Source organism: Nocardia sp. NPDC051833, assembly GCF_040681225.1.
Taxonomy (GTDB): domain Bacteria; phylum Actinomycetota; class Actinomycetes; order Mycobacteriales; family Mycobacteriaceae; genus Nocardia.
Map to the genome: position 1 here is coordinate 226,434 of NZ_JBFAYK010000001.1, position 115,343 is coordinate 341,776.

A 115,343-nucleotide genomic window follows, 5' to 3' on the forward strand; every position below is an offset into this window, starting at 1 on the left:
GGCGTTCCCCGAACTGGAACGGGTGTGGATCGGTGCGGGTGACACCGCGGTGTTCACGGGGCGGCTCGCGCCGCTCCGCGACCGGGTCATCCCTGTGACCGAGCAGGTCGCGATCAACGACTGGGTCACCGCGATCCCGACACCGGGCCACACACCCGGCCACACCGTCTACGACGTCAGGAGCGGCGCAGGCCGCCTTCTCGTCTGGGGCGACACCGTGCACGTTCCCACGCTCCAGTTCGATCAGCCGAACGTGTCCTGGGAGTTCGACGGCGACCAGGCCCAGGCCCGCGCCGCACGAACAGCCCTGCTCGAACAGCTGATTCGACCGGACCACTTCGTCGCGGGCGCCCACCTCGACTCCCCCGGCATTGCCCGCGTAACCCCCTCCGGCGCCGGTTACGCGCTGGAGTATCTCGCGCCATCGATCGGCTGATCGAGCCTGTCGGCACCGTGCGTCTGCTGGATCACGCCTCGGCCAGCAGGGCCTCGCGTTCGGCCGCGGGGCGTTTCGGGCAGCTGGTGCACATCTGGCAGCCCGGCACCTCGTAGACGAGGCAGCAGGACAGGCGTTTGACGAAGGTGCGGTCGCCGACGGTGACGAAGCGCGGGGCGAGCAGGCGCGTGCCCACCTCGCCGGCCAGCCGGGTGGCGGCTTCCGGCGCGCCCGCGTCGAGCGCGCGATTGCCGATCGCGTCGGTGACCACGGCCCACAGCGCGGGCACGCCCGCGCCGGAGACGGCGGCGACCTGCAGGATCACCGCGGTCAGGGTCTCCCGCAGGGCGGCGCCGACCGCCTCGGCGGCGGCGGCGCGGTCGGCGGGCGAGGCGAGCGCGACCCGCGACCGGAAGCGCACGTGCTCGACGCCCCCGTCGGGGCGGATCTCGCAGTCGAGTTCGTCCAGCGCCGCGATCGGGGCCGGGACGCCCGTGGCGTAGGCGGTGGTGATCTGGTCGACGAGCGCGGAGGCGACCATGCACCACCACAGCGTGCCGCCGACGCGCGGGGTCTCGGCGCCCCACGCACGGCTCATCTCGCCGATCCGGTCCGCGACCCACGCGGGATCGGTGAGCAGGCGTCCGGGGACGGTGCTCACGACATCAGGGGACTGCGCAACCATGGCCAATCGACTCCGATCCACCCTGAGACCATCGAAAATGTGCCGAGCACCCACAGCGTCGCGACGACGAGGGCGAAGGTGGCCACCGCGCCGAGGATCTTGATCGTCCACCCGCGTGAGGTGTACCAATCCATGACGATCCGGTACTTGCCGCGCACCCAGGTCAGGGTGTGGTGGGCCCAGACGAACTCGGTGGCCAGGATGCCGAAGCCCGCGAACACCAGCGCCCAGCCGGGTCCCGGGTACGGGATCGTGACGATCCCGATCAACAGCACCAGCCCACCGACCACGCCGACGGCGATGCGGTAGCCGACGTTCAGGGTAGGGCGGTGCTCGATGCTCGCCCGGAAGGCGCGCCAGCGGTGTTCGGACACCGGCTCGGCCGCCGACGCCCCGGCGGTGGAATCCGCCGGGGCGTCGGTGGCCGGGGCGGTCGGCTTGCTCGTCATCGCTCCAGCCTACGAGCCGCCGACGCCGGAATCACCCCGTGACCGGGGCGTCGTCCCGATCGTCGATGGTGCGCACGCCCTCGGCGGTGACCTCGATCACCCGGGCGCCCGCGATGTCGAAGAACAATCCCGACACCGCCAGCCCGCGTTCGGCGACCGCGCGGCGCACGGCCGGATGCCGGTGCAGCGTCTCGAGCTGCACCGCGACATTGACCATCCCGAGCTGGTCGACCTCGTCGAAGCCCGCCGCCCGCGCCGCCACCGCGACCGGATGGTCGGCGCGGAACCGGTCCAGGCTCGCCTCCGCGTGCCGCAACCACGAGCTCAGCCCGCCGTCGGCCTCGGCGCCCCGGTAGACCGCCTTCATGGCGCCGCAGGCGGAGTGCCCGCACACCACGACCGAGCGCACGGCGAGTTCCTCTAGCGCGAACACCAGCGCCGCCTCGACCGAGTCGTCCCCGGTGGTCGGCACGAGATTGCCGACATTGCGGACGGTGAACAGGTCACCGGGTCCGCTCGAGGTGATCACATTGGGCACGATCCGCGAGTCCGAGCAGGTGAGGAAGAAGGAGTCCGGGTCCTGCCGGTCGCGCAGCTCGTCCAGGTGCGGGCGCACGACGTGGGCGTGACTGCGGTGGAATGCCGAGACGCCCGCGGTCAGCGCGTCGCTGCCGGACTTCTGGTGCCGCCACGGCCCGAGCAGCTCGTCCCAGGTCGCGCGGCCGAAGCCGCGGGCGGGCGGGGCGCCGACGGTGTCGGCCATCCTGGCGCTGCCGATCTCCACGAAATCGACACTGCCGCCGCCGCTTTCCTGCTGGTGCTGCCAGCTCTCGATGGCCTCGGAGGCGGCGTGGTCGAGGAAGTCGACCGTCATCTCCACGGTGACGTCGGCGCCCGGGGGCACCTTGCCGAGCTCGGCGGACAGTTTCGGCAGGGCCAGAAAGGTGCACGACCCATCGATGCGGACCAGCCACCGCTCGCCCACGGGCAGCGGCGTCGCCGCGACCTGCACGCGCACCACGCGCCACAGCAGCAGCCCGAAAGCCAGTGCGAGACCGATGATCACGCCCTCGAGCAGGTTCAGGAACACCACGCCGAGCACGGTGACCAGATACACCAGCAGGTCGCCGGTGCGCCGGGCCAGCCGGATGTGGGCCAGCTTCACCAGCTGGATGCCGATGACGATGAGCAGCCCGGCCAGCGCGGCCTTCGGGATCTGCTCGACCAGGCCGACCAGGGCGACCGAGAACAGCAGGATCCAGCAGCCGTGCAGGATCGTCGAGGCGCGGCTGCGCGCGCCCGCCTGCACATTGGTAGCGCTGCGCACGATCACGCCGGTGATCGGCAGACCGCCGACCAGGCCCGACAGCACGTTCGCCGAACCCTGGCCGACGAGCTCGCGGTCGAAATTCGTCCGCGGACCGGTGTGCATCTTGTCCACCGCCACGGCGGAGAGCAGGCTCTCGACGCTCGCGATGAGGGCGATGGTGAGCACCATCATGGCGATCGCCGACCAGTTCCCCGAGGGCAGCTCGGGCAGCTGCAACGCGTCGAAGAGCGAGCCGCTCAACACGATCCGCTCCACTTCGGCGGGCAGCACCATCGAGAGCAGGGTGCCCGCGACGACCGCGACCAGCGGACCGGGCACCGCGCGAATCTTCGGCGGCAGGTACTTCCAGCCCAGCATCACCACGATCACGACGGCGCCGACGAACGCGTCACCGCCGTGCAGGGACAGCAGCTGGCCGGGCAGCTCGATCAGATTGCGCCAAGCGGTGCTGTGCGAGGAACCACCGAGCAGCACGTGGACCTGCTGCAACGCGATGGTGATGCCGATCCCGGCGAGCATCGCGTGCACCACCACCGGCGCGACGGCGAGCGCGGCGCGGGCGATCCGGCTGAGCCCGAACAGGATCTGTAACACGCCCGCGGCGACAACGATGAAACAGGTGGTTCGCCAGCCGAATTGGGCGATGGATTCGGCGACGACGACGGTGAGGCCCGCGGCGGGGCCACTGACCTGCAGCACCGAACCGCCGAGCACACCGGCGACGATGCCACCGATGACCGCGGCGACGAGACCGGCGGCGACCGGGGCACCGGAGGCGACGGCGATGCCCAGCGACAGCGGCAGGGCGACGAGGAAGACCACGATCGAGGCAGGCAGATCATGGCGCAGCAGGGTCTGCCGCCAGGACGGCGGCGCGGGTTCGGGCGTGGGCGCCGCCGATGCGGCGGGTGGAGCTAGGTCGTTCGCGACAGACATGGTTCTCCTTCGGCGACGCGGCGCGCGGCCGTGGTCGATGGACGATCTACGTGTCGTGGGCGGTCGGTCGACCGCGGAACAGCTTCCCGTGATGAAGCGACGAGAACCCCGGTACGTCGGCGAACCGGGGTGAGGTGCCAACCACCGTATTGGTAAAGACTTGGCAAAACCAGTGTGCCGCACGAAGAGTGGGTGTCGCCATAACCGCAGGCCCGGTGTGGTGTGACCCACACCGGACCCGGGCGCTCACACCGGTTCGGCCGCGACACGGCGGTGACTGTCGTCGAATTCGGCGATCCCGTCGGCGGTCACCTCGATGACCCGCGCGGTCGCCAGATCGAAGAACAGACCCGACACCACGACCCCGCGCTCCGCGATCCCGTCGCGCACCGCCGGATAGTCCATCAAGGTCTGGACCTGCCGGGCGACGTTCACCATGCCCAGCTGGTCGACCGGGCCGAAGCCCGCCCGCCGGGCCGCCTCGCCCACCGGGTGCCCCGCGTGGAACGCCGCCAGCGTCGGCGCGGCGTGCGCGAGCCAATCGTCGAGGCCGGGACCGGCCTGGACCTGCGCGTACAGCGCTTCCATGGCCCCGCACCCGCTGTGCCCGCACACCACGACCGCGCGCACGTCCAGCTTGTCGAGCGCGTAGATCAGCGCCGCTTCCACCGAGACGTCGCTGCCGCCGACCGGCACCAGATTGCCCACGTTGCGGACGGTGAACAGGTCACCGGGCCCGCTGCTGGTGATGACATTGGGCACGATGCGGGCATCGGCGCAGGTGAGGAAGAAGGTGTCGGCGTCGGGACGGTGCCGCAACCCCGCCAGGTGCGGGCGCAGCAGGTGCGCGTGCCCGCGGTGGTAGGCCGCGATGCCGGCCGCGATCGGGTCGACGCCGCCGCTGCGGCGCCACGGCCGGATCGCCTCGTCGACCGCCTTGCGGGCGTGGCCGTGCTCGGGCGGCCCGTCGTGCGCGCGCGCCATCCGCGCGGTGCCGAGTTCGACGAAATCGACCGTGCCGCCGCCGGATTCGCGCACGTCGGCCCACTCGGAGAGCAGCTCGCAGGCGGCGTGGTCGAGGAAGTCGACGCTCAGCTCCACCGTCACGTCCACGCCGGCGGGCACTTTCGCCAGTTCACTGGTGAGCCGGGGCACGGCCAGGAAGGTGCAGGTGCCGTCGATGCGCACCAGCCAGGTGCCGTCGGTCCGCGGCGCCGCGGCGATGGTGAACTTCACGACCCGCCACAGCAGCAACGCGAACGAGGCGATCAGGCCGATCACCATGCCCTGCAACAGATTCAGCGACACAACCGCCACCACCGTGACCAGGTAGACGTAGATGTCACCGGTGCGGCGGGCCCGCTTGATGTGCGCCAGTTTCACCAGCTGCACACCGATCAGCACCAGCAGCCCGGCCAGCGCGGCGGTCGGGATCTGCCGGACCAGGCCGACCAGCGCGATCGCGAAGACCAGGATCCAGCAGCCGTGCAGCACGGTGGCGGCCCGGCTGCGGGCGCCCGCGTTGGCATTGGTGATGCTGCGGACGATGACGGCCGCGATCGGCAGGCCGCCGAGCGCGCCGGAGGCCATGTTGGCGGCGCCCTGACCGAGTAGTTCGCGATCGAAGTCGGTGCGCTGCTGGGGCCGCATCTTGTCGACGGCGACGGCCGAGAGCAGGGTTTCCACGCTGGCGATGAGCGCGACGGTGAGCATGGTCAGCGCGATCGGCACCCAGCCACCGTGCGGCAGCGCGGGCAACCCGATGCCGTCGATCAGCGAGCCGTCCAGGCGCACCCGGTCCACCGTCAGCGGCAGGATCAGCGAGACAACGGTCGCCACGACCACCGCGACCAGCGGACCGGGGACCACCCGGACGCGGCGCGGCAGGTACTGCCAGCCGATCAGGATGGCGATCACGAGCAGCCCGACGAACAGGTCGCCCTTGTGCACCGACATCACCTGGTTGGGCAGTGCCACGATGCTCGCCCACGGCGAGCTGACGGTGGTCCCGCCGAGCAGCACGTGTACCTGCTGCAGGGCGATGATCACGCCGATCCCGGCGAGCATGGCGTGCACCACGACCGGGGCGATGCCGAGCGCGGCACGCGCGATGCGGCTGAGCCCGAACAGGATCTGCAGCAGACCCGCTCCCACGGTGATGAAACACATGGCGGCCCAGCCGAATTGCTGAACGGCACCGGCGACGACGACGGCGAGACTGGCGGTCGGCCCGCTCACCTGGACCGACGAGCCGCCGAGCAGCCCGGCGACCACGCCGCCGATCGCGGCGGCGATGAGTCCGGCGACGACGGGGGCGCCGGAGGCGAGCGCCACCCCGAGGGAGAGCGGCAAGGCGACGAGAAACACCACGAGTGATGCTGGAAGATCTTGCTGAAGAACAGATTTCAGCGAATGGCCCGGATCATTGTCGGTCATCATTCTCCTTCGCCGGGGCCGCTCGGCTCCCGGTTCATCGGTCGAACATGCACTGGCAATTGATGCTGAGCTGCGAGCGAACGGCGGCGGAACGGCACTGCTCGAAGAGAGACTCGACCCGAGACACAGGGTCGGGCCAATAGTAAAGAACTACCCAAGCGTATGGAAAGTTCTCGAGGCGAATGGGACGAATCGCGACTCAACTGTGACGTGCACCACATGCAATACGTCGGGGTCCGCTCCCCTGTCGGCCGGAACGATCAAGAATCGAGAAGCGCGGTGCCCGGGGTTGGTGGAAACATCGTTTCCGCAGACCAGACAACGAAAGGGTTCCCGATGACCAGCACCTGGGTACGCCGATCCCACCGGTGGCTCGCCATCGCTTTCACCACGATCGTGGTCCTCACGGTGGTCGTGCTGGCGCTGAGCGGCCCGGAGTGGGTCTCCTATCTCCCGCTGCTCCCCCTCGCCGGACTCTTCCTCTCCGGCAGCGTCCTGTTCGTCCGGTACTACCGCAGCAACGCACGGCAGGTCGCGGCGACCGGCGGGCGCGCGAATGCCCGCCGCCTGCATCGCTGGTCGGCCGCGGTCTTCGTGGTCACCGTCGTCGCGACCGTCATCGCCCTCGCCCTGCCGGAGCCGATCGTCTGGGTGTCCTACCTCCCCCTGATCCCCCTCGCCGGACTGCTGTTCTCCGGCCTGTACATGCTGGTGGCACAGCGCCTTTCGGCCCGGCGCCGCGTCGCCGCCTAGGCCTCCCACCCCCATCGACGTCATGTCTCCTCGGCCCAGGAACTACCCTTTGCCGCACACACATGGGTCGAAGCAGACGGCAAGCTGGTCGGTGAGCCGGGCCCTACAGGCGGCTGATCGTCGTCGGCCGACGGGGGGGACGTGAGTGACGATGTCGGCTGACAACGATTATCCGCCACCGAGTAGCTCGTGGGTCCGCAGAGTCGGTGCTCTTGACGGTGCGCAGTCGGCTGGCCGGGCATCTGCTGAGATTGCGAATTCCCACCCTCGAGTCGCTGCGGGTCGGGGACCTGATTTCCCGCGTGACGCTCGATTCGACGGTGGTGCGCAACGCCATCGGTTCCAGCGTCGTGCAGCTACTGACCGGCGCGATCACCCTGGTCGGCACGATCGCGGTGATGATCTACATCGACTGGCTGCTCTTCTCGATCGTCATCGCCACCGTTTCGGTCGCCGCGGGCGCGATGTTGCTGGTCATGACAAGAATCGAGAAAGCTTCGACGCAGTTGCAGGCGAGCGTCGGCGCGATGTCCGCGGACATCGAACGAGCACTCACCGGGGTTCGCACCGTCAAGGTGAACAATGCCGAAGACCGTGAGCACGAACATCTGACCGAACTGGCCGAGGTCGCGTTCGCCGCCGGCATGCGCGCCGCCAGGCTGAAGGCGCTGGGAAATCCGGCCATGCATCTGGCGGTGACCGGGTCGTTCGTCGTCTCACTCCTCGTCGGTGGTGTCCGGGTGGCACATCACCAGATGGAGTTGAGTGGCCTGGTATCGATGATGCTTCTCGCCATGAATCTGCTGATCCCGGTCAGCGACCTCTTCAACGGATCGGTCGGGCTGCAACAGGCGCTGGGCGCGCTCAGCCGGATTCACTCCACCCTCGACCTGCCTTCCGAGGACGTCGACGACATCCGGCGGAACGGCGCCGAGCCGGCGAGCACAACGTGTGCGGAGCGCGCCGACGACGGCGATCACGCGCTCGAGTTCCGGGATGTGCGCTTCTCCTACGATGAGCGGACCATCCTCGACGGAGTGTCCTTCGCGGTGCCACCAGGCGGCCATGTCGCGCTGGTCGGGCATTCGGGCGCGGGAAAGTCCACGGTCTTCTCGTTGGTGAGCAGGTTCTACGATCCGAACGGCGGTGACATCCTGCTGGCGGGTCGGTCGTATGTCGATCAGCCGCGTCGAGCTTGGCGCTCGGAAATCAGTCTGCTGGAACAGAATGCGCCGCTGTTGTTCGGTAGCCTCCGCGACAATGTGACCTATCGACAGCCAGGTCTCACCGACGATGACCTGCGGCGCGCGATCGAGCTGGCCGGCCTGGCCGATCTCGTCGCGGGGCTGCCCCGTGGCCTCGACACCCCGGTGGGTGAGCACGGTGTTCTCCTTTCCGGCGGCGAACGGCAGCGAGTGGCATTGGCACGGGCCTTGATTCGGCGGCCGGTGCTGATGATGCTGGACGAGCCGACGGCGATGCTGGATGCCGAGACCGAGCAGGCGTTGAACGTGACGATCCAGTCCGTGCGGAAGGAGTGCGCGCTGCTGGTCATCGCGCATCGCTTGTCCACGATTCGTGAAGCGGACACCGTCGTGTTCCTCAAAGAGGGACGGATCGTCGACACCGGCCCGCACGACGACTTGGTTGCCCGCAACGGTGACTACCGGCAACTCGTCGGCGCGAAGGTCTGACCTGCCCAGGCCCATCGGTCTCAGCCGATGTCGACCACCCGCGCCCAGGCGGGAGGCCGGTCCGGAACGTAGTCCGGATCGGCCTCGCTCCACGCGCCCGGACGGCGGAACAGCCCGACGATCGTCCGGCACGGCGGACGAGTGGCCGGCCACGGCGTCTGGCCGTCGGTCAGGGCCACCACCACGTCCGGGCGGGTGCGCAGCGCCGCGGTGAATCCGGTGCGCAGGTCGGTGCCGCCACCGCCCATCAATGTCATGCCCTCGGCCCGGCACAGCGGGTCCGCGATCCACACCGCGGCGTCACACGACAGGACGGTGACCAGGTCGCGGCGGCCGCCGACCGCGCGGGTGATGGCGGCGACTTCCAGTAGCGCGCTGCCCAATTCGACATCGCTGACCGACCCCGAGGTATCGATGACGACCGCGACCCGAGGGGGAATGCGGCGCAGGCTGGGCAGCACCACCCCGGGCAGCGCGGCCGAGCGCCGCGCGGGGCGGCCGTAGGTGTAGTCCGCGCCGACGCCCGGCGCCGACGCCGCCGAGCGGAGCGCGGCGCCGAGCAGGTCCCGCCACGGCTGCGGCGGATGCAGAGCCGCCTCGGCCCACCGCTGCCATCCCTGGGGCGCGTCGCCCGGCCTGCCGACGATGCCCTGCGCCACCCGGAAGCGGACCGCGTCGCGTTCCTGCTCGCTGAGGCCGTCGGCGCCGTCGGGACCGAGTTCCCAGCCGCGGTCGAGGCCGTCGGCGCCGCTGCCGCAGTCGAGCCAGGCGAGGTGCTCGGTCAGCCGTCCCAGCCGGAACTGACCGAGGTAGTCCTCCATGAGCTCGCCCGCCGGCAGACCGAGGTCAGCGGGCAGGACCGCCCCCGCCGGCGTGACGAGGCCGTCGCCGAACGCGTCGTCGTTGATCTCGGCGTCGGCGGCGATGTTCATCCGCAGGCGCTCCGCCGCACCGGTCAGCTCGTGCGCGCGAGCGTAGCGATCGCTGCGCGCGTGATGATCGCGCAGCAGGTGCGACACCTCGTGCACCAGGATCGAGGCGAGTTCTTCCACCGGAGTACCGGCCACGAACGCGGGTGAGACATAGCAGCGCCAATACTTGTCCACCCCCATCGTCGGCACCTGCCGGGACTCGACGATGTGCAGCGCGTACAGGGCGGTGGCCAGGTAGGGCCGCGCCGACACCGCGTACAGCCGTGCGGCATACAGCTTCTCGTGATCCAGCACGGTCGTCATCGGCGTGCCCCGGTGACGCGGGCCGTGGCCTGCTCGGCCTGACGTGACACCGAGACGGAGCCGGCGAGGTGCTCGATCGCGGCCGGGATCTCCCAGTCGTCGCGGCGCAGGGTGGCCAGCGTGGTCGCGGGGACCACCACCAGATCCGGTGCCCCGGTCGCCACGGCCCCGGCCAGCAGCGCCCACGCCGCCTCCCAGCGCGCCTTCTCCGGGCGCCTGCGCACGGCGGCCACGACGGCGTCGAGCACGGCTTGGCGCAGATCGCCCCGTGCGGGCAGCACGGCGGCCGCCGGATCGGCCAGCAGCACTTCGGGATCAGGCAGGTCCATCCGGTCGATGCTGGTCAGCAGCTCGAAGCCGGGGCCGTCACCGACGGTGCCGCGCACCAGTGTCGACAGCACATCGCGGTCGGTGCCCGCCGCGGTGGCGAAGGCGATCAGCCGGACGGTCATCTCCCAGCTGCGCGGCGACGGCCACGCACCGCCGCGCCGGGTCTCGGTGGTCGGCAGCTGGTGCACCAGTTTCGGGCGGCCCGCGAGCAGCTCGCACACCGCGCGTCGCGCGAAAGCCACGGCCTCCGGCAGCTTTTCGGGCTTCAGCCGGGGCAGCGTCGCCCGCGGCCAGGTCCCGCCGAGGCCACGCACGACAACCTCGTGATCGTGCGTCCACTGCAGGTGCACGAAGCGGTTGGCCAACGGCGGGCTCAGTTCCCAGCCGTCGGCGGCCGAGGAGCGCGGGTTGGCCGCGGCGACGATGCGGACACCGGGCGGCAACTGCAACGAGCCGATCCGCCGCTCGAGCACCAGCCGCAGCAGGGCGGCTTGCACCGCGGGCGGTGCGGTCGACAGTTCGTCGAGGAACAGCAGACCGCGCCCGGCCCTGACCAACTGCACCGCCCAGTCCGGCGGCGCCATCGGCACGCCCTGGACCGCCGGATCGTCGCCGAGGATGGGCAGGCCCGAGAAGTCCGACGGCTCGTGCACACTCGCGATCACGGTGGTCAACGGCAGGTCGAGCGAGTCGGCGAGCTGGGTCAGCGCGGCGGTCTTGCCGATCCCCGGCTCGCCCCACAGCAGCACCGGCAGATCGGCCGCGACCGCGAGGGTCAGGGCCTCCAGCCGGGCATCGGGGCGTGGTTCGGTCGTCGTCTCACCGAGCAGGGCGAGCAGTTCGTCCGCGACGCGGAGCTGGGTGCCGGTGGTCGGACGCGGCGGGAAAAGGGTGCGCACAGTCATGAGGAATCACCTTGGGGTCGAAGAGGAATGGGGAGTCACACGCAGGTCGGCCGATGCGCGCCCGCAGCCTTGCCGGACGAAGGTCGTCCAGGCGATGGGTGAGCGCGGCGCGGGCCGTGCGGGTCAGGAGGTTCGGGTGTGGCGCGGATGCGCCGCCCGCTCGCTGCGGGGACGCGGGGCGGACCGGTCGAGACCGTGACCGGGCGCGGACAGCCCGGCCCGGAAGAGGCCGTAGGTGATCCGCCGCCGCACGGCGGATTCCAGTTCGTCGCGCAGCGGTCCATCGCGCAACTGCGCACCCGTACCGAGCAGGCCCTCGATCACGGCCAGCGCGCCGTCGGTGTCGCCGTGGTCCAGCCGCTCCCGGATACCGGCGAGGCGGTCGGGCCGCCGATGCGCCTCGTCGATGGCCCGCAGGCACGGCAGCGCGGTGCCGGTCAGCGCGACCAGCAGTTCCTCCCGCCGGATTTCGGCCGGGTCGTGATCCAGCGCGGCGAGCGCGCCGTTCACGAAGCCGATCCGATGCCGCGCGCCCCGGCAGTCGACGATCCGCGGACCACCGGCGTCCGCATCGCGGTCCGGGCCGACCGATCCGCCGTCCGGGTCGAGCGCCGCGGCGACCAGGGGATGGAGCCGATCCGCGGTGATCGCGCCGGCACGCAGCAACAGCAGATCGGGGAGGGTCCAGGTCGCGGCATCGGGCAGCACTGGTAGCGCGGATTCCGCTCCGCGCGTGTGGTTCCGCGCGATCCGCGGCACCGGATCGGCGTCGAGCACGCCCGATGCCGCGGGCTCCTCACTCAGATCGAGGACCATCCGCCGACGGGCGCCGTAGCGCACGAGCACCAGACCGGCCGGTGAGCGCTCGGCGCGCAGCAGGATCGCGGCCTCGGCGGCCCATCGGCCGACCGCGCACCCCTGCGACTCCAGGGCTGTCCATGGCCCGTCGTCAGCGGTGGATTCCGTTGTCCCGGTGAGCATCCAGCGTTCTGTGGGTTCGGAGCCCGCGCCGGAGCGGCCCGGCAATTCGCCGGTCCTGCGCGCGTCCCACAGGTGCCGGTGCAGATCGAGCCGGAAGCGCCGGTGCGGCCGGGCGTGCGGGTGCGGACTCGTTCCGGAACCGTCCCAGAGCGCGAGCGTGATCCGCTGCCCGGCCTCGGCCCACGCCGGTGCGGTCCGCACCACCAGGTGCACGAATCCGTCACTGCCACCAGAGGTTTCGGTGATCGGATAGCGCGCCAGGGTGATCGTCAGGCCTGGCCGGAGCAGTCCGTCGGGCGCGACTCTGGGCAGGTGCCAGCGCAGCAGATCCGGTGCCAGGTGACGCAGATCGGCGCGCACCCGCGCGGCGAGTTCCCCGCCGTGTGTCCGGCCGAGCGCGCGGAGATCGATGTCGACGTCGACGTGGGCCGCGGCGCAGGCTCCGGCCCAGTCGCCGACGCGCCGCCGTGCGGTGGCGCGATCGATCATGGTGGGTGGCACCGCGAATTCACGGACCCGCAGCCAGAAGGTCAGGCGGGCATCGTCGCCGGGTGGTCCGGACGCGCGAAGATACTGCGGAATTTCCGCTCTATCGAGCGGGAGGGAAGCCGGTGCGATGACCGGCAGGGGGCTCAACGGCCCGGGCGCCGAACGCCCTTTCGACTCGATGTCATGTGTCCAGTATGCACATCGCCGCCCGGCTCGACAACGCGAGGGCCGGGCAGGCGGGCGCCGACCGGAGGTCGCGCGCCCGCCTGATCCGCAGGTCGCGGTGCGAATTACCGCCCGTCGGCGGCCGCCAGCGCGGGCTCGGCGGTCGGCGCACCGATCTGCGGGTAGGTCGGGTACTCGATACCCGAGATGTACTGCACGGTGCGCACGACCTGGCACGAGTATCCGAACTCGTTGTCGTACCAGACGTAGAGGATCGCGGTGTCGCCCTCGACGATCGTGGCGTTGGCGTCGATGATCGACGCCGCGCGCGAGCCGATGAAGTCGCTCGAGACCACGTCGTTGGCCGCGGTGTAGTCGAGGTTGCGGCTCAACGGGCCCGCGAGCGAGACCTGACGCAGGTACGCGAGGACGTCCTCCTTGGTCGTCTCCTGCGCGAGCTGCAGGTTCAGGATCGCGACGGACACGTCCGGCGTGGGCACCCGGATCGAGTTGCCGGTGATCTTGGCCTTGAAGTCCGGCATCGCCTTCGCGACGGCGGACGCGGCGCCGGTCTCGGTGAGCACCAGGTTGAACGGCGCGGACCGGCCGCGACGGTCGGCCTTGTGGTAGTTGTCGAGCAGGTTCTGGTCGTTGGTGAACGAGTGCACCGTCTCGACATGTCCACGCAGGATGCCGAATTCGTCGTCCATCGCCTTGAGCGGCGGCACGATCGCGTTGGTCGTGCAGGAGGCGCAGGAGAAGATCTGCTGGGACAGGTCCAGGCTGCGGTGGTTCACGCCGTGCACGATGTTGGGCACATCGCCCTTGCCCGGCGCGGTCAGCACGACCTTGGCGATACCGGGGCGCAGGTGCTGGGACAGACCGTCGCGGTCGCGCCATCGGCCGGTGTTGTCGATCAGGATGGCGTTGTCGATGCCGTACGCGGTGTAGTCGATCGTGGTCGGATCATCGCTGTAGATGAACTTGATGACATTGCCGTTGGCGGTGATCGTGTCGTTGTCGGTGTCGACCTTGATGGTGCCGTTGAAGTGGCCGTGCACCGAGTCCCGGCGCAGCAGCGAGGCGCGCTTGGCCAGATCGTCGTCGCCGCCCTTGCGGACCACGACGGCGCGCAGGGTCAGCCCGTTGCCGGAGCCGGCCTTCTCGATGAGCAGCCGGGTCACCAGCCGACCGATGCGGCCGAAGCCGTAGAGCACGACATCGCGCGGGCCCTGCGGCTCGGCCTTGTTGCCGTCGATCACCTCGGCCAGCACGGTCGCGGTGAACTCCGCGATGGACAGTCCGCGGTCGTCGGCGCGGTAGGCCATGACCAGCTGTCCGAGGTCGATCTTGCACGGACCAAGGTCCAGCTCGCTCAGCGCCTGCAGGAAGGGCAGGGTCTCGTCGACGGACAGTTCCTCGCCGGCGATCTGCCGCGCGAACCGGTGCGTCCGCAGGATGCTGATCACCGACTTGTTCACCAGCGACCGGCTGTGCAGCAGGATCGTCACGCCCGTGCCGCGGTACAGCGTGCCGATGATCGGGATCATCGCCTCGGCGGCGGCTTCCTGAGCGTTCCAGCGGTCAAGTTGTTCGGTGGTCACCACACGTCCTCAGGTTCTCGTTGATAGTCACCCTCGATGCTAAGGAGCACCGCATTTTCACTGCGACCGGCTCCCCACCAGTGAGGTTTCCGCCACTCCGCAGGTCACGACAACATCACGATCGGCCGCACCACGGACCGAGGTTCACTCGCGCAGCCACCAGGGATCCGGACGGGCGCGGTCCCAGCGCAGCTCCGATTCCAGCTGGGCCGCCGTGGCGATCAGCAGCGGCTCGGAGTTCCGCGTGCCGAGCAGTTGCGCGCCGACCGGCAAGCCGGCAGCGGTGAATCCCGCGGGAACGTTCACGCCCGGCCAGCCGAGAACATTCCACGTCCAGGTGTAGGGACAGCTACCGATGATCAGGCGGTCGGTCGCGACACTGCCGAGTCCGTCGGGCGCGTGGACCGGAAACGGCGGTGTGGCGGTCGTCGGTGCGAGAACCAGGTCGAAGTCGTGGAACATCGCGCCGATCCGCCGCTGGAGCAGTGGCTCCAGCCTGCGCGCGGCGGTCAGTGGCAGACCCGCGAGCAGGCGACCGGTGCGGGCATTGGCCCGAGTGCGCGGGTCCACCCGCGCTGTATCACCCATCCGGTCGTACCATGCGGCCACCCCAGCCAGCGAACGCGGCAGGAACGACGCACTGAACAAGGCGTTGTAGGGAAGGTCCGCGACGACCACGACATGACCGAGTGCGCGCAGGCAGGCCGCGACGCGCTGCACACCCGCGCGGACTTCGGGATCGAGCCGAGCCGGGAAGCCGGTGAAGGGCGCCCGCAGTGCGACCGCGACCCGCACTCGCCCGGGGTCGCGTCCGACCGCGTCCGCAGCACGGATCGGTGGTGGGGAGTGCAGTTCCCGCGGATGGTTGCCGGAGCAGGCGTCGAGCAGCAGCGCGGCATCGGCGACCGTGCGGGCGATCGGGCCGTTGACCGTCAGACCGTGGAACGCTTCCGGCTCGGGCCAGGTCGACACGCGCCCGCGCTGGGGTTTGATCCCCACCAGATTCGTCCAGGACGCGGGGATCCTGATCGAACCGGCACCGTCGGAACCCAGCGCGGCGGGCACCAGCCCGGCCGCCACCGCGGCGGCGCTGCCGCCGGAGGACCCACCCGGTGTGTGCCCCGCGCTCCACGGATTGCGCGTGTGCCCGAAGGCCGCGCCGTTGGTGAACGGGTACTGGCCGATCTCGCAGGTGTTCGTCTTGCCGACGATGATCGCCCCGGCCGCACGTAGTCGCCGCACCACCTCGGCATCCTCGGTGGCGGGCGGGACGTCGCCGCCGCAGCCGAACGCGGTCGGCGCCCCCGCCACATCGGTGTCGTCCTTGACCGCGATCGGCACACCCAGCAGCGGCAGCCGCACGCCCGCGGCGAGCTGCCGGTCCGCGGCGCGGGCCTCGGCGAGCGCCTGGTCGCGGCGAACCAGGCGGAAGGCGTTGATGTCGCGCTGGGCGGCGTCGATGCGGTCCAGCGCCGCGGTGACCGCAGCGACCGCCGTGAGTCGCCCGGCCTCGATCGCGCGCGCGATGTCGGCCAGTCCGTCCGTGGACGTCTCCATCGGTGATTCTCCTGGTGCGCCGCTCATCGCGGCCCGTCGGTGTGCAGATAGACGATCGGCCCGTCACCGAACCGCCGATCCCGGTCGAGGTCGAGCACCGCGGCCATGGCCTTGGCGGTGTAGACAGGATCGAGCTCGAGCCCGGTCTCGGAATGCGCCAGTTTCATTGCGGCACTGCCGGATTCGGTGCCATGGCCATATCCGTCGCCGAGCTGATCGCGGATCAGCAGGAGGCGATCCGAGGTGAGGTCGAGGTCCGGCAGCCGCGCGCCACGCGTGCGGAGCAGGCGCTCGGTGCGCCGGGCCGCCCGGAGCAGGCGGCGGTCGTCCAGGCGCAGCTGGTCATTGACCACGACTCCGACCACGCGCGTGCGCAGACCCGCCAGGGCCAGGCCCAGGCTGAGCCCGGCGGCGGTGCCGCCGGAGCCGATCGCGGTGACGATGTGCGTCGGCTCGGGCAGGCTCCCGCTCGCGACCTGGTCGGCGATTTCCAGGGCCACCTCGACGTAGCCGAGTGTGCCGATCGGTGACGATCCGCCCGCCGGGAGAAAGTACGGCAGTGTGGCGCCGTTGCTGTGGCGCGCCATCAGCCACGGCACAGCCACGGCTGTGCGAGCCACGGAACGTGTGAGATACACAGTGGCACCCGAGTGTCGGATGCGTTCGAGCTGGGCGATCACATGATCGTCGAGTGGCTGATCGATCAGGGCGAGCACGGTGTGCAGTCCGCGCTCGCGCGCGTAGCGGGCGGTGGCGAGCCCCCAGTTGGTGCCGAGGCCGCCGACGGTGAGGATGGTGCGTCGGCCCCTGCGCATCGCGTCGGGCAGCAGCCATTCCAGTTTGCGAACCTTGTTGCCGCCCCAGCCGCCGTCGCCGAAGGTGCCTTCGTCCTTGCACCACATCTCGGCACCGGTGTGGGGGAAGGACAGGCGGCGGACCGGGGTGGGCGCCGCGCCGAGGGACAGGTGCGGGAGCGAATCGCGCAGGTTCGGGTAGCGCTCGTGCAGAAGTGGCACTGTCAGTTCCCCAACACTCGTTCGACGTAGGCGTTGGTGAAACGCCGCTGCGGGTCCAGCCGATCGCGCACCGCCGCGAACCGATCCCAATGCGGGAATTCCGGGGCCAGGTCAGCGGCGGTGCGGAAGTGCCGCTTGCCCCAGTGCGGTCGCCCCCCATAGCCGATCATGATCTGTTCGACGGCCCGAAAATAGTTGTCCCAGGCCATATTCTCGAACTGGTGCACCGCGATATAGCAGGTGGGCCGGTCACCGGCCGGGCTGAGAAACGCATCATCGGGTGCCACGAAACGCACCTCGATCGGCACCGGGACATCGAAGCGCGATTCTTCGGCCAGGGCCAGAATCCGGCGCACCGCCTCCGCGGCGTGCTCGCGGGGAATGGCGTACTCCATCTCGGTGATCGGCACTCGACGCGGTGTGGCGAACACCCGATAGGAACGATCGACGCGGCGGGTCGTGCCCGACAGCCTGGTGCACAGCCGATTCACCGCCGGAATCCATTGCGGCCGTGCGCGGCCCAACCGGCACATCGCCCAGAACGTGTAGTTGGTGAGCAGTTCGTCCTGGATCCACTCAGCGGCCGCGGGCAGCGGCCTGGGCGCTTCGGAGGTCCGATTCCAGGTCTTCGTCATCACCAGCGGACTGTGCGCGAAGGCGAAGAAGCCGAAATGATCGTTGCTGTCCACCAGGTCGTCGAGTTGCTCGAGTACCTGGGCGCGGGGTGCCACGGTGTCCACCCCCGACAGCGTGAAGGCAGGCACTGCCTGCAGGGTCACCGCGCTCACCACCCCGAGCGCGCCCACACCGACCCGGGCCGCACGGTAGGCCTCCGGGTCGCTGTCGGCATCGATCTCCACCCGCCTGCCGTCGGCTGTGGTCAATTCGATCGATCGCAGGCTCGCCGACAGATTCGGCAGGCCGATGCCCGTCCCGTGCGTGCCGGTCGCGGTGGCGCCTGCGATGGACTGCACGTCGATGTCGCCGAGGTTCGCGAAGGCCAGGCCCTGCTGCCACATGGCCGCGCTCAAGGCGCCGAGGGAGATGCCCGCCTCGCAGCGCACCAGCCCGGACGTGGAATCGATATCGAGAACCCGGTTCATCCTCGCCAAGCTGATCATCGTGCCCTCGGTGAGCACGGCATCGTTGAACGAATGCCCCGAGCCGGCGACCCGGACGGTCTCCCCACGGGCGTCGGCACGTTCGAGCACCGCGGTCAACTCCGCCGCGGTCCCCGGGTGCTCGATCGTCCGGGGACGGCACACCTGATCACCGGCGAAGTTCCGCCAAGACCCTTGATTCATGGAGTGAAACGCTAGGACCCGTGACCGATGTCGCGGAAACACTCAGATACGGGTGATCGACAAAATCTGGTTGTGAATCCTCAGCTCGGCCCGGCCGGACTCAGCGCCGGCGGTGGCGTGGGGTCGGTGAAGTCGGGTTCCGCCAGGGCCAGCACCAGATCCGCTCGCTCATCGCGCACCGTCCGTGCCAGCGCCACGAACGAGCGCACGAGTGCCGACGACTGTCCGCGCCGCCAGCCCACCGCCACCTGGCTGGGCGCCGCATCGCGAATAGGCACCAAGGTGACACCGGGGAAGGGCAGCCAGCGACAGGAGGCGACGGTGACCCCGATCCCCACCCCGGTCATGACCTTGTGCATTTCCTCGAGCAAGGTGGTGGACCGGGACACCACCGGCGCGGGTCGTCCACCCCGGTGGGAATCGAGTTCCCAGAACGCGTTCCACGTCCGGTCGGTGCAGGCCGAACTCAGGAGGGGTTCGTCGAGCAGTTCTCGGGCCGATACCTCGTGCCGCCGGGCGAGCCGATGCCGGGCCGGTAACGCGGCGACGACCGGTTCACCGAACAACGGCTCGAACTCGAGCTCTGGCGTCGAGACCGGCAGCCGGACGAAGGCGACATCGACCGCTCCCCCGTCGAGCCCCGCCGAGGGATCGTCGTACCCGAACTGCCGCAGTTCCACCTGCACCTGTGGATGCTGCTGCCGAAACGCCGACAGGATGGGATCGGTGAGGGTGAGCGCCGCCCCTTCGAGGAAACCCAAGGTCAGCTGTTCGTATTCACCGCGCTGGATTGTTCGCGCCCGGTCCACCGCCGTGTCCGCGGCGTCGAGCAGGGCCCGCGCGTCGGCAAGAAACGCGGTTCCGGCGGCGGTCAACGCCACATTGCGGGTATCGCGCACCAACAGCGTCACCCCGACCGCCTGCTCGAGCTGCTTGATCTGCGCGCTCAGGGCCTGCTGCGCGATATGCAGTCGCTGCGCGGCGCGGGTGAAGTTCAGCTCCTCGGCCACCGCCACGTAGTAGCGCAGGTGTCGCATGTGCAGGTCCATCCGCACCAGCGTACGGAGTACACCACGGTGTGGGTCCGGCCCGGGCACCGGCGATGGCGGCGGCGTTGACCAGGACATCGAGCGCGGGGAGTTCGGCGCGTAGCCGGGCGGCGAGTGCGTCGAACTCGGCGCTGCCGATCTCGGTTCGTCCGGGCCGATTACAGGGCTGTGCCGCAGTCCACGCATTAACAATACGGGTAGACCCGTATTGTTAATCGCATGAGTTCACCCGCTCCTGCCGGACGCCCCCGCGACCACCGCACCCACGCGGCCATCCTGCACGCCGCCGAACAGCTGGTTGTCGAGATCGGCTACTCGGCCACCTCGATCACCGGGATCGCCGCACGCGCCGGAGTCGGTAAGGACGCGATCTACCGACGCTGGACAGGGAAACCCGAGGTCGTCTACGAAGCGGTGTTCACCCGTGTCGACCTGGGACCGGTACCCGACGAGGGCACAACGCGGGCCGACGTCACCGCGCTGATCGACGCGTTGATCGACGAGCTCAGCGCGCCCGCCGCAGCCGCCGCGCTCCCCGGCCTGCTCGCCGACTTCGCCGCCGACCCGAAACTGCGCACCGTGCTGCGTGATTCGTTCCTGGCCCCCGCGAAGCTGCGAATGGTCGAGATCTTCGAACGCGCGCGTGCGCGCGGCGAGGTGGGCGAGGACGTCGCGATCGAGCTCGTCCTCGACGCGATCGCGGGCACGATCTTCTTCCACCTCGGCGTCCTCGGCGAACCACCGACTCCCGACCTCGCCGCCCGGCTCGGCAGAATCGTCACGGCCGGAATCGGGCCGCGATGAACGGGTACCTGCTGACCGCCGGCCTGCTCGCGACGGTCGTGTCGGCGATCCATCTCGTCGGCGGGCATGTCGATCCGGTGCGACCGCTGCTGACCTCCTCGCTGGCCGATGTCACGAAGCGGACGCTGCATGCGGTGTGGCACATGGTCAGCGTCGACCTGCTCGCGACCGCGGCGACCCTGCTCGCCTTGGCGTGGTGGCAACCGGCAGGGACCGAACTGGTCGCGGCCCTGACCGCGGCCCGGTTCGCGGGATACGCGCTGGTCTTCTTCGTGATCGCGCTACGGCTGCCCGGCCGGGCCGCGCTCCTGCGATTGCCGCAATGGATACTGCTGGCGCCCATCGCGATACTGGCCGGACTCGGCGCGACGTAGACGCGGGCAAGGGCCATTCGACCGACCACGCGGGCGGCGCCGCCCGCGGTCGACAGCTACGGAATTGTCCAGTTCCGTTCACACGGCAGTCGCGGCAACAACAGCGCGGCGGTATCGGCCAGCGTCGTGGCGACAGCGTCGGCATGAGTCGCGTTGAAAGAGGCCACGAATCGGCGTGCGGCGCTCGTGCACGCCTCATAGAAGAGGTCCAAGCAGTCGCCCCCGATTTCTGACCAGTGGATCCGGACGATCACATCCGGCTCCGGAAACCGTGGGGCGAACTGCTCGAACATGGTGGGGACCAATCAGTGAGGAGATGACGACAACTACGCGGTGTGACCGCTCCGGCGGAGTCGACTGGTGAACACGGAGGCGCGGCGGGGATCTCGACTCAGCCGAGGCTGAAGGGCTGACCCCACAGCGTCACCCAGCTGGTGACGCGGTCTGTCACGATTTCGACGCTGACGAAGGCGCGCGCTTGCGCATAACCACCACACCCGGTCAGGCCGATCGTCTGATCGGACCAGGTCACCGAACCGCTGGTACCGGAGAAGACGTTGTAGACCTTGTGGTCCTCGGCGCCGAAGTCGTCGGCCTTCTCTCGATCCAGAATGTAGAACGACCTGGCCTGGCCCGGCCCGAGCGACAGCTCACCGCTGGTGCCGACGCCCGCACTCGCGTTTCCTTCCCAGTCCGAGGCCCCTTCCACGCCGCCGCCGACACCGCCGCCTGCGATGTTCACCTGACAACCGACGACATAGCCCGGGATGATGAGCCCGCCCGCCCCGGAACCGGTGCCGGCGACGTCGACCTGAGCCGAGCCCGAGACCCACGCATTGCGGTGCACGGGTGTCGAGCCGAGCGAGGGGTTGATATTCGCCGACTCCCCGGTCAGCCGGACGGTGACCACAGTGCCGTCGGACAGGGTTTCGACAAGTTCGCCCCCGGGCAGCGGGACGAAGGTGTCGGCGGCCGACGCAGGCACAGCGGCCAGGGCGAGCGCGAGGGAAGCGACCGCGCCGAAGCCGAGTCGAGTGGAATACTTACGGTTGGACATCGAATTCACCTTGGTGGGTTCACGTTTCGCGATACGACGCGATGGACGATGGTTTCGGAAATTGCCGGCCGCTCAGCCGATGCTGAAGGGAGCACCGTAGAGCGAGGTCTTGGAATAGTGGTCACCGATGATCTCGACCACCGTGTACGCGCGGGCCTGCGCGTAGCCCGCACAGCCCTGGATCTCGATCTCGGCGTCGCGGTATTCCACCGAGTACACGCCGGGCTCCAGAATGTCCTTGTAGTCGATCTGCACGAATTTGACCTCGCCGGGACCGAGATTGACGCCGATCGAGCCGCCCGCACTGACCCCGGCCGTCGAGATCCCGCCGGATACACCCGCACCGATCGCGTCGTCGGCGATGCTCACCTGACAGCCGACGATGTAGCCGGTGTTCAGTTGCGAAGCGCCGTGGGTGGACGAGTTGTTGCTCCCCGGCAGACCGGCCGGACCGTTGGTCGGGCCGACTTCTCCCGCCGGCGTGACGGTGACATCCGCGCTCGCCCGTCCGGACACCCACACCACCCGACCCACGCCGTTGCCCGCCATCGATGGCGAGACCACGGCACGCTCACCGGTTCGTGTCACGGTGACACCCGGCCCCGACTTGGCCCCGTCCGGGAGCGGGACGAACACATCGGCGGCCGCCGGGATCGACGTCGCCATAGCGAAGGACACCGCGGCGATACCGGAGACACCCAGTACGACGGACAGTCGTGTCCTTGCCCAACGAGAACTCATGATGATCAGAATCTCCTCTTGATTCCGGGAATTCTCGATCTCCGGGTGGCAGACCGAGGGGCCCCGAGTGGCGCACATCACTCTCGCGATGTGATGCGAAACACTGCCCTTCGGCCGGGTGACCCGGCTACGTAGTTGTGCACCTTCCCGGCCTCGACCGCGCAGCAAACTGTCCTATTCCTCGATCGGTGCGGGAAAGCACAATGCCGGGATACACCCCCCGCATTCTTCGAGGTATGAAATGTCAGTTGCCCCCGCCCAGGCAGACGGCGGAACGTCGGCTCCGCTGAGCAAGGCCCGACTGCTGGCCCTGTGCGCTTCCGGCGCGATTCCGGCCGTCGGCATCGCCTCGTTCCCGCTGTTGCTGGTGGGACCGGCCGGCTACGGCAGCTGGGTGGCCGCGCTGCTCACTGCGGCCATCGGCTTCGCACTGGCCCGGATCGTCATCGTGTTCGCCCGCCGGTATGTCTCCTCGGGCTCACTGGCGTCGTTCGTCGGCGAGGTCTTCGGCCGGTGGGCACGAACTGTTGTCGCGGCCGCACTGATGCTGGGCTACCTGGGACAGCTGATCGGCATCCAAGTGCTGTTCGCGATCTATCTGTCGAGTTTTCTGGCCGGCATGGGGGTCGATGCCGCGACATCGCCGACGTCGATGGTCGTGATGTTCCTGGTGTCGGGCGTGGTACCCGCGGTGATCGCACGGCGTGGGCTCGACGCCTCCGCCCGGGTCGCGATACTGCTCACCGCGGTCTCGGTCCCGGTCCTGCTGTTCATCAGCGGTGCCAGTGCGTGGCACACCGGGCTCGAACTCGACCGGCAGCTCTCCCTCGAGGGCGCTTCGATCTCCGGCATCGTCATCGGCCTCGGTGCCGCGGCCGCATGGCTGGTCAGTTTCGAGAGTGGTGCGACGCTGGCCGAGGAGACCACCGACCCGAAGAAAACGGTCCCGCTCGCCGTTCTCGTCGTTCCGATCCTCGTCTTCGGCTATTTCCTGATGACGGTCCTGCAGATTCCCGGCCTGATGCGGGTCGGTGACCAGCTGGCCGCGGGGATCTCCGCACCGGCGGCACTGGCTGTCGAGGCCGGGCTCGGCGACGGCGTGGCCCGAGCCACCGATCTGCTGCTGGCGGCAGCGGTTTTCGCGGCCCTTCTCGGATACACCAACTACCTCTCACGGATCCTGGCCGCCTCCGCCGAGGACGGTCTGTTGCCACGGCTCTTCGCTCGGCGAAACCACGATTTCGGCACGCCGAGCCGCGCGATCGGGTTCGCGGCGGGCGCCTCGACATCGATCTTGATCGGCACCGTGGTCATCAGTGCGGACAGCTTGCTCACGATGTACTCGGCACTGGCGACGATGACCGTCTACCTCTGGGTGCTGCCCTACGTGCTGATCTGTGCCGCGGCGGTCGTTCTCCTGGTCCGCGAGAACGCGCTGGGAATCGGTGTGGTCTGCTGCGCGGCGATCGGTGCGCTGGGGATGGTCTGGCCGTGGGTCAACAGCTTCATCAACCCTCCGGCTCCGCCCATCGATGCGATGACCTACGCCGCCGTGGCCGCGGTCGCCGCGCTGGGTCTGACGCTGCGGATCATCAGACGTCGAAGCGACGCAGCGGGGTCCACCCGCCACGCCCGCGGCCTCGACAGGGAGCCGGCCGGCGACTGACAGTTCGTCACTCGGCGATTCAGCAGTTTGCACACAGAACCGCCGGAATCCGCACGCTTCCTCAATGGTTTGCCGGATGCCGGTGCAGCGAGTATCGATGCACCGCCGATCCGACGATCAGGAAGTAGGAGTCAGCATCATGGTTGCTGCGAAGACTCGACGAGGCCGGCCTCTGCCGACCGGGCATGGTCCGCGGTCGACTGTGCGCGTCACCGCTGCCGAGGTGGCGTGATGGCCGCGCGCACGCCGTCCTTATCGCAGCGGCTCATCCGTTGTGCGACCATCCTCTGCGGCAGAACTCCGGCGGCGATCCTGAATCTGTTCGCGGACGCGCCGACCAACAAGGCCGGCAGTCGAATGGCCCCGGAGATCGCCCTGCTGATGAAGGCGATGGCCGACGGGCCCGATTACAGCGATCACGAGCCGGTCCGGGCACGCGAGATGCCCGACGCAGACAGCGCCACCCTCGCCGAAGTGCTGCCGCCGCTGTACCTGGTGGAGGATCTCGAGTTGCCAGGTGGTCTGGCGGCGACACGCTACCGCGCCTCGGCGGAATCGGCCGGACTGCTGGTGTATTTCCACGGTGGTGGCTTCGTTCTCGGCAACCGTACCGGCTACGACGCACCAGCTCGTCGGCTCGCGATCCACAGTGGGCTCGACGTACTGGCCGTGGAGTATCGGGAGCACCCCTTTCCCGCTCCACTCGAAGACGCCCTCACCGCATGGGATTTCGCCGTTGCGCTCGCACCCGCGTGGGGGATACCGGCGACGCGGGTCGCAGTCGGTGGCGACAGCGCGGGGGCCAATATCGCCACCGTGCTCGCCAGCCGACTCCGTGGACGCGCGGTGGTCCCGGCGGCCCAGGCGCTGCTGTACCCGGTGACCGATCTGTCCGTGTTCTACGACTCGCATCGCGAGTTCTCCGATTCACCGGCGTTGTCGGTCAAGCAGATCGGGTGGTTTGTCGACCATTACCTCCCCCCGGGGATCGAACGCCACGATCCCCGGGTTTCGCCGATGCAGGCGCAGGATCTGTCCGGATTGCCGCCCGCGGTGGTCGCCGTGGCCGGTTTCGATCCGCTGCGCGACGAGGGCATCGACTACGCCGAGCGGCTCGCCGCGGAAGGCGTGCCGACGCGGCTGTTGCGCGAGGAGAAGCTGGTACACGGATTCATCTCCTTCACCGCGTTCAGCCGGACGAGCCGCGCGGCGACCGTGCGATTCGCCGAAGCCATCGCCGAAGTGATGACCCCGAATCCACTGGAGAAAGCGAAGAGATGAACGATCCCCATTCCACGCAGTTGACGCCGCTGTCGTATCTGCGGCGTTCGGCCGACGTCTACCCCGACCGCCCCGCCGTGGTCTACGGCGACATCACGATGACCTATCGGGAACTCGCCGACGCCTCGGAGACGATCGCCCGGGGGTTCCTGGAAGCCGGTGTCCGTCCCGGCGACCGGATCGCCTATCTGACCCCGAACATCCCGCAGGCGCTGGTCGCGCAGTTCGCCGTCCCGCTCGCAGGCGCGATTCTCGTCGCGATCAACACCCGGCTCTCCCCTGCCGAGATCGCCTATATCTGCGATCACAGCGGCGCCTCCGTGCTCGTCTACGACTCCGAATACTCCCCTCGCGTCGCGGAATTCGCGCCGGATCTGCAGACGGTCCAGACGCTGGTCGCGATCACCGATCCGGCCGCCGCGCCCGCCGGCGACCCGGTCGCGTCGTCCACTCCGCTGACCGAACTGCTCGAGCTCGGACTCACCTCGACACGCGAACTGTCGTGGTCGGTCCCCGACGAGAACGACGTCATCTCGATCAACTACACCTCCGGCACGACCGGCCGCCCCAAAGGCGTCATGTACACCCACCGCGGCGCGTATCTCAACGCGCTGGGCGGCATCGTCCACTCCACCCACACCGATCGCAGCGTCTACCTGTGGACCCTGCCCATGTTCCACTGCAACGGCTGGGCGACCGGCTGGGCGGTAGCCGGCGCGGGCGGTACCCAGGTGTGCCTGCGCGAGGTACGGGGCGAGGTGATCTGGGATCTGATCGACCGGCACGGCGTCACCCATCTCAACGGCGCGTCCACCGTCGTCAACACGATCCTCAACGCCGCGAACGCCCATCAGCTGACGCGGCGGCTGACGGTGACGACCGGTGGCGCACCGCCGAGCCCCACACTCATCTCCCGGATGAGCGACATGGGCCTCGAGATCGTCCACGTCTACGGTCTCACCGAGACCTACGGCCCGATGTCGATCTGCGTGGAGCAGCAGGCCTGGGCAACCCTGGATACCGCCGAGCTCGCACGCCTGCGCGCCCGGCAGGGTGTCGCGATGATCCAGGCCGATCGGCTACGGGTGGTACGGACCGACACCGCCTCCGACGAGCTGGCGGACGTACCCGCCGACGGCAGCACCATGGGTGAGATCGTGATGCGTGGCAACAACGTGATGAAGGGGTACTACCAGGACCCGGAGGGCACCGCGAAGGCGTTCACCGGCGGCTGGTTCCATTCCGGCGATCTCGGTGTCATGCACCCGGATGGCTACATCGAGCTACGCGATCGGGCCAAGGACATCATCGTCTCCGGCGGCGAGAACATCTCCACCGTGGAAGTCGAGCAGGCGCTGCTGTCGCATCCCGCCGTCGACGAGGTCGCGGTCGTCGGCGTTCCCGACGACAGGTGGGCGAACGGCCGAAGGCATTCGTCATCCTGCGGCCCGGGCAGACCGCGACCGCAGCCGAGATGCGCGAGCACGTGACCGCACGGCTCGCGCGGTACAAGGCGCCACGGGATATCGAGATCGTCGGCGAGCTGCCCAAGACGTCGACGGGCAAGATCCAGAAGTTCGTACTCAAGGACCGTGAGTGGGAGGGGTACCGCGACCGGGTCCGCGGCTGAGCACGAAAAACGGCTGACCCGAACGGGATCGCGAGACGCGCGAGGGGTGGCACCGTAGGTCCGGTGCCACCCCTCGGTCGACGCGGGCCTGCCCTGGTCGACTACCCGCCGATCATTCCGAGACCATCCGTTGGATCCACGGTGACAGCGCACGCAAGGTCGCGGCGATCAGCAGCCCGCCGACGCCGACGCCGATCAGATACGTCAGTGTCGGGATCACGGTGAACAGGATTCCGAGGATCCCCGACAGCGCCGCACCACCGCCGATGACGATCACGCCGAGCGCGGTCAGCTGGCTCCGGAAGTTCTCGGGGGCGATCCGTGTCACCAACGACAACGTCACCGGATTGACGAACACCTCGGATACTCCGGCGATCGCCATCGTCGCCATGACCAGGATCGGGGAGACGGTCTTGCCCGGGCTGAACTCGCTCAGCAGCAGGATCAAGTAGGACGAGGACACCAGGACGAGTCCGACCGTCACCTTTGTCGCCGCGCCGAACCGGGCAAACCAACCGCGTGCCCACAACCGCGCGATAACGGGCGTCAGGGAGACTCCGAATACCGAGAACGAGGCAATCAACCACGCCCCGGGCATCTCCCAGTCCAGCACGCGCAGATCGACCCGGTCCGCGATGAAGAGGGCCATCGTGGTGAAGATCTGCAGCAGAATCCCGTAGTACAGCACCGCGGCGACCCACAGCGGCAAGAACCCGAGAACCCGACGCCGCTCCACAGCGGTCGTGGTCGGCGCTCGCAACACGACGCCGAACAAGGCCGCAGCGCAGACGACGATGAGCCCACCGGCCAGGTAGGTCAGACCCTCCGGTGGAACGACGCCGGAGGCGACAACCGCGACGAGCAGCACCGCCGCCACAGCCCCGACCGTCGCGGGAACGAGGAGTGCGCGGCCGCGGACCGGGTCGGCGACGATCGCCGACTCCGCGGGCAGTCGCGAATAGCCGACGATGTACTGGACCAGGCCGAGAGCCATCCCGATCGCGGCGATCACGAAGGCCGCGTGGAAGCCTGCGACCGACTGCATCCACCCGGTGGCGAGCGGACCGATCAGGGCACCGGTGTTGATCGCCATCAGGAAATAGGAGAAGCCGGCGTCACGGTAGGCCGCGTCGGCGGGCAGCAGGCGCCCGACGATCACCGAGATGTTCGTCTTGAGCGCGCCGGTACCGACAGCGATGCACACCAGCCCCACCGCCAGGCCCGGTAGTCCGGGGACCACGGCGAGCGCGATGTGGCCCGCCATGATGACGACACCACCGGCCAGGACGAGAACCCTCGGTGGGATCAACCGGTCGCCGAGCCAGCCGCCGACGAACTGCATGATGTAGACGAACGCGCCGTAGGCACCCACGATCCCGACGGCCGAGTCCGTCGGCAATCCGAGACCGCCGTCGGTGATGGAGTAGAAGAGATAGAAACTGAGAACGGCCTGCAATCCGTAGAAGCTGAACCGTTCCCATACCTCGGTGGCTGCCAGTCCCCAGAACTGGCGGGGTAATCGGCCGGTCGGCTTCCGGCCGGCGGTGAGCTGCCCCGTTTCGATGGTGCCAGGAGACTTCATACCGCCACGTCCTGTCTTCCGGACAGCGCCAGTGCCGACATGCCACGCTCACCCAGGCCCGCGTCGATGGCCGCGCGCATTCTCGCCATGGCCGCCGAATACATCGACGCACGATGTCCGTGCGCCTCCATGGCGTGCACCACGGCCACGCTCGGGTCGTGGAAGGTGGTGATCGTGGCCTGATCGGTGCCGTGCTCGCCACTGCTCACCGCTGCCGAGATCGTGGGCACCGCCTGCGCCAGCAGCGCGATCATCATCGCCGTGAGCGCATCGATCTCGTCGCGGGTGACGCCCTGATCGGCGGCGAAGGCCACCGCCTCGATGTAGCTGACCAGCGACGGGACGAAGAACGCCCCGCACCACTCCGCCATCGCCTTCGCGGCCCCGATACCGCCCGGCAGATAACGTGTGCCACCACCGAGCGCCGTCAGGTGCTCCGCATGGTCGGCCCACACCGACGACGGGCCCGCGTAGCAGAGGAAGCCGTCCGGGGTCCCGATCGCGTCGGGATAGCAGACGATCATGCCGTCCAGGTACCGCGCGCCGGTAGCGACCACCCTGGCTTCCAGCTGCTCGGCTTCTGCCGGTGTGCCGGCGGTCAGGTTGACCACAGTCGTACCGTCCCAGCCGGACTCGACATCGGCAATCGCCGACCACAGGGTGTCGTAGCCGGTAGTACAACCGATGACGAGCGGCGCCGCGGCGATCGCGTCGCCGATGTCGCGCACAGCGGTGATTCCGTCGACGGCCAGCGCCTCGGCCTTGCTGTGCGTGCGGTTCCACGCGGCCACGGATATCCCCGTGGCGGCGAACGCTCGCGCGATGGCGGACCCCATCAGTCCGCACCCGATCACGACGACCTCATGGGGACGAATCGTTTCTGCCATGTCAGTTCCCCGATCGTGTCCGGCTGTAGCGAAAGACCCCGAGCAGGACCGCGACCGTCGCGATCATCACGTAGATCATCTTGCTGGCGGCTCCCGGCGCGGCGTCGGCGATGCCGCTGATCAATACCCACGTCATCGACACGGCGCCGATCACCGACGCGCCCCACAGCCAGGGGCGGATCTGCCCTTCGCGCACCGTCTGCACGACGGCCGCCACCGCGATCAGGATGTAGGGCAGCACCCAGAGGTCGATCACGAGCGCGGCGGTCATCGTGTAGACCTCGACGATGTTCCGCAGCAGGCTCGCGGAAACCACGAGCCATCCCAGGCTCGCCACCGCGACGCCGGCAATCGCGGTGACCGGAGTGCCGCGGCGGACATCCACCCGGGCGAACGCCGGGGGAAGCAGGCCGTCTTCGGCCAGCCGCACCACAAGTCGCGCACCGTAGTTCAGGAAGGCCAGCGCGGAACCGACCGACGCGATCGCGAGGACCAGGTCGCTGAACTGCCCGATCCAGGTGGGCAGTCCGGCCTGTGCCGCGAGCGCGGCGGGCGCCGATACACCGGCCGCGAGGTCATCACCGGCGGCCAGCAGGCCGGGAACCGTCAGCATGATGAAGATCGGCATCCCGCCACCGATGACCACGGGCGGCGCGATGATCGCCCACGGAACATTTCGCCGTGGATCGGCGGTTTCGGTCGCCAGCGCGGCGCAGCTTTCGAAGCCGACCAGCACCACCATGCCCAGTGCGGCGCCACGCAGCGCGCCGCTGATCTCGAAGCTCGCGAAGTCCAGCTGGGCCGCGACGTCGATCCCGGTGTGGACGGCACTGGCACCCACGATGAACAGCACCAGCGGCAAGGAGACGACGGTCAACACGATCGCCGCCCAGATCGAGGTATCGAGTCCGCGCACCGCGACGACGGCGATGACACCGATCGTCACCGCGCCGATGATCAGCAGGGAACCGAGCTTCGCCGCGGACTCCACGCCCAGCGAATGCAGAAAACTCCCCAGATACATTCCGACGACGACGATCAGACCGGCGACGCCCGTGATGTAGGCACCCAGCAGCGAGGCCCCGACAATCTTCTTCGACCACGGCGCGAAAACGTAGCCGACATAGGAATACAGCGAACCCGACGCCACATAGCGACGCGCGAAGTGAATGACAGAAGCCCCGATACAGATCGTGGCGATCATCGACACCGATGCGGACACCCACGCCATCGCTCCCACTGCGGAGAACATGATCAGGGGGCCGGTGGCGAAAGCGACAGCGGGCACGAATGACGCCAGGCTCAGTGAGACCAGCGTCGCCCGGCCGATTCCCCGCTGCCCCGGTCTCTCGGTATCGCGCGCGTCCGCGCTGTCTGCCTGCGCGGCCGCTGGTTCAGGCACATATCCACTCATCAGTGGCGTCCACCTTCCATGTACTTGCTGTCCCGAATGGTTGGCGCACCACTGAAAACTCAGCATCGATAGCTGCGAACAGCCGCATGGTGGGAGTCAATGCGGCAGGAAGACAAGAATCGAAATCGGCAGGTTCCGCGTATCGAACGGGTCGATGCGCTCGCCTTGCCACCACCTCGGATCGCACTGTGTGCGATGTCTCATTCTGAGTTCGGAGTGATCTGCATCTCTACAGCATTGTGCTGCACGCCGGAACGGGTGCCGGGGCACAATGCCTACCGCGACACCTCGCTCCGGACGTGCTCAGCCGATCGCGGACGCGTCGTTGATCTTCTGCTCCAGCGCGGCCTCGTCCATGAAGTACACGTCGCGGACGATCTTCAGGGTCTCGGGATCGAACGTCGAGTAGCCGGTCCCGATCCAGGTGACTCCGGCACCTTCCCCACCCGGTGTGCCCGTCACTTCGAAGAGCACGCCGATGGTGTCGCCTTCGACGAACGACGCGGCCACCCGTGGGGTCCAATCGGGAAACGTCGCGAACATCTGTTGGAATCCGGGAACGAGTGCCGACTTGTCGCCGACGGTCCCGCCGGCGCCGTTGACGACCACGCACTCGTCGTCGAAGTATTCGAGAACTGTGTCGAGATCGCGAGCAGCGACCGCAGCGCAGATCTCGTTCATTTTCCCGGTGTAGACGGCGTGTTTGGAAATGGACACGGGTCCTCCTTCACAGTCGCAGCGGGCGGGCCGCCCGAGCCAATCGAGTGAGTGGCGTGTGTGACACCTTGCTCGCTGGATTGTGCGACGACCTACACCAAGAGGCACCGCGCTGGGCGTCCTCTCGGTGCAAGGTGCACTGTGACTCACGCCATATCTGGAAATATGCTGTCTATTCGGAGAAGGTTCGGGAGGCAAACGGTGAACGCCAAGAATGATGAACAACGGCAGCCTTCGCAGCGCGTGCGCGAGCTCTTCCGCACAGCGGCTATCAAGATGCAGGAGCATTCGATCGAGATCGCCCAGGAGATGTGGGAGGCCGGCCAGCGAAGTCTGGGTGCGGGTGCACTGACCGAGGACCCGATCCTCTCCGAGGTGGATCGCCTCTTCACCCGCTCGATACTGAACCATTGGCTGATGGCCAATATCGACGATCCAGGCTGCCCGGTGAAACTGGAAATGATCGCCGACGCCAGGAACTACGCGCGCGATCTCGCGTTTCGCGGCCTCGATGTCAGCGACATCGGACCGTGGCGCGCGGCGCAGCGGGTCGGCTGGTCGGCGTGGTTGAGGTTCTGTTTCGACACCACCGACGACAAGGACCTGCTGCGTGAGTTGGTCGAGGTCTCGGGGAATTCGCTGGGAGACTCCCTCGACGAATCCAGGTCGACCATCGTCGCCTATATCGAGGAAGCGCGGGCCGAGCTCAACGAGGGGCCCGAAGTGGAACGTCTGGCCACACTGCAACTGCTGCTCCGAGGTGCGCCGATCACGCGTCCCCGGGCCGAGGCCCAGCTCGGTTACGCGCTCACCGGGCACCACTTGGCGGCCATCATCTGGGCCGATTCCTTCGATCAGCCCGCGGGCCTCGAGCAGGCCGCCGAGCTGGTGATGCGAGCATCGGGTGCCCAACGCCGTCTGACACTCGTCGCGGGCACCGCGACGCTGTGGACATGGATGCCGGTCAACCGTGTGCCGTCGCGCACCGAACTCGACGAGATCGTGGCACAGATTCCCACTGTCCGGATCGCGGTGGGGCGCCCGGCGCACGACGTGAACGGATTCCGGCGCAGCCATCTCGATGCCGCCACCGCTCAAGGGCTGCTCACCCGTCTCCGGTCCCGATGTCGCGCGGTTCGATTCGAGGACGTGCAGCTCATCTGCCTGCTCACCAACGATCTGGCCGAAGCGCGCCAGTTCATCGCCGACACGCTGGGCGGATTGGCGACGGCCGAGCCGGTGTTGCGGGAGACCGCACGGGTCTACATCGCCGAACAGTTCAACATCTCGAAGACAGCCGACCGCTTGTTCGCGCACCGCAATACGATCGATCGCCGCCTCGCCCGGGTAGACGAACTGCTGCCTCGTCCCCTCGCACAGAATTCGGCCGCCGTCGACACCGCGCTGGCACTCGTCCAGCTGCAGACCGGCGAATAGTCCAGCGCGGAAGCGCCTTTCGCTGCGACCGCGGTCGACGCCTGGCCGGGCGGCGGTGTCACCGCCCGGCCAGGACCTCACTGCCTTGCCGTTGTCATCCCAAGGCCCGCAGGATCGCCGATCCGATTCGCTCGACGCCGGCCCGGCTCGTCGCGCTCAGCGCCGTGTACCCCAGATAGCCGTGCACGAGGCCCGGCTCCCTGATCAGCTCCGTCGATACCCCGCTGTCGGCGAGCCTGGCAGCGTAGGCCAACCCGTCGTCGCGCAGCGGATCGAAGCCGGCGACGGTGACGAGAGCCGGTGCGACGCCGGTCAGGTCATCGGCGAACAGTGGCGAAACCCGGGGATCGCGACGGTCGATGCCCGGCGGCACGAAGTGATTCAGAAACCAGTCGATCTGCTTGGCGGTGAGCGCCGGTGAGTCGGCGAACTCCCGATTCGACGGCCGGGATCCGCTCAGGTCGGTGACCGGGTAGATCAGCACCTGCAGCGCGGGGCGGCGCTCGGGATCACGCACCCGCTGAGCGAGGACCGCGGCGATGTTCGCTCCCGCGCTGTCGCCCGCGACGACCACGCGGCCTTGCGGAATGCCCCACCCGGCGGCGTGGGCGAGGGCGAATTCCCATGCGACCATCGCGTCGTCGTGCGGTGCGGGATAGGGGAATTCCGGTGCCAAGCGGTACTCCACGGACAGGATGTCCATGCCCGTCCAGCGGGCGAGCAAACGTAGCGGACCGTCGTAAGCGGCGCGGCTGCCGAGCACGAAACCGCCGCCGTGGAAGAACACGACAAGCCCCTCGGCGGAACTCCCCGCCCGATATCGGGTCGCCGCGAGGCCCCCCGGCAGCTCGAGCTCCTCGACCTCACGCATGGGCACGGGTCGTTCACCGAAGACGTCGACGCCCTTGGCCTCGGCGGCACGGGCTTCCGCCGGCGCCAGATCACTGAAATCGGGACCCTTGGCGATGGAGGCCATGAGCATCGCGATCTCGGGCGCCATCACCTCGCCGTCGGAGTTGGCGTGCGTTCCGACCATGCGCTCGAGCAGCGGTTTCGGCAGCCGCGCCAGCCCGATCGCGAGCTGTCGCTGCAGGCGCTCGCCGACCGAGAGGCGGGTCGTGGTGGCCGGGGCGCTCACGGCACACGCACCTTGCTCGCCGCGTCGGGCGTCGCCGTCGGCGGTACCCGCCGATCGTTCGCGGAGCTGAACCGCAGGCGATCGTCGCCGACCGGGCCCTTCAGCAGTTTCTTGTCAGCCTGGTAGGAGGTCAGCATCCGCCACGGCAGTCGCACGCCCTGCTTGGGCAGGGCGTCCGCCGTGCGGGTGACGTACCCCGAGTTGAGGTCGAGCAGCGGCTCGGTGGCCATCCCGGGCTCGGCGACCGGCACGACCTTGTCGTAGCCGTGCGCGTCCATATGCTTGATCAGCTGAATGACGTACTGCGCGGTCAGGCCGACCTTCATGGTCCACGACGAGTACTTCGTGTAGCCGAACGCGAACGACCAGTTCGGCAGGCCGGACAGCAGCATTCCGCGGTAGGTGACGCTGTCACCGATGTCGAACTGCTGCCCGTCGACCGTCTGCGGGATGCCGCCGAACATTCGCAGGTTGAGCCCGGTGGCGGTGACGATCACCTCGGCCGGGATCTCCTCCCCCGAGGCCAGCCGGATCCCGGTCGCGGTGAAGCGATCGATCGTATCGGTGGCCACCGAGGCCTTGCCCTCGCTGATCGCCTGGAAGAAGTCACCGTCGGGTGTCATGCACAGCCGCTGTTCCCACGGCTTGTACGGCGGGTTGAAATGGGTATCGACGGCGTAGCCGTCGGGCAGGGCCTTGCTGGTTTGCTGGCGCATCAGTTTGCGTCCCGAGTCCGGGAACTTGAGCATGTAACCGACGAAGAGGAAGTCGCGCCACACGTTCTTGATCCGGGTCGCGGCGTATCCGCGCTCCAGCCCGAGAGTCCGGTAGAGGAACTTGGCGACCTTGTCGACGCGCGGCAGCGTCATGACGTAGGTGGGAGTGCGCTGCAGCATCGTGACGTGTGCGGCGGCTCCGGGGCCTGTCGTCATCGCCGGAACCATGGTGATGGCGGTCGCGCCACTGCCGATCACCACGACGCGCTTGCCCGCGTAGTCGTAGTCCTCGGGCCAGAACTGCGGGTGCAGGATGTCGCCGGCGAAGTCCTCGCGACCCTCGAACTGCGGCGTGTGGCCCTCGTCGTAGCGGTAGTACCCGGAGGCTCCGTACACCCAGTTGGTCTTGATCGCGACGGTCCGCGTCTTCTCCCCCGGGACCGCGACCTCGACCCGCAGCGTCCAGACGCCCTCGGCACTGGACCAGTCCGCCGACACGACCTGATGGTGGTACCGGATCAGGGCGTCGATGTCGTTCTCGGCCGCGGTCTCCTCGAGGTACTCGCGGATGAGGTGGCCGTCGGCGATCGCGTGCTCGTGACTCCACGGCTTGAATTCGTAGCCGTAGGTGTGGAGTTCGGAATCGGAGCGGACTCCCGGGTACCGGAAGAGGTCCCAGGTGCCGCCGATCCGCCCGCGGCCCTCGAGGACGACGATCTTCTTGCCGGGAAAGGCCTGCCGGAGGTAGCACGCCGACCCCACACCGGAGACTCCGGCTCCGATGATGACGATGTCGGCGGACTCGGGAGGGGCACTGCTGCGGGCCATGGTGAACTCCTGTTTTCGGATTGCCGGGCCGTTCTTCGACCCGTTGCCATCGTCTGCCAGCGGGTATGACCCATGCCACACAGATCCGTGGTGTTCTGGACCCGATTCCGGTGCAGAGTGCACCACCCCGAACCGCCGGACACAGCGCGATCAGGCGCCGCGCAGTGCTCCGATCGGCAGCATCACGTGCTTGGTCCTGGTGTAGTCCTCCAGGGCGTAGGTCGAGTTGTCCCGCCCGTAGCCCGACTTCCCGAAACCGGACCACGGCATCTCGTTGGTGAAGTTGAGGTGCGTGTTGACCCAGACCGAGCCGAAGTTCAGTTCCTCGGTGAAACGCAGCGCCCGAGCGGTATCGGCAGTCCACACCGAGGCCGCGAGGCCGTAATCGACACTGTTGGCTTTGGTGATCGCTTCGGTGTCGCTGGTGAAGGTCTCCACCGAGATCACCGGGCCGAAGACCTCTTCGCGGGACATCTCCGAGCCGAAGGCGACATCGACGAGGATCGTCGCCGGGTAGAAGAAGCCGGGGCCTTCGGGTACCTCGCCCCCGAGCACGACGCGGGCGCCGTCTCGACAGGCCCGGTCCACCATGTGCGCGACGCTGTCGCGCTGCTGCGCACTGATCAACGGACCCAGTTCGAACTCCGCACCCGATGCGGCGTTCCCGCTGCGGAGCTCGCCCGCCGCCGCGGTGAGCGCCGCCACCAGTCGATCGCGGACGTCCTCGTGACAGATCACCCGGGTGGCCGCGCCGCAGTCCTGGCCCGCGTTGCCGTATCCGGTGGCCACCAGGGTCGGGACGAGGTCGTCCAGATCGGCGTCCGGGAACACGATGACGGGTGCTTTGCCGCCGAGCTCGAGGTGGACACGTTTGATCGTCGTCGCGGCGCCCTCCGCGACCAGCTGTCCGGACCGGACGCTGCCGGTCAGCGCCATCATGTCGATGTCGTCGTGACGGCTCATCGCGTCACCGACGGTCGAGCCCTTGCCGACGACGATGTTGAGCACCCCCGGCGGCAGGATGCCGGTGGCGAGCTCGGCGAGAATCAGGGTGCTGAACGGGGTCAGCTCGGCAGGCTTGAGCACCATGGTGTTTCCCGCCGCGAGTGCTGGGGCGATCTTCCAGGCCGCCATCAGCAGGGGAAAGTTCCATGGTGTGATGGCACCGACCACGCCGACCGGCTCGCGGCGGATGTAGGAGAGCCGGTCCTGGGCGTACTGGCCGGGAGCCGGCGCCTGGGCCGTCCGCGCCGCACCGGCCATGAACCGGAAGCAGTCGGAGATCAACGGAATCTCGTACGCGGCATAGGCATACGATTTCCCGACGTTGAGTGCTTCGAGCGCCGCCAGCAGCTCGGCCTGCTCATCGATGGCGTCGGCGAACCGGAACAACGCCTCGGCGCGCGCGCCCGGCGTCAGCCGGGCCCAACCGGGCAGCGCCGCGCGCGCTGCCGCGACCGCGGCATCGACATCGGCCACGGTGCCCCGCGCCGCGACGCCCAGCCGGGTGCCCGTGCCGGGACCGATCACCTCGACGGTCGAGGTGGCCGTACTCGCGACGAACGCGCCCCCGATGTAGTGGACCGGCGCCAGGTCGTCGATGCGCTGCTGGGCGTCGGCCAGGATCTTTTCGGGACTCATGGCATGTTCCTTCAGTCGGTGGTGGGAGTCGGGATGTAGGTGGGGCCGAGCGCGAGCACCGGAGCGAGCAGATCGTCGTCGACCATCTGGTCCGGGGTGGCCTCCGCGGAAGGCGTCCGCGTCTGGCCGGGATAGCCGACCGCCCGCCGCGCCTCGGGCGCCATGTAATAGGTGCAGCTGAGGAAATAGAAAGCCGCTTCCACGATCTCGGCGGGCCAGCCCGCGACGATCTCCGGCGACAGCTCGTCGACCCCGGCGGCGAGCTGGGCGACATGGAGGAACGCCCCGGAGAGTTCGGGGTCGACTCGCAGGGCGCGGTCGAGCAGAACGTCGTAGCCGGGCAGCGCGGTCATCCGGGGCGAACGCTCGCTTCCGGGGAACCACAGGTCCGCGATCCGCGCGGCACCGGTACGCGTTTCGTCGTCGGGGAAATCGATCACAGCGGAGTCCTTTGGTCAGCGGCGGTCTCGATCAGATGCTCGGCCGCACGCAGTGCGAACGCGGTGATCGTCGGCGTCGGATTCACCGCGGATGACGTCACGAAGACGCTGCCGTCGAAGATGTAGAGGTTGGGCACGTCGTGGGATCGCCCGTAGCCGTCGACCACGGAGGTCGCGGGGTCGTCGCCGCAGCGGGCGGTGCCGAGCAGATGCCACCCGGTCTCGCCCCCGAAGTCCACCCGCTTGGTGGATACGGCGCCCGCGGCCTCGTGGACCTCGGTGAGCCGGTCCAGGTGCCAGTCGAGGGCACGCTTGCTCTCGTCCGACATCCGGTAGTGGATCTTCGGCGCCGGGATACCGTCGCTGTCGACGAGATCGGGATCGAGGGTCACTCGGTTGTCGAAGACGGGCAGATCCTCGATCGATGCCGCGAGCTCGTACGAGCGGCCGTGCAGGCGCTCGATCAACGCGTGCCCAGCGGGACCGCTGCGCTCGGCCAGCGGCAGCTCCGTGAACCGCTGGAGCAGGCTCACCGGCCCCTGATGCACCACTGCCGTCCATTTGGCGCCGCGATGGAAGCCGCGGCTGGTGTCGGTCTCGGCGAAATGCATCGACCAGACCGGATGACTCTCCGGCCCGATCCACGGTTCGAGGTCCTGCTCGTACTCCCCCAGCACGGTCGCCACCGGATGCATCATCAGATTGCGTCCGACGTAGCCCGACGAGTTCGCGAGCCCGTCCGGGAACAGCGAGGAGGTGGACAACTGCAACAGACGCGGTGTGCCGATTCCGTTGGCGCACACGATCACCACCGGCGCGGAGGTATGCCGCTCGACACCTTCGCGGTCGATCCAGGTGGCACCGGTCGCCAAGCCCTGGTCGGAGACGGTGATCTCCCTGACCCGCGCCCCGACCACCAGTTCGACGCCCGCTGCGAGCGCACCCGGCCACATCGCGACGTCGAAGGACGCCTTCGCGCCCTCCGGACAGCCACTGCCGCAGGTCCCCCAGCGAGCACAGGCCCCGCGCGAACCGAGGCCCTGCGACAGGATCGCCGAGGTGCCGGGCCACCATCCGATGCCCAGTTTGTTCATGCCCTCGGCCGCCTTCCGGCCGATCCGGCCGATGGGCAGCGGTGGTTGCGGAAGCACGTAGCCCGGCGGGTAGGCGGTGTTGCCATCGAGACCCGAGGCGCCGATCATCTCGTCGATCGCCTCGTAGTAGGGCTGCAGGTCCTCGTAGGTGATGGGCCAGTCGTCGGCGATGCCGTCCAGGGTGCGAACCCGGAAGTCGGACGGAATCATCCGCGGCCACTCCGCCCAGAACAGGACGCTGCTCCCGCCGACACCGTTGAACATCAACGGGTGCACGTCGGAATCGGAGTCGTCGACGGGGTAGTCGCTCGGGCGGCGGCGATGGTTCGGATTCGGGTTCCACCGGGAGGCGACGAGCAGGTCGCGTTCGAGCTTCTCGCTGGGGTAGTCGGCGACGTCGGGCCAGTCACCCTGCTCCAGAACGGTGACCCGGAATCCGCTCTCGGCCAGCAGCCGGGCGGTGGTGACGCCGGACGGACCCGCGCCGATGATCAGCGCGTCGACGTCGTCCCTCCTGCCAGAGGTGCCGGTCGTGGTCATGACATGCTCCTAGAGGTAGTTATTTATATCGATCGTTTGTGTTTGAATAGAGAGATGCCGAAGATCGTCGACCATCACCAACGCCGTGCCGAGATCGCTGACGCCGTGCTCGCGATCGTCGCCGAGGAAGGTGTCTCAGCGGTCACCCTGCGCGACGTCGCGGTGCGCAGTGGGTGGTCCACCGGAGTGCTCAACCACTACGTCGGCGGCCGGGACGACCTGCTGCGCCTCGCCTTTCGTCAGGCGTTCCGGCTGTCCGGCAAGCGCTTGGCCGCGATCGCCGAGGAGACCGGGCTGGATCCGATCGAGCGACTGGTTCGGGTGCTGACCGCGCAGATACCTCTCGACGGACCCTCGATCGCGTTCGGCCGGATCACCCTGTTCTTCTATGCCGAGGCGGCGAGCTCCCCGGACAAGCTGGGGCAGGAGATGATCGACTACCTCACGTCGTGGCGCTCGACGGTTCAGGTGCACGTCCACGCGGCGCTGGTTTTCCGTGACCTGCCGACCGCGCGGTCGCGGGAAATCGGCGACTATCTGGTCGCACTCATCGACGGCTACGGCAGCTACGCGGTGCTGGGCTCCAAGCTCTGGGACGGCGACGATCCCACGGCCGCGCCGCCGGTACGGCTCTGGGTCGACGCCGCCCTCGCGATGAGCACCCTCGACGCCACCCATCAGTGAGCCTCACACACCGGGGCCGGCGTACCCGTCGAGGCGGAGCCCGCCGGCCACCGCGTCGCGATGGCAACGAGTATGCCGGTCATGGTGTCGCTCCTGCGCTAGATCCGTGGGACCGATCACCGGCCCGGTAGCAATAATTCGCCAGCGCCTATGGCGCGCGCCACACAGATCTGGTGTGTCCGTGGTCGCCGGCCGGTGCAGAGTGCACCGTCACTCGCGCCCGTCGCCCCAGGAGTCCGTGGACCTCAACCACGCCCGGTCCTCGATCAGCTCACGGCAGGTGCCGGCGTTCTCCCACTCCGGGCTCGCGAGCAGGGCACGGTGGAACGGGATCAGCGTCGGGATACCCGATACCGCGGTCTCGTCGAGCGCCTTGCGCATCGCGTCGGTGGCGGCGCGGCGATCCTCGCCCCAGGTGATCACCTTGGCGATCATCGGGTCGTAGTAGGGATGCACGGTGTCGCCGTCGACGACACCGCTGTCGACTCGGACGCCGTCGCCGGCCGGGACGACGAAGCGGTCGATCCGGCCGGGGCCGGGCCGGAAGCCCTTGGCGGCCGACTCCGCGTTGATCCGGCACTCGATCGCGTGGCCGGTGATCCGCACGTCGGACTGCGCGAAGGACAGTGGCTCGCCCGCGGCGATGCGGATCTGTTCCGCGACCAGGTCCAGGCCCGTGACGAGTTCGGTGACCGGGTGCTCGACCTGGATGCGGGTGTTCATCTCCAGGAAGTAGAAGTCGTCGCCGACGAGCAGGCCCTCGACGGTGCCGACGGAGTGGTAGTTCGCGGCCTTCGCCGCGAGCACGGCGATCTCACCGAGGCGCTGGCGCTGCGCGTCGGTGAGCACGGGGCAGGGCGCCTCCTCGATCAGTTTCTGGTGTCGCCGCTGGATCGAGCAGTCGCGTTCGAACAGGTGCAGCGTGGTGCCGTGGGTGTCGGCGATGATCTGCACCTCGACGTGGCGCGGGTCCTCGAGGTAGCGCTCGAGATACACGGTGGCGTCCCCGAAGAAACGCTCACCTTCCCCCGACGCGCCCTCCATCGCGGCAACGAGCTCGTCGGGGCCATAGGCCACCCGGAATCCCTTGCCGCCACCGCCACTCGCGGCTTTGACGGCAACGGGATAGCCGATGGCTTCCGCCATCGCGAACGCCTCGGGACCGGGAACCACCGGCTCGGTGTAGCCGGGGACGACCGGGACACCGGCGGCCGCCACGGTTTCTCGTGCCCGGATCTTCGACGACATCATCTCCATCGACTCCGGACTCGGGCCGATGAACACCAAACCCGCCGACGTGCACGCGCGAGCGAAGTCGGGGTTCTCCGACAGCAGCCCGTAGCCGGGATGGACGGCCTGGGCGCCGGTGGCGAGCGCCGCCTCGATGATGCGATCGATGCGGAGATAGCTCTCCGACACCGGTGCCGCACCGATCGGCACCGCTTCGTCGGCCAGGCGCACGTGCAGGCTGTCCGCGTCGACGTCGGAGTGAACGGCGACGCTGGCGATGCCGAGCCGCCGCAACGTCGTGATGACGCGCACGGCGATCTCGCCGCGATTGGCGATGAGGACCTTGTCGAACACGACCTCAGCCCTCCAGCGTCACGAGAACATCGCCGTCGGAGACGACGGAGCCGACCTGGACGTGAACCTCCGCGACGACACCGTCGTCCTCGGCCTCGACCGGGATCTCCATCTTCATCGACTCGAGGATGAGCAGCACATCACCCTCCCCGACCCGGTCGCCTTGCGCTACGACGACCTTCCACACTGTCGCCGCACAGTCGGCTGCGATCTCGATCATGGTTGTTCTTCCTTTCCGATGGTGCGGATTTCGCGCCGGGTGATGGTCATCAGTGACGGCGCAGTGGCCCGCGTGCCTGGCTCACGGCCGCGGCCAGTGCTCCCTGACTGCCTTCGAGGAACGCGGCCACGACTTCGCGGGTCTCGCGGGGGTCGATCATGTGCTCCACGCCGAACGCCTCGACGGTGCGCCACGGATCGACGAGCGAACCCATGCGCGCCTCGATCTCCGCCCGCATCCGGGCAGGATCCTCGGCCGCCTCGATCTCGCGCCGGTAGGCGGCCTCGACACCGCCCTCGATCGGAAGGTCGCCCCACTCGCCGCTGGGCCAGGCCAGCCGCAGTCCCAGCCGGTCGGGATTGGCCGTCGCCGACACTGCCAGGCCATACGCCTTTCGGACCTGCACCGTGATGATGGGGACGGTCGCCTCGACCACCGACCGGATCGCGCGCACGCCCCATCGCATGACGTTGGCCCGCTCGGCCTGCGGGCCGACCATGAAGCCGGGGACATCGACGAAATAGAGGACCGGCAGGTGGAAGGTGTTGCAGAGATTGATCAGCCGCACCTGCTTCTCGGCGGCGGCGGAGTCCATGGCCCCGCCGAGGTGCTGCGGGTTGCTGGCCAGGACACCGATCGGCATCCCGTTCATCCGGGCGAGACCGGTGACCAGGCTCTTTCCCCACCGGGCGCCGATCTCGAAGAACGACCCCTCGTCGACCACGGCCTTGACCACCCGTGCCGCGCGATACGCCTGCCTGCGGTTCTCCGGGATGATCTCGAGGAGCTCCGGCGCACGGCGATCGACGGGATCGTCGCACGACGTGCGCTGCGGAAGCTCCCAGATGTTCTGGGGCAGGTAGCTCAGTACCGCGCGCATCTGCGCGATCGCGTCGTCCTCGTCGCGCGCGAGATTGTCGACGGTGCCCGAGCCGGTCGCGGCGGGTCCACCGCCCAGTTCGTTCTTGTCGATGTCGAGGCCGAGTGCGCGCCGGACCAACGGCGGGCCACCGGCGAAGATCACGGAGTCCTTGGTCATCACCGAGAAGTGGCTGGCCACGGCGCGCGCCGCACTGGCACCGACGGCGGCACCGCTCAGCATCGTCAGCACCGGCACTTCGTCGAGGAGCTCGAACGATCGTGCCCAGCTCATGGAACTGGTGAGGTAGGCGTGCCCCTTCTCCTCCTGCGCCGCGACATCCCCACCGATGCCCTCCACGAACAACAGCAGCGGGATCTTGTACTCGTGGGCGAGGTCCTCGACGAACCCACCCATCCCGCCTTTCATCCGGTCGAGATAGCTCTGCGGGGCGCCGGCACGCACGGTGAAATCCTCCCCGCCCAGAGCCACGTGCCTGCCGTCCACCTTCGCCAGGCCGCAGACGTAGCTCGCGGGGAGGGTTCCGAGCCGGTTGCCCAGCGCGTCGCGTTCCTCGAAGACGGCGAATTCACCGATCTCGCTGAAGCTCTCGGAGATGGCCGCGATCCGTTCCCGAATCGTGTTCCGGCCCTGCGCCTTCTGCCGGGTGACCCGGCGCTCGCCGCCGAGTTCGCGGGACAGGGCGCGCCGACGGTCGAGTTGGGCCAGGGCGTCCGGCCAGTTGAATCCACCAGGTGTGGTCATCGGGGCACTTCCATGACGTCGGGCGACGTGATGTCGCGGGAGAGCAGGTGTTTCTGAACGACGCCGGTCCCCGCGCTGCGGACGAACTCGGAGCCGTCGGTGACGGTGAGGTATCTCGGCATGGCGAATCGGGGTAGCACGGTGCGGCAGTGCTCGATGAAGTCCGCGAGCACCACCGACTCCCCGTCCGGGACGACGAAGACCTTGATCTCGTCCTCGCCACCGTGCTCGTCGCGAACCGCGATGGCGACACATTCGCGGACACCGGCGGCGGTGTTGAGGCTGTGTTCGAGCTCCCACACCGAGATGTTCTCGCCGCGGCGGCGGAAGCTGTCGGTCCGGCGCCCGTCGAAGTACAGGAACCCCTCGGCATCGACGTGCCCGGAATCGCCGGTGTGGAACCACAGGTTGCGCCACGCCTCGGCGGTCGCTTCGGGCCGTCCCCAATAGCCGAGGGCGGCCATATGCGGGTTCTGCGGGCGGAAGACGATCTCCCCCGTCTCGCCCGCGGGCAGCGGCCGGTCGTTGTCGTCGACCACCGCGACATCGATCGCGTCGTGCGGGTGTCCGGCAGCGCCACGGCGTCGCTGGTGCACGCTGTCCATGGCGATCCCGTCGCATTCGGTCTGACCGAACAGGGTGAGGACGGGAATTCCGAGACGATCCTCGAACATCTCGTAGGCGATCTCCGGCACCGGTGCTCCGATCAATCGCGTCAGGCGGTGCGTACCCGGCTCGGGCAGCGTGCCCTGGGCGAGGATCGACAGCATCGCGCCGACTCCCGTGGCCCAGCTCGCGTCGAACCGCCGGACGTCGGCGAAGTACTCCGAGGCCGAGAACCGCTCCCGGAAGGCCATCGAGCCGCCGGACTGCAGGCACGCCGTGAGCTGGACGTGGAAGTCCACGTGGAAGAACGGGAGCGGGAAGTAGCCGATGTCATCGGCCCGGAGACCGAGCCGGTCGATCCACACGTGCGCGGCGAGGGTGGAGAAGTACGCGCGGGGGAGCATCACCCCCTTGGCCGGGCCCGTCGTTCCCGAGGTGTAGAGGATCGTCGCGAGCTCACCGGGGCCGAAGCGCCGCTGAGCGGCGTCGAGGTCTTCGCGCGCGGCTTCGCCGACCGGCTCCACCGGCAGTTCGGTCATGGGCAGGACATCCCTGATCGTGGCCTCGCGGACCCGTTCCAGCAGATCGTCCTGACAGGCGATGAGGCTGGGGTCGGAGTCGGTCAGGACGTGGGCCAGCATCGGACCCCGGAGCTCGACATTCACCGACACCTCGACCGCGCCGACCCACCAGATGCCGAACATCCACACGACCCGGTCGATCGAGTTTCCGCTGACCAGCGCGACCCGATCCCCCGCGGACACGCCACGACGGGTGAGTGCCGCTGCCACGCGGCGGGCACGGTCGGCCAGCTCGCCCACCGTGAGGATCTCGTGATGCGACCGCAGTAGCGGACGGGCGGGGTCGCTCGCGACTGCGCGCAGCAGGTCGTCAACCGGACTGACGTGATCGACCGCGGGTGGTCGAAGCCTGCTGACCTCATTCACGACGAGATCCCTCCTCGAATGGATTGGGGGTTTCTTATTTGGGACACTTGATATAAAACGATAGGGAAACAACATCTGTCAAGGACAACCTGGAGATGCCATGATCGTGATTGCGCCATGAGCTGGACGACGACGGTGCATCCGTGGTCGTACGACTTCGACTACCTGGGCCATCTGACCGCCGCCGCCTACACCAAGGCCTTCGAGCAAGCGCGCGTCGAGTACCTGCGCGACCGCTGGCACACTCGCCACCCCGCCTATGTCGTGGCCGCGCATCGCATGCAGTACCGCAAGGAGATCCTCGAGGAGACCGGCCCACTGCAGGTCGTGATCCAGCCGGTGCGCGTCGGCCGATCGAGCGTCGACCTCGCCGAGCTGCTCCTCGATGCCGAAGGCACCGTCTGCAATCGCTCCGAGGCGACCCTCGTGGCGTGGGATGCCCTGGCCCGCACCGCACGCCCGTTCACGGCGGACGAGCGCGTTGCGCTCACCGCCGACCTCGACACCGATCCCCCACCACCCGCCGCGGGGCCGACCCCCGCCGACACACAGGAGACCGAGAGTCACGATGACCGCTGAACACACCACCGGAAAGCGAATCCTGGTCACCGGCGGCGCCGGCGAGATGGGCGCACACGCCTGTCGAGCGCTCGTCGGCGCCGACGAGGTCGCCGAAGTACTCATCGCCGACCGAAACGAGCAGGCCGCCAAGGCGTTGGCCGACGAGCTCGGCGCCGGTGCGACTCCCCTCGCGCTGGACATCTCCGACGCCGCGGCCCTCACCGACGCACTCACCGGTGTCGACTTCGTGCTCAACACGACGGGGCCGTTCTACCGCTTCGGCCCGCTGGTCCTGCGCGCCGCGATCGCGACACACACGCACTACCTCGACATCTGTGACGACTTCGAGCCGACCCTGGACATGCTCGACCTCGACGCGGAGGCACGCGCGGCGGGCATCACGGCCGTGATCGGCGTCGGCGCGAGCCCCGGTATCAGCAATCTCCTCGGCGTCCTCGCGATGAACGAGTGCGACGAGGTGGAGACGGTCTACACCTCGTGGCGGGCCTCCGGGTTCCAGCGTGCCGAGGTCGACACCGGTGTGCAGTCCTCCGCCGCGATCGAACACTGGATGCACAACTGCACCGCGACGATCAAGGTCTGGCGCGACGGCGGGCTCGCCGACGGACAGCCGCTCGAGGAGCGCACGATCAGCTACCCGGGGCGGGGTGCGGCATCGGTCTGGGTGTGTGGTCACCCCGAGCCGCTGACCCTCCCCCGGTCCCGCGACGGCGTGCGGGAGTCGCTCAACCTCATGACCTCACGTCCGCTGCTGATGGAGGCGCTGATCCGCACCGCGGGCCGGGTGCACTCCGGTGAACTCGATGTCGCCGGGGCGGGCCGAGCGCTGGTGCTGGAGCCGAACACCATGGGGTCGGCGGCGGGGCCCGCGCCGTCGCTGCCGGTGCTCTTCGCTCTCGCCGAAGGCACCAAGGGCGGCAAACGAATCCGCGTCGGCGCCCGGCCGCTCGTGGTCCCCGACGACAGCATGGGCACGATGACCGGTATCCCGCTGGCCGTGGCGACCCTCATGGCCGCGCGCGGTGAGGTCGACCGGCCGGGTGTGCACGGGCCCGAGGTCATCGACGCCGCCACCTTCTTCGACGACCTGGCGCAGTACGCCCGGCATGGCTCCGCCGAGGAACATCCGGACGGGGTCGTGGAGGTCGTGGTCGAGGAGATCACCGCCTGACCGACCGCTGCAAAGGGGTGGCACCGCGATCCGGTGCCACCCCTTTTGTCGTCCATGCGGAAACCCTGAAGTCGCTGCAACTGTCGGACCCGCCCAGCGCTCATGCCGAACTGGGCGGGTCGAAAGTCTTCGTCACACGACCGGCGTCGCAACCCCCGAAACTCGGCGGTCGGCGAGCTCGGCGGCGGACGCCGCCGCCACCTCGGCGGCCGCTCGTTCACCGGCGATCACCGCGCCTTCCATCGAACCGGTCCAGACGGGCGAGGTCTCCGAGCCCGCGAAGTGCACCCGACCGGCCACCGCGACCGAGCCCGGCCCGCACGTGGTGACGAGCCCGGGCGACCAGATCGGCACGCACCCCGTCGTCCAGCGCTCTTCGGTCCAGTTCATCTCGTGGTACTCGACCGGGTTCAGCGCCTCCTCGCCGAACGCCCTGGCCAAACCAGCCAGGACCGCCGCTCGACGACGGGCCGGGTCGGCAGGCATGGGGTCGGGCAGATCGGCACTGCGTCCGCCGTCCCCGCGCGCGAAACCGACCAGGACACCCTCTTTTTCGCCGGGCGCGGTGTCGTCGAAGGTCAGCATGAGCGGCGCGGAGTCGCTCATGCTCGCGCCACTGAGACCCTTGCGGCGCCAGAAGGGCTCCGAATAGACCACGTGGACCTTGAAGGCGTGCGCCATCGCCAGCCGCTCGCCCAGGTTCCGCTGCGGCAACGGGAGCTGGGGATCGATACTGATCGCGGTGCGATCGGCCGGGCTCATCGCGATCACCACGCGGCGGGCACGGTGGGTGACGCCCGCGGTGTCGACCTCGACATGGTCGTCGAACTGCCGGATCGCGAGCGTCGGCACGCCGAGGACGAGCCGGTCGCCGAGTTCGGCGGCCATTCTGATGCTCAGCTCGGCCGAACCGCCGGTGAACGAACGCTCGGAGCCGCCCGACAGGGAGGCGAGCAAGGCTTCCACGCCGCCGATCGCGCGGATGTGGCGCAGAACGTAGAACAACGACAGGTCACCCGGCTGGGCTCCCAGTGTCAGGGCACCGATGATGGCCCACAGCGTGCGTGCCGTCGCGGTCTTGGTGGTGCGGTTCACCCACGACGCGAACGTGCGGGCATCCAGTGCCGCGGCTTCGGGCGTCGCGAGCGCGTCGTCGCCGTCCGGACAGCGCTTGCACCAGCGGTCGAGCCGAATCAACGACTGCATGAAGTCCGCCGACCCCACGGGGTCCGCCGACCACGGCATCGAGCCGTCGAACCGGATGACGCGACCGCGCCGCTCGAAGACCGACTTGCCGTGCTCATGGTGCGGCCAGGTCGCCACCCCGAGCTCGTCTCCCAGTGCGATGAGCCGCTTGTACTCCGGTCCGACGAGCTGGCCGCCTTCTTCGGCGAATCGACCGTTGACGAGTTGATGGGTCTTGGTGCGCCCGCCGACTCTGTCCCGTGCTTCGAGGACTCGCAGAGACGTGATACCCGCCTGATCGAGACGTCGCGCGGCGACCAGCCCCGAAAGGCCTGCACCGACAACGATCACATCGACCATCGCGTTCTCGTATTCCATGGGGTCCTCCTACAGCACTGTCCGGATGTCGTAGTCCAGCTTCGTGACCGAGGTCACTGACGCTCTACTACAACCCCCACAAGGTGCGAACCGCCGGTGGTGCACAATTCACCTGCCGATAACCGAGCCGCCCAGGGTGCTCGGCCCAAGACCCGGAATTCACACTCGGTGTACCGGTTCGGAAGCACTTCGGCCGGCTCCCCTCAGCGCCGCAGCGCGCTCGGCCGACAGTTCACGGCCACCGGTGCCGCTCGAGTGCCGTCGCATCCGGGGCCGGTATCAGCGTCGGCGACCCGCGGTGTGCATGCCGCACAGCTCGGCCCGAGGAGCTGGTGCGCATGTGCGTGGATCGTCACGCACGAGGCGGTGAGTCTAGAGATCAGCGTCACATCGTCCGCAGTGACGCCTTCGTGGGCGGGGACAACCCGTCGGGACACTTCGAACAGATCGGATGGACACCGTGGCTGAAGAAACGACGACCGGCGCAACCCTTCGGAGGGCCGACCGCAACGCTCCGATCAGCGAGATCCTCGGGATCCTCGCAGCGGACGGCGCGGTGATCATCGAGCGCTTCCTGACGGCCGACCAGGTAGCTCGACTCAATACCGACATCGAGCCCTCGCTGCAGGCCATCCGTCCCGGGTCGCGGGTCGACGACGACGGGATGCAGGTCTTCTTCGGCGCCAACACCAAGCGGTTGACCAACATGATCACCCACAGCGAGACCTTCCGGAAGGAGATCATCGACGACGACGTGCTCCACGCGCTGAGCGACGGCATCTTCCTCGAGGAGGCCGGCAGTTACTGGATGGTGACCGGCCAGGTGATCGAGATCGGTCCGGGCAACGCCGCGCAGCCGCTGCACCGCGACCTCGAGAACTGGTACCCATTCCTGAGCCTGGGACCGGCCGGCCCGGAGACCGGCGTGAACTTCTTCTTCGCGCTGACCGAGTTCACCGAGGAGAACGGCGCCACCCGCGTGATCCCGGGCAGCCACACCTGGCCGGACTACGAGGACCGAGGCACACCCGAGCAGACCATCCCCGCCACCATGAACGCCGGCGACGTCCTGCTCTTCAGCTCCAAACTGGCGCACGGCGGCGGCGCGAACGTGACCACCGACTTCTACCGCCGGGCGCTCAGCATCGGCCTCTCCCCCAGCATCCTCACCGGCGAGGAGGCCTACCCATTCCTCGTCTCCATGGAGACGGCGCGCACGCTGTCGCCGCGGGTGCAGAGCCTGATCGGCTTCCGCTCGCAGTACCCGAAGGGCACCGCGGGTTTGTGGATGAGCGACTACCACGAGCTCTCGGACTACCTGGGGCTCTGAGCGGTCCCCGAGCGGCACGCATTCTGCACGAAAAATGGCTGGTCAAACATGGAACGCCATGTCTGACCAGCCACCCGCGCCTCGACCGAGCCCTCACCGGCTCCGGTCCTATTCGGGCAGTCCCGCGTGACCGAACCACGCCTCGACGACACCGCAACACTCCCGTGGCGTTTGTCGAAGTAGGGCACGGTTTCCAGCACAATCAAGCGATGCTCGAATGGGTGCGCGCCGCTGGCGCACGAGCGCGGATGAAGTCGACCGCGCTGCGTTCGCGAATGGACCGGGCGGCACTGAGTCGCCGCACAGGTCGGATCCGATTGTTCGCCGCGGTTGGGCTCATGCTGGTCGCCGGACTGGTCGTGGCGTTCGCTGCCTACGGGCTCCTTCGCTGGATTACGCCTGTCGATGAGGCCAAGGCCGCGGCCGAGATCGACGTGACCAGGATGGCGTTGACGGTTGTGGCGGGTGTGGGTGGTGTGGTCGCGCTGGTGATCGCCTACAGACGCCAGCGTGATCTCGAGCAGGGCCGGTTCGTGGAGCGCTTCGGCGCCGCGGCGGCCCAGCTCGGGGCGACCGACGTCGCCGTCCGAATCGCCGGGGTGTACGCGATGGCCGGCGCCGCCGACGAATCCGAGGGCCTACGCCGCCAACAGTGCATCGATGTCCTCTGTGGCTACCTGCGCCTGCCCTATGACGCCGAGCACGGCGCCAGTGGCCGGACCAAGTTCGTGGTCAAGGCGCCCCGCGTCGAGCACGGGCGAGTTCGTGGGGAAACCGAGGAACACATCGAGTATCGGCAGAATGACAGCGAGGTCCGGAAGACCATCGTGCGAGTGATTGCCGATCGTCTGCGACCGGAGGCCGAATACAGTTGGTCGGCAAGCGACTTCGACTTCCGCACCGCTCACCTCGAAGACGTCGACTTGAGCCGTGCGGCATTCTCCGGCGCCGCGAGGTTCGCCGAGACAACGTTCACCGGTGCCGCGACGTTCGAAGGCGCGACATTCACCCGTAGCGCCATTTCGAAGACGCGACGTTCACCGGCTTCACCACCTTCGACGAGGCGACCTTCACCAGCGCCGCAAACTTCAGTAAGGCGACGTTCACCCGCGTCGCCTCCTTCGACGGGGCGATGTTCAACGGTGACGCGATCTTCGACAAGGTGGCGTTCACCAGCAGCTCCACGTTCAACAAGGCGACGTTCACCGCCGACGCCACCTTCGAAGAAGCGACGTATACCGGGCTGTCCGTGTTTCAGGAGGCGACGTTCAGTGACGCCACATTCGACCGGGCGACGTTCAGCGATGGCTGGTTCACCAAGGTGATCTTCACCAGCGACGCCAGGTTCGAAGAGGCGACGTTCATCGGCTTCGCCAAGTTCGACGGGACGACGTTCACCGGCGACGCGACGTTCGACGGAGCGACGTTCACCAGCTTCGCCAAGTTCGACGGGGCGACCTTCACCGGCAACGCCACGTTCCACGATGCGACGTTCACCACCAACGCCACGTTCGAAGAGGCGACGTTCGCGGGCATATCCAGTTTCGTAGCTGCCGACTTCGGCTCGGGGCGAATAGCCTTCACCCGGCCGCGGCAGTGGGGTCCGCCGCCGCCGGTGTTCGATTGGGGCAATGATGGCGTCGGGAAGCCGAACAATGTCGAACCACGAAAATGGCCGCCCGTCGCGAGCACCATGAACTCCCCACGCGTACGCGACCGCACAGCGGTCGAGAATTGATCCCTCTCGACCGCACCGAGCTGGGTCGAGGGTATGCGGGCTGGCCGTTGGCGACTCGTCCGGAGTTGGGGGGTGTTGGCGTGGCTCATGCGTCAAGAACGATCCGGGAGCCGCACCGCGGCGGCTGATCGCACATGCACAGGGTTCCCATGATCAGTCGCCGCTTCGGTGTGGCCGGTCGCACCTCGCACTCCGGATCGATTCTGGCCCAATGTATCCGAGGACACTGGCGGGATCGAACAAGGGTCCGAGCCGATGGTCAGCCCCGAGTACCCGGCAACCGCGACAAAATCGCGTCGAACATCTCGTCAACGATCTGCGGAGTGACCCTTGTACCACCGAAAGTGATGGTGGGTGGAGCAGGGTGCCCCACGCCAGGGACAGTCCACCGCGGCATTTCCTCGTATTCCTTGAACCGCACAGCCTTGGCGAACACGTCGTACACACCGCGCTCGGTGAATGCCGCGCACTCACTGCCGTCCAGCGCCGGCGAGCGGTCGACCAGACACAAGATCGCCTCCTGAGCGGGGATTCCCAGATACGTGCGTGCCATGGACTCCCGGCTGGCCGAGATCTCGGGAAAGGTGTCGATCCCCGGGTAGATCCCGAACTGCCACAATGCCTCCGCGACAGCCAGGCCCTGCGACGGCAGCGGCCGTCCGGCAGTGGGCCAGCGACGCCGATCCGTGATGTGGAAGTCGTTGTAGACCTCGCGTCCATCGGCGATCAGTAACAGCTGCCGGAACATGCCCGACGGGTTCTTCATCTCGCCGCGGTCGGCGACCAACCGAAACATAGTGCCGTCGACTCGAACGTCGTAGTGGAGCCGAGTGCGGTAGTGCGGCGCCAGCCTCAGCTCACGCCTGAGGTCAGGCCGTTTGGTGCCGTCCACCTTCGCATGGAGTTTCCCATCCAATCCGGTTCTGACGGTGAAGGTGTAGGTGATCGATCGATCCGCCCGCAACGTCACTGTCAATCTGGCCGAGCGGCCCTCGTCGCGCCGGAGCGGCGCCCATTCCGGGTGCTGGCGATCCGGCGCGTTGGGGTGGATCTGCGAACTCGATCGTCGGGCAGAGGTGGCCGGTTCCGTGCCGGTCGAGCGCGTGGTGCGGTTCTCGTTCGATCGGGCTGGAGTCGCGGCAGGTGGCCGGCCGGTGGAGGTCGGGCCGTGGGATGGTGGCTGGAACGCCTTCTCCAGGGTGTCCAGCAGCCTAGTCGTGTCTGCGCGGAAGGTTTCGTGGCGCAGGTGAACGGCGTTGCGAAAGGCCAGGGTCTGCAGCGCGGGCGGCAGGTGTGCCTGGCTCGGCATCGCGGCGCCGTCGACGAGCACCGATATCACCCGAATGTTGCGGGACAGCGCTGCAGCGATCTCTGCAGCGACGAGATCGCCGGGGGTATCGAGTCGACGCTGCCCTTGCGTGTTGGTGACTGTCGCCCAGCGTTGTCCGATCAGCGCCAGCAGTACAGTGCAACGGCCGATCGCGTCGGCTACGACCTCGGTGAAATCGACACCGGGTTCGATCGAGTCGATGTCCATGAAGACTCGATCATCGCCGAACCTATCTGTGAGCCGGTCGAAGAGTCTGCCTGCGACGTGTTGGGTGTCCTCGCGCCGGTAGCTCAAAAACACCATCCCGGGACGTCGCGCTGCCGATTCGATCGTGACCACTTCACCTCCCAGGTCTGCCCGGAACGGGCACTACGAGAGTATGGCTGGGCCGGACTTGTTCGGATAGGAGATTTGCGGGCGATGCCGTGGTTCCCGGAGTGGTTTCCCCCGTTGCGGGTGAGGTTGTCGGATTGTCGCCTTGGCAGAGTCGGCGGTATCGGCCGGTTGGCGATCCTGGGTGGAGGGCCAGTATGACGACGCACGCGCGCGGTGCTACGGAGCAGACACGCTCGATAGGGCAGGCAGCACGCTCGTATTTCGACTTCGACAACGACCGCGACTTCACCGACGTGAGTCGCGGCCTTGTCGCGGAATTGCCGAACGACGGTGTGATCACCGACGAGTCCGGTGCGGTGGTGTGCTGGCCTTCGCCTCTGCGAGGAACGTCAGTGCCGGAAAGGTTGCCGTGGCGGTCTGTCGTGCGGCCGGCTCGCCGATCGCGATCAGAGCGCGCAGCCGTTCGAACGTCAGCGTTGACGGAACAGGCATGGAAACGCTTTCGGGTCAGGTCCGCGTCTTGCGGACACGCTGCCAGCCCTCGGCCGCCCACGGGGCGTACCGGATCCGGGTCGGCAATCGGCTGAGGAGCGGGTCGAGTGCGCGAACCGTGGCCGCGGCACGCTGGAATCGGCGCTCGCGGCGCTCGTCCCAGTCCAGCGCGCAGACCGCGCGCAGTTGCGGTGGCAACGTTCCGACGATCATCGTGCGGATGTAACCGTTCAGCGGCGCGGCCAGCACGGTCCAGATCGGCGACGGTACCGACGAGGGTCCGGGCACACCCTTGCGGATGTATCCGGTCGCGTAGGTCAGCGTCTTGTTGGGTGCGAAGCGGTCGAGCATGCCGTCCCAGTACGCGACGAACTCGTCGTAGGTCTGCGGCTGGCTGCGGGCGCTGACCCCGTAGTGCCGGTACCAGATCTTGCTCTCCTCGAAGATCTGGGCCTTCTCCTCGTAGGACAGCTTGCGCACGAAAGTGTCTGTGCAGTAGAGGATCTGGTCGACGAACGTCGCATGCGCCCAATAGAACAGCTCGGGGTTGAGGGCGTGATAGCGCGAGCCGTCGGGCATCTCCCCCTTGATGTTCTTGTGGAAGTCGCGGACCGTGTTCCCCCACGTGTAGGGCTCGTCGCTGTAGACGGCCTTCAGCACCGGGGGCGCGGTGCGCATGGCGCGGCCGAGGAAGTCACCGAAGATGATCGAATGGTCGGTGACCCCCTGCGCGAGCTCGGCGACCGCGTTCTCGGTGCCGGCCAGCCGCTGGAAGCCGAACAGCTGAACTCGGTAGTCGCCGTAGAACTTCCAGATCAGCGAGTCGGGGCCGAGCCGTGGCGCGGAGTCGATGTGCTGCTCGTCCACCACCATCGGTTCCGCGTCGCGGACCAGCTCGCGATAGGAGGTGTGGGTAGGTTGCTCGGTCATCACGCACTCCGCCGGGAGTGGTTGTGCGCGCCGCTCGCGCGGCGCGCCAGCCGGATCGGCAAGTTGTCGACCGGGTAGGGGCCGGTGCCGAAACCGATGCGGGGCTGGTAGCCGCGGGGCACACTCCACGCGTACCGCAGCAGCATCTTGTGCAGGATCGTCTTGGCTTCCATCCCACCGAAATACATGCCGATGCACTTGTGGGCACCGCCACCGAACGGCGCGAAAGTGGTGCGATGACGTTTGTCCTCGCGCCGGTCCGGGGCGAATCGTTCCGGATCGAAGCGGTCGGGGTCGGACCACCACGGTTCCATCCGGTGCCCGGACGACAGTGCCAACCCGATCAGAGTGCCCTTCGGCACGTAGTGGCCGAGAATCGAGGTGTCGGCCACGGCTTCGCGGGCGAGCATGCCCACCGGCGAGCACATGCGCAGGGTCTCCTTGAACACCAGATCCAGGGACGGCAGCTGTTCCAGGTCGTCATAGTCGAGGGAGTCCTTGCCAAGGGCCAGGCTCTCGGCCCACACGCGCTCCTGCCAACCCGGGCGCTGGGCAAGGAAATACGTCATCATGGCGATGGTCGTGGTCGTCGTGTCGTGGGCCGCCATGAGCAGGAAGATCATGTGGTTGATGACGTCGTCGTCGCTGAACTCGGCCCCGGTCTCGTCTTTGGCCCCGCACAACACCGAGAACAGGTCGGTGCCCGGGTCGGCGCGCTTGGCGGCCAGCTGGGAACGGAAGTACTCCTCGAGGACCTTTCGCCCACGCAGGCCCGCGTGCCAGCGACCACCGGGAATGTCGGCGCGCACGATCGCCAAGGTGGCCTCGACGGACGTGGTGAACGCGCGATGCAGCCGCCGTGCTTCGGATCCGAGCCGGGCACCCATGAACACCGAGGACGCGATGTCGAGGGTGAGCTGTTTGGCGGTGGGGTACATCATGAATTCGGCGCTGGGTTCCCACCGGGCCAGCGACTCGTCGATGGTCTCGTTCATGGTGGCGAGGTAGCCGACCAGGCGGGGCCGGGTGAAGGCCTGCTGCAGGATGCGGCGATGGAACATGTGCTCCTCGGCGTCCATCAGGATGATGCCGCGCCGGAAGAACGGTCCCAGGAACCGAGTCCAGCCCGAGCTGGCGAAGGTCCGGTCGCGGTTGGCGAGCACCTCCCCGGCGGCCTCCTCACCCACCGCGAGCACCAGCCGGGTACCGAACGCACTGGTCCAGTGCACGGGACCGTAGCGGTCGTGGAGCAGACGCTGCATGCCGAGCAGGTCGTCGAAGACGTTGAGCGAGTAGCCGACCAGCGGCAGCCCACCGTCACCTCGGACGGGCAGTAGCCCGCTGCCCGCCGGGGGCTGCGCCAGATCGGAGGGCCGGGCGGGCAGGCGCAGGGCAGCGCCGAGGATCACCGATTCCGCTTGCCGGGCAAGTGCTGTGATCATGACCGCTGCGCCTGTCCGGCCAGCCGGCGCCGGTATTCGGCGCGCTCGGCGCTGTCGTTTGCCGCGAGCCCGCGGTCACGAAGTCCGCCCACCCGCAGCGTCGTGTCGACGACTGCGCCGGGCAGTACCCGGGTCACGTCGACGGCGGCGCCGAGCCAGCGCGGCAGGACCACCTCGGCCCGCCGGTGGCGGACGCTGTCGACGATCGCGCGGGCGACATCCTCGGGTTCCAGCGACAGCGCGCTGGGCAGGCTCGCGCCCGAACCCAGATCGGTGTGCACCAGGCTCGGCATGACCGTGCTGACACTCACGCCGTGTTCGGCAACCTCGGCGCGCACCGACGTGCTCAAACCCACCACCGCGTGCTTGGTACCGCAGTAGACCGCCCCACCGGGGGTCGGCATCTTGCCGGCCAGGGAGGCGACATTGACGATATGGCCGCGCCCGCGCTCGATCATGCCCGGCAGCGCGGCCTGCATCCCGTGGATCGGGCCCCAGAAGTTCACGTTGATCTGCGCGGCGCTGATGTTGGTGGGCTCGTCGAGGAACGTGCCCAGCGGCATGATGCCGGCGTTGTTCACCAGGATGTCGACCGGCCCGGCCGCGGCCAGGAAGTCGTCGATCGAGGCGCGCGAGGTCACGTCGAGAACGGCACCGCGACTGCCGATTTCCTTCGCGGTCGTCTCGACCGTCACGGCGTCGAGATCGCCGATCGTGACCGCGGCGCCCCTGGCGGCGAACAGCGCGGCGGTCGCCCGGCCGATGCCGCGGGCACCGCCGGTGACGGCCACGACGGCGCCGCGGAGATCTATTGGTGGGTAATGCGTCAGCAGGGACATCGTTGTTCCTTCTCTTCTACCGAGGTTCAGAGACCGAATCGGCCCGAGCCGCGGCCCTGGATCAGTCGGGCCGCCGCGCCGAAAACGGCACGGCGAGCGGGGGTGTAGGGGAACCAGAACACGTCGTTGTCGAGTGTCGGAATCCAATTGGCGGCAACGACTTTCGTGTGGGTGAACTTCAGCAGTCCGGTCTCCGACAGCCGGGAGCCGACACCCGACTTCTTCCATCCGCCCTGCGGCACATCGGCGCACACCATGTTGGCGACGAAGTCGTCGATCGACACCGCGCCGGTGTCGAGCCGGTCGGCGACGCGTTTGCCCTCGGCGACCGTGGCCGCGAAAACCGATGCGGACAAACCGAATTCGGAGTCATTGGCGAGATGGATAGCTTCGTCGGCGTCGGCGACGCGCACGATCGGCAGCACCGGGCCGAAGGTCTCCTCCCGCATGACGGCCATGGAGTGGTCCACGTCGACCAGCACGGTCGGCTCGAACCAGTTGCCCGGCCGGTCGATCCGGTTGCCGCCGGTCAGGATCCGCGCCCCCTTGTCCACCGCGTCGCGGACCTGGCGGTCGACGATCTGAAGTTGCGGCGGGTGGATCAGGGCACCGACATCGCTGTGATCGTCGACGCCGGACCGCAGCTGTCGCACCTTGGTGACTACCCGATCCACGAACTCGTCGTAGGCGGACTCGTGCACGTAGACCCGTTCGAAGCCCATGCACACCTGACCGTTGTTGGCGAAGCCGCCGTACACCGCGCAGTTGGCCGCGCGAGCGATATCGGCGCCCGCGAGCACGATGAGCGGATCCTTACCGCCCAGTTCGAGGCTGACCGGGATGAGGTTCTCGGCCGCCCGCACCGCGACCCGCCGGCCCGTGGCCACCGATCCGGTGAACTGGATGTAGTCGGCCGCGTCCACCAGCGCGCTACCGACCTCACCGCCGCCGATCAGCACATCGAGAACCGGTGGGGCGCCGATGTCTTCGCGCCAGCCCCGCACCGCCTCGATGACCACGCGCGGATTGACCTCGGAGGGCTTCAGCGCGACCGCCGACCCGGCCAGCAGGGCGGGGATGGCGTCGCCGAGGGTCAGCAGCAGCGGGAAGTTCCAGGCCCCGATGACACCGACGAGCGGGAACGCGGACCGGTGCACGGTGTAGCGCTTGCCGAAGGTCAGCGGCGACGAGCCGCGGACCGGCCGCGGCTCGAGCAGCGCGGGCGTCACCCGCAGGTAGTAGTCGATGATCTCCGGGATCAGGGTGGTCTCGAGGGTCGGCTCGTTGCGGACCCGACCGCCTTCCTCCATCGCGATCTCGATCAGGCGCGTGGCGTTGTCGAACAACCACTTTCGGTACCGTTTGATCCAGACGGCTCGGCCTTTGGCACCGATGCGCGCCCATTCGACCTGGGCGGTGCGCAGCCGCTGAGCGACCGCGTCGACGTGCGCGGCGTCGTGCGCCACGATCTCCTCGATGAGCGTGCCGTCGGCGGGGCGGTGGATCTTCAATGTCGTCATCGGCGGGTTCACTTCCGCAGCTGCTGGGCGGCGCGCAGCAACCGGCCGAACGGGACGCGGATCGCGGCGGGCAGCTCCCGGGCGGCCAGCATCGGGCCGGCGAGCGACACGGTGAAGACGCTGCCGAAGGCGGGACTGGTGACGTCGTGCTCGACGCCGTCGATCGTGACGGTGCCCGCCAAGCTGACGTAGCCGGTGATGAACGCGACCTTGCTGCCGCCGGGCGCGGTCTTGATCGCACGCTGTGCGGCGGGGAGCCGGGTGATGGTGATGTCCACCGAGCCGGCCGGGTTGCTGTCGGTCAGGCGGAACTTGTGGGTGTAGGAGACACCGTCGTAGGTGCGGCGTTCGAGGACGTCGATCGTTCCGGTGACGAACAGGTGGTGTTCGCGGCCGTCGGCGCAGATCGACGCGAACGGCACCGCCTCGCCGTCCCGAATGAACCCCCCGGCCTGTACGACGACGCCCGAGGGCCCCGCCGCCGGTGACCAGTACCAGTTCCAGCCCTCCACAAACGTGGGCGGCTTTACCTCACCCAGGTAGGGCTCGAGCCAGCCGAGGGTGCCGTAGAGGTGCTCCATGTAGCCCAGTCCGGTGACGTCGTACGTCTCGTCTCCGACGCGGATCGTGCCCTTGGCGTCGGCGCGGTAGATCACCCAGTGCTTGAGCTGGTTTCCGATGTAGCCCTCGCGAGCCTCGGTGACGTCGGCGGTGTAGTCCAGGTGGGCTTCGATCCGCGCACCACTGCTCGCTTCGCCGTCCACATCCAGTGTGTAGGAAGGGTATGCGCCCCGCATGCGGTTGCGGCCCAGAGTCACGTCCATCGATGTCGCGCTCGCCCGGATGGAGTCGCGGGTCAGCGGCCCGCTGCCGAAGTCGGCGAAGATGCCGCCCTCGGGGGAGATGATGACCCGCCGATGTTCCTCGATCACCCCGTCGAACTTGGAGAAAATCGAGATCAGGGTCATGCCGTGGATGGGGGCACCCGGCGCCTCGATCTGGACGTTCGCGTACCACCACTCGATCGGATGCCGCTGCGGGCTTGCCGCTTCGCCGACGACCGATGGGTCCAGGTGCTCAGCTACCGACGTCACTGTCATCGCTCCTAAATCTGTAACGATTGCGTTCTAGATGAACTGTTACGGTAGCGTGGCAGATCTTGGCGACGTGGTCAAGGAGCGAGTCAGGAGACCCCGTGACACCCGCACAGCAGCGCGTCTACGGCGGCGAAACCGCCGTACAGCGGACCGAACGGCGACGCAAGGCGTTCATCGACTCCGCCGTTGCCGTGGTCGCGGCAGGCGGCTGGCGTCAGCTGAAGGTGGAGCGCATCGCCGAGCACGCCGGCATCGGCAAGCGCTACTTCTACGAGTGCTTCACCGACCTGGACGCGCTGGCCGCCGCCGTCATCGATGAACTGGGTACCGAGGTCCTGCTACTCGCGGTCGCCCCGGACAACACCGTCCCGCTGGAGCAGATGGTCCGCAGCATGGCCGCCAATCTCACCGAATACGCACTCGCGCAACCTGATCGGCTTCGCGTGTTGTTCAGCGAGATGGCCGCGACCGAGGCGGCCGTCCGGCGCCGCACCGAGGCCGTGCACCGGATCGTCGAAGTGCTCGCCGCGGAGGCTCGAGCGGTCCACGGCGACGACCACTCACTCATCGATGTCGCGGCCACCATGTTGGTAAACGGCAGCATCCAGGCCATCCTCGACTGGCTCGACGGCACGCTGGCGCTGACCCGGCAGCAATTCATCGACCACATCACGACGATGTGGCTGATGATCTCCGATGGCGTCCGGGCCGCCCACGGCCCACGGACCTGACACCGACCGGCCGAGTCGCCCGACGAGGCACTCGCCGCCGGCATCTCGCCCTCTCCGACATCCGAACCGCGACGATCTGTGACCCGAATCACGATCCAGCGAGGCGTGCGGGAGTCGATGGCGGGGCATGAGAGGGATTTCAGACCCCCAACAAAAGCCTCTTATTGCACGTATAGTGCACGAAAAAAGGCAGGCCATCGCCAAAAAGGCTCTGACCTGCGGTTTTTAAGTGGTCCCAGCTGGTTTCGAACCAGCGACCTTCCGCGTGTGAGGCGGACGCTCTCCCGCTGAGCTATGGGACCTAACACTGTGTCGAGAGGTTTTGGAGGGCCTCTCGAACGAGATGGAACATTAGCACGGCGCACCCGGGTGACACCAAATCGCCTCGTGAACGGGGGCTTCGGGGTCCACAGCGTGTTCTGTGGACCGCCGCCTGCGCGCTCGGATCGAGTCGGCGCTCCAGGCATTGAATGTTTTGATGCGCATATCTACGTTATTTCATGCTCGATGCTGAAGCATCAGAGTCGGCGTCACCCGGGAGGCGGCCGCCCGGGCAGCCGGCATGGCCGAAGAGTCTCCAGCCACTGCGGCGCGGGCGACAGCTCGATCGCGAGCTCGGCCCGACCGGGAGGTCCGTCCCCCGTCCGCAGCCGTCACGGACGATTCGGCGCGCATCGGCCGCCGCTACACCCCACGAAGGACCGAACAACACCCCTGTAATTCACATTTAGGCCCATCTACCAGCCGATTTGTAGTCTGCGCCGACCGTCGGCTAATGTTTTCCTCGCACCACGGAGAGCAGCCAAGCCGCAAGGCGGACAGCCTCCGGAAGTGCGAATGCGGATGTAGCGCAGTGGTAGCGCATCACCTTGCCAAGGTGAGGGTCGCGGGTTCAAATCCCGTCATCCGCTCGAGAGGTAGGTTAGACATTCATGTCCATCCTCCTTTGCGCGGTGGAGTGGCCGAGTGGTGAGGCAACGGCCTGCAAAGCCGTGCACACGGGTTCGATTCCCGTCTCCACCTCGCGCGATTAGCTCAGCGGGAGAGCGCTTCCCTGACACGGAAGAGGTCACTGGTTCAATCCCAGTATCGCGCACCACAAGAAGGCCCCGGTTTCGACCGGGGCCTTCTTGCGTTTCCGGGCCCGACGGGCCACGGCATGTAACCCAGGTCACTCCCGGCCCGGATTCCGTCGGCGCTCCCCTAGGATCGGCACTCGGCGTCGCCGGGCCGGTGACGGCGACGCGGACCAGCAGTACGGAGGGGCGAGCAGTTGAGGCAGATCCTGTTGTCGGCGGGGATCGCCCTGTTCGTCACCATCACGCTCACCCCGGTCCTGATCCGGGTGTTCGCGCGCCGCGGCTTCGGGCAGGAGATCCGGATCGACGGACCCGCCAGCCACCAGACCAAACGCGGCACCCCGACGATGGGCGGACTCGCGATCGGCGCGGGCGTGTGGGCGGGATTCCTCGGCTCGCACCTGATCGGCCTGCTGTGGGACGCGCCGGGGCCCAGCGCTTCCGGCATTCTGGTGCTGCTGCTGGCCTCGGCACTGGGCATGGTCGGCTTCCTCGACGACTCGATCAAGCTGCGCAAACACCGCAATCTCGGCCTGACCGCGGCGGGCAAGTATCTCGGGCAGATCGGCGCCGCGGTGGTGTTCGCGGTGCTCGCGCTGCGTTTCCCCGGCGCGACCGGGCTCACCCCCGCCGGCCACAATCTCTCCTACGTCCGCGACATCAACACCATCGCCTTCGGGTCGCTGATCTTCGTCGCGTTCATCTGTCTGCTGGTGGTGGCGTGGTCGAACGCCGTCAACATCACCGACGGACTCGACGGGCTCGCGGCCGGCTCGATGAGCCTGACATTGGGCGCCTACGTGGTGATCACGCTGTGGCAGTTCGAGAACTCGTGTGAACTCAGCCCCGGGCGCGGCTGCTACAACGTGCGCGATCCGCTCGATCTCGCGGTCGTCAGCGCCGCCGCCGCGGGCGCGTGCATCGGGTTCCTGTGGTGGAACGCGGCGCCTGCCAAGATCTTCATGGGCGACACCGGCTCGCTCGGCCTCGGTGGTCTGGTGGCCGGACTGTCGATCACCAGCCGCACCGAATTGCTCGCGGTGGTGCTCGGCGCGCTGTTCGTCGCGGAGATCATGTCGGTGGTGCTGCAGATCGTCGTCTTCCGCACCACGCACACGCGGTTGTTCCGGATGGCGCCGTTCCATCACCACTTCGAATTGAACAACTGGCCCGAAACCGCGGTGATCATCCGGTTCTGGGTGCTGGCCGGCATCGCGTCGGCGATCGGGCTGTGCCTGTTCTACGGCGAGTACATCACCGCGCTGTAGCCGGGAACTGTCGGCCCGCCCCGCTACGCTGACCCGACACGAGCGAGCGGGAGGTGGCCCAGTGAGTACCGGGAGTGGGCGGGAACTCGATCACGACATCGCCACCGATGTCTCCTTCGAGCTCGAGGAACTCGACGAGCTGGTCGCCGAGCTGCTCACCGAGCACGCCGAACGCGCGGCCAGGGACGCGCGCATCGTCGCCCTGCGCCTGGGCATCGGCGGGCAGCGCCCGGAAACCCTCACCCGCATCGGCGCCCGCTACGACCTGGCACGCGACCGGGTCCGCCAGCTCTACGCCAAGGCGATCGGGCAGCTCGTGCGGGAAGCCGCCCGCTCCGGGCACCGCTGCGCCGAGGTGTTCGGGCACCGTTACCCGCGTGACGCTGGCGATCTGCGGCTGGTGCGGGAGCTGCTCGCCGAGACCTACGCCACCGACACCGATCTGGTGGCGATGGAATGGTCGTATCTCAAGCTGCGCCTGGCCGGACACGACCAGGCCGACGCCAAGCGCGTCGCCGGATACGTGATGCAGCGAATCCTGGGCTGGCAGAAGAAGACCGCCAGCATCCTGGCCAAACTGCAGCCCCTCGACGAGACCGACGAGCTGGGGCCGCTGCTCGACGACGTCGAGTGGACCACCGGCACCCCCGCTCCCCTGCCGACCGCCTCGGCCCGCGTCGCCGACGCTGACGACGACGGCCGCGGCCGCTTCTATCTCGCCACCGTCGGCCGTGATGTCGCCTACGACTCCGCGCTGGCGGCCCGGCTGCTGCGCACCCTCGACGCCGGCGCCGCGGTGACGGCGTTCCAGGAGGAACCGACGGCGCTCACCTACAGCTTCGACGGCGCGGACCACGTGCACTATCCGACGGCCGCCGCCCAGCTCGCCGACGGCCGGACAGTGCTCGTCGACGTCGTCCCGCTGGGCCGGATCGCCTTCCACCACACCCGGATCCAGAGCGAACTCGCCCGCGCCTACGCCCACGACCACGGCTGGGGCTGGCTGGCATGGACCGGCAGCGCGCTGGACCCGGCCCGGCTGCGGGCCCGCGCCACCGACCCGGCGATCGAGGAACGCATCGCCGCCGATCTCGACCGGGGCCCCTACGATCGGGGCGCGCTGGCGAGCCTGCGCGCCGAGACCGGCCTCGAACTGCTCGACCTGGCCGGTCTCGTCCTGCGCAACGACTGGCGGTGGGACCGGACGCCCATGCGCCTCAGCGCGTCACCATCGCACCGGCCAGCACGGTGATCACCAGCAGCATCGCGCAGCAGGTGAGCCACTGCCACTGATTGATCGTGCGGTCCATCCGCCCGATCGTCGCGCGCAGGCCCGCCGCGATCCGCTGCTGGGCCACCAGTTCGCTGCGCACCCCGGCCAGGGTGATCGCCTCGGCGTCGGCGTTCACGCCCGCGCGGTCGATCCGGTGGTGCAGGCGGGTGACCAGCTTCTGCTTGTCGCGCACGGTCTGTCGCGACACCGCCAGCTGGACCCGCTGGTCACGCAGCTCCCCGCGCTGATGCTCGATCATCGCGGCCTGTGCCGCGGTATGCCGTTCCCAGGTGCCCACCTCGGCCCACCCTCCTGTCGTCGAATCCGCATGACCCCAATGGATCTCGCCGGTCACCCAGCCCTGGAGGAAGTCACGCAGTTCCCAGCCCGGCCGCACCGGACCGGCGAAACCCGTCTCGCCGGCGGCGAGCATGCCCTGATCGATGCGGTAGTCGGCGGCCGCGGGCGAGAAATCGGCGATGCCGACCGCGGGCACCAGCGGCACCCAGTAGCCCTGCGGGCAGACCCACAGCACGTCGTCGATACCCGCCGCCTGCAGGCGTCTGCGGTGCGCGCGGGCCGCGGTGATGTCGAGCGGGCCGCTGCGCACCTCGACCACGCAGCGCCGGTCGCCGCGCCGCCAGAAGATGTCGACCGGGATGTCGCCGACCCGGGCGTCCACCTCGGCTTCCTCGGCGCCTGCCGCGGTCAGCCTGCCGCAGATCCAGTGTTCGAGCCGCTGGGTATTCCATTGGGTCGCCACGCATTCGGGGCAACCACAGCCGTATCCGGTGCGTTCCGGTGCCGCCCGCCGGGTTCCTTCGGAGATGCCGAGTTCGTCGAGCAGCGCCCGCCGTCCGCACACCACCTGGGTGTCGCTTCGCCGCTTCGTCCTCACACCACACTCCCTCACCAGGGACCCTGACGTGCGCCCGCGCCCACGCCCTGTTCTTCAGGTTCCCGCAGCCACCGACCGGCCGCCAGCCCCCTTGACCCGCGCTCGGGAGCGTCACCGACCGGTGATCGAGATCACAAACGCGACTCCACTTGAATATCAAGCTATTTCATTGTGCCGACGTCGCAGAACGTCGCCGAGATCTTGATCATTTCGATACACAGACCGGGCCTGTTGCCCGTCCATTTCGTCCGGATTACGAAACGCTTCGGCGCGTCGCCGATCCGGTCACCGGGACATCGCGACGACGCGGCCGCAGCGCCCGGTGGATATGATCGCTGCGGCCGGGGCGGGCACGCTCGCCGAGCACGGGAAGTAGGGTGTGCATGAACCACGCTGAGCACGACGAATCCATCGGGTCGATGCTGGCGAGTATCGCCGCGGCGCTGCGTGAGGTCAGTGACAAGCTCGATATCGTCGCCGCCCGGGTCCAGCAGGAAGTCCCCGCCTTCCCCGCCGACGAGGATCTGCCCGACCAGACCAGGATCCGCAGGCTCGAGACCTGGGCATTCCATGCGTCACAGGACATTTCCCGGCTCAGCGCCCGGCTCGACGCCCTCGACGGTGGCGATCCCGAACCGGCGCCCCGCGCCCGGGGCACCCGCAGCCGCCGGGAAGTGCGGGAGGCCGCCGAAGCCGCCGAGCGCGCGGCCACCGATCCGGGCGCGGGAGAAGAGTTCTCGGCCGCGCCCGGCGATCGGCCGCCGCTGGAGCGCCGGCATTCCCGGACCGATCACCTCGGCGACCCGACCTGGCCGCTCACCGTCGCCCCGGTCCCCCGTTCCTCGAGCTTCGAACCCGTCGGTGAGTCGGCTTCCGAGGCAGGGCCGTTCGCCGATACGGCGCGGGCTGTGCGCTCGGGTCGCGCGGGACGGTCGGCCGAGGGGTCCGCGACAGGGGGCTTCGCGTCGCCGACCGGGTCGGCTGTGGGCACGCTGTCGGAGGAGGCCGCCGGGTCGGCCGGTTCGGTGCCGCCGGTGAACGGCAGCGATCGTGCGGTGCGGGTGAACGGTGCGAGCCGGGTGCCCGGTGATGGCGCCGATCGTGTGCCACCCGTGAACGGCCGGGCACCGGTGAACGGCGCGTCCAGGGTCAACGGTGCGAAGCCGCGCAACGGCGTTCGGGTGCTCGACGAGGCGGGGGCGGTGCACGAGCTGCCTGCGCGGGGAGAGTCGGGCGCCGGTGACCGTGTCCAGGGTGTGCGGATCGCGGCGCCAGTGGCGGACGGACATGCCCTCCCCTTGTCGGCGGGCGCGGGTGCTGCGGCAGGCTCGGATACCGCAGCCGCCGCGCGGGTCGATGGATCGCGAGGTGTCGACGGATCGGCGGGATCGGCGGGTGCGGGTGCCGCGGCTGACGTGGGTGCCGCGGCTGACATGCGGGTCGACGGATCGCGAGGCGTCGACGGATCGGCGGACGACGCCGCGGCGACGGTGTCGGCGAAGGGAATCGAGCGGGACGACGCGAAGCTCACGGCGCGCGAGCCGGGCGCCGGCGTGTCCGTACCGCAGCAGCAGACCGAGGAGACGAGGGTCGCGACCGCACAGCCGGTCGATGATGTCGCCGCGACCGAGTCCGCGCGGCGGTGGGCCGATCGGCTCGCGGCGGCGGCAGCGGACCAGCCGACCGGCGACGTCGTTCCGACCGCGGCAGCGCGGGAGTGGGCCGACCGGCTCGCGGCCGCCGCGCAACAGCAGGTCGACGATGTCGTTCCCACGGCTACCGCGCGCGAATGGGCCGACCGCCTCGCCGCCGCAGCCGAACTGGATATGCGCGCGGCCGCCGCCGAACGGAGCCGGGAGGCCGCGGAGCGGGCCGGGACGACGAGCGGCGTCGCCGCGCGGTTGGGGTCGGCGAACGGCCGGGAGGTCGAGCTGTCGGACGACAGTGTGATCGAGGCCGTGGACTGGCAAGTCACGCAGCGGTTGCCGCAGAACGGCGCGAGCCTGGGTGGTACGGCCGGTACTTCGGGTGGTGACGCCGAGGTCGTCGGGCGGACGGTGTCGATCTCCGCGCTCGGGCGCAATGGGGTGTCGCCGGACGCGGGACTGTCAGGGGTGACGACCGGGGCTGGGGCTGGGGACGGAACCGCGGCTGAGGCCGGAACCAGGATCGGGGCCGGAGCCGAGACTAGGGCCGGGGCCGACATCGGGGCCGGGACCGGGGCCGAGATCGGGTCCAGGACCGAGATCGGGTCCAGGACCGAGATCGGGTCCAGGACCGGGACCGGGGCCGGGGCCGGGGCCGGGGCCGGGGCCGGGGCCGGGGATGAGCTCACCGTGCCGGGGCGGGCAGCACCGGGGGTTGCCGCGCGTGGCGGTGATGGCGTGATCAACGGTGTCGTTGCCCCGCAGGCGAGTGCCGCTGCCGTCGACGCGCTGTCGGATCCGCCGACCGAGACCGTGGTACGACCACCCGTCGAGGCGGGTGTGGAGCGGGCCAGGCCGGTCGGCAGGCCCGTAGGCGGGACAGTCGCGCCCGTCGTAGGTACCGGATCGTCGGACGCATTGTCCGGCAATCGGATCGATGTCGCGAGCGGCGAACCTCAGCGGGTCGTGAGCGATCCCCGATCGGCCGGTCTCACCGCCGGTGATCGCGGCGAGACCGCGGCGAACACCCACCCGGTGAACGGGTTCGATCCGCGATCCACCGCGGCACCGGGATCCGCCGGCTCGGGCACCACCGCCAGCGGCATCCACTGGACCTTCACCGACGAGGACCTGACCACACCGTCCACCCCGAGCTCGAACGGCTACGCCCGCAACGGCTTCACCGGTGATACGCAGCGCCCCGGATCGATCTTCGACGACGCGGCCCCGCGAGAGCGCCTCACCGCCCCCGGTGACCCGTCGCCGTCGGCACCGCCCGCGCGCCTGTCCGCACCGAAGGACACCACGCAGACCACCGGCGGTGAAGCACCGGCCGGATTCGGCGCCTCGACGACCGCCACGCCGAGCACGGGTCCGGAACCCACGGCCCGATTCGGCGCACCGACGACCGACCAACCGAGCATGGGCCTATCGCCCGCAACCGGATTCGGCACACCGTCGACCGACTCGGCAGGCGCAGGCACAACACCCGCCAGCGGATTCGGTGCCCCGACGAGCAGCCGAAACAACGCGAGTATCGAACCCACGACCCGATTCGACGGCTCGACGACCGACCACAGCGGCACAGCCTTCGAACCCACGACCCGATTCGGCGCACCGACCGGCGACGACGGTAGCGCGCGCCTAGACTCTACGACGCGATTCGGCGAGACCCTGAACGACCGAGGCGACGCGGCCATCGAGTCGACAACGCGATTCGGTGCCTCGACGAGCAGCCGAGACAACGCGAGTATCGAACCCACGACCCGATTCGACGGCTCGACGACCGACCACGGCGGCACAGCCTTCGAACCCACGACCCGATTCGGCGCACCGACCGGCGATGACGGTAGCGCGCGCCTGGAGCCTACGGCTCGATTCGGGGAGACCCTGAGCAGCCGAGGCGACGCGGGCGGCGAGTCCACCACGCGATTCGGCTCCTCGACGGTCGACCACGGGTACTCGGGCGTCGAGTCCGCGGGTGGCTATGGCGGCGAGCGGACGCAGACCGGCGGGTTCGCCGCGGCGAATCAGGGCGGGCCGGATGCGCCGGCGACCAGCCCGCTCGATCGAGTGAGGTCCGATCCGGCTCCGCCGACCGCGACCGATGCGGCGGGGATCACCGTGACGGGGACGTTCCGTGCCTTCGACATCGAACGGGCGAACGTCGACAAGCTGCAGGCGATGCTCGACGAGCTGAAGCGGTCCGCCGGGCTGCCGCCGGGACGGCGCGACGTCTTCGGACCACCGACAACCGACGCCGGCTGAGCAGCGGCGCTGTCCTCCGGTCCGGGCATATACCGGACTACGCGCCGGACCACCGACACGGAAGCCGCGTCAGGCCGCCGCCAGCGGCACCAGCCGTGCACCGCCACCGACAGCGGAGCCGCACCAGGCCTCGCACGCACCATGCCTCGACACGCGCCCCGGCCGCCGCCGACGGCCCACGCCGAGCTCCGACGCTAGTGCCCAGCCTGCGCCGCGACCCGAAAACCGCGCCAGGGCTCCGCCAGCGGCACCAGCCGGGCACCGCCACCGACGGCGGAGTCCGCACCAGGCCTCGCACGCACCAGGCCTCGACACGCGCCCCGGCCGCCGCCGACGGCGCAGGCCGAACTCCGACGCCGGCGCCCAGTCTGCGTCCCAGCCGCTGCCGACAGCGCACGCCGAACTCCGACGCCGGCGCCCAGCCTGCGCCGCGACCCGAAAAACGCGCCAGGTTCTCCGCCACCGAGGATGGTTGAACTCGCCACCGTCAGCCGGTTCAGCTCTTGGCTGTGGACCGGTGCGGCGGCCGTGCCGGGCCGTGGGCATCGCCGGCCGGTCAGGCAGGCGCCACGACCAGGTCGGGGCGTGGGGCCTCGCGCAGGACGGTGCCGATGAGGTCGCGCAGGGCGCGGTGACCCGCGTCGGCGGTGTTGCGCGGGTGCCAGGCCATGGCGACGACGGGGGCCGGGAGCGGGAGGGGGATCTCGAAGGTCGTCAGGCCGAGGGAGAGCGCGGCGGGGCGGGCGAGCAGTTCCGGGGCGGGACAGACCAATTCGGTGGTGGCGACGGTGAACAGCGCGGTGGACAGGTCGGGGACGGTGGCGACCACGCGCCGGGTGCGGCCGTGCAGGGCCAGCCGGTCGTCGATGGGGCTGTGTGTGCGGCCGGTGGCCGAGACCTCCAGGTGCTGGGCGGAGGCGTAGGCGGCCACGGTGGGGCGGTCGGCGCCGAACGGGTGCCCCGCGGCGGCGAGGCCGATCCAGCGGTCGGCGAACAGGCGGGTGACCACCGTCTCCGGGTCGGTCTGGCCGATCATGCCGACCTCCACGTCGACCCGGCCGTCGCGCAGGGCGACCACCGTGTCCGCGGCGTCGGCGGCCAGCACACGCACCGTGACGCCGGGCAGCTGGGCGCGGACCGCGGCCAGCAGCGGACCGGTCAGCCGGGGAGCGACCGAATCGGCCACCCGGACAACGAAATCGCGATGGCGGCCCGCCCCGGTGTCGTCGCGGGCGGTGAGCAGCAACCGCGCCTGGTCGACCAGCCCGGCGACGTCGTGGCGCAGCTCCAGCGCCCGCGGGGTCGGCACCAGCCGGCGACCGGAGCGCACCAGCAGCGGGTCGCCGAGGACGGCGCGCAGCCGGGTAAGGGTACGGCTCATCGCCGAGGTCGACGTGTGCAGACGCCGGGCCGCCTCGGTCACACTGTTGGTCTCCAGCAGTGCGTCGAGGGCGAGCAACAGGTTCAGATCCAGCGCGTCCACGCGAGGATTATCACCAACGCGAGGATCACCGCCAAGTGTTGTCGCGGCGGCGATCCTGCGTGTCGGGCTACCGCTCGGCAACCGGCGCGGGCGCGGGTGCCACGGGGACGGTCGCCGGATGTTCGCGCAGCACCCGCCGGTAGGTGGCCGGCCGCACCGGGCGCACCCACTGGGCCAGCCTGCTGGTCAGCGGCAGCGGGGTGCGCAGGTCGTCGAGCATCTCGTCGATATTGGCCAGCGAGAACGGCACCACCGACGCGCCCTGGGCGTGATAGCCCGCCGAGCGTTCCCGCGACCAGTGCAGCCGCTCGTCGATCTCGGAGTTCATCTGCTCGGGCATCGGCGGCACGAACTTCCCGGTGAGCAGCCCGGCGATCCAGTGCGCGCCGACTTCCGCGCTCAGCGCGCTCACATTGGAGCTGTTGTAGCCGGCGAAGGTCAGGTTGGGCACCTCGACCGGCAGGATGTTGCGGAAGAGCCGGAAATCGCCCACCTCGTCGGTCAGGCTGCGCCGCACGAACGGGGTCAGGAACGGCACCTCCTGCTGGTATCCGGTGGCGCAGACGACGATCTCGGCCAGTTTCAGCGTGCCGTCGGACAGGCGAACGGCGGGCCCGTGCTGCCCGCCGATCAGCTCGGTGACCTCGGTCTCGCGGTGGACGGTGATCCGGCCCGCCTCGACCTGCTCGGCGAAGCCCTCGGTCGCCAGGCTCGCGCTGCTGTTGGTCATCTCCTCGATGCCGCCCGTCGGCAGCAGATCGAGCTCGCGTAGCCGGAGCTTGCGGGTCACCCGCTCCTGGACCAGATCCAGGTTCGCCTGCCGCAGGCTGAGCGCGTCGAGCCAGCGCTCGATGCGGCGCGGCTCCCGCGACCGGAAGTGCGCCTCGCCGAGGCGGGTCAGCAGCAGCCGCTCGTAGTCGAGGCCGAGATCGAGCGTGCGCGGCATCTTCCAGGTGAGCCTGCGCGCGACGACGCTGGTCTCGTCGGCCAGATGGCTGACGGCCTCGGCGACATCACAGGCCGACTTGCCGTAGCCGATCACGACCACCGAGCGGTCGCGGGCCTGCTCGACGTCGTGGAAGTCCGACACGTGGACCAGCCGCCCGCCCGCGGCCGCGAACGCCGCCGCGCCGGGGAGCGCGGGCAGCACCGGGTCGCTGAACACACCGTTGGCGACGATCAGGTGATCGCAGGTGGTGCGGTGCACGCCGTCGCGATCACGGACCTCGAGCAGCCAGCCGCTGTCGACCGGGTCGGCGGCGACGACCTCGGTGCCCAGCCGCAGGTGTTCGGCCAGGCCGAACTCCTGGACGTACCCGGCCAGGTAGGCCTGGATCTGCTGGCCGTCGGGCCACCGCGGGAAGTCCTCGGGCATCGGGTAATCGCTGAAGTGGTACCGGACCTTGCTGTTCTGCGCGCGCAGCCCCGGATAGCGTCGGGTGGCGCTCCACACACCTCCGACATCAGGGGCCCGGTCGAACACCTCGACCGGGAAACCCGCCCGACTCAACACTTTCGCGCAGGCCAAACCCGCCACTCCCGCACCGACGATCCCGATGCGGCTACCGCTCGTCATGGCGAGGAGAGTACTCGGCACCGGCGCGCGGGTGCCACCGCCGCCGGGCCGACCCGTGCTGTACTGGAACTATGACCAACAGTTCCGTCGTCGTCGATCGGGCCGGGCTCTGGGATGCCGAGGAGCTCAGTGACGTCGCCGCGGCGACCTTCCCGCTGGCGTGCCCGCCGGAGGCCACCCAGGGCGATATCGAGATCTTCCTCGAGCAGATGCTCTCGGGCGAGCGGTTCGGCGAGTACCTGTCCGATCCGGAGCGCACGGTCCTCAAGGCCGTCGAGGGTGACGAGATCGTCGGCTACGCCATGCTGGTGGCGGGCAGGCCGACCGATCCGGAGGTGGATGCCCAGGTCAGCCCGGGTGCGGTGGTCGAGCTGAGCAAGATGTACGTGCTGCCGGGGCACCACGGCAGCGGCGTCGCCGCCGCTCTGATGACCGCGGCGGTGGCGACCGCCCGCGACGCCGGCGCGGCGGTGCTGTGGCTGGGCGTGAACCAGGCCAACGAACGCGCCCAGAAGTTCTACGCCAAGCACGGTTTCACCCAGGTGGGCACGAAGACGTTCACGGTCGGCAACCAGGTGCACTCCGACTTCGTCTACGAACGGACGCTGGGCGACTCAGTCGAGTAGCGCGGCCCGCAGCGCGGTGACCTCGGCGTCGGACAGGCCGAGGCCGTCACGCACGTAGCCGTCGAAGCTGCCGTAGCTCTGGTCCGCCTGGTCGAACGCGGCGTCGAGCCAGCTCTGCTGGACGCCGTTGAGCGGGTCGGTGGGCGCGGCGCCCCGGTAGACGTTGGAGGCCAGGTAGTCCGCGATGACGGTGGCCCGGTCGACGCCGAGCAGGGTCAGCAGGACCGCCGAGGTCCAGCCGGTCCGGTCCTTGCCCGCGCTGCAGTGATAGAGCACGCCGGTGCCGTCGGCGGCGATGATGTCGCGCAGCACGGCGGCGAACGCCTCGTTCGCGCCGGGCGCGGTGATGAACGCGCGGTACATGCCCTCGCCGCCGAACAGCGCGCCCGCCAGGATCAGCGGCGGCGCCTGGCCGATGACGTCGTAGGAGTTGCCGACCGCGCCCGCGGGCAGCCGGTCGGCGCCGAGGCCGCGCTCGTAGCCGGTGCGCAGGTCGTCGACGACGCGCACGCCGAGGGCGCTGAGCCGGGCCAGATCCTCGGGGGTCGCCTTGTCCAGCGCGCCGGTGCGGAACACCAGCCCGGTGCGCACCCGGTGCCCGTCGGTGGTGCGGTAACCGCCCGCGTCCCTGGCGTTCTGGACGCCGGTGAGGCCGAGCAGCCGATCGGCGGTGGTCTCACTGGCGGGCGCGGGTGCGGCCACGGCCTGGCCGAGGGCCGGACCGAGCAGCACCGCCACTCCGGTCGCGGCGGCCAGACTCGCGCGCAGAGCACGGCTACGGGTCACGACAGGGCTCCTTCGACGACGCCGGGTCACGGTCAGCACGAACGTACCCGGCGCCGGTCGGTCACGCGGCGGCGGCCTCGAAGCGCGACAGCGCCAGCAGTCGTGAGATCGCGCGCAGGTACTTCTTGCGGTAGCCGCCGTCGAGCATCTCCTGGGAGAAGATCTCGTCGAGCTTGGCGCCAGAGACGGTCACCGGGATGCTGGCGTCGTAGAGGCGGTCGGCCAGCACCACGATCCGCAGCGCGACGGCCTGGTCGGTCACCGGATGGACGCCGGAGATGAACACCGAGGTCACGCCGTTGATCAGGGCGCCGTACTTCGACGGGTGCAGCGTGCTCAGGTGCTCGAGCAGCGCGTCGTAGTCGTCGAGGGTGGAGCCCGGGGTGGTGGCGGCCCGTTCGGCCAGGATGTCCGGCGAGGTCGGCTCGGGAGCGGGCGGCAGGTCGCGGTGGCGGTAGTCGGGACCGTCGACGCGCACCGGCTCGAAGATGGAGCCGAGCTTCTTGATCTCGCGCAGGAAATCCTGTGCGGCGAAACGACCCTCGCCGAGCTGGCTGGGCAGCGTGTTGGAGGTGGCCGCGATCGAGACGCCCGCGGCGGACAGCTCGGTGAGCAGGCGCGAGACCATCGTGGTGTCGCCCGGATCGTCGAGTTCGAACTCGTCGATGCACAGCAGGCTGTTGCCGGAGAGCCGCTCGACGGCGTTGACGAAGCCGAGCGCGCCGACCAGGTTGGTCAGCTCACCGAAGGTGCCGAACGACTTGGGCGCGGGCGCGCTGTGGAAGATCGAGGCGAGCAGGTGGGTCTTGCCGACGCCGAACCCGCCGTCGAGGTAGAGACCCGCGCCGCTGACGGCCTTCTTCTTGCCGAACAGGCTCTTCTTGGACGCGGCCTTGTGGATCTTGGCGACCTGACCGGCGAATTCCTCGGCCTTGGCGACCGCGGCGGCCTGGCTCGGTTCCTTGGGGTCGGGAATGTAGGAGGCGAAGCTGACCTCGTCGAACATGGGCGGGGGCACCATCTGCGCGACGAGCTGGTCGGCCGGGACCTCCGGATGGCGATCGACGAGGCGTTCTTGCATGAACGAATCGTACGGACGTGGTTGCATCGGATCCTATGCAGCGTATCCACAATGTGACCCAGCTCGCAGACCTCGACGACGACGCACTGGCCAGGTGCTATGCCTACCCCCGGCAGCTGGATCGCCCCTGGGTGCGCGCCAACTTCGTCAACAGTATCGACGGGGCGTTCACCGTCGACGGGGTCTCGGCGGGGTTGGGCACCGACGCCGACCACCGCGTGTTCGGGCTGCTGCGGGAACTGGCGGAGGTGATCGTCGTCGGCGCGGGCACGGTGCGCGCGGAGGACTACGGCGGCGCGCACCCCGATCCGGACCGGCGGCGCGCGCATTTCCGGCACGGGATCGGCGGGTCGGCCGACGGCACGCCGCCACCGATCGCCGTCGTCACCGCGAGCGCGCGCCTGGATCCGGCGTCGCGGTTCTTCACCGACGCCGAGACCGCCCCGCTGATCATCACCACCGCCCACGCGGCAGCGGAGCAGGTCGAGGCGCTGGAAGCGGCGGGCGCGGAGGTGGTGGTCGCCGGGGAGGCCGCGATCATGCCCGCCGCGCTGCTGCGGGTGCTCGCCGAGCGCGGCCTGCAGCGGGTGCTGTGCGAGGGCGGCCCGCATCTGTTCGGCCAGCTGGCCGAGGCCGATCTGGTCGACGAGCTGTGCCTGAGCACCGCCCCGGTGCTGGTGGGCGGGGCGGGCGGGCGAATCTCACTGTCGGCTAGCGGTTTCGACATCCCGATGCACCGCAGGCAGCTCGTGCTCGCCGAGGACGGCACCGTACTGGCCCGCTGGGCCCGTCGATGAAACCTGGCGCCGAACCTGGCAGTGTGTAACCCATGCGCTGGACTCGGGCCGCGGCGACGGCCGCGACACTGTCGATCATGCTCGCGGGCTGCGGGGCCGGACCGTCGGATCGGCCCGTCGTCGCTGTCGAGCGGCCGGGGGTCGGTGGCGCGCAGACCGAGACACCCACGGTGCCCGAACCGGCCACGGCGGAGACCCCCAAGACCGACCTGGCCTGGAAGGACTGCACCGCCGCCACGCTGGGTTCGCTCGACTTCGGTCCGGCCCCGGCCGGGCTGGTGCTCGAATGCGCCGACTTCTCCACCCCGATCGACACCGCGGGCACCGTACTCGGCACGTTCCGGGCGGGCGCGCTGCGGGCCCGGCTGCCGCAGACCCCGGCCGACGCCGCGCCGCTGGTACTCACCTCCGGCGCCGATCGTTCCTCCGCCTCGACGCTGGCCGGGCTGGCGATCGGGCCGAACAGCGCGCTGCTGGCCGCGCAGCCGATCGTCGCCGTCGACCGGCGCGGGATCGGCGCCTCCCAGCCCATCGACTGCATCCCGGCGCAGCTGCGCGCGGTGATGACCGACCTCGGCCAGTTCGGCATCGGCAGCGACGACCAGGTCGGCGCCGTGGCCGGCTACAGCCAGGACGCCACCATCGCCTGCCGCGACTTCCTGCAGCCCTACGAGGGCACCTTCGACGCGCCGCACGCGGCCGACGACATCGAACAGCTGCGCAAGCAGTGGCAGGTCGACAAGATCAACCTGCTCGGCACGGGCAACGGCGGCAAGGTCGCGCTCAGCTACGCCCGCCGCTACGGCGACCACCTGGCCCGGCTGATCCTGGACGCCCCCGAACCGGTCGGCGCCGACCTGACGACGATGACCGAGGCCGCCGTCACCGGCGCCGAGGCCGCCGTGACGGCGTTCGCCCAGCGCTGCAAGGCCGCCAACTGCGCCCTGGGCGCCGACCCGCGCGCCACCGTCATCGGGCTGGTGGCCAAGGCGAACAGCGGCGGCCTCGGCGATATCTCGGGCGCCGACCTCTCGACCGCGCTCACCGGGTTCCTGTCCAGCCCGCGCGGTGACCAGGCGAGCCGGGTCACCGCGCTGGCCGACATCCTCGCCGCCGCCGACCGCGGCGACCGCGCCCCGCTGGCGGCGCTGGTGGCCCGCGAATCCGCGGCGATCAACTCCGACGGCGAATTCGTCAACCGGTGCACCGACAGCCAGCAGCCGCCGACCCCGGACCGGGCCCGCGAGCTCGCCGGAACCTGGGCCGGCAAATATCCGGTTTTCGGCCGCACCGCCGCGATCGGGCTGATGGTCTGCTCGGCCTGGCCGGTCTCGACCGCGCCGCCGCTGCCGACGAAGCTGGACCTGCCGGTGCTGGTGTTCGCCGGTGCCGCCGACCCGATTGTCGGCGGGGCCGCGGCCTCGGTCACCGGCGCACTCGGGGCGGCGGGCGCCCGGCACGCCACCATGACCTGGCAGGGCTGGGGGCACCCGGTGACCGCGCACTCCGGCTGTGCGCAGAAGGCGGTCGCCGACTACCTCGCGGAAGCGAAATTGCCCGCCGACGGCGGTGCCTGCCCCGCCTGATCCAGGCCGTACGACCATGTGATTCCGGCGCGTCGGACGGGTCCGGCGACACCATCGCTACCCGATCCGGTGTACCGTGCCCCAGTGTTGTTCCGACAGCTCGAGCCCCGCACCGCTCGCACCTCCGCCGAGGTGATCAAGTTCGCACTCTGGCCCTTCGCGGTCATGACCGTGCTGAACCGTGTCTTCATCAAGGCGGTCAACGGATTCGTCACCGACGACTACCGGCCTGTGTACAACGCCTCGTTCGAGTTCCTGAACGGCAGGCCGCTGTACACCGCCGACTTCTCCTCGGTCGACCCGCACTATCTGTACTACCCGAGTGGAACGCTGCTGATCGCGCCGGTGGCGGTCATCGAGTACGAGCTGTCCCGCTGGCTGTTCATCGGCCTCAACGCCGTCGCGATCCTGATCGCCTGGTACCTGCTGCTGCGCCTGTTCAAGTTCGGTCTCGGCTCCATCGCCGCGCCCGCGCTGCTGCTGGCGATGTTCGCCTCCGAGACGGTGACCAACACGCTGGTCTTCACCAATGTCAACGGCTGTCTGCTGCTGGCCGAGATGGCGTTCCTGCACCTGTTGCTGGCGCGACGCGACCTCTGGGCCGGTGTCGCCCTGGGGTTGAGCATCTCGGTCAAACCGACGCTGGCGCCGCTGCTGCTCGTCGCGGCCGTGCGCGGCCAGTGGAAGGTCTTCATCACGGCGCTCGGCGTGCCGCTGACGCTCACCGCGATCGCCTGGCCGCTGTCGGCGGATCCCGAGAAGTTCTTCACCCGGGTGGTGCCGTATCTGGCGCAGACGCGCGACTACTTCAACAGCTCGATCGGCGGGAACGGGCTCTACTACGGCCTGCCGCACTGGCTGATCCTGCTGGTACAGGGCGTGATGGCCGCGGTGGTCGCGGTGACGCTGTGGCTGCTGTGGCGCTACTACCGCGACGACGAGCTGTTCTTCGTCACCACGTTCTCCGGGGTGCTGCTCACCGCGTCGTTCCTGCTGCTCTCGCTGGGCCAGATGTACTACTCGATGATGCTGTTCCCGTTCCTGCTGTCGGTGGTGCTGCGCAATTCCGTGCTGCGCAACTGGCCTGCCTGGCTGGCGATCTTCGGGTTCATGACCTACGACAAGTGGCTCTCGGACCGCTGGCAGAGCACCGGGCGCACGCTCGAGTACCTGCGGGTGACCTTCGGCTGGGGTCTGCTGCTCGTCGTCGTGTTCTGCGTGCTGGGTGACCGCTACCTGGCCGCGCGCCGCGAGGGCAGGCTGCAGTTCGGCATCGACCCGGCGTGGATGGCGAGCGCGCCGGATTCGCGCGACGGTTCCGACGACGAAAAGCCCGCGCCCGCCGCGGTCTCCCCCGCGCCCGATCGCGACGATCCGGTCGCCCCGGAAGAGCCGGTCGACGACCGCGAACCCGCACTGAAATAGGGCACGGCCGGTGCTGTGACGCGACGATCGCGGCGCGCACCGGCCGAAACCATTAGCGTGGAGTGATGAGTTCATCGTTGCCCACGCCGCGCATCCAGCTGACGCCGCAGCAATGGCGGGCGAAACTGGATCCGCAGGAGTACGCCGTTCTCCGCGAGGCCGCCACCGAGCGCCCGTTCGTCGGGGAATACACCGACACCAAGACCGAGGGCGTCTACACCTGCCGCGCCTGCGACGCCGAATTGTTCCGCAGCACCGAGAAATTCGACTCGCACTGCGGTTGGCCGTCGTTCTTCGACCCGGCCGATTCCGACGCGGTGATCCTGCGCGCCGACGACTCGCTCGGTATGCGCCGGGTGGAGGTACTGTGCGCGAACTGCCACAGCCACCTCGGCCACGTCTTCGAGGGCGAGGGCTACGCGACGCCCACCGACCAGCGGTACTGCATCAATTCGATCGCGCTGCGCCTGCAGCCCGCCGAGGACTGACACGACGAAGGGCCCGGTCGAGGTGACCGGGCCCTTCGCGGTGTCCTGACTACGGCAGCGCGGTGACCAGCTGGTCGACCTCGACGCGCGGGCCGGTGAAGAACGGGATCTCCTCGCGCACGTGCAGGCGGGCCTCGGTGGCGCGCAGGTCACGCATCAGGTCGACGATGCGGTGCAGTTCGGGGGCCTCGAAGGCGAGGATCCACTCGTAGTCGCCCAGTGCCATCGAGCTGACGGTGTTGGCGCGCACGTCCGGGTAGCCGCGGGCGGCCTTGCCGTGATCGGCGAGCATCTTGCGCCGCTCCTCGTCGGGCAGCAGGTACCACTCGTAGGACCGCACGAACGGGTACACGCAGATGTAGTTGCCCGGGTCCTCCCCCGCCAGGAACGCCGGGATGTGGCTCTTGTTGAACTCCGCCGGGCGGTGCACCGCCACATTGCTCCACACCGGGGCGCTGGCCCGGCCCAGCTCGGTGGTGCGACGGAAGTCGGCGTAGGCTGCCTGCAGGTCCTCGACACGCTCGGCGTGGGTCCACAGCATGAAGTCGGCGTCGGCGCGCAGGCCTGCCACGTCGTAGATGCCGCGCAGCACGACACCCTTGTCGGCCAGGCCGTCGAAGAACGCCTGTGCCTCCTTGATCGCCGCGGCCCGGTCCTCGCCGAGCACGCCCGGCTGCACCTGGAACACCGAGAACATCAGGTAGCGGATGGTGGAGTTGAGGGCCTGATAGTCGAGTCGCGCCATGGATCCATGGTGCCACTGCGGTGATTTCGCCTGCCGGGTGGGCGGGGATACGAGTTCCGCCGGAGGTCGTCAGTCGGTCACCGGCCTGCCCGCCCGCCACGGCGAGGTCTCGTCGCTGCCGAAAACGGAGGTCACGGTGGTCGCCGCGCCCGCGTGGAGTTCGACCGGGCCGAGGTCGGGGTCGAGGATCAGGGTGCGGGTGGGCTGGTCGCCGGTGGTCGTCACAGCGCGCGATCATGCAGCATCGCTATCGCACCCGGTCGAAGACACGCCGGGTGAGTGCGTCGAGACATGTCCAGCCCCGTGGATCGGCGCAGCGGTCGTCGACCCGGCCGCTGTCCGCGGCGACCCTACTCGACGGTGGAGGTGAGGGCGCCGACGATGCGTTCGGCCGCGGCGGTGCCGGAGGCGACGCAGGCGGGGACACCGACGCCGTGAAGGTAGGCGCCCGCCACCGCGAGGCCGTCGAGGTCGGCGACGGCGGTCTCCAGGGTGACGATGCGGTCGGTGTGGCCGGGGGCGTACTGGGGCAGACCGCCGGGCCAGCGCTGGACGACGGACTGGAGGGGAGCGATCTCGGTGCCGGTCACCGTGGCCAGGTCGGCGACCGCGGCGGCGACGAGTTCCTCGTCGGACCAGGACAGCGGGGCTTCGTCGCCGAAGCGGCCGAAGGACGCGCGGACCAGGGCGACCTCGCGGGCGCCCAGGTGCGGCCACTTCCGGCTGGACAGGGTGAACGCCTTGGCGCGCAGGGGTTCTCCGGTGGCGACGAGGATGCCCGAGTTGTCCGGCAGGCCGGTGGCGAGCGGCAGCGCCATGGCGACCAGCGCCGAGGAGGACAGGTCGATCTCCCCGGCGGCCGCGGCGGCGACCGGCGACACGTGGTGCAGCAGCCGGGCGGTGACCGGGGCCGGGGTCGCCAGGACGACGGCGTCGACGAGGCCGATCGGGTCGACCACCCACCCCCGGGGCGCGGTGGCCACCCGGGTCGCCGCGAGGGTGGTGACCAGGCGCGCGGCCGACGCCGTGGTCAGGGCGGCGAGCAGGGCGCCGTAGCCGTCGCGCAGGCCGCCGAAGACCGGCGCGGTGCTCGGCGGCGGCAGGGCCTCGCGGACCGCGTCGGTGAGGCTGCGGGCGCCGCGGTCCAGGGCGGCGGCGAGGGTAGGCAGCGCGGCGCGGACGCCGATCGAGGCGCTGGTGCCCGCGTAGACGCCGCCCAGCAGCGGGTCGACACTGCGCTCGACGACCTGCTGCCCGAAGCGATCGGCGACGAGACTGTGCACGTCGACATCGGCACCCGGCGTCCAGTCGAAGGCGCGCTGCGGCTCGGCCGCGACCCGCGCCAGCGTCGCGTCGTCGACGAGCCCGCGCAGGGACTCGGCATCGGACGGGACACCCATCAGCGTGCGCCCGGGCAGCGGATGCGCCGCCCCCTGCGCCCACACCAGCGGCCGCTTGCCCGCGGGGCGGACGAGCTGGTCTGCGATGCCGAGCTCGGTCATCAGCTCGATCACCTCGGGCCTGCGCCCGACGAACGCCTCGGCGCCGAGATCCAGTGGCTCCCCGGCCAATTCGCCGGTGTGCAGCACCCCACCGACCCGCGCGCGCTGCTCGAGCACCACGATGTCGGCCTCGGTGCCCAGCCGCTGCCGCAGTCGATACGCCGCGACGAGCCCACTGATGCCGCCACCGATGATCGCGATCCGCATGCCTCGACCGTAGTCGCGCCCGGACGACCGCCGGAACTCACACCCTCGACGCTGTCACCGGGATCACCACCACGCCCCGGATCTCCGCGAGGGCATCCACGTCGGAACCAGCAGGTAGTACCAAGGCGCGGCCATCGAGCTGTGGACCGGCGGCCGACGACTAGCCCGCCCCGTCCCACCGGACGGGGCGGGCGCGACGGGAATTACAGCGAGTGCACCAGGTCGACGAGCGCGGTCAGCACGCCCGGATCGGTCTCGGGCTGCACGCCGTGGCCGAGGTTGAAGATGTGGCCGGTCGCGCCGAGGGTGATGGCGTCGTCGGCCTCGCGCAGGATGCGACGGGTCTCGGCCTCGACCGCGTCGAACCCGGCGAACAGGATCGCCGGATCCAGGTTGCCCTGCAAGCCTTTTCCGGCGCCGACGCGGCGCACGGCCTCGGTGAGCGGCACCCGCCAGTCGACGCCGACCACGTCCGCGCCCGCCTCACCCATCGCCCCGAGCAGCTCGCCGGTCCCGACCCCGAAGTGGATGCGCGGCACGCCGGCGGCGGCGACCTCGGCGAACACGCGCTCCGAATGCGGCAGCACGAACTCGCGGTAGTCGGCCAGCGACAGCGCGCCCGCCCAGGAGTCGAACAGCTGCACCGCGTCGACTCCGGCGGCCAGCTGGGCCTGCAGGAACGCGATGGTGATGTCGGTGAGCGTGCCGAGCAGGGCGTGCCAGGTCTTCGGGTCGGCGTGCATCATCGCCTTGGTGCGCTCGTGCTGCTTGCTCGGCCCGCCCTCGACCAGGTAGGACGCCAGGGTGAACGGCGCGCCGGCGAACCCGATGAGCGGGGTGTCGCCGAGCGCGTCGGTGAGCAGGCGCACGCCCTCGGCGACCGCGCCGACCTCTTCGGGCCGCAGCCGCGGCAGGGCCCGCACATCGGCCTCGGTCCGCACCGGCGAGGCGACGACGGGGCCGACGCCCGGCACGATGTCGAGGTCGATGCCCGCCGCCTTGAGCGGAACGACGATGTCGGAGAACAGGATTGCCGCGTCGACGCCGTGGCGGCGGATCGGCTGCATGGTGATCTCGCACACCAGCTCGGGGTCGAAGCAGGACTCGAGCATGCCGATGCCCTTGCGCAGCTCCCGGTACTCGGGCAGCGAGCGGCCCGCCTGGCGCATGAACCACACGGGGCGCCTGCTGGGCGTCGCGCCGGTGGCGGCGGCCAGGAAGGGGGCATCGGTCAACCGGCGGCGGGTGTAAGTGCTCATCACCGCCCATCCTAAGCGGCCATCGATGCCGGCTCCGGAGCGCCACCTCACCCCCGATCGGGTGGGGGATCCAGCCACGACCACAGATCGCCGACGGAAATCCCCCGCGTCGCGCATCGCGCATCCCATCGACGCCGAGAATGCGCCCTGCGCAACACAGCCCGCGCACGACGCGCACAGGCGGCGCGCCTCCGACGACGCCGGGCACGCACGGTCTACCGTTTCTCCTCGTGACACCGCTCGACATCCGCGACGGCGCCGCACCGACCGGGGGAACGCCCCGCGAGCCTGCTTCTTTCCGGGCGGCGGTCGATGCGATGGGCACCGCAACCGTGCACCCTCGAATCGAGCTGGCGCCTATCCGTCCCCCGCAACGGTTGGCGCCGTTCTCCTATGCGCTCGGCGCCGAGGTCACCCACCCCGACAGCGCCATCGTGCCGATCGATTCCGAGGGCGACGCCTTCGGCAGGCTGATCCTGCTGCACGACCCGGACGGCGACGAGGCCTGGCACGGCGTGTTCCGGCTGGTCGCCTACATCCAGGCCGACATCGATGCCGCGCTCGCCGCCGACCCGCTGCTGCCCGAGGTGGCGTGGAGCTGGCTGGTCGACTCCCTGGAGTCGCGCGGCGAGCCGTTCACCGCCCTCGGCGGCACCGTCACGGCCACCAGTTCGGTCCGCTACGGCGACATCGCGGGCCCGCCCCGGGCCCACCAGCTGGAGCTGCGCGCCTCCTGGACAGCGATGAACACCGAGATGCGGCGGCACGTGGAGGCGTTCTGCGAGGTCCTGGCCTTCGCCGCCGGACTGCCACCCGCCGGGATCACCCATTTGCGACCGGAGTCCTATACCCGCACCGATCGCCCTTGATCGCCACGTAGAGTTCACGTTTATGCCGGTCGCCGAGGATCCAACCGCAGCAGAGCCCCTGCTCGCCCCTGCCGAGGGGGTGCCACCCGTCCTGGCGACCGCCGACGAGGTCGCCGCGGCGGCCCGCACGCTGGCCGCGGGCACCGGTCCGCTGGCCGTCGACGCCGAGCGTGCGTCCGGTTTCCGCTACTCGGCGCGGGCGTATCTGATCCAGCTGCGCCGCGCGGACGCGGGTTCCTTCCTGATCGATCCGATCCCGGTGACCGACGCGCTGACCCCGCTGGCCGAGGCGATCAACCCGCTCGAGTGGGTATTGCACTCGGCCGACCAGGATCTGCCCGGCCTGGCCGAACTCGGGCTGCGCCCGGCCCGGCTGTTCGACACCGAGCTCGGCGGCCGGATCGCCGGCTACGAGCGCGTCGGCCTGGCCGCGATGGTGGAGAACCTGCTGGGCCGCTCGCTGCGCAAGGGACACGGCGCCGCCGACTGGTCGACCCGCCCGCTGCCCGACGAATGGCTCAACTACGCCGCCCTGGACGTGGAACTGCTGCTGGAACTGCGCGACACCGTCGCCGCCGATCTCACCGACCAGGGCAAGATCGAGTGGGCCGCCGAGGAATTCGAGCACGTCCGCACCATGGATCCGCCCGCGCCCAAGGCCGATCGCTGGCGGCGCACCTCCGGCATCCACACCCTGCGGCGCCCGCGTCAGCTGGCGATCGTGCGGGAACTGTGGACCACCCGCGACGAGCTGGCCCGCGCCCGCGATGTCGCGCCCGCCCGCATCCTGCCCGATGCGGCGATCGTGGCCGCGGCCACCGGCGAACCGCGCAGCATCGCCCAGCTGCGCACCCTGCCGGTCTTCGGCGGCCCGCGCCAGCGCCGCTACTCCCGTGACTGGCTGGCCGCGGTCGAACGCGGCCGCACCCTGCCGGACAAGGAACTCCCCCCGCTGACGCTGCCCTTCGACGGTCCGCCCCCGGTCAACCGCTGGGAACGCCGCGACCCCGCCGCCGCGGCCCGCCTGACCACCGCGCGCGGCGCGATGGGCGAGCTGTCCACCGAGTACGCCATCCCGGTCGAGAACCTGCTCTCCCCCGATCTGGTCCGCAGGCTGTGCTGGGACGGGCTGCCCGACTACAAGAACGTCGGCGAGCCCGACGAGCTGTCGGCCACGATCGAGGAGTTCCTGCGCGCGGGCGGCGCCCGGCCGTGGCAGCGCGCGCTGGCCGTGCCCGCCCTGACCAAGGCACTGACCCCCGACGCCTAGCGCCTCGGCCCCACCGCGGGACGCGGCAGGGCCGAGGGCGCCGGACACCGATCAGGGAGCGGGCTGCGCCTGCTCGACGAACCGGTTGGTGTATGTGGCCGCGAGGTCGATCCGGTCGCGGACCGGGGCCACGTTGCGTGAGTACTGACCGAGGATGCGCAGAACGTTCTGGGCGCCTTCGGTTTTCATGAGGCCGTCACCGTTGAACATGCCGATCGAGTCCCGGATCGACTGCACGTAGAGGGCCGGATCGCTGCCCGCGTACTGCGAGGGCATCGTCGCGGCGATCTCCTCCGGGGTGTGGGTGTCGATCCAGCGCAGGGTCTGCACGAACGCGTTCGCCAGCTTCTGCACGATCTCCGGGTGCGCGGCGACGGTGTCGCACTTCATGTACAGCGAGGAGGCGGGGTACAGGCCGCCGAGCGCGGCGCGGGTCCCTTCCTCGTTGCGCATGTCGGTGAGGATCTTCGCGTCGCCGGACTGCACCATCTTGGCCACGGTCGGGTCGGTGGTCATACCCGCGTCGATGCCGTCGTGGTTCATGCCGGCGATGAAGGTCTGGCCCGCACCGACTTTCACCCGGGTGTAGTCCGAGGTGCTCAGCCCCGCCTGGCCCGCCAGCGCCTGGGTGAGGAAGTCGGTGGACGAGCCCAGCGAGGTGACGCCGAGCTTGCGGCCGCGGAAGTCGGCCGGGGTACGGATGTCCTCGGCGTCGGCGGTGGCGACCAGCTCCACCTCCCCCGGCACGTCGGCGAACTGGACCACGGTCTGCAGGCACTGGTCCTTGGCCTGCAGGTCGATGGTGTGGTCGTAGAAGCCGACCACGGCCTGCACGTCGCCGGTGAGCAGCGCGGTCTCGGCGCTGGCGCCGGACTGTTCACCGAGCAGCTTCACGTCGAGGTCGTTGGCGTCGAAGGCACCGAGCTGCTGGGCCAGCATGGCGGGGAGATAGATCACCTTCTCCAAACCGCCCACCATGATGGTGATCTGGGGCCTGCCGTCGGCCATCGGGATGGTGCGCGAGTCACGGCAGCCGGTGGCCAGCAGCAGCGAGCCGATCGCGAGCAGGGCGACGGCGAGCGTCTTGCGGTACCTCATCGTCTACACCCCGTGCCCGGACTGCGCCTGCGAGGGACGCCATTTCAGCAGCCGGTTCTCCGCGACGCCGATCAACCATTCCGCCATGAGGGCGACCACGGTGATGATGATCATGCCCGCGTAGATGCCCGCCGCGTCGAAGGTGCCCTGCGCGTTGGAGATCAGCAGACCCAAACCCTTGCTGGCACCGGCGTATTCGCCGACGACCGCGCCGATCAGCGCGAAGCCGAAGGCGGTGTGCAGGCTGGACAGGATCCAGGTGGTGGCACTGGGCAGCACGATCGACCCGAGGATCTGGCGCTTGCTCGCGCCGAGGATGCGCGCGTTGTTGATGACATTGCCGTCGACCTCCCTGGCGCCGGTGAAGGCGTTGAAGAACACCGCGAAGAACACCAGCACCACCACGGTCGCCACCTTGGACTCCAGGCCGAGACCGAACCAGATGATGAACAGCGAGGCCAGCACGATGCGCGGAACGGCGTTGAGCGCCTTGATGAACGGCGCGAGCACATCGGCCCAGTAGCGGCTGCGGCCCAGCAGCGTGCCCAGGACGACACCGGCCACGGTGCCGATCACGAAACCGAGCACGGCTTCCTGCACGGTGGTGAAGATCTGCAGCCAGATCGAGCCGAACTGCGTTCCCTCGGTGAACCATTCGACCAGCCGGTCCCAGATGAGCGAGGGCTTGGAGTAGAAGAACGGGTCGATCCACACGCTGGCGACCAGTTCCCACGAACCCAGCCACAGCGCGATGAGCGCGGCCCGCAGACCCCACACCCGCAGCTTGGACCTGCGGTGTTTCGCCTTGACCCGGGCCAGGATCTGGTCCTCGGTCTCCGCCTCGACCTCCGGCACGGTGACCGCGATCTTGTCCATCGTCTCAAGCGACACGGGTCGCTCCCTTCGTGCGCGCCGCCTCGACCTGATCGCGCAGCGTTTCCCAGATTTCCCGGTAGAGGTCGCGGAACTCCTCGGTGAGGCGCACCTCTTCGACATTGCGCGGCCGCTCGAGGGTGACGCGGAAGTCGCCGCACACCGTCGCCGGGCTCGCGGTCATCACCACGACCCGATCGGCCAGGGCGATGGCCTCCTCCAGGTCGTGGGTCACGAAGATCACCGCGGCGTCGGTGCCGGCCCACACCCGCAGCAGTTCGTCCTGCATGAGCTGGCGGGTCTGCACGTCGAGCGCGCTGAACGGCTCGTCCATGAGGATGATCTCGGGCTCGTTGACCAGCGTCTGGGCCAGCGCGACGCGCTTGCGCATGCCACCGGAGAGCTGGTGCGGGTAGTAGTCCTCGAACCCGGCCAGGCCGACGATGCGCACCCATTCGGCGGCCTTCGCCTTGGCCTGCGCCTTCGACACGCCACGGAAGCGCGGGCCGAGGGCGACATTGTCGATGACGCTGCGCCAGGGCAGCACCGCGTCCTGCTGGAACATGTAGCCGATGCCGTCGGGGATGCCGTCGACGTCCTTGCCGCGCACCAGCGTCCGGCCCGCCGAGGTCGGCTCGAGGCCGGACACCAGCGAGAGGGTGGTGGACTTGCCACACCCGGTCGGGCCGACCACGGCGACGAATTCGCCCGCCGCGACCGTGAAGTCGATGTTCTTCACCGCCGTGTGGATGCCACCGTCGGTTCCGGGGAAACGCTTCGTCGCGCCCCGGAGTTCGATGAGTGGATTGCTCATTGCTGCTCCTGTGTCCGGCGCCGCTGCATGTGATGTGCGGCCGCTATCGAAAGATAAGTGGGCTGGGTCACAGGGCGCGCGCTTGTGCGCACAACCAGCGCAACCAGCGATTCCGCAGGTTCTGCGCATTGTGCTCACGCGTTCGGGACGTGCCTAGACTGAGCCGGTGAGGCTGTTCCCCCGGGGCGTCCGGCTGCGGACGCAGATCGTGTTGCTGCAGGTCGCGCTGGTAGCGCTGACCCTGGGGCTCGCGTTCGCGGTGTTCGCCTACCTCAGCGATCAGCGGCTCACCGCCGAGTACGGACAGCGGGCGCTGGCGATCGCGCGGACCGTCGCCAGCGATCCTGTGGTGCGCGCGGAGGTCGCCCGGTACGCGGCCCTGCCGTTGGCGCCGGGACCGCCACTGCGCGCCGAGCTCGTGGCCGGGGACCTCGAGCGGACCGCGGAGGCGGCGCGGCAGCGCACCGGCGCGCTGTTCGTGGTGATCACCGACGACGCCGGGTTGCGCCTGGCCCATCCGGACCCGACCCGGCTCGGCGAGATGGTGAGCACCGATCCGTCGCAGGCGCTGGGCGGGGCCGAGGTGGTGATCAGCGAGCAGGGCACGCTCGGCGATTCGGTGCGCGCGAAAGTGCCGGTGCGCGCGCCGGATTCGGAGCGCGTGGTCGGCGAGGTGAGCGTCGGCATCTCCACCGAGGCCGTCGGCGAGCAGCTGAGCAGCGACCTCAGCAAGGCCGGGGTGCTGGTGCTCGGCGCGCTCTTCGCCGGCATCGCGGGGTCGATCCTGCTGGCCCGGCGCTGGCACGGGCTGACGTTGGGCCTGCAACCCGCGGAGCTGGCCGAGCTTGTGCGCGAACAGGATGTGGTGCTGCACGGGATCGGCGTGGGGGTGGTCGCGGTCGACGACCGGTGGCGCACCACGGTGATCAACGACGAGGCGCGCGCCCTGCTCGGGATCGAGGGTGAGAGCGGCCGTCCGGTGGAGACGATCGGGCTCACCGCCCGCGTGCTCGCGGCGTTCCGGGCCGCCGACGGGCTCCCGGTCCAGGCCGCGGTCGGTGACCGAATCGTGGTGGTCACCGCGCGAATGGTCACCCGCGACGGGCGCTCGCTGGGCGCGGTGCTCGATGTGCGCGACCGCACCGATGTCGAATCGCTGACCCGCCAACTCGACGCGGTGCAGTCGATGAGCACCGTCCTGCGTGCCCAGCGCCACGAATTCGCCAACCGGCTGCACCTGCTCAGCGGGCTGCTGCACGGCGACCGGCCCGGCGAGGCCGCCCGCTACATCGACGAACTGCTCGGCTCCGGCCCCCTCGGCGCCGCCATGCCGGGCATCGACGCGGTCCGCGACCCGTATCTGCAAGCGTTCCTCGCCGCCAAGGCCGCGCACGCCAGGGAGAACGGCGTCCAGCTCCGATTGGGACCGAACACCTGGGTCGACGCGAATCTGGCTGCGCCCGTGGATGTCACGACCGTTCTCGGCAATCTGCTCGACAACGCGATCGACGCGGTCCGCGGGAGTGCCCCGCCGGTTGCACCGGACGACGCGACCCAGAACTCGCCGAAGGTCGCCGGTGTCGACCCCGATCCGACAGCGGCGCCCGCTCGCGAGGTGACCGCACTGCCCCCGGTCGACGCGGCCCGCCGATCGGCCGAAACCCGGACGGATTCACCGGCACTGCCCGCCGGGGAATCCCCCGACCCGACAGCAGCCCACACCGACATCGCACCCGCGGCAGAGTCCGGCGAAGAAACGACCGGGTCGGGGGCCGAACCGCGAGGTCGGCGCGCCGAGTCCGGTTCGCGCTTCGCCGCTCCCGCGGCGGTGGTGGAAGTCGAACTGGTGCAGGAGGGTTCGACGCTGCACATCACGGTGGCCGACAGTGGGGGCGGGGTGGCGCCGGATCTGGTGGACGCTCTGTTCGCGGACGGAGTGTCGACCAAGCCGGGGGTGGGGGTGCCGGGCGGGCGCGGGGTGGGACTCACGCTGTCCAGGCAGGTGGCCAGGGCACTCGGCGGGGATGTGTGGCTGGCGTCGGCGGGGACTCCCGGCGGGGCGCTGACCGGGGCGGAGTTCATCGCGCGCCTGCCGGGCGTGCTGACCGAGGGAGAGCCGACGTGAGCCGGACCGAATTCAGCGTGCTCGTCGTGGACGACGACTTCCGGGTGGCGAACATGCACGCCGGAATCGTCGGGGCGCTACCGGGATTCACCGTCGGCGCGGTCGTCAACACGGTAGCCGCGGCGCGGCAGGCGCTCGCCGAGAACGCCGCCGACCTGGCCCTGGTGGACGTGTACCTGCCCGACGGATCCGGGATCGACCTGGTCCGGGACCTGCGCTGCGATGCCATGATGCTCACCGCCGCCACCGAATCCGCCACGGTGCGGGCGGCGGCATCGGCAGGCGCCCTCGCCTACCTCGTGAAGCCGTTCGACCACACCGTGCTCGCCGCGCGCCTGGCCGGATACGCGCGCTACCGGCGGATCCTCGCGGCCCCGGACGTCACCGCCCGCGACGTCGACGCCGCCTGGGACGCGCTGCGCCCGGCCCCACCCGCGCCCGACCGCGCCACCACCGCGTCCTCCCCCACCCGGGAGCTGGTGCTACGGGCGGCCCAGGCGGCGGACGCGCCGATGTCGGCGGGCGAGATCGCGACCGCGATCGGCATCTCCCGCGCCACCGCCCAGCGCTACCTCGCCGCCCTCGTCACCACCGGCGACCTGCGCATGCAGCTGCGCTACGGCGCGACCGGACGCCCGGAACAGGAGTACTCCCCCGTCCGCCGCCCCTCGTGAACGCGCGACAACCACACCGCACCGCGCGACCCACCGCACCGCAGCCCCGCGCCCACCGCACCACGCGCGACCTCATCGCGGCCCAAGCCGCCGCGACCGCACCGTGATCCGCTGTCGGCGCGGCGCCGACGACACGCCACGGCGCCCGTCCCGAGGTGTACGCGCGGTCACCGATGGGTATTGAACGGGGTTACGCCCCACACGGTTTGGAGTACGGCCTTGACCGACCCGCGCTTTCCGCAGCCCTATCAGCCGCCCCGATTCCCGGCGGGCCCACCCGAACCCAACGCCGTCACCGCCATCTTCGCCGGCATCCTCGCCATCCTCGGCGGCCTGCGCGGCGTGTTCGGCGCGGTGGCCATCCCGTTCCTGACCACCGACGCCGACTTCGACCCGACCGGGTTCTGGAGCAAGATCCAAGTGCTGCTGGGGATTTCGGCGCTGTGCTCGCTCGTCCTGCTCATCGGCGGGATCCTGATGCTGGCGCGCAAGCAGATCTCGCGGGTCCTGATCGGGCTGGGCGGTACCGGCACCCTGGTGCTGTCGGTCGTCACCTCGATAGCGCTGTACAACCATCTGGACGCGCGGACCGATGATTCCACCTCGCTCACCGTGTCCTTCGATTCCGATCTGAGCGTGCTCAACGCGATCGGGTTCCTGTTCAATATCGGACTGCTGGTGCTGACCTTCCTGCCGAGCACGGGTCGCTGGCTGGCGCACCGGCGGCCCGCGTACTGACCGAAATTCCCTCGACCCGGCGACCACTCGGCGCTAGCGTGGCTCCGCGCCCACCGTCACCGTCGAGAGGATCCGCCGTGTCCGAAGCCGAGGCCATCGCCGCCAACCGCGCGAACTGGGACGACCGGGCCGATGTGCACGCGCGCTCACGGATGTACGACGTCGACGCCTTCCTCGCCGATCCGGCCGCGATCTCGTCGGTGGTGCGCAACGACCTCGCGGTCCTGGCGCCGCATCTGCCCGGCACCGGGATCGTCGGGCGTTCGCTGCTGCACCTGCAATGCCATATCGGCACCGACACGGTGTCCTGGGCCCGGCTGGGCGCGGTCGAGGTGCACGGGCTCGACCTGTCACCGAACTCGCTGCGGCACGCGGCCCGCATCGCCGCGGCCGACGGACGCGACATCACCTGGGTCGAGGGCGACGCGCGCTACGCCTCCTCGGTGCTCGACCGGACCTTCGACACCATCGTGACCAGTACGGGCACCATCGTCTGGCTGCCGGAGCTGACCGCGTGGGCCCGCTCCATCCACGACCTGCTCGTTCCCGGCGGCGTGTTCGTCCTTCGTGACGACCACCCGATCCTGGGCGCGATGGAGTTCGGGCCGTGGGAGATCAACGACGACTACCTCGCCGGCGGTGGTGTCCGCACGTACTCCGACGCGGGCACCTACACCGAGGACTCCGCGGGCTCGATCACCCACACCACCAATCACGAATGGCGGCACGACCTGGGCGAGGTCGTGGGCGCGCTGCTCGGCGCGGGCTTGCGGATCGAGGCGCTGCACGAACTGCCCTACATGGATTGGCGCCCGTTCGACGAGCTCGTCGCCGACGAGCGGGGCTGGACGCTCCCGCCGGGGGCACCGCGCATCCCGCTGAACTTCGCCGTCGTCGCCCGGCGCCCCTGAACGCGCCGCGCGCCCGGTGACACTCACCGGGCGCGCGGGATGCGGGGGTTCGGCGTCAGCGCGACTGCAGCCAGCCGCCGATGCGCTGGGCGATGGCCTCGGCGGTCAGTCCCAGTTCCTCGAGGATCTCCCCGCGCGAGGCGTGGTCCAGGAATTGCTGGGGCACACCGAGATCGCGGGTCGGCACGTCGAGACCGGCGTCGCGCAGGCGCGCCGAGAGCGTGGACCCGATGCCGCCGTGCAGGCCGCCGTCCTCGACGGTGACGACGAGACGGTAGTTCTCGGCCATCTTGACCAGCGTGTCCGATACCGGAATGACCCAGCGCGGGTCGACGACGGTGACCGAGATGCCCTGCGGCTCCAGGAGTTCGGCGACCCGCATGGCCGTCTCGGCGAACGGGCCGACCGCCACGAGCAGGACATCGCCGTGCTGGGCCTGCGCCGAGCCCGCGGCCGGGACCGCCAGCCGCAGCACATCGACACCGTCGAGACGCCCCACCGCGGTGATGTCCTCGGCGACACTGCCTTTCGGGAACCGCAGCACCGTCGGGCCGTCGGAGATCGCCAGCGCCTCGGCGAGTTCCTCGCGCAGGGTGGCGCCGTCGCGCGGGGCGGCGACCCGGATGCCGGGGATGATGCCGAGCAGGGAGAAGTCCCACATGCCGTTGTGGCTGGCGCCGTCGGGGCCGGTGATGCCCGCGCGGTCCAGCACCACCGTGACCGGCTGCTTGAGCAGCGCGACGTCCATCAGCAGCTGATCGAACGCGCGGTTGAGGAAGGTGGAGTAGATCGCGACGACCGGGTGCATACCGCCCAGCGCAAGCCCCGCCGCCGAGGCCATCGCGTGCTGCTCGGCGATGCCCACGTCGAACATGCGGTGCGGGAAGCGCTCGCCGAAGGGCGCCAGGCCGGTGGGGCCGGGCATGGCCGCGGTGATGGCGACGATGTCCTCGCGCCGCGACGCGTGGTCGATGAGCTCCTCGGAGAACACCGCGGTCCAGCCCTTGGCCTTCTTGCCCGCGAGCGGGCGGCCGGTGAGCGGGTCGATCGGATCGCAGGCGTGCATCTGGTCGGCGACATGGTTCTCGGCGTGCTCGTAGCCGTTGCCCTTGCGGGTGACCACGTGCACGACGACCGGTCCGCCGAAGTCCTTGGCGCGGCGCATGGCCGCCTCGAGCGCGACCAGGTCGTGGCCGTCGACCGGGCCGACGTACTTCATGCCCAGATCGGAGAACAGCTCCTGCGGGCTCACCGCGTCCTTGATCCCCGCCTTGAGCGCGTGGACCATCGAGTACGCCGAATCCCCCACCGCGGGAATGCTCTTGAGCAGTCGCTTCCCGGCGTCGAGGGCGTGCTCGTAGGCGGGCTGGGTGCGCAGCGCGGTCAACCGGTCGGCGAGGCCGCCGATGGTCGGCGCGTAGGAGCGGCCGTTGTCGTTGACCACGACCACCACCGGACGGTCGGGCGCGCCCGCGATGTTGTTGAGCGCCTCCCAGCACATGCCGCCGGTGAGCGCGCCGTCACCGACGACGGCGACGACGGTGCGGTTCTGCTCGCTCAGCGCGAAGGCCTTGGCCAGACCGTCGGCGTAGGACAGCGCCGCCGAGGCGTGCGAGGACTCCACCCAGTCGTGTTCGCTCTCGGCGCGGCTCGGGTAGCCCGACAGGCCGTCGCGCATGCGCAGCGAGTCGAACCGGTCCTTGCGGCCGGTGAGGATCTTGTGCACGTAGGCCTGATGGCCGGTGTCGAAGATCAGCGGATCGGCCGGGGAGTCGAAGATCCGGTGTAGCGCGATGGTCAGTTCGACCACGCCTAGGTTGGGGCCGAGGTGGCCTCCGGTGGCGGCGACCTTCTGCACCAGGAACTCGCGGATCTCGTCCGCCAGATCCCGCAGTTGCGGCACGCTCAGCCGGCGCAGATCTTCGGGTGAATCCACCCGCGACAGCACTCCCACCTGAACTCGCTCCCTCCGGACTACTGTGTGATCCGCCCAGTGTATTTGGCCGCGCGAGCGGCCCCGGCTCGCGGCCCCTTCCGGGCGCCTCACGCCGAGGATCACAGTCGGGGCGCCGGTCGGCGCGGCACGCCGCTGAACAGGGCGCGCCGCCGCCTGACGCCGTCACCACGGGCCGCGATCGCCTGTGAGGACTATCTCCCCCGCGCGCCCCCACGGGACCGGCCACGCGGCGTCCTAGAGTGGCGCTGTGGCCGAACCGGACGGTGTTGCGCGCACGATCGACCCCGGCGTGGTGGCGGCCATGCTCGACGAGGTGTACGCGGTCTGCCGGGACGACACCTCCGGCGCGCCCGCCGACTACATTCCCGAACTGGCCGCGGTCGCGCCCGACTCGTTCGGGCTGTGCCTGGCCACCGCGGACGGGCTGATCTACCAGGTCGGCGACACCGACATCGGGTTCACCATCCAGTCGATCTCCAAGCCGTTCACCTACGCGCTCGCGCTGGCCGATCGCGGCCTGGACGGGGTGGCCGCGCACATCGACGTCGAGCCGTCGGGCGAGCCGTTCAACGAGATCGCCCTCGAGCCCGACACCCAGCGCCCGAGCAATCCGATGATCAACTCCGGCGCGATCACCGCGGCCTCGCTGATCAGCGGCCGGGACGCCGCCGACAAGTTCGAGCGGGTCCGCCGCTGCTACTCCCGCTTCGCCGGGCGGGAGCTGACGATGGATCAGGCCGTCTACGAGTCCGAGGCGCGCACCGGCTACCGCAACCGCGCGATCGGCTACATGCTGCGCTCGGTCGGCATCATCGACGTCGACCCCGACGACGCGGTCGACCGCTACTTCCGGCAGTGCTCGATCGAGATCACCTGCGCCGATCTGGCCCTGATGGCCGCGACGCTGGCCGACAACGGGGTGAATCCGAAGACCAGGGAGCGAGCGCTGTCGACCGCGCTGACCGAGCGGGTGCTCAGCGTGATGACGACCTGCGGCATGTACAACGCGGCCGGTGACTGGGTGACCACGGTCGGCCTGCCCGCCAAGAGCGGCGTCGGCGGCGGGATCATCGCCGTGCTGCCCGGCCAGCTCGGGATCTCGGTGTACTCCCCGCGCCTGGACGCCCAGGGCAACAGCGTGCGCGGGGTCGCGGCCTGCCGGGAGCTGTCCCGGCGGCTCGAACTGCACTTCTGTCACGTGACCCGCGCCGCGCGCACCGCCATCCGGGCCGACTACTCGGTCGCCCAGGTGCCCTCGCGGCTGCGCCGCTCCCCCGCCGACGCCGCGGTGCTGGCCGACCACGGCGACCGCGCCCGGGTCTACGAACTGCACGGCGACCTGCTCTTCGCGGGCGCCGAGCGCACGGTGCGCTCCATCGAGAGCAAGGTCGGCGACCTCGACGCCCTGGTCGTCGACCTGCGCCGGGTCGGCGAGGTGAGCGCGGTCGCGCGCGAGATGCTCGCGGCGCTGCAGAACGAACTGGTCCGCCGGGGCTGCCGGGTCGCGCTGGTCGATCCCGAGGCCCGGCTCGGGCACGAGGCATCGAGCCTGGACCCCGAGGATCCGCGGGGGCGGGTGTTCATCGACCGCGACACCGCGACCGAGTGGTGCGAGGACATCATCCTGACCAGGCACCGCCCGCCGGGCGCCGATCCCCGCCGCTCGATCCCGCTCGACGAACACCCGCTGCTGGTCGGCCTCGACCCCGACAATCGCACCCGGCTGGGGAAGGACTTCGAATCGCGGACCATCGCGCGCGGCGAGGTGATCGCCGATCGGGGCGACCCGCGCTGCGGACTCTTCCTGATCCTGGAGGGCCGGGTGCGGATGACCTTCCCCGGCACCGACGGGCGCGTGCACCGGCTGGTGACGCTGTCGGCGGGGATGTCGTTCGGCGAGATCCCGATGCTGCTCGGGCAGCCGTTCGTCAACGAGATCATCGCCGAGACGCCGGTGCGGGTGGCGGTGATGCGGCCGGAGGTCTTCGATCAGCTCACCCACGACCACCCGCAGCTGAAACTGGCCCTGCTGCAACGCCTCGCCGCGGGCGCGTACGCGCAGATGGAAGCCGCGGTGCGGACCCTGTCCGGCAACGCGGGCAACTACTGACGGGGAACTCGGGCCCGCGGCGAGACGTTGGGCAGCACAGCATCCTTCGACCGACAGGAGTACCGCGGTGGGCAAGAAATCCTGGCAGGCGAGCACCACGATGGTCGGGCGCGGCACGGTCCGCGCGGTCCCGGATCTGCTCCGGGTCACGCTGTCGGTGGAGTCGCGCGCCGACAGCGTCGCCGCCGCCTACGGCCGCGCCGGTGATCGGGTGAGCGCCGTCGTCGCGGCCCTGCGCGCGGCCGGGGTGAGCGACGCCGACATGGCCACCAGCGGGCTGAGCGTGCGCACCGAGACGGTCTACACCGATCAGGGGCGCAGCGAGATCTCCGGCTACCTGGCCACGACCGGGCTCAGTATCGCCCTGCGGGAGGGCACCGGCACCGAGCCCGCCGAGACGGTGGCGGCCGCGGTCACCGCGGGCGGCGACGATGTCCGCCTGGGTGGCCTGACCCGGGGGATCGCCGATCCCGAGCCGCTGCTCGCCCAGGCCCGCGACGCCGCCTTCGACGACGCGAAGACCAAGGCCGAGCAGTACGCCGCCCGCGCGGGCGTCAGCCTGGGCGCGGTCGTGCAGATCACCGAGGACACGGCCGTGCCGCTCCCCCGCGCCTACGACATCAGCGCCGAGATGGACAGCGCGCCGATGCTCATGGCCCGCGCGAGCTCCCCGGTGCCGGTGGTTCCCGGCGAGACCGAGATCGGCGCGGCCGTCCGGGTCACCTGGGCTCTGGACTGATCCGGGTTCGGTGGCCGCGGGACCGGCGGCGTCCGCTGAGCGTCCAGCGGGGAGCCACTGTCCGCGGTGGCCCGCCGACTCCTCAGCGGTCGAGCAACGCCACGCATTCGACGTGGTGGGTGGCCGGGAACGCATCGAAGGCACGCAGATCGGCGAGGTGGTACCCGGCGTCGAGATACAGGCCGAGGTCGCGCGCGAACGACGCCGGGTCGCAGCCGATGTGGACGATCCGGCGGGGATCGGCGTCGGTGACCGCGGCCACGATCTCCTTGCCCGCGCCCGCGCGCGGCGGATCGAGGACAACGACATCGGGCCCGCCCCCGTCGCCCCGGGTGCGCACCCAGCGTTCGACGCGGTCGGCGCTCAGGTCCAGCCACGGCAGATCACGCAGGGCGGCGACACCGTCGGCGACGGCGGAGCGCGCCGATTCGACGGCGGCGACCGCACCGGTCTGCCCGGTCTGCTCGGCCAGGCGCGCCGCGAATACCCCGACACCGCTGTAGAGATCCCAGCCGGAGCCACCGGGCGCCAGCCCCGACCACTGGGCGACGAGGTCCGAATAGCATTGCGCGGCACCGCGATGCGCCTGCCAGAAGCCCGTGGCCGACAGTTCCCAGCGCCGGCCCGCCACGTATTCCACGGCCCGGCCGGTGCCCGCCATCACCCACTCCTCGCGGGGCGCGTTGGTGGCCGACTTGCGGGCGGCGGCCCGGTCCCGGACCGCGCCGCGCTCGTCACCGCCGGGGCCGCCGGACTCCCGGCGACGAGTCGGTCGCTGACCACGGCCGCGGCCCGCACCGCGTGGCGTCGCCGGGCGGCCGCCGGGCTGCGCGGTGTCGGGCACCGCGGCCAGTTCCACGATGTGGCGCACACCGTCGCCGTCGACGGCGACGACCAGGTCCGAGCCCGGCGTCCAGAGCCGGTCGGCGATGCCGTCGAGCGCGCCCGGCACCGGCTGCGGGCACCGCAGGTCCGCGATCACGTCGGTGCTGCGGAACCGGTGCACCCCGGCCCGGCCCGCCCCGTCGACGACCAGCCGCACGCGCGTGCGCCAGCCACCGGTGTCCGTGCCGGCATCCCCGGCGATCGGCTCGACCGTCACCTCCCGGTCCACCCCGGCCAGCCTGCGCAGCTGCTCGGCCACCACGGTGGCCTTGAGCACGCGCTGCGCGGCGGGGGTCGCGAAGGAGAAATCGCAGCAGCCCGCGCCGCCCGGCCCGGACACCGGGCAGGTGGCGGGCACCCGATCCGGCGACGCCTCGATGATCTCGACCGCGTCGGCCCGGCAGAACGACCCGCCCCGATCCTCGGTGACCCGCGCGCGTACCAGCTCGCCCGGCAGGCCGTGGCGCACGAACACCACGCGGCCCTCGTGCCTGCCGACACAGAATCCGCCGTGCCCCGGCGGCCCGAGCCGGATCTCGAATTCCTGTCCGCGCCACTTGCTCATCGGCGACGACCCGGCTCTTCGAACCCGCGCCGCACCGACCCCGGCGCGTTCCCCTCGGCGGCCTGCTTGGCCCGGGCGGAGGAACTGAGCTGCCACGGCACACTGGTGACCATCACGCCCGGCTCGAACAGCAGCCTGCCCTTGAGCCGCAGCGCGGACTGGTTGTGCAGCACCTGCTCCCACCAGTGCCCGACGACGTACTCGGGGATGAACACGGTGACCACGTCGCGCGGCGCGTCCTTGCGGACCCGCTTCACATAGTCCAGCACGGGCTTGGTGATCTCGCGGTACGGCGATTCGATCACCTTCAGCGGGACGTTGATCTCGCTGTTCTCCCACTCGCGTACCAGCCGGCGGGTGTCGGCGTCGTCGACGTTGACCGTGATCGCCTCGAGCGTGTCCGGGCGGGTCGCGCGGGCGTAGGCCAGCGCGCGCCGGGTCGGCAGGTGCAGTTTGGAGACCAGCACGATGGAGTGGGTGCGGCTGGGCAGCACGCCGTCCCAATCGGATTCGTCGAGTTCGCGCGAGACCGAGTCGTAGTGCTTGCGGATGAGCTTCATCACGATGAAGATCGCCACCATCGTGATGATCGCGATGTAGGCGCCCGCGAAGAACTTGGTGATCAGCACGATCACCAGCACGGTGCCGGTCGCGGTGAGGCCGACCGCGTTGATCACCCTGGACCGCTTCATCTTCGAGCGCTGCGCCGGATCGGTCTCGGTGCGCAGCAGCCGGGTCCAGTGCCGCAGCATGCCGGTCTGGCTCAGCACGAACGAGACGAACACACCGACGATGTAGAGCTGGATGAGCTTGGTCACCTCGGCGCCGAACAGCACGACGAACGCGATCGCGGCGCCGGACAGGAACAGGATGCCGTTGGAGAAGGCCAGCCGGTCGCCGCGGGTGTGCAGCTGACGCGGCAGGTAGCGGTCCTGGGCGAGGATCGAGCCGAGCACCGGGAAACCGTTGAACGCGGTGTTGGCGGCCAGCACCAGGATCAGCGCGGTGACGATGGTGATGAAGAAGAAGCCGATCGGGAAGCCGTGGAAGACGCTCTCGGCGATCTGCGCGATCAGGGTCTTCTGGTGGTAGTCGGCGGGCGCCCCGACCAGGTTCGCGGTGTCGTGGGCGTAGACGATGCCGATCTTCTGCGCCAGGATGATGATGCCCATCAGCAGCACGATCGCGATGGTGCCCAGCATCAGCAGCGTGGTCGCGGCATTGCGCGACTTGGGCTTGCGGAAGGCGGGCACGCCGTTGCTGATCGCCTCGACACCGGTCAGCGCGGCACAGCCGGAGGAGAAGGCGCGGGCGATGAGGAAGGCGAAGGCCAGCCCGTAGAGGTGCTCGTCCTCGGCGTTGAGCCCGAACCCGGCCGATTCGGCCTGGATGTCGTCGCCCAGCACGAAGATCCGGAACATGCCCCAGCCCAGCATGACGAACATGCCGACGATGAAGGCGTAGGTCGGGATCGCGAACGCGGTGCCCGATTCGCGGATACCGCGCAGATTGATCGCGGTGAGGATCGCGATCGCCACCACCGCGAACAGCACCTTGTGCGTCGCGACGAACGGGATCGCCGAGCCGATGTTGGAGGCCGCCGAGGAGATCGACACCGCCACCGTGAGCACGTAGTCGACCAGCAGCGCGCTACCGACGGTCAGTCCGGCGTTGGGGCCCAGGTTCTTCGTCGCGACCTCGTAGTCGCCACCGCCCGAGGGGTAGGCGTGCACGTTCTGCCGATAGCTGGCGACCACCACGGCCATCACGAACGCGACGGCGACACCGACCCAGGGGGCGTACATGTAGGCCGAGATGCCCGCGGCCGAGAGCACCAGGAAGATCTCCTCCGGCGCGTAGGCCACCGACGACATGGCGTCGGAGGCGAACACCGGCAGAGCGATACGTTTGGGCAACAGCGTGTGGCCGAGCGAATCGCTGCGGAACGGCCTGCCGAGCAGCAATCGCTTGGCTGCCGTCGTCAACTTGGACACCGGGCTGAGCATAGAGGAGATCGCGGTCGCCTTCGCGCGCACGTCGGCGGCGCACGAGGGCGGTGTCGTGATTGTTTGTGCCGCGTCGCCCGGGGGAAAATGGGCGATGGGAGCATCCGGCGGGTACGGTCCAAGCCGGATGCCACGGGTTGGCCAGGAACGAGGGTGCACGGTGTACGTAGTGATCATGGGGTGCGGACGGGTCGGCTCGTCGCTGGCGCGCGCTCTGGTCCGGGTGGGACACGAGGTCACGGTGATCGACCGCGATCCCAGCGCGTTCCGCCGGCTGGGCGAGGGCTTCACCGGGCAGGAAGTGATCGGTGTCGGTTTCGACCGGGATGTGCTGACCCGCGCGGGAATCGAACGTGCCGACGCCTTCGCCGCCGTGTCCTCGGGTGACAATTCCAACATCATCTCGGCCCGGGTGGCCAGGGAGATGTTCGGCGTCGAGCGGGTCGTCGCCCGGATCTACGACGCCAAGCGCGCCGAGGTCTACGAGCGGCTCGGCATCCCGACGATCGCGACGGTCCCGTGGACCACCGACCGGTTCCTGCGCACCCTCATCGGCGACAACTCGACCACCACCTGGCGCGATCCCACGGGCGCGGTGGCGGTCACCCAGCTCACCCTGCACGAGGACTGGTCCGGCCGCACGGTGCGCGATCTGGAGCGCGAGCTCGGGGTCCGCGTGGCGTTCATCCTGCGCTTCGGCCAGGGTCTGCTGCCCGACTCCAAGACCATCGTCCAGGCCGACGACGTGGTCTACGTCGCGGCGACCTCCGGCAGTGTCGGTGAGGCGGTCGCCATGGCCGCCAAGGCTCCCACGAACGAGGACTGAAGAACATGAAGGTGGCCATCGCCGGAGCGGGCGCCGTCGGGCGCTCGATCGCCAGGGAACTGCTACGCGGCGGGCATCGGGTGATGCTGCTGGAGCGTCAGCTCGACCACATCGACCCGCCCGCCATCCCGGACGCCGTGTGGGTGCACGCCGACGCCTGTGAGCTGTCGCTACTGGAGAACGCGGGACTCGAGACCTACGAGGTCGTCATCGCCGCCACCGGCGACGACAAGGCCAACCTGGTGCACAGCCTGCTCGCCAAGACCGAGTTCGGGGTGCGCCGGGTGGTCGCGCGGGTCAACGATCCGCGCAACGAATGGCTGTTCAACGAGTCGTGGGGCGTCGACGTGGCGGTGTCGACGCCGCGGCTGCTCGCCTCGCTCGTCGAGGAAGCCGTCTCGGTCGGCGATCTGGTGCGGCTGATGACGCTGCGGCAGGGCCAGGCCAACCTGGTCGAGATCACCCTGCCCGCCGACACCCAGCTCGCGGGCAAGCCGGTCCGCAGCCTGGTCATGCCGCGCGACACCGCCCTGGTGACCATCCTGCGCGGCGGCCGGGTCATCGTGCCCCAGCCCGACGACCCGTTCGAAGGCGACGACGAACTGCTGTTCGTCACCTCGGTGGAGGCCGAAGAGGACCTGCGCCTCACCCTGGCCACCCACGGCATCAAACCGTAACTCCCCGATACGGTTCCCGACGCGCGGGCGGCGCGGACGATTCAGGCGACCTTCAGCTCCGCGCGCAGCTTGTTGAGCGCGCGGTGCTGCATCACCCGCACGACGCCGGGGCTGGTGCCGATGGCCTCGGCGGTCTGGGCCGCGCTCCAGCCGAGCACGATCCGCATCACCAGCACCTCGCGGTGGTTGGGCGCGAGCACCTGCATGAGGTCGCGGGTGGCCGCGCGGCGCTCCAGCGCCAGCGCCCACTCCTCCGGGCCCGCGGCGCCGCACGCGGCATCGGGCAGTTCGGCCATCGGGTAGGCGGTGTGCTTGGCGCGGCGGAACGCGTCGGAAACCTTGTTGGCGGCGATCCCGTAGACGAAGGCCAGGAACGACTTGCCCTGATCGCGGTAGCGCGGGATGGCCGTCACGGTGGCCATCAGCACTTCCTGGGTGACGTCGTCGGCGGTGACGGTGAGATGCCCGGTGGCGCCCATCCGGGCCGAGCAGTAGCGCCGGACCAGCGGGTGCACCAGGCGCACGATCTCGGCGACGGCATCGCGATCACCGGCCGCGGCGGGGCCGATCAGCGCGTCCAGCTCGGCTCCGATGCGCTTGCTCTCCGACAGCACGGAGGCGTTCGACTTCTTCGAGACGTCGGGGCGATGCTCGGTAGCCATCATGGTCGCCGGTCCTTTCACGATCACTGCGTTTTTCGGTACGCATTGATCGTGCGACGAACTCGACGGTGCTACCAGGCACCCCAGGGTGGGTACTTCCCCACCTCCGAAAGTGGGGCCGGTCACGCCTCAGGCGCGGGCGGAATCCGTTCCGGCGCCGGATTTCTCGATCGGCAGGTGGCCGGCCCGGCGCACCGCCCACACGGTGACCACCAGGGCCACCGCGGTCAGCGGCCAGCCCATGCCGATCCTGGCCACGGCCAGCCAGGTGGTGTGGTCGGTGTCGTAGAGCTGGGACTGCACCAGGTAGCGGGCGCCGAAGACGACCACCCACACGACGGTGGCCAGGTCGTAGAGCCTGCGGATGCGCCGATCGGCCCGCCAGCCGGTGCCGTGCCCGTTGAGCGCGCCCCAGATCACCCCGACCAGCGGCCGGCGGAACAGGATCGACAGCGCGAACACCCCGCCGTACACGAGGCTGGTGTAGATGCCGAACAGGAAGAATCCCTTGGCCTCGCCCATCCGGTAGGCGATGAACGCGCACACGCCGACGCCGAGGAAGCCCGAGATCGCGGGCTGCACGGGGCTGTGCTTGTACAGCCGCCACCCCAGCACGCCCGCGGCGACGCCGAGGGCGGCCCAGATGGCCGCGGTGAGTCCGGCGAAGGTGTTCACCGGGACGAACACCAGCACGGGCAGGGTGGAGTAGATCAGGCCGCTGATGCCGCCGAGCTGCTCGAGCAGCGTCTGTTCGGCCTGCTCGACCTCGGCGTCCACCGCGGGGTCGACCGGCTCATCGGTCGCCACCGGCAGCGCCACGGTGGGCTCGGGGTCCGCCTCGATGCGGTACTCGTCGCTGGAGGGCATACGTCAGCTGTTCCCGCGCAATTCGTAGTAGGGGTTGAAGATCACCTTGCGGCCGTCGCGGTCGCCGACGCGACCACGGACCAGGATCCGCCGGCCCGGCTCGATACCGGGGATCCGCCTGCGGCCGATCCAGACCAGAGTGATCGCGTCGGTGCCGTCGAAGAACTCGGCCTGCACGGTCGCGCCCGCGGCCTTGGGACACGCCTCGACGCTGCGGAGTCGGCCCAGGATGGTGGCTTCCTCACCGCGACAACAATCCACCGCGCGCCGGGCACCGGAGGCATCGGCCGTCTCCGCCAGTTCCTCGGCGTCGAGCTGGTCGATATCCGCGGTCAAACGGCGACCGAGTCGACGAAAATATCCCGAGTCCGGACCCGATCCCGACTTGTGTCCGCCCGTGGATGACGACATGGCACGCTTCTCCCGCTAGTTGGCCGTACACCGCCACTGTAGATGGGCAAACGATCGGCCGCTACGCTCGGTCCGTGTTGCGCTCCCCATCCCAGGTCACCGTGGTCGCCCTGCCCGGAACCGGTTCCGACGCCGATTTCGCCGCCCGTGCGTTCGGACCGGCAGCGGCCGCGCACGGACTGGCGTTCCAGGCCGTCGAACCGGACCCCCAGGCCGTGATCGCGAGCTGTACCGCGGCTTTGGGTGCCGCCGCGGCCCGCGGCCCCGTCCTGGCCGCAGGGATCTCCCTCGGCGCCGCGATCGCGCTCGACTGGGCAGCCGGGCAGCCGACCGCGGTGGTCGGTGTCATCACGGCATTACCCGCCTGGACGGGTGCCGAAACCGCCGCCTGCCCGGCCGCGCTCAGCGCGTCGGTTACCGCCGAGCAACTGCGCGCCGACGGACTGGACGCGGTGATCGAGCGGATGCGCGCCTCCAGCCCGGCCTGGCTGGCCGACGCGCTCACCCAGTCCTGGCGCGGCCAGTGGCCGCACCTGCCGCGCGCGCTCGACGAGGCGGCCGCCTACGCCTGGCCGACACTCGAACGGCTGGCGGACACCCGTGTGCCGGTCGCCGTGGTCGGCGCGAGCGACGACCCGATCCACCCGATCGCCGTGGCCGAACAGTGGGCCGCGACGCTGCCACAGGCGCGGCTGCGTCGAGTGACCCTGGACGAGCTCGGTGCCGATCCAGCGGTACTCGGACACGCGGGCTTCGCCGAACTGGACGCGATCGGCCGATTCGGCGCCCACTCTGCGGGACAACTGATTTCGCGAGCACACGGGTAACTCGCCGGGCACGTCCAGCACGCCACCCACCCCGGACCGCCGGCCCGGTCGGCAGCCGACTACCTCCCCACGACCGGCAGAAGTCATGGAGAGGCGGGCCGGCCGCTAGTTCAGGCCGAGCTGCTGCATGGCCGACCCGTCGGCACCGCGCCGCGGCTCGTCGGGCATCTTGGGCGGCAGCGCCGAAGCGGGCGCGGCCTGCGCGGCGGCGGCCTGGGCGGCCAGCGCCTGCTGCTGGGCGAGCACCTGCTGCTGATGGGCGGCGGCCAGCTGTTCGGCCAGTTCCTGCGGCAGCACCACCGGGAGCGGATCGCGCACCGGCAGCGGCTCGTCACCGCGCCGCACCACGGCATCGGCCAGGACGGCACGGGCGGCGGTGATCAGCGGGCTGCGCTCGTCGACCGCGCCGGACGGACCGGCGGCGACCAGGCGGATCATCCAGCGCGGTCCGTCGACACCGATGAACCTCAGGTCGGCGCCCTCGGTGATGGCCTTGACCTCGCGGCCCCACGGCCCCTTCTCCACGGCGACGCTCGCGCCGTCACCGCGCAGCGACTCGGCCAGATCGGCGGCGACCGTGCGCCACTGCCCGGCCGACTTCGGCGCCGCGTAGGCGGCGACGGTGAGCCTGCCGTGCTCGGTGGCCAGGTGCACCGCCTGCGGGGTGCCGTCGGGGCTCATCTCGACCTGCAACTGCCCGCCCGCCGGGACGGGAATGACCACCGACCCCAGATCGAGGCGGCGCGCGACCATCTCGTCGGACACCTCGCTGATGTCGTACGGGCCTGCGGCGGCATCCGGCTCGTGGTCGAAGTTGCCGTAGATGCGCTCGTCGGTCGGGGCGTCGTCGAAGTCCAGGTGCGCGAAGTCGGGGCGCTGGAACTCGTCGGTGTCGTACTCGTCCTCGAACTCGTCGAAGCCGTCGGCATCGGTGTAGTCGTCGGCGTCCGCGTACTCCGCGTCGTCGTAGGCCGCGTCCTCGCGGGGCGCGCGCTTCTTCTTCCCGAACAGACCCATTACGCCTCCTCGCCGGCCAGGCTGGCATGCCCGCCGCTCGACCCGTATCCGCCGGTGCCGCGCGCGGTCTCGTCGAGATCGTCGACCTCGGCGAAGTCGACCAGCTCGACCCGCTGCACCAGCAACTGCGCGATGCGATCGCCGCGCCGCAGCTCGATCGCCGTGCGGGGATCGTGGTTGATCAGGCACACCTTGATCTCACCGCGATAGCCCGCGTCCACCGTGCCGGGGGTGTTGACCACGGACAATCCCGCCTTCGCGGCCAGCCCGGACCGGGGATGGATCAACCCGACCGTGCCGACCGGCAGCGCGATCGCGATCCCGGTGCCGACCAGCACCCGCTCGCCCGGTTCGATGATCACGTCCTCGGTGGTACAGAGATCGACGCCCGCGTCACCCGGATGGGCACGCGTCGGCACGGGGATGCCGGGATCGAGCCGCCGCAGCGGAATCGGTGCAAGTGCGTTCACATCGGTCGAGCCTACGCGGTCGGCCCCGGACCTTCTCGTCGCCGCCCTGGTGCGGTGACCTAGTGTTGAGGGGTGCCCGACCAGCCCCATTCGCCGACCACCGATACCGCCGACACCGAGCGCTCAGCGTCCTCGGGACACGGTGCCTCGCCCTATCGCGAACGCCTCTGGGTGCCGCTGTGGTGGTGGCCGATCGGGTTCGCCATCGCGGGCCTGCTGGCCGCCGAGATCCACATGGGCGCGCCGGGCCTGCGGGCCTGGCTGCCCTACGTCGCGCTGGCGCCGATCCCGGTCTGGATCCTGCTGTGGATGTCGCGGCATCGCCTCGAGGTCACCGTCGCGTCCGACGGTACGGCGGAACTGCGCGTCGACCGCGCCCACCTGCCGGTGAGCTTCGTCGCGCGCGCCGCGGCCGTCGCACCGACGGCCAAGAGTGCGGCGCTGGGCCGACAGCTCGACCCCGCCGCGTATGTGCAGCATCGGGCCTGGATCGGCCCGATGGCGCTGCTCGTTCTGGACGACCCGGACGACCCGACGCCGTACTGGTTGATCAGTACGCGCAGGCCGGACCGGGTCTTGGCCGCGCTCGGGCTCCCGAGCGCGGGCTGACCCGTCTCGCGTCGCGTCAGGCGGCGCAGTCCATGCAGATCAGCTGGCCGCCCTTCTCGCTGGCCAGTCGGCTGCGGTGGTGCACGAGGAAGCAGCTCGAACAGGTGAACTCGTCGGCCTGCTTCGGGACCACCCGAACGCTGAGTACCTCGTCGGACAGGTCCGCGCCGGGAAGCTCGAACGATTCCGCCGTATCGGACTCGTCGATGTCCACGACGGCGGACTGCGCCTCGTTGCGGCGGGCCTTCAGCTCCTCGAGCGAATCCTCCGACACTTCGTCGGATTCGGTGCGCCGCGGTGCGTCATAGTCGGTTGCCATGTCGTCTTCCCCTCAGTCCTTACTCCGTATATCCCGGATCGGTTCGATGGCCGTACCCCACTGGGGTCCGGCGTTCGTACCGCCCCGCCGGTGGTGCACCTCACACGTACACCGGCCGCCTATCAGCGTCGATCGAGGATCGATGACTCCGACAGCGTTCGGTTAACGCAGGACATGCCCTTGTTGTTCCCGCGACCGACCACCGTTTCACCGGTGATTATTCGATCTGGGCGGCCAGACAATAGCGGACCTACGGACAAATGTCGCAATCAAAACCCGGCCGAGTCGAAACCGACGACGAATCTTCACCTGGCGGGAAACTCGCCGAGACCTCCCGCACTCGCGCATCGCCACCGGACTCGTAGAGTGAGCGCGTGGTTTCACTGATCACCGAAGGCAGCGCGACCGATCGCGACGGCAAACCCTTCCCGCGACGGCGGCCCGAGCTCTGGCTCGCGCTCGTCCTCGTGCTGGCTCTGGTGAGCCTGTTCGTCTGGATCACGGCGTTTCGGACCCATGACGACAGCAACGAGCCGATGGCCTGCAACGCACCGAGCACGCCGACGGCCACCAACGCGGCCCAGCCCGCCGCGCTGGGCACCCGGATGAACCCGTCCCGGCTCGACGACGTCGATCCCGCGGCCCTCTCGGAGTCGAAGGTGCGCGTCTTCAACGCCAACGGCAAGAGCGGCCAGGCGGGTCATATCGCGGCCGCGCTGGGCGACCTCGGGTTCGCGGGCGCGCCGGGGACACAGGTCGGTAACGATCCGGTCTACGTCAGCGGCGACCTCAATTGCACCGGTCAGATCCGCTACGGCGTCAACGGGCGGCCCGCCGCCGCGTCCGTGCAGCTGGTCGCGCCCTGCGCCGAGCTGATCGAGGATCCGCGCACCGACGACACCGTCGACCTGGTGCTCGGCCTGGCCTTCGGCGAATCGCTGCGCCCCGGCGCCGACGCCGAGGAGGTGCTGCGGTCGCTGAAGAACCTCGCGCCCGGCGCCAGCTCGTCCTCCATCGATCCCGAACTCCTGGACGCCGCCCGCACCGTCAAGTGCTGAGCCGCGCCACGCGCCGCGGGTCCGCAGCCCCGCGGCGCGTGCGCGTCAGTCGGGCAGGGCGGTCGTCGCGCCGACCCGGGTGAGCAGGGCGGTCAGCTCGGTCGCCACGCCCGGCGCGGACACGATCGTCAGCTCCCCCGCGGCGCCACCGACGGTGACGTCGGGGACGTGCACCACGGCACCGGCCTCGGCGGCGATCAGCGCGCCCGCGGCCCAGTCCCAGGCGTTGAGCCCGTGCTCGTAGTAGGCGTCGAGTTCGCCGGACGCGACGTGACACAGGTCCATGGCGGCGGCACCGAGCCTGCGGATGTCGCGGATCTCCGGGAGCACCTCGGTGAGGAAACGCGCCTGCGCCGCGCGCCGCTGCCTGCCGTAGGCGAAGCCGGTGCCGACGAGCGCCACCGTCAGCGAATCCTCCTGCGCGCACGCCAGTTTCACGCGGGTGCCGTCGGCGCGCACGGCGTAGGAGCCGGCCCCGCGCGCGGCGCTGTAGGTGGTCGCCGCGGCCACGTCGACGACCGCGCCCGCGACCGGTTCACCGTCGCGCACCGCGGCCACCGAGACCGCGTAGCCGGGCAGGCCGTAGAGGAAGTTCACGGTGCCGTCGATCGGGTCGACGACCCAGGTGATCGCCCCCGGCGCCGTGGCGCCGACATCGCCGCCGCCCTCCTCGCCCAGGATCGCGTCGGCGGGCCTGCGCTCGGCCAGCAGCGCGCGGATCAGCTGCTCGGATTCGGTGTCGACGACGGTGACCGGATCGGTGATGTGACCCTTGGTCGCCACGGCGCCCTCGACGGGGCCGTCGGCGGCGAACACCTCGGGTCTGCGGGCACGCACGTGCGCGGCCGCCGCCTCGGCGAGTTCGACGGCCAGCAGCCGCAACTCCTCGTGGTCGGCGGCGGTCGGGGCGAGGACGGTCTCGGACACGATGGGTTCGGGCACGACTCCATCGGATCACATGTGGCGACGCCTCGCGCGCAGGGTGACTACCGCTACTCTTTGTCAGGCACATCGGCGCGTCAGCAAGGGGTTGATCCATGTCCGCTCGGGGGCACGCATTCGGCATCGATATCGGCGGTAGCGGGGTGAAGGGCGCCGTGGTCGACCTGGCGACCGGCACGCTGACCCACGAGCGCCTCAAGATCGCCACGCCACAGCCGGCCACGCCGGACGCCGTCGCGGCCGCGGTGGCCGAACTGGTCGCGCTGGCGGACTGGGACGGCCCGGTCGGGATCACCCTGCCCTGCGTGGTGCTCGACGGCCACGCCAGGACCGCCGCCAACATCGACCACGCGTGGATCGGCACCGACGCGCGCGAGCTGTTCTCGAAGGCGCTGGGCGGGCGCGCGGTGACCGTGCTCAACGACGCCGACGCGGCCGGGCTGGCCGAGGACAGCTACGGCGCCGCCGGCGAGCTCGACGGGCTGACGCTGCTGCTCACCTTCGGCACCGGGATCGGCTCGGCGCTGCTCTACGACGGCACCCTGGTGCCCAACTCCGAGCTGGGCCACCTGGTGGTCGCCGGCGACGAGGCCGAGCACCTGGCCGCGGCGTCGGTCAAGGACCGCGAGGAGCTCAGCTACCCGCAGTGGGCCGAGCGGGTGAGCACCGTGTTGCGGCACCTCGAGGACCTGTTCTGGCCGAAGGTCATCGTGGCCGGTGGCGGCATCAGCCGCGACCACGAGCAGTGGATACCGTTGCTCACCAACCGAACTCCGGTGATCCCGGCCGTGTTGAAGAACACCGCGGGTATCGTCGGCGCGGCCATGGCCATCGACAAGGGCATCGCGCCGTAGCCCGGCGCGGAGGTCGGCGCAACGCCTGGGTGGCATCGTGCCATGAGTACCCTGGTTGGATCGTTACAATGGAACACGTCCGGCGGTGAGCCGGTGAAACCTTCCGGCCGCGGCCGGTCGCGCGGACCGGTGCACAGACCGGCTCCACCCGACCGACGCACCGCCGGTGCAACCCGACCGACCGCTCCGCCGGAAAACCACTCTGGCGTGACGCCGCACGAGACCGTCACGAAAGGGCGTACGTGGTAGCCACGAATACCCGTCAGACCGCCGACTCGGCCGACGCCGACGCCGACGCCACCACCCCGGCCAAGAAGGCCCCGGCCAAGAAGGCCGCTGCCAAGAAGGCCCCGGCGAAGAAGGCCGTCGCCAAGAAGGCTCCGGCCAAGAAGGCTGCCGCCAAGAAGGCGCCCGCCAAGAAGGCCGCCGCCAAGAAGGCGACGGCGGCCGAGGGTGGCGAGGAACAGCTCGACGACGAGTCGATCGAGCTCGACGATCTCGGCGACCTGGAGGTCTCCGAGGACGAGCTCACCGACGGTGACGCCCTGGTCGAAGAGGTGGCCGAGGACACCACCGAGGAAGCCGAGACCGAGGAGCCGTCCGAGAAGGACAAGGCCTCCGGCGATTTCGTGTGGGACGAGGAGGAGTCCGAGGCGCTGCGTCAGGCGCGCAAGGACGCCGAGCTCACCGCGTCCGCCGACTCGGTGCGCGCCTACCTCAAGCAGATCGGCAAGGTCGCGCTGCTGAACGCGGAGGAGGAGGTCGAACTCGCCAAGCGGATCGAGGCCGGCCTGTTCGCCGCGGAGAAGATGCGCGAGTTCGCCGAGGCGGGCGAGAAGCTGTCGGTGACCACCCGCCGCGATTTCAACTGGATCGTGCGCGACGGCAACCGGGCCAAGAACCACCTGCTCGAGGCCAACCTCCGCCTGGTGGTCTCGCTGGCCAAGCGCTACACCGGTCGCGGCATGGCGTTCCTGGACCTGATCCAGGAGGGCAACCTCGGCCTGATCCGCGCGGTCGAAAAGTTCGACTACACCAAGGGTTACAAGTTCTCGACCTACGCGACGTGGTGGATCCGCCAGGCCATCACCCGCGCCATGGCCGACCAGGCCCGCACCATCCGTATCCCGGTGCACATGGTCGAGGTCATCAACAAGCTCGGCCGCATCCAGCGCGAGCTGCTCCAGGACCTGGGCCGTGAGCCCACCCCGGAGGAGCTGGCCAAGGAAATGGACATCACGCCGGAGAAGGTGCTGGAGATCCAGCAGTACGCGCGTGAGCCGATCTCGCTGGACCAGACCATCGGCGACGAGGGCGACAGCCAGCTCGGCGACTTCATCGAGGACTCCGAGGCCGTCGTCGCGGTCGACGCGGTGAGCTTCACCCTGCTGCAGGATCAGCTGCAGTCGGTGCTGGAGACGCTGTCCGAGCGTGAGGCGGGCGTGGTGCGGTTGCGCTTCGGCCTCACCGACGGCCAGCCGCGCACCCTCGACGAGATCGGCCAGGTCTACGGCGTGACGCGCGAGCGCATCCGTCAGATCGAGTCGAAGACGATGAGCAAGCTGCGCCACCCGAGCCGGTCGCAGGTGCTGCGCGACTACCTCGACTAGCGCGTTTCGACACGGAGGCCCGTGTCCATCTTCGGATGGGCACGGGCTTTTTGTTTCCGAATGCACATTCCGATCGGTCGGTATTCCCAATAAACCGAACTCGGTAACCTTTTCGTGACCAAACCCACAGTGCCGGATTGCGCTGTGAACGACACGGATTCGCGATCTTCGCCGTATCGTCACATCCAGTTTTTCGTTCTACCGCCGCCGGTTCGCGGTACTTGGCATTGAGGGTTTTCGCGGCGTGCTCGACATTTATCACTTCAGCTACGGGTGGATCACTCCCGTTCTCGCGTATTTCATGTCCGTCACCGGATGTCTGCTCGGCCTGCAGTGCGCGGCCCGCGGCCGCAACGCGGTGGAGGGGCGGGTCAGCTGGCTGGTCGGCGCCGCGATCGCGATCGGCGGAACCGGCATCTGGGTCATGCATTTCATCGCGATGCTCGGCTTCTCGATCCGCGGCGCGGAGATCCGCTTCGACATTCCGCTGACGCTGTTCAGCGCGCTCACCGCGATGGTCGTCGTCGGGATCGGGCTGTTCATGGTCAACAAGCCCCAGCCCACGCTGCGCTCGCTGCTGGCGGGCGGGACGATCACCGGGCTCGGCGTCGGCACCATGCACTACACCGGTATGTACGCGATGAAGTCGACGGCGACGGTCAGCTACGACGCGAAGATCGTCGCGCTGTCGATGGTGATCGCGGTGGTCGCCTCGATCGTCGCGCTCTGGTTCACCTTGCGCGTCAAGGGTTTTCTGGCGACGGTCGGCGCGGCCATCATCATGGGCGTCGCGGTCTGCGGCATGCACTACACCGGCATGGCCGCCATGCACGCCCACTCCGATCACCACGCGGCACCGCCGGCGGGCTCGGGCGCGATGGACCTGCTGGCCCCGCTGATCGGGGTGAGCAGCATCGTCACCATGCTGGTGCTGATCAGCGTGAGCCTCACCGAGATCGAGAACGAGGAGGCGCTGCCGCGGATGTGGCTGACCTCCCGGCGCGGGCCCAGATCCCGCCCGCAGCGGGACGTCGCGCCGGTGCCGCCGATGCCGCCGCATCCCTACGTGGAACACCACACCGAGGAACTGGTCTACGACGGCGTCGGCGCCTGGCCGCGCCGGGTGGTGGACTGATCAGCTCGGCGCCAGACCCGCACGGCGCCGGGTGAATTCGACGACCGGCTCGACGATCCTGGCCGCGATCGGCCCGAGGATCGCCATCAGCAGCACGTAGCCGGAGGCGAGCGCGGCCAGCCGGGGATCGACCTTGCCGGAGGTGACCGCCAGCCCGGCGATGACGATGGAGAACTCACCGCGCGCCACCAGCGCGGCGCCCGCCCTGGCCCGGCCCATCCGGCGGATCCCCTGCCTGCTCGCCGCCCACCAGCCGACCGCCATCTTGGTGCCCGCGGTGACCACCGCCAGCACCACCGCCCAGCCGAACACCGGCGGGATCGCGGCCGGATCGATGGACAGCCCGAAGGCGACGAAGAAGATCGCGGCGAACAGATCGCGCAGCGGCTCGAGCAGCTTCGCCGCCTCGTGCGCGGTGGACCCGGAGATCGCGATGCCGAGCAGGAACGCGCCGACCGCGGCCGAGACGTTCAGCGCCGAGGCCGCGCCCGCCACCAGCAGCGCGGCACCGAGCAGTTGCAGCAGGAACACCTCGCGGTCGGCGCTGTCGAGCACGGCCGAGACCACCCGGCCGAACCGCAGCGCCACCACCAGCACCACCGAGATGGTGGCCAGCGCGACGGCCAGCGACACCAGCCCGCTCAGCAGGCTCAGCCCGGCCAGCATCATGGTCAGGATCGGCAGGTATACCGCCATCGCCAGGTCCTCGAGCACCAGGATCGACAGCACCACCGGGGTCTCGCGGTTACCGAGCCGGCCGAGGTCGTCGAGTACCTTGGCCACGATCCCCGACGACGAGATGTAGGTGACGCCGCCGAGCACGACGGCTCCGGTCGCGCCCCAGCCGAGGATCAGCGCCACCGCGGCGCCGGGCAGCGCGTTGGCGACCAGATCCACCACGCCCGCGGCCCAGGAGCGCCGCAGGCCGGTCATCAGTTCAGGGGCGGTGTACTCGAGCCCGAGCAGCAACAGCAGCAGCACGACGCCGATCTCGCTCGCCAGATGCCCGAACTCGGTGGCTGCTTCCAGCTGTAGATAGCCGCCGCGCCCGAAGGCCAGACCACCCAGCAGATACAGCGGGATCGGCGACATGCCGAACCGGGCCGCCACCCGCCCGCAGATCCCCAGCGCGAACAAGATCACACCGAGCTCGAGCAGAGCCAGGGCCTGCGAGGTCACGGCGGTCAGCCGTGCGCGAGGATCTTCGCGGCCGCGTCGAGGCCGTCCGGAGTGCCGACGACCACGAGCAGGTCACCCTCGGTGAAGGTGAAGTCGGGCCCCGGCGACGGGTGCAGCTGACCGGCGCGCATCACCGCGACGATCGAGGTCTTGGTGCGGGTGCGCATGGCGGTCTCACCGAGTGTGCGTCCCGCGTACGGTGATTCGTCGAGGATCGCGAGCTGGCGGGTGGTGATGCCCGGCAGATCGCGATGGTCGTCGTTGAGTTTGGCGACCAGCTGCGGCGCGCCGAGCAGGTTCGCCAGCACCGACGCCTCGTCTGTGGACAGCGGCACCTGGGCCGCGATCGCGTCCGGGTCGTCGTGTTTGGACACGATCAGGTCGATGTCGCCGTCGCGGTGGGCGACCACCCCGACCCGACGACCCGACTTGACCTCGAAATCCTTGCGCACTCCGATTCCCGGTAGCGCTGTGACGTCGACGTTCACACCTTCCACAGTAGTCGCGCCGCCACCGCGGATGTGGCCTACGCCACTGTGCCGCGCCGAGGCGTATCGAAGCGCCCGTCCGGGCCGGGCAGGTACGCGACGGCCTCGAGCACGGCGGCGACGGGCAGCGGCGCGTACAGGTGCGGGAACAGCATCGAGGCCGGATCGGTCGGCACCCCCGGCTCCCAGCGCACCTCGCCGGTGAACCGGGACGGGTCGAGCCAGAGCACCACCAGGTCGGTGCGTCCGGCGAAGAGCCGGTTGGCGGGCAGGTGGACCTGCGCCGGCGTGGACAGATGCACGAATCCGCTCTCCGACAGCGAGGGCGGCCTGCGTTCACCTACCCGTCGGGCGTCGGCCCATTCTTGGGAAGAACACAGGTGAACAAGCGTGTGGGTGTCGGACGTCACGGGTAATCTCCGGGTAGACAACAGGATCGGACGTCCAAGACCCTGCCACAGGATCATCGGAACTCCCTCGATACGCGGTCGGCCCGGTACGTAACGAGCAACACCGCAGCGAGCGACATATCGATGAGTGACAGGGAGCGAGTGGGAGGTGGCAGCGACGGCACCGCGAGTGGTCGGCGTGGGCTCGGAAGCATGACCAGCATGTGTTCGCTTTCAGCGAAACCGCAGGTCGTGTTATCGAAAACACAAAGATTCACTTCCGGGAACAAAGCCTGAACCCCGAACGTCTGAGAGAGTAGTCGTACCACTGCTGGGAAGTAGCGGACGCGAGCCACGTGGAGTGACCACGGGGCCCACACCTAGGCGAACGGCCACGCAGCGCCGGGAGCCGGGACGGAGGAGTCATGCCAGGAACCCTGACCAGCACCCCACTGACCGCGGTCGATCGTTGCGATCGTTGCGGGGCGGCTGCCCGAGTGCGTGCCGTTCTTCCCGCGGGTGGCGAGTTGCTCTTCTGCCAGCACCACGCGAATGAACACATGGACCGTTTGCGCGAGCTCGAAGCCGTGATCGACACGGAATCCGCTCCCGCCCTCTGACCACTCCTCGCGTCCGAAACAACAACATCTGACAACAGAACACCCGACAGCGGGCGATCCGGAATCCGGACGCCCGCTGTTGTTGTCTCCGGGATCAGCCCGCGGCGTCGGCGAGGATGCCGTCGACCAGGGTCGCGACGCCGTAGGCGAAGGCGCCGTCGGGATCGGCCGGTGCCTGGTAGTGCTCGCCCACGGTCGCGCCGACCCGGCCCGCCAGCGGGAACTCCGCGGCGGGCATCACCCTCGCCAGCAGGGGGCCGTGCACGTTCCACCAGTCGGCGTCGCTGAGCTGGGCCGTCGCACCCGCCGCCGCGATGGCGAGGCGGGCGTTGCCGGTGGCGAAGTCGGTGAGCACCGCGATCGCGCGATCCATCGCGAGGTCGTCGAGCCCGATGCCCTCGATCGCGGCGAGCTGACCTTCGTAGCGGCGCATCCGGGCGGGACCGAGTACCTGCCGCCACGGGGAGACCTCGAGCAGCCAGGGGTGCGCGATCAGCTCGGCCCGGATCCGGGCGGCCACCGCGATCATCCGGTCGCGGATCGGCAGGTCGGCCGGGATCGGTGGGTCGTCGGCGGCGACGGCGTCGACCATGAGCACCAGCAGCGCCTCCTTGCTGGGCACATAGGTGTAGAGACTCATGGCGCGCAG

General features: G+C 69.6%; 99 protein-coding genes, 4 tRNA genes and 3 pseudogenes (2 of these 106 cut by a window edge). 44 read left to right on the forward strand and 62 right to left on the reverse strand.

Annotated elements, in window-relative coordinates; translation table 11 throughout:
- Window positions 1-436 carry the 3' portion of an MBL fold metallo-hydrolase gene (locus AB0L91_RS01105; RefSeq protein WP_365006813.1) on the forward strand. 383 nt of this gene lie to the left of the window's left edge, so only the last 436 of its 819 coding nucleotides appear in the window; its start codon lies beyond the left edge, outside the window; its stop codon occupies window positions 434-436.
- Between the two features lie 31 nt (window positions 437-467).
- Here AB0L91_RS01105 and AB0L91_RS01110 read toward each other — a convergent pair whose 3' ends face one another.
- From AB0L91_RS01110 to AB0L91_RS01125, 4 genes are all read right to left on the reverse strand, one after another.
- The gene (locus AB0L91_RS01110; protein ID WP_365006814.1) at window positions 468-1,097 is read right to left on the reverse strand and encodes a (2Fe-2S)-binding protein; all 630 of its coding nucleotides are present in this window, start codon (window positions 1,095-1,097) and stop codon (window positions 468-470) included.
- Window positions 1,094-1,570 (reverse strand): TIGR02611 family protein, encoded by a 477-nt coding sequence (locus AB0L91_RS01115; RefSeq protein ID WP_365006815.1) that lies wholly within the window; start codon window positions 1,568-1,570, stop codon window positions 1,094-1,096. The genes AB0L91_RS01110 and AB0L91_RS01115 overlap by 4 nt, the downstream gene beginning before the upstream one ends.
- Before the next feature lie 31 nt (window positions 1,571-1,601).
- Window positions 1,602-3,836, reverse strand: coding sequence for a bifunctional SulP family inorganic anion transporter/carbonic anhydrase (locus AB0L91_RS01120; protein WP_357344884.1), 2,235 nt, complete (start codon window positions 3,834-3,836; stop codon window positions 1,602-1,604).
- Between the two features lie 246 nt (window positions 3,837-4,082).
- Complete coding sequence (locus AB0L91_RS01125) at window positions 4,083-6,275, reverse strand: bifunctional SulP family inorganic anion transporter/carbonic anhydrase (RefSeq protein WP_357344882.1); 2,193 nt, start codon at window positions 6,273-6,275, stop codon at window positions 4,083-4,085.
- A gap of 333 nt (window positions 6,276-6,608) precedes the next feature.
- On the opposite strand from AB0L91_RS01125, the gene AB0L91_RS01130 reads away from it, so the two are divergent.
- Together AB0L91_RS01130 and AB0L91_RS01135 are read left to right on the forward strand one after the other, a co-directional pair.
- Window positions 6,609-7,025, forward strand: a complete 417-nt coding sequence (locus AB0L91_RS01130) for a hypothetical protein (protein WP_357344880.1) — start codon at window positions 6,609-6,611, stop codon at window positions 7,023-7,025.
- 206 nt (window positions 7,026-7,231) lie between these two features.
- Window positions 7,232-8,719 (forward strand): ABC transporter ATP-binding protein, encoded by a 1,488-nt coding sequence (locus AB0L91_RS01135; RefSeq protein WP_365006816.1) that lies wholly within the window; start codon window positions 7,232-7,234, stop codon window positions 8,717-8,719.
- A 20-nt stretch (window positions 8,720-8,739) separates the two neighbouring features.
- Here the strand turns inward: AB0L91_RS01135 and AB0L91_RS01140 are convergent, their stop codons facing one another.
- From AB0L91_RS01140 to AB0L91_RS01175, 8 genes are all read right to left on the reverse strand, one after another.
- Window positions 8,740-9,954, reverse strand: coding sequence for a VWA-like domain-containing protein (locus AB0L91_RS01140; RefSeq protein ID WP_365006817.1), 1,215 nt, complete (start codon window positions 9,952-9,954; stop codon window positions 8,740-8,742).
- Window positions 9,951-11,189, reverse strand: a complete 1,239-nt coding sequence (locus AB0L91_RS01145) for a MoxR family ATPase (RefSeq protein ID WP_357344874.1) — start codon at window positions 11,187-11,189, stop codon at window positions 9,951-9,953. The genes AB0L91_RS01140 and AB0L91_RS01145 overlap by 4 nt, the downstream gene beginning before the upstream one ends.
- Before the next feature lie 123 nt (window positions 11,190-11,312).
- Window positions 11,313-12,659 carry a hypothetical protein gene (locus AB0L91_RS01150; protein ID WP_365006818.1) on the reverse strand — a complete coding sequence of 449 codons (1,347 nt, stop codon included), beginning with the start codon at window positions 12,657-12,659 and terminating at the stop codon, window positions 11,313-11,315.
- Between the two features lie 290 nt (window positions 12,660-12,949).
- Window positions 12,950-14,428 carry a glyceraldehyde-3-phosphate dehydrogenase gene (locus tag AB0L91_RS01155; RefSeq protein WP_355277402.1) on the reverse strand — a complete coding sequence of 493 codons (1,479 nt, stop codon included), beginning with the start codon at window positions 14,426-14,428 and terminating at the stop codon, window positions 12,950-12,952.
- 144 nt (window positions 14,429-14,572) lie between these two features.
- Complete coding sequence (locus tag AB0L91_RS01160) at window positions 14,573-15,985, reverse strand: amidase (RefSeq protein ID WP_365006819.1); 1,413 nt, start codon at window positions 15,983-15,985, stop codon at window positions 14,573-14,575.
- Window positions 15,986-16,008: 23 nt separating this feature from the next.
- Window positions 16,009-17,001, reverse strand: a complete 993-nt coding sequence (locus tag AB0L91_RS01165) for a pyridoxal-phosphate dependent enzyme (protein WP_357344868.1) — start codon at window positions 16,999-17,001, stop codon at window positions 16,009-16,011.
- Between the two features lie 2 nt (window positions 17,002-17,003).
- The gene (locus tag AB0L91_RS01170) at window positions 17,004-18,305 is read right to left on the reverse strand and encodes a D-arabinono-1,4-lactone oxidase (RefSeq protein WP_365006820.1); all 1,302 of its coding nucleotides are present in this window, start codon (window positions 18,303-18,305) and stop codon (window positions 17,004-17,006) included.
- 80 nt (window positions 18,306-18,385) lie between these two features.
- Complete coding sequence (locus AB0L91_RS01175; RefSeq protein ID WP_365006821.1) at window positions 18,386-19,354, reverse strand: LysR substrate-binding domain-containing protein; 969 nt, start codon at window positions 19,352-19,354, stop codon at window positions 18,386-18,388.
- 219 nt (window positions 19,355-19,573) lie between these two features.
- Between AB0L91_RS01175 and AB0L91_RS01180 the strand changes: the two genes are divergently transcribed.
- Both AB0L91_RS01180 and AB0L91_RS01185 read left to right on the forward strand, forming a co-directional pair.
- Window positions 19,574-20,158 (forward strand): TetR/AcrR family transcriptional regulator, encoded by a 585-nt coding sequence (locus AB0L91_RS01180; protein WP_357344862.1) that lies wholly within the window; start codon window positions 19,574-19,576, stop codon window positions 20,156-20,158.
- Window positions 20,155-20,532: a hypothetical protein gene (locus AB0L91_RS01185; protein WP_365006822.1), complete on the forward strand. Its 378-nt coding sequence runs from the start codon at window positions 20,155-20,157 to the stop codon at window positions 20,530-20,532. The genes AB0L91_RS01180 and AB0L91_RS01185 overlap by 4 nt, the downstream gene beginning before the upstream one ends.
- A 56-nt stretch (window positions 20,533-20,588) precedes the next feature.
- Here the strand turns inward: AB0L91_RS01185 and AB0L91_RS01190 are convergent, their stop codons facing one another.
- From AB0L91_RS01190 to AB0L91_RS01200, 3 genes are all read right to left on the reverse strand, one after another.
- On the reverse strand, window positions 20,589-20,825 hold the full coding sequence (locus tag AB0L91_RS01190) for a hypothetical protein (RefSeq protein ID WP_365006823.1): 237 nt from the start codon (window positions 20,823-20,825) through the stop codon (window positions 20,589-20,591).
- A gap of 98 nt (window positions 20,826-20,923) precedes the next feature.
- Window positions 20,924-21,589 (reverse strand): MspA family porin, encoded by a 666-nt coding sequence (locus AB0L91_RS01195; protein ID WP_365006824.1) that lies wholly within the window; start codon window positions 21,587-21,589, stop codon window positions 20,924-20,926.
- A 72-nt stretch (window positions 21,590-21,661) separates the two neighbouring features.
- A complete protein-coding gene (locus AB0L91_RS01200) occupies window positions 21,662-22,330 on the reverse strand; it encodes an MspA family porin (RefSeq protein ID WP_357344854.1) in 669 nt (222 codons plus the stop codon).
- A gap of 241 nt (window positions 22,331-22,571) precedes the next feature.
- On the opposite strand from AB0L91_RS01200, the gene AB0L91_RS01205 reads away from it, so the two are divergent.
- The 3 genes and pseudogenes from AB0L91_RS01205 (at window position 22,572) to AB0L91_RS01215 (ending at window position 26,907) form a co-directional block, all read left to right on the forward strand.
- Entirely contained in the window at window positions 22,572-23,996 is a 1,425-nt protein-coding gene (locus AB0L91_RS01205) for an APC family permease (protein WP_357344852.1), read from the forward strand.
- Between the two features lie 231 nt (window positions 23,997-24,227).
- On the forward strand, window positions 24,228-25,277 hold the full coding sequence (locus tag AB0L91_RS01210) for an alpha/beta hydrolase (RefSeq protein ID WP_365006825.1): 1,050 nt from the start codon (window positions 24,228-24,230) through the stop codon (window positions 25,275-25,277).
- A 98-nt stretch (window positions 25,278-25,375) separates the two neighbouring features.
- Window positions 25,376-26,907 (forward strand): annotated as a pseudogene (locus tag AB0L91_RS01215) (long-chain-fatty-acid--CoA ligase).
- A 112-nt stretch (window positions 26,908-27,019) separates the two neighbouring features.
- On the opposite strand, the gene AB0L91_RS01220 reads toward AB0L91_RS01215, so the two are convergent.
- The 4 genes from AB0L91_RS01220 to AB0L91_RS01235 form a co-directional block, all read right to left on the reverse strand.
- Window positions 27,020-28,489 carry an oligopeptide:H+ symporter gene (locus tag AB0L91_RS01220; protein ID WP_365006826.1) on the reverse strand — a complete coding sequence of 490 codons (1,470 nt, stop codon included), beginning with the start codon at window positions 28,487-28,489 and terminating at the stop codon, window positions 27,020-27,022.
- Window positions 28,486-29,376 carry an NAD(P)-binding domain-containing protein gene (locus tag AB0L91_RS01225; protein ID WP_365006827.1) on the reverse strand — a complete coding sequence of 297 codons (891 nt, stop codon included), beginning with the start codon at window positions 29,374-29,376 and terminating at the stop codon, window positions 28,486-28,488. The genes AB0L91_RS01220 and AB0L91_RS01225 overlap by 4 nt, the downstream gene beginning before the upstream one ends.
- Before the next feature lies 1 nt (window position 29,377).
- A complete protein-coding gene (locus AB0L91_RS01230; RefSeq protein ID WP_365006828.1) occupies window positions 29,378-30,778 on the reverse strand; it encodes an APC family permease in 1,401 nt (466 codons plus the stop codon).
- 315 nt (window positions 30,779-31,093) lie between these two features.
- A complete protein-coding gene (locus tag AB0L91_RS01235) occupies window positions 31,094-31,507 on the reverse strand; it encodes a nuclear transport factor 2 family protein (protein WP_365006829.1) in 414 nt (137 codons plus the stop codon).
- A gap of 141 nt (window positions 31,508-31,648) precedes the next feature.
- On the opposite strand from AB0L91_RS01235, the gene AB0L91_RS01240 reads away from it, so the two are divergent.
- Window positions 31,649-32,944, forward strand: coding sequence for a helix-turn-helix domain-containing protein (locus AB0L91_RS01240; RefSeq protein WP_365006830.1), 1,296 nt, complete (start codon window positions 31,649-31,651; stop codon window positions 32,942-32,944).
- A 94-nt stretch (window positions 32,945-33,038) separates the two neighbouring features.
- On the opposite strand, the gene AB0L91_RS01245 is transcribed toward AB0L91_RS01240, so the two are convergent.
- The 5 genes from AB0L91_RS01245 to AB0L91_RS01265 form a co-directional block, all read right to left on the reverse strand.
- Complete coding sequence (locus AB0L91_RS01245; RefSeq protein ID WP_365006831.1) at window positions 33,039-34,082, reverse strand: alpha/beta hydrolase; 1,044 nt, start codon at window positions 34,080-34,082, stop codon at window positions 33,039-33,041.
- Window positions 34,079-35,626, reverse strand: a complete 1,548-nt coding sequence (locus tag AB0L91_RS01250) for an NAD(P)/FAD-dependent oxidoreductase (protein ID WP_365006832.1) — start codon at window positions 35,624-35,626, stop codon at window positions 34,079-34,081. The genes AB0L91_RS01245 and AB0L91_RS01250 overlap by 4 nt, the downstream gene beginning before the upstream one ends.
- A gap of 150 nt (window positions 35,627-35,776) precedes the next feature.
- On the reverse strand, window positions 35,777-37,267 hold the full coding sequence (locus AB0L91_RS01255; protein WP_357344832.1) for an aldehyde dehydrogenase family protein: 1,491 nt from the start codon (window positions 37,265-37,267) through the stop codon (window positions 35,777-35,779).
- 11 nt (window positions 37,268-37,278) lie between these two features.
- A complete protein-coding gene (locus AB0L91_RS01260; protein ID WP_357344830.1) occupies window positions 37,279-37,707 on the reverse strand; it encodes a hypothetical protein in 429 nt (142 codons plus the stop codon).
- Window positions 37,704-39,341, reverse strand: a complete 1,638-nt coding sequence (locus AB0L91_RS01265; RefSeq protein ID WP_357344828.1) for a GMC family oxidoreductase — start codon at window positions 39,339-39,341, stop codon at window positions 37,704-37,706. The genes AB0L91_RS01260 and AB0L91_RS01265 overlap by 4 nt, the downstream gene beginning before the upstream one ends.
- A gap of 54 nt (window positions 39,342-39,395) precedes the next feature.
- On the opposite strand from AB0L91_RS01265, the gene AB0L91_RS01270 reads away from it, so the two are divergent.
- Window positions 39,396-40,025: a TetR family transcriptional regulator C-terminal domain-containing protein gene (locus AB0L91_RS01270; RefSeq protein ID WP_357344826.1), complete on the forward strand. Its 630-nt coding sequence runs from the start codon at window positions 39,396-39,398 to the stop codon at window positions 40,023-40,025.
- Window positions 40,026-40,235: 210 nt separating this feature from the next.
- On the opposite strand, the gene AB0L91_RS01275 is transcribed toward AB0L91_RS01270, so the two are convergent.
- The 4 genes from AB0L91_RS01275 to AB0L91_RS01290 are packed head-to-tail and all read right to left on the reverse strand — an operon-like array spanning window position 40,236 to window position 45,081.
- The gene (locus AB0L91_RS01275; RefSeq protein WP_357344824.1) at window positions 40,236-41,609 is read right to left on the reverse strand and encodes an acetyl-CoA carboxylase biotin carboxylase subunit; all 1,374 of its coding nucleotides are present in this window, start codon (window positions 41,607-41,609) and stop codon (window positions 40,236-40,238) included.
- A 4-nt stretch (window positions 41,610-41,613) separates the two neighbouring features.
- Complete coding sequence (locus AB0L91_RS01280; protein WP_357344822.1) at window positions 41,614-41,829, reverse strand: biotin/lipoyl-binding carrier protein; 216 nt, start codon at window positions 41,827-41,829, stop codon at window positions 41,614-41,616.
- A 49-nt stretch (window positions 41,830-41,878) separates the two neighbouring features.
- Window positions 41,879-43,453: a carboxyl transferase domain-containing protein gene (locus AB0L91_RS01285; protein WP_357344820.1), complete on the reverse strand. Its 1,575-nt coding sequence runs from the start codon at window positions 43,451-43,453 to the stop codon at window positions 41,879-41,881.
- Complete coding sequence (locus AB0L91_RS01290; protein ID WP_357344818.1) at window positions 43,450-45,081, reverse strand: AMP-binding protein; 1,632 nt, start codon at window positions 45,079-45,081, stop codon at window positions 43,450-43,452. Before AB0L91_RS01290 ends, AB0L91_RS01285 begins: the two co-directional genes overlap by 4 nt.
- Before the next feature lie 42 nt (window positions 45,082-45,123).
- Here AB0L91_RS01290 and AB0L91_RS01295 point away from each other — a divergent pair, with 42 nt between their 5' ends.
- Window positions 45,124-45,585, forward strand: a complete 462-nt coding sequence (locus AB0L91_RS01295; protein ID WP_357344816.1) for an acyl-CoA thioesterase — start codon at window positions 45,124-45,126, stop codon at window positions 45,583-45,585.
- Window positions 45,575-46,759 (forward strand): saccharopine dehydrogenase NADP-binding domain-containing protein, encoded by a 1,185-nt coding sequence (locus tag AB0L91_RS01300; protein WP_357344814.1) that lies wholly within the window; start codon window positions 45,575-45,577, stop codon window positions 46,757-46,759. The genes AB0L91_RS01295 and AB0L91_RS01300 overlap by 11 nt, the downstream gene beginning before the upstream one ends.
- 132 nt (window positions 46,760-46,891) lie before the next feature.
- Here the strand turns inward: AB0L91_RS01300 and AB0L91_RS01305 are convergent, their stop codons facing one another.
- Window positions 46,892-48,322 carry an FAD-dependent oxidoreductase gene (locus AB0L91_RS01305; RefSeq protein ID WP_357344813.1) on the reverse strand — a complete coding sequence of 477 codons (1,431 nt, stop codon included), beginning with the start codon at window positions 48,320-48,322 and terminating at the stop codon, window positions 46,892-46,894.
- 460 nt (window positions 48,323-48,782) lie between these two features.
- Between AB0L91_RS01305 and AB0L91_RS01310 the strand changes: the two genes are divergently transcribed.
- The 3 genes and pseudogenes from AB0L91_RS01310 (at window position 48,783) to AB0L91_RS01320 (ending at window position 51,390) form a co-directional block, all read left to right on the forward strand.
- Window positions 48,783-49,652: a phytanoyl-CoA dioxygenase family protein gene (locus AB0L91_RS01310; protein WP_357344811.1), complete on the forward strand. Its 870-nt coding sequence runs from the start codon at window positions 48,783-48,785 to the stop codon at window positions 49,650-49,652.
- 608 nt (window positions 49,653-50,260) lie between these two features.
- A pseudogene (locus AB0L91_RS01315) lies at window positions 50,261-50,611 on the forward strand (hypothetical protein); the annotation flags it as partial.
- Window positions 50,612-50,814: 203 nt separating this feature from the next.
- Entirely contained in the window at window positions 50,815-51,390 is a 576-nt protein-coding gene (locus AB0L91_RS01320; RefSeq protein ID WP_365006833.1) for a pentapeptide repeat-containing protein, read from the forward strand.
- A gap of 259 nt (window positions 51,391-51,649) precedes the next feature.
- On the opposite strand, the gene AB0L91_RS01325 is transcribed toward AB0L91_RS01320, so the two are convergent.
- The 6 genes from AB0L91_RS01325 to AB0L91_RS01350 form a co-directional block, all read right to left on the reverse strand.
- Window positions 51,650-53,059, reverse strand: a complete 1,410-nt coding sequence (locus tag AB0L91_RS01325) for a toll/interleukin-1 receptor domain-containing protein (protein WP_365006834.1) — start codon at window positions 53,057-53,059, stop codon at window positions 51,650-51,652.
- 504 nt (window positions 53,060-53,563) lie between these two features.
- The gene (locus tag AB0L91_RS01330; protein ID WP_365006835.1) at window positions 53,564-54,478 is read right to left on the reverse strand and encodes an oxygenase MpaB family protein; all 915 of its coding nucleotides are present in this window, start codon (window positions 54,476-54,478) and stop codon (window positions 53,564-53,566) included.
- Window positions 54,478-55,920, reverse strand: coding sequence for a cytochrome P450 (locus tag AB0L91_RS01335; protein WP_365006836.1), 1,443 nt, complete (start codon window positions 55,918-55,920; stop codon window positions 54,478-54,480). Before AB0L91_RS01335 ends, AB0L91_RS01330 begins: the two co-directional genes overlap by 1 nt.
- Window positions 55,917-56,759, reverse strand: coding sequence for an SDR family oxidoreductase (locus AB0L91_RS01340; protein WP_365006837.1), 843 nt, complete (start codon window positions 56,757-56,759; stop codon window positions 55,917-55,919). The genes AB0L91_RS01335 and AB0L91_RS01340 overlap by 4 nt, the downstream gene beginning before the upstream one ends.
- Window positions 56,760-56,785: 26 nt before the next feature.
- The gene (locus AB0L91_RS01345) at window positions 56,786-58,279 is read right to left on the reverse strand and encodes an aldehyde dehydrogenase family protein (RefSeq protein WP_365006838.1); all 1,494 of its coding nucleotides are present in this window, start codon (window positions 58,277-58,279) and stop codon (window positions 56,786-56,788) included.
- A gap of 8 nt (window positions 58,280-58,287) precedes the next feature.
- A complete protein-coding gene (locus AB0L91_RS01350) occupies window positions 58,288-59,373 on the reverse strand; it encodes a hypothetical protein (RefSeq protein WP_365006839.1) in 1,086 nt (361 codons plus the stop codon).
- A 101-nt stretch (window positions 59,374-59,474) separates the two neighbouring features.
- Here AB0L91_RS01350 and AB0L91_RS01355 point away from each other — a divergent pair, with 101 nt between their 5' ends.
- Window positions 59,475-60,107, forward strand: coding sequence for a TetR/AcrR family transcriptional regulator (locus AB0L91_RS01355; protein WP_365006840.1), 633 nt, complete (start codon window positions 59,475-59,477; stop codon window positions 60,105-60,107).
- A 230-nt stretch (window positions 60,108-60,337) separates the two neighbouring features.
- Here the strand turns inward: AB0L91_RS01355 and AB0L91_RS01360 are convergent.
- Window positions 60,338-60,409, reverse strand: a tRNA-Val gene (locus tag AB0L91_RS01360).
- 537 nt (window positions 60,410-60,946) lie between these two features.
- Here AB0L91_RS01360 and AB0L91_RS01365 point away from each other — a divergent pair.
- From AB0L91_RS01365 to AB0L91_RS01385, 5 genes are all read left to right on the forward strand, one after another.
- Window positions 60,947-61,018 (forward strand) — tRNA-Gly (locus AB0L91_RS01365).
- Between the two features lie 41 nt (window positions 61,019-61,059).
- Window positions 61,060-61,130 (forward strand) — tRNA-Cys (locus AB0L91_RS01370).
- Between the two features lies 1 nt (window position 61,131).
- Window positions 61,132-61,206 (forward strand) — tRNA-Val (locus AB0L91_RS01375).
- Between the two features lie 174 nt (window positions 61,207-61,380).
- Window positions 61,381-62,454: a phospho-N-acetylmuramoyl-pentapeptide-transferase gene (gene mraY / locus AB0L91_RS01380; RefSeq protein ID WP_355277444.1), complete on the forward strand. Its 1,074-nt coding sequence runs from the start codon at window positions 61,381-61,383 to the stop codon at window positions 62,452-62,454.
- A gap of 61 nt (window positions 62,455-62,515) precedes the next feature.
- Window positions 62,516-63,706 (forward strand): hypothetical protein, encoded by a 1,191-nt coding sequence (locus tag AB0L91_RS01385; RefSeq protein ID WP_365006841.1) that lies wholly within the window; start codon window positions 62,516-62,518, stop codon window positions 63,704-63,706.
- Here the strand turns inward: AB0L91_RS01385 and AB0L91_RS01390 are convergent.
- Complete coding sequence (locus tag AB0L91_RS01390; RefSeq protein ID WP_357344790.1) at window positions 63,672-64,625, reverse strand: hypothetical protein; 954 nt, start codon at window positions 64,623-64,625, stop codon at window positions 63,672-63,674. The genes AB0L91_RS01385 and AB0L91_RS01390 overlap by 35 nt on opposite strands.
- A gap of 383 nt (window positions 64,626-65,008) precedes the next feature.
- Between AB0L91_RS01390 and AB0L91_RS01395 the strand changes: the two genes are divergently transcribed.
- Window positions 65,009-68,539: a hypothetical protein gene (locus AB0L91_RS01395; protein ID WP_365006842.1), complete on the forward strand. Its 3,531-nt coding sequence runs from the start codon at window positions 65,009-65,011 to the stop codon at window positions 68,537-68,539.
- Between the two features lie 556 nt (window positions 68,540-69,095).
- On the opposite strand, the gene AB0L91_RS01400 is transcribed toward AB0L91_RS01395, so the two are convergent.
- Both AB0L91_RS01400 and AB0L91_RS01405 read right to left on the reverse strand, forming a co-directional pair.
- Complete coding sequence (locus AB0L91_RS01400) at window positions 69,096-70,022, reverse strand: LysR family transcriptional regulator (RefSeq protein ID WP_355277453.1); 927 nt, start codon at window positions 70,020-70,022, stop codon at window positions 69,096-69,098.
- Window positions 70,023-70,089: 67 nt separating this feature from the next.
- Entirely contained in the window at window positions 70,090-71,598 is a 1,509-nt protein-coding gene (locus AB0L91_RS01405) for an NAD(P)/FAD-dependent oxidoreductase (protein WP_355277455.1), read from the reverse strand.
- Between the two features lie 71 nt (window positions 71,599-71,669).
- On the opposite strand from AB0L91_RS01405, the gene AB0L91_RS01410 reads away from it, so the two are divergent.
- Window positions 71,670-72,224, forward strand: coding sequence for a GNAT family N-acetyltransferase (locus AB0L91_RS01410; RefSeq protein WP_357344784.1), 555 nt, complete (start codon window positions 71,670-71,672; stop codon window positions 72,222-72,224).
- Here AB0L91_RS01410 and AB0L91_RS01415 read toward each other — a convergent pair.
- Both AB0L91_RS01415 and zapE read right to left on the reverse strand, forming a co-directional pair.
- The gene (locus AB0L91_RS01415; protein ID WP_365006843.1) at window positions 72,213-73,010 is read right to left on the reverse strand and encodes a tyrosine-protein phosphatase; all 798 of its coding nucleotides are present in this window, start codon (window positions 73,008-73,010) and stop codon (window positions 72,213-72,215) included. The two genes, AB0L91_RS01410 and AB0L91_RS01415, sit on opposite strands and share 12 nt — an antisense overlap.
- 61 nt (window positions 73,011-73,071) lie before the next feature.
- Entirely contained in the window at window positions 73,072-74,091 is a 1,020-nt protein-coding gene (gene zapE, locus AB0L91_RS01420) for a cell division protein ZapE (RefSeq protein ID WP_365006844.1), read from the reverse strand.
- Between the two features lie 53 nt (window positions 74,092-74,144).
- Here zapE and AB0L91_RS01425 point away from each other — a divergent pair, with 53 nt between their 5' ends.
- The 4 genes from AB0L91_RS01425 to msrB all read left to right on the forward strand — a co-directional run bounded on the left by AB0L91_RS01425 (window position 74,145) and on the right by msrB (window position 78,387).
- Window positions 74,145-74,888, forward strand: coding sequence for a pyrimidine reductase family protein (locus AB0L91_RS01425; RefSeq protein WP_365006845.1), 744 nt, complete (start codon window positions 74,145-74,147; stop codon window positions 74,886-74,888).
- A gap of 32 nt (window positions 74,889-74,920) precedes the next feature.
- Window positions 74,921-76,474, forward strand: coding sequence for an alpha/beta hydrolase (locus AB0L91_RS01430; RefSeq protein WP_355277465.1), 1,554 nt, complete (start codon window positions 74,921-74,923; stop codon window positions 76,472-76,474).
- Between the two features lie 84 nt (window positions 76,475-76,558).
- Window positions 76,559-77,899: a glycosyltransferase family 87 protein gene (locus AB0L91_RS01435; protein WP_365006846.1), complete on the forward strand. Its 1,341-nt coding sequence runs from the start codon at window positions 76,559-76,561 to the stop codon at window positions 77,897-77,899.
- Window positions 77,900-77,964: 65 nt separating this feature from the next.
- Window positions 77,965-78,387 (forward strand): peptide-methionine (R)-S-oxide reductase MsrB, encoded by a 423-nt coding sequence (msrB, locus tag AB0L91_RS01440; protein WP_365006847.1) that lies wholly within the window; start codon window positions 77,965-77,967, stop codon window positions 78,385-78,387.
- Window positions 78,388-78,436: 49 nt separating this feature from the next.
- Here msrB and hemQ read toward each other — a convergent pair whose 3' ends face one another.
- The 4 genes from hemQ to hemE form a co-directional block, all read right to left on the reverse strand.
- The gene (gene hemQ, locus AB0L91_RS01445; RefSeq protein ID WP_355277473.1) at window positions 78,437-79,132 is read right to left on the reverse strand and encodes a hydrogen peroxide-dependent heme synthase; all 696 of its coding nucleotides are present in this window, start codon (window positions 79,130-79,132) and stop codon (window positions 78,437-78,439) included.
- A 69-nt stretch (window positions 79,133-79,201) separates the two neighbouring features.
- Window positions 79,202-79,357 (reverse strand): hypothetical protein, encoded by a 156-nt coding sequence (locus tag AB0L91_RS01450; RefSeq protein WP_365006848.1) that lies wholly within the window; start codon window positions 79,355-79,357, stop codon window positions 79,202-79,204.
- 125 nt (window positions 79,358-79,482) lie between these two features.
- Entirely contained in the window at window positions 79,483-80,841 is a 1,359-nt protein-coding gene (locus AB0L91_RS01455) for a protoporphyrinogen oxidase (protein ID WP_365006849.1), read from the reverse strand.
- A 203-nt stretch (window positions 80,842-81,044) separates the two neighbouring features.
- Window positions 81,045-82,100, reverse strand: a complete 1,056-nt coding sequence (gene hemE, locus AB0L91_RS01460) for a uroporphyrinogen decarboxylase (RefSeq protein WP_355277481.1) — start codon at window positions 82,098-82,100, stop codon at window positions 81,045-81,047.
- 317 nt (window positions 82,101-82,417) lie between these two features.
- Between hemE and AB0L91_RS01465 the strand changes: the two genes are divergently transcribed.
- Both AB0L91_RS01465 and AB0L91_RS01470 read left to right on the forward strand, forming a co-directional pair.
- Entirely contained in the window at window positions 82,418-82,969 is a 552-nt protein-coding gene (locus AB0L91_RS01465; protein WP_357345715.1) for a DUF3000 domain-containing protein, read from the forward strand.
- 22 nt (window positions 82,970-82,991) lie between these two features.
- Window positions 82,992-84,239 carry an HRDC domain-containing protein gene (locus AB0L91_RS01470; protein ID WP_365006850.1) on the forward strand — a complete coding sequence of 416 codons (1,248 nt, stop codon included), beginning with the start codon at window positions 82,992-82,994 and terminating at the stop codon, window positions 84,237-84,239.
- 51 nt (window positions 84,240-84,290) lie between these two features.
- On the opposite strand, the gene AB0L91_RS01475 is transcribed toward AB0L91_RS01470, so the two are convergent.
- The 3 genes from AB0L91_RS01475 to AB0L91_RS01485 are packed head-to-tail and all read right to left on the reverse strand — an operon-like array spanning window position 84,291 to window position 87,024.
- Complete coding sequence (locus AB0L91_RS01475) at window positions 84,291-85,337, reverse strand: ABC transporter substrate-binding protein (RefSeq protein WP_365006851.1); 1,047 nt, start codon at window positions 85,335-85,337, stop codon at window positions 84,291-84,293.
- Window positions 85,338-85,340: 3 nt separating this feature from the next.
- On the reverse strand, window positions 85,341-86,228 hold the full coding sequence (locus AB0L91_RS01480) for an ABC transporter permease (RefSeq protein ID WP_355277490.1): 888 nt from the start codon (window positions 86,226-86,228) through the stop codon (window positions 85,341-85,343).
- Window positions 86,218-87,024 carry an ABC transporter ATP-binding protein gene (locus tag AB0L91_RS01485; protein ID WP_365006852.1) on the reverse strand — a complete coding sequence of 269 codons (807 nt, stop codon included), beginning with the start codon at window positions 87,022-87,024 and terminating at the stop codon, window positions 86,218-86,220. Before AB0L91_RS01485 ends, AB0L91_RS01480 begins: the two co-directional genes overlap by 11 nt.
- Window positions 87,025-87,190: 166 nt before the next feature.
- On the opposite strand from AB0L91_RS01485, the gene AB0L91_RS01490 reads away from it, so the two are divergent.
- The 4 genes from AB0L91_RS01490 (at window position 87,191) to AB0L91_RS01505 (ending at window position 91,472) form a co-directional block, all read left to right on the forward strand.
- Entirely contained in the window at window positions 87,191-89,149 is a 1,959-nt protein-coding gene (locus AB0L91_RS01490) for an ATP-binding protein (protein WP_365006853.1), read from the forward strand.
- Window positions 89,146-89,823, forward strand: a complete 678-nt coding sequence (locus AB0L91_RS01495) for a response regulator (RefSeq protein WP_365006854.1) — start codon at window positions 89,146-89,148, stop codon at window positions 89,821-89,823. The genes AB0L91_RS01490 and AB0L91_RS01495 overlap by 4 nt, the downstream gene beginning before the upstream one ends.
- A 219-nt stretch (window positions 89,824-90,042) precedes the next feature.
- Window positions 90,043-90,561: a hypothetical protein gene (locus AB0L91_RS01500; RefSeq protein WP_365006855.1), complete on the forward strand. Its 519-nt coding sequence runs from the start codon at window positions 90,043-90,045 to the stop codon at window positions 90,559-90,561.
- 77 nt (window positions 90,562-90,638) lie between these two features.
- Window positions 90,639-91,472: a class I SAM-dependent methyltransferase gene (locus tag AB0L91_RS01505; RefSeq protein WP_365006856.1), complete on the forward strand. Its 834-nt coding sequence runs from the start codon at window positions 90,639-90,641 to the stop codon at window positions 91,470-91,472.
- A 55-nt stretch (window positions 91,473-91,527) separates the two neighbouring features.
- Here AB0L91_RS01505 and dxs read toward each other — a convergent pair whose 3' ends face one another.
- Window positions 91,528-93,426 carry a 1-deoxy-D-xylulose-5-phosphate synthase gene (gene dxs / locus AB0L91_RS01510; protein ID WP_365006857.1) on the reverse strand — a complete coding sequence of 633 codons (1,899 nt, stop codon included), beginning with the start codon at window positions 93,424-93,426 and terminating at the stop codon, window positions 91,528-91,530.
- Window positions 93,427-93,730: 304 nt separating this feature from the next.
- Here dxs and glsA point away from each other — a divergent pair, with 304 nt between their 5' ends.
- Together glsA and AB0L91_RS01520 are read left to right on the forward strand one after the other, a co-directional pair.
- Window positions 93,731-95,539, forward strand: coding sequence for a glutaminase A (gene glsA / locus AB0L91_RS01515; protein ID WP_365011132.1), 1,809 nt, complete (start codon window positions 93,731-93,733; stop codon window positions 95,537-95,539).
- Window positions 95,540-95,606: 67 nt separating this feature from the next.
- Complete coding sequence (locus AB0L91_RS01520) at window positions 95,607-96,278, forward strand: SIMPL domain-containing protein (RefSeq protein ID WP_365006858.1); 672 nt, start codon at window positions 95,607-95,609, stop codon at window positions 96,276-96,278.
- A gap of 82 nt (window positions 96,279-96,360) precedes the next feature.
- Here AB0L91_RS01520 and AB0L91_RS01525 read toward each other — a convergent pair whose 3' ends face one another.
- A complete protein-coding gene (locus tag AB0L91_RS01525; RefSeq protein WP_365006859.1) occupies window positions 96,361-97,728 on the reverse strand; it encodes a TRAM domain-containing protein in 1,368 nt (455 codons plus the stop codon).
- Window positions 97,725-99,722, reverse strand: a complete 1,998-nt coding sequence (locus AB0L91_RS01530) for an APC family permease (protein WP_357344751.1) — start codon at window positions 99,720-99,722, stop codon at window positions 97,725-97,727. Before AB0L91_RS01530 ends, AB0L91_RS01525 begins: the two co-directional genes overlap by 4 nt.
- Before the next feature lie 172 nt (window positions 99,723-99,894).
- On the opposite strand from AB0L91_RS01530, the gene AB0L91_RS01535 reads away from it, so the two are divergent.
- Window positions 99,895-100,560 carry a TrkA family potassium uptake protein gene (locus AB0L91_RS01535; RefSeq protein WP_355277516.1) on the forward strand — a complete coding sequence of 222 codons (666 nt, stop codon included), beginning with the start codon at window positions 99,895-99,897 and terminating at the stop codon, window positions 100,558-100,560.
- Window positions 100,561-100,565: 5 nt separating this feature from the next.
- On the forward strand, window positions 100,566-101,237 hold the full coding sequence (locus tag AB0L91_RS01540; protein WP_218716949.1) for a TrkA family potassium uptake protein: 672 nt from the start codon (window positions 100,566-100,568) through the stop codon (window positions 101,235-101,237).
- A 41-nt stretch (window positions 101,238-101,278) separates the two neighbouring features.
- On the opposite strand, the gene AB0L91_RS01545 is transcribed toward AB0L91_RS01540, so the two are convergent.
- The 3 genes from AB0L91_RS01545 to AB0L91_RS01555 form a co-directional block, all read right to left on the reverse strand.
- Entirely contained in the window at window positions 101,279-101,899 is a 621-nt protein-coding gene (locus tag AB0L91_RS01545; protein WP_355277519.1) for a sigma-70 family RNA polymerase sigma factor, read from the reverse strand.
- 129 nt (window positions 101,900-102,028) lie between these two features.
- The gene (locus AB0L91_RS01550; protein ID WP_365006860.1) at window positions 102,029-102,766 is read right to left on the reverse strand and encodes a DUF3159 domain-containing protein; all 738 of its coding nucleotides are present in this window, start codon (window positions 102,764-102,766) and stop codon (window positions 102,029-102,031) included.
- A gap of 3 nt (window positions 102,767-102,769) precedes the next feature.
- The gene (locus tag AB0L91_RS01555) at window positions 102,770-103,177 is read right to left on the reverse strand and encodes an OB-fold nucleic acid binding domain-containing protein (protein ID WP_019047972.1); all 408 of its coding nucleotides are present in this window, start codon (window positions 103,175-103,177) and stop codon (window positions 102,770-102,772) included.
- Between the two features lie 74 nt (window positions 103,178-103,251).
- Here AB0L91_RS01555 and AB0L91_RS01560 point away from each other — a divergent pair, with 74 nt between their 5' ends.
- Window positions 103,252-104,004, forward strand: coding sequence for an alpha/beta hydrolase (locus AB0L91_RS01560; protein WP_365006861.1), 753 nt, complete (start codon window positions 103,252-103,254; stop codon window positions 104,002-104,004).
- 105 nt (window positions 104,005-104,109) lie between these two features.
- Here the strand turns inward: AB0L91_RS01560 and AB0L91_RS01565 are convergent, their stop codons facing one another.
- Window positions 104,110-105,021: a DUF3710 domain-containing protein gene (locus AB0L91_RS01565; RefSeq protein ID WP_355277527.1), complete on the reverse strand. Its 912-nt coding sequence runs from the start codon at window positions 105,019-105,021 to the stop codon at window positions 104,110-104,112.
- Window positions 105,021-105,491, reverse strand: a complete 471-nt coding sequence (gene dut / locus AB0L91_RS01570; protein ID WP_218716944.1) for a dUTP diphosphatase — start codon at window positions 105,489-105,491, stop codon at window positions 105,021-105,023. The genes AB0L91_RS01565 and dut overlap by 1 nt, the downstream gene beginning before the upstream one ends.
- 72 nt (window positions 105,492-105,563) lie before the next feature.
- Between dut and AB0L91_RS01575 the strand changes: the two genes are divergently transcribed.
- Window positions 105,564-106,100 carry a DUF3093 domain-containing protein gene (locus AB0L91_RS01575; protein WP_365006862.1) on the forward strand — a complete coding sequence of 179 codons (537 nt, stop codon included), beginning with the start codon at window positions 105,564-105,566 and terminating at the stop codon, window positions 106,098-106,100.
- A 16-nt stretch (window positions 106,101-106,116) separates the two neighbouring features.
- On the opposite strand, the gene AB0L91_RS01580 is transcribed toward AB0L91_RS01575, so the two are convergent.
- Complete coding sequence (locus tag AB0L91_RS01580; RefSeq protein WP_218716942.1) at window positions 106,117-106,419, reverse strand: DUF4193 domain-containing protein; 303 nt, start codon at window positions 106,417-106,419, stop codon at window positions 106,117-106,119.
- 374 nt (window positions 106,420-106,793) lie between these two features.
- Here AB0L91_RS01580 and cei point away from each other — a divergent pair, with 374 nt between their 5' ends.
- Window positions 106,794-107,477: an envelope integrity protein Cei gene (cei, locus tag AB0L91_RS01585; protein ID WP_355277532.1), complete on the forward strand. Its 684-nt coding sequence runs from the start codon at window positions 106,794-106,796 to the stop codon at window positions 107,475-107,477.
- 45 nt (window positions 107,478-107,522) lie between these two features.
- On the opposite strand, the gene AB0L91_RS01590 is transcribed toward cei, so the two are convergent.
- Complete coding sequence (locus AB0L91_RS01590) at window positions 107,523-108,419, reverse strand: inositol monophosphatase family protein (protein ID WP_365006863.1); 897 nt, start codon at window positions 108,417-108,419, stop codon at window positions 107,523-107,525.
- A 95-nt stretch (window positions 108,420-108,514) separates the two neighbouring features.
- On the opposite strand from AB0L91_RS01590, the gene ppgK reads away from it, so the two are divergent.
- The 3 genes and pseudogenes from ppgK to AB0L91_RS01605 all read left to right on the forward strand — a co-directional run bounded on the left by ppgK (window position 108,515) and on the right by AB0L91_RS01605 (window position 112,018).
- Window positions 108,515-109,273 (forward strand): polyphosphate--glucose phosphotransferase, encoded by a 759-nt coding sequence (ppgK, locus tag AB0L91_RS01595; RefSeq protein ID WP_355277537.1) that lies wholly within the window; start codon window positions 108,515-108,517, stop codon window positions 109,271-109,273.
- Between the two features lie 194 nt (window positions 109,274-109,467).
- A pseudogene (locus AB0L91_RS01600) lies at window positions 109,468-110,883 on the forward strand (RNA polymerase sigma factor); the annotation flags it as partial.
- Between the two features lie 244 nt (window positions 110,884-111,127).
- Window positions 111,128-112,018 (forward strand): MHYT domain-containing protein, encoded by an 891-nt coding sequence (locus AB0L91_RS01605; RefSeq protein WP_365006864.1) that lies wholly within the window; start codon window positions 111,128-111,130, stop codon window positions 112,016-112,018.
- Here AB0L91_RS01605 and AB0L91_RS01610 read toward each other — a convergent pair whose 3' ends face one another.
- Genes AB0L91_RS01610 through AB0L91_RS01620 form a run of 3 tightly spaced genes read right to left on the reverse strand, consistent with a single transcriptional unit; the run spans window position 112,019 to window position 114,095 of the window.
- Window positions 112,019-113,197 (reverse strand): cation:proton antiporter, encoded by a 1,179-nt coding sequence (locus AB0L91_RS01610; protein WP_365006865.1) that lies wholly within the window; start codon window positions 113,195-113,197, stop codon window positions 112,019-112,021. It lies immediately after the preceding gene.
- A 5-nt stretch (window positions 113,198-113,202) separates the two neighbouring features.
- A complete protein-coding gene (locus tag AB0L91_RS01615) occupies window positions 113,203-113,685 on the reverse strand; it encodes a TrkA C-terminal domain-containing protein (protein WP_355277544.1) in 483 nt (160 codons plus the stop codon).
- A 38-nt stretch (window positions 113,686-113,723) separates the two neighbouring features.
- A complete protein-coding gene (locus AB0L91_RS01620; protein WP_355277545.1) occupies window positions 113,724-114,095 on the reverse strand; it encodes a DUF952 domain-containing protein in 372 nt (123 codons plus the stop codon).
- A 404-nt stretch (window positions 114,096-114,499) separates the two neighbouring features.
- On the opposite strand from AB0L91_RS01620, the gene AB0L91_RS01625 reads away from it, so the two are divergent.
- Window positions 114,500-114,694, forward strand: coding sequence for a hypothetical protein (locus AB0L91_RS01625; RefSeq protein WP_029903635.1), 195 nt, complete (start codon window positions 114,500-114,502; stop codon window positions 114,692-114,694).
- Between the two features lie 94 nt (window positions 114,695-114,788).
- Here the strand turns inward: AB0L91_RS01625 and AB0L91_RS01630 are convergent, their stop codons facing one another.
- Window positions 114,789-115,343 carry the 3' portion of a TetR/AcrR family transcriptional regulator gene (locus AB0L91_RS01630; RefSeq protein WP_365006866.1) on the reverse strand. The gene runs 204 nt beyond the window's last position, so 555 of the gene's 759 nt are visible here — the last part of the coding sequence; the start codon falls outside the window, past its right edge; the stop codon is at window positions 114,789-114,791.

Coding starts and splice junctions, on each gene's coding strand:
- AB0L91_RS01115 (WP_365006815.1), bottom strand. CDS start 1,570: ATGACGAGCAAGCCGACCGCCCCGGCCACCGACGCCCCGGCGGATTCC.
- AB0L91_RS01120 (WP_357344884.1), bottom strand. CDS start 3,836: ATGTCTGTCGCGAACGACCTAGCTCCACCCGCCGCATCGGCGGCGCCC.
- AB0L91_RS01125 (WP_357344882.1), bottom strand. CDS start 6,275: ATGATGACCGACAATGATCCGGGCCATTCGCTGAAATCTGTTCTTCAG.
- AB0L91_RS01130 (WP_357344880.1), top strand. CDS start 6,609: ATGACCAGCACCTGGGTACGCCGATCCCACCGGTGGCTCGCCATCGCT.
- AB0L91_RS01140 (WP_365006817.1), bottom strand. CDS start 9,954: ATGACGACCGTGCTGGATCACGAGAAGCTGTATGCCGCACGGCTGTAC.
- AB0L91_RS01145 (WP_357344874.1), bottom strand. CDS start 11,189: ATGACTGTGCGCACCCTTTTCCCGCCGCGTCCGACCACCGGCACCCAG.
- AB0L91_RS01150 (WP_365006818.1), bottom strand. CDS start 12,659: ATGATCGATCGCGCCACCGCACGGCGGCGCGTCGGCGACTGGGCCGGA.
- AB0L91_RS01160 (WP_365006819.1), bottom strand. CDS start 15,985: ATGGAGACGTCCACGGACGGACTGGCCGACATCGCGCGCGCGATCGAG.
- AB0L91_RS01170 (WP_365006820.1), bottom strand. CDS start 18,305: ATGAATCAAGGGTCTTGGCGGAACTTCGCCGGTGATCAGGTGTGCCGT.
- AB0L91_RS01175 (WP_365006821.1), bottom strand. CDS start 19,354: ATGGACCTGCACATGCGACACCTGCGCTACTACGTGGCGGTGGCCGAG.
- AB0L91_RS01180 (WP_357344862.1), top strand. CDS start 19,574: ATGAGTTCACCCGCTCCTGCCGGACGCCCCCGCGACCACCGCACCCAC.
- AB0L91_RS01185 (WP_365006822.1), top strand. CDS start 20,155: ATGAACGGGTACCTGCTGACCGCCGGCCTGCTCGCGACGGTCGTGTCG.
- AB0L91_RS01190 (WP_365006823.1), bottom strand. CDS start 20,825: ATGTTCGAGCAGTTCGCCCCACGGTTTCCGGAGCCGGATGTGATCGTC.
- AB0L91_RS01195 (WP_365006824.1), bottom strand. CDS start 21,589: ATGTCCAACCGTAAGTATTCCACTCGACTCGGCTTCGGCGCGGTCGCT.
- AB0L91_RS01200 (WP_357344854.1), bottom strand. CDS start 22,330: ATGAGTTCTCGTTGGGCAAGGACACGACTGTCCGTCGTACTGGGTGTC.
- AB0L91_RS01205 (WP_357344852.1), top strand. CDS start 22,572: ATGTCAGTTGCCCCCGCCCAGGCAGACGGCGGAACGTCGGCTCCGCTG.
- AB0L91_RS01210 (WP_365006825.1), top strand. CDS start 24,228: ATGGCCGCGCGCACGCCGTCCTTATCGCAGCGGCTCATCCGTTGTGCG.
- AB0L91_RS01220 (WP_365006826.1), bottom strand. CDS start 28,489: ATGAAGTCTCCTGGCACCATCGAAACGGGGCAGCTCACCGCCGGCCGG.
- AB0L91_RS01225 (WP_365006827.1), bottom strand. CDS start 29,376: ATGGCAGAAACGATTCGTCCCCATGAGGTCGTCGTGATCGGGTGCGGA.
- AB0L91_RS01250 (WP_365006832.1), bottom strand. CDS start 35,626: ATGGCCCGCAGCAGTGCCCCTCCCGAGTCCGCCGACATCGTCATCATC.
- AB0L91_RS01255 (WP_357344832.1), bottom strand. CDS start 37,267: ATGAGTCCCGAAAAGATCCTGGCCGACGCCCAGCAGCGCATCGACGAC.
- AB0L91_RS01265 (WP_357344828.1), bottom strand. CDS start 39,341: ATGACCACGACCGGCACCTCTGGCAGGAGGGACGACGTCGACGCGCTG.
- AB0L91_RS01270 (WP_357344826.1), top strand. CDS start 39,396: ATGCCGAAGATCGTCGACCATCACCAACGCCGTGCCGAGATCGCTGAC.
- AB0L91_RS01280 (WP_357344822.1), bottom strand. CDS start 41,829: ATGATCGAGATCGCAGCCGACTGTGCGGCGACAGTGTGGAAGGTCGTC.
- AB0L91_RS01285 (WP_357344820.1), bottom strand. CDS start 43,453: ATGACCACACCTGGTGGATTCAACTGGCCGGACGCCCTGGCCCAACTC.
- AB0L91_RS01290 (WP_357344818.1), bottom strand. CDS start 45,081: ATGTTGTTTCCCTATCGTTTTATATCAAGTGTCCCAAATAAGAAACCC.
- AB0L91_RS01295 (WP_357344816.1), top strand. CDS start 45,124: ATGAGCTGGACGACGACGGTGCATCCGTGGTCGTACGACTTCGACTAC.
- AB0L91_RS01300 (WP_357344814.1), top strand. CDS start 45,575: ATGACCGCTGAACACACCACCGGAAAGCGAATCCTGGTCACCGGCGGC.
- AB0L91_RS01305 (WP_357344813.1), bottom strand. CDS start 48,322: ATGGAATACGAGAACGCGATGGTCGATGTGATCGTTGTCGGTGCAGGC.
- AB0L91_RS01330 (WP_365006835.1), bottom strand. CDS start 54,478: ATGACCGAGCAACCTACCCACACCTCCTATCGCGAGCTGGTCCGCGAC.
- AB0L91_RS01335 (WP_365006836.1), bottom strand. CDS start 55,920: ATGATCACAGCACTTGCCCGGCAAGCGGAATCGGTGATCCTCGGCGCT.
- AB0L91_RS01340 (WP_365006837.1), bottom strand. CDS start 56,759: ATGTCCCTGCTGACGCATTACCCACCAATAGATCTCCGCGGCGCCGTC.
- AB0L91_RS01345 (WP_365006838.1), bottom strand. CDS start 58,279: ATGACGACATTGAAGATCCACCGCCCCGCCGACGGCACGCTCATCGAG.
- AB0L91_RS01395 (WP_365006842.1), top strand. CDS start 65,009: ATGAACCACGCTGAGCACGACGAATCCATCGGGTCGATGCTGGCGAGT.
- AB0L91_RS01405 (WP_355277455.1), bottom strand. CDS start 71,598: ATGACGAGCGGTAGCCGCATCGGGATCGTCGGTGCGGGAGTGGCGGGT.
- AB0L91_RS01410 (WP_357344784.1), top strand. CDS start 71,670: ATGACCAACAGTTCCGTCGTCGTCGATCGGGCCGGGCTCTGGGATGCC.
- zapE (WP_365006844.1), bottom strand. CDS start 74,091: ATGCAAGAACGCCTCGTCGATCGCCATCCGGAGGTCCCGGCCGACCAG.
- AB0L91_RS01430 (WP_355277465.1), top strand. CDS start 74,921: ATGCGCTGGACTCGGGCCGCGGCGACGGCCGCGACACTGTCGATCATG.
- msrB (WP_365006847.1), top strand. CDS start 77,965: ATGAGTTCATCGTTGCCCACGCCGCGCATCCAGCTGACGCCGCAGCAA.
- hemQ (WP_355277473.1), bottom strand. CDS start 79,132: ATGGCGCGACTCGACTATCAGGCCCTCAACTCCACCATCCGCTACCTG.
- AB0L91_RS01455 (WP_365006849.1), bottom strand. CDS start 80,841: ATGCGGATCGCGATCATCGGTGGCGGCATCAGTGGGCTCGTCGCGGCG.
- hemE (WP_355277481.1), bottom strand. CDS start 82,100: ATGAGCACTTACACCCGCCGCCGGTTGACCGATGCCCCCTTCCTGGCC.
- AB0L91_RS01465 (WP_357345715.1), top strand. CDS start 82,418: ATGGGCACCGCAACCGTGCACCCTCGAATCGAGCTGGCGCCTATCCGT.
- AB0L91_RS01470 (WP_365006850.1), top strand. CDS start 82,992: ATGCCGGTCGCCGAGGATCCAACCGCAGCAGAGCCCCTGCTCGCCCCT.
- AB0L91_RS01475 (WP_365006851.1), bottom strand. CDS start 85,337: ATGAGGTACCGCAAGACGCTCGCCGTCGCCCTGCTCGCGATCGGCTCG.
- AB0L91_RS01485 (WP_365006852.1), bottom strand. CDS start 87,024: ATGAGCAATCCACTCATCGAACTCCGGGGCGCGACGAAGCGTTTCCCC.
- glsA (WP_365011132.1), top strand. CDS start 93,731: ATGCTCGACGAGGTGTACGCGGTCTGCCGGGACGACACCTCCGGCGCG.
- AB0L91_RS01525 (WP_365006859.1), bottom strand. CDS start 97,728: ATGAGCAAGTGGCGCGGACAGGAATTCGAGATCCGGCTCGGGCCGCCG.
- AB0L91_RS01540 (WP_218716949.1), top strand. CDS start 100,566: ATGAAGGTGGCCATCGCCGGAGCGGGCGCCGTCGGGCGCTCGATCGCC.
- AB0L91_RS01545 (WP_355277519.1), bottom strand. CDS start 101,899: ATGGCTACCGAGCATCGCCCCGACGTCTCGAAGAAGTCGAACGCCTCC.
- AB0L91_RS01550 (WP_365006860.1), bottom strand. CDS start 102,766: ATGCCCTCCAGCGACGAGTACCGCATCGAGGCGGACCCCGAGCCCACC.
- AB0L91_RS01555 (WP_019047972.1), bottom strand. CDS start 103,177: ATGTCGTCATCCACGGGCGGACACAAGTCGGGATCGGGTCCGGACTCG.
- AB0L91_RS01565 (WP_355277527.1), bottom strand. CDS start 105,021: ATGGGTCTGTTCGGGAAGAAGAAGCGCGCGCCCCGCGAGGACGCGGCC.
- AB0L91_RS01580 (WP_218716942.1), bottom strand. CDS start 106,419: ATGGCAACCGACTATGACGCACCGCGGCGCACCGAATCCGACGAAGTG.
- ppgK (WP_355277537.1), top strand. CDS start 108,515: ATGTCCGCTCGGGGGCACGCATTCGGCATCGATATCGGCGGTAGCGGG.
- AB0L91_RS01625 (WP_029903635.1), top strand. CDS start 114,500: ATGCCAGGAACCCTGACCAGCACCCCACTGACCGCGGTCGATCGTTGC.